Raw genomic sequence first — 115,343 nt, forward strand, 5'->3', positions numbered from 1 at the left:
GACCGAAGAGCTGGTCCGTTTTTACGCCGCCATGGTGAAGCGCAAAAAGAAGAGCGATGAATTTCCGGCTACTGCCGATGGAAATCTTTTTTTTAGGGATCAATTGAGCTACTACCTCAACCTGACACGTGGGTTTCACCTCTCGCGAAACTTTTTGCTGCCCATTGCCAGCCGGGAGCAGATATTTTCTATTTTATCGCGCTTATTGATTCAAAGAGGAGATGTGGTGCTGGTGGAAAATCTAAGTTATTTTTTACCGAATATGATCTTTAGCCAAGCCGGAGCCAAACTGAAAACAGTGCCGGTCGATGCGATGGGTATGAATATTGATTATATTGCAGATCAATTTAAACCTGGTGAGATCAGATGTGTATATATCAATACGAAATGCCAATATCCAACCACCGTAAGTCTTTCCGAAGAGAGAAAATTACGGCTGTTACAACTCGCTGAGCAGTATGATTTTATTGTGATCGAAGATGATGTCGATTTTGAGTGTTCATTGGTCAAGGATAAAAGTGAATCTCTTTTTCGTAAAAATGCCGGTCAGCACGTTATTTACATAGGTACTTTTGGTCGTTTTTTGGATCCCGGTTTTCAGATGAATTTTTTGATTGCTCCACAAGATCTCTTGGAAGAAGGGAAAAAATACCTGAATCTTTTTGGTAAACCCAATTTTATGATTGAAAAAACTTTAGGGGAAATTATCCATCAGGGTGATATCTTTCGTTATCAACGGAAGTTTCAAAAAATAGTTACCGAACGAAAGGACTTATTTGCGCAATTGCTGGATAGCCATTTTGGAGATAAGGTCGCTTTTACGGTTCCCGTTTCGGGATTGGCCTTTTGGATTCCATTTAATTCCAGTTTTTCACTGACTGCTTTGCAAGAAAAAGCAAGGGAAAAGGGGCTGTTGTTGCCTAGTAATTGCTTATACCAGAACCGAGCGGTTACAGCCTTACGTTTGGGTTTTGCCCATCTCGATGAGAAAGATATGAGCGACGCAATACATCTCCTACATAGCGCCTATCAGGAACTGTTTGGAACGATGTAGTACTTGTCCCTGTGCTGTGGAGGACGATGAAAGAATGTTAGGATTTGTCTGTCGAGAGGTTTTCGAAAAGTGGTTTTCCACTACCTAAAACAATCGGATGGACAGAGATCCGATAAATATCAACAAGATTTGCCTTTATAAATGTTTTGATGAGGCTTGCGCCTCCATAAAGCCAGATGTCTTTTCCATCCTGTTGCTTTATCACTGAAACTTGTTTCTGTATGTCGTCGCTGATAAAGATGGCCTGCGGATCCTGTTTAAGCTGATGGGAAAAAACAGTCCATAAAATATGCTGTCGATACCCGATAGAAACCGTTGAAGTCCATATCATCATCCATGATATACCAATCGATTTCGCCATTAGGGCCTTCAATAAATCCATCTAGCGTCATGGTTAGATCTAATATAATATAATCTTTCTCATATAGCTACTGTTTGAACATGTGTTTTTAACTATAATCTATCCTATCCTGTGCTTCGGATCTGGGCAGCTTATTGAATTACGGTTGCTTATGTGTTAATAGGAATGAGTTAAATATAGCTAATTTATAAAAAGTAGGCAAACTTTGATTGTGTTTGACCAAGCTCAGAATTAAGAAAAAGAAAAAGCCCGGAAAGGAATCAACCGGGCTTAGAGATTATATAAGGGGAATAATACTTGCTTAAAAAAGTGAAGACCTAGTCTTCATCGGTGATAATATCATCACCATCTAACTCGAAACCTTCACCAAGAAAGGTATACTCTAGTTCGAACAATTCTGAATCTTTAATCATTTTATTTCTTCTTTTTTGATATTCAAATTTATCATCTTTATTTAAGCTTATCGTCAATATAACATGAAGTTTTTGTTAAAGCTGTCGGTTAGATTTTCTTCAGGGCAATATCCAGTTTCTGGGCTTGGATGATCCGACTAAAAAACTCTTTTAGATCAAAATATTCTTCGGGTAGGAACAACGGTTTGTTAAATTGTGTTGCGGACTCAATAAGCAATACATTTGGATCTAAATTACTGACCTTAAAAATATAGCGGGCTGCACGTTCAGGTAAGGCCATACTCACATTTTTTAATTTTGTCTCTGGGGCGTATGTATATCCTTTTGGTAGTTTGATTTCCATATAGCTTTCCTCTTGGATCAAGGAACCAAAATCAATCGGGTAATTCCGTTCGGTCAAATTAAAAGGATTTTTGGTTGTTTTGCTGTCAATGTAAGGATTAAACGCGAGTTGGTCATTTTGTAAGCTAGCAAAATTTTCAATTTCGATTTCAAATTCTTCGGCTAGGGGTTTGTCTAATGAATCCCGATTGGATACCTTAAAGCTGTTGATTTTGAATCGATTATTTTCCTCATCCCATTTTTCGTAAAATTCCTCTTCCGAATTGCTACCCTGTAGACGTTCACGCATTCTAGAGGCCATATAGCCATTCCTAGAAGTAACCCATTTTCCTTTTAAAGTGCCATTTTCCATTAACTCACCAAAGAAGAAATTACTTTGGGAAGATGGAAGTTTTGATTCCAGTTTCACCCAATCAGACTCTCCGGTCAACGGAATCGAACGGCCTTGATAATTGACGCATTTTAGGGGAATGTTGCCAAAGGGTTCATAGGGTGAGGTGGCGTCCAATAGATAGTATTCCTCACCGAGTTTTACCTGGGCGACAACGTGGTTGAATTCTGATATTGCTGGGGCATACAATCCGGCGTAACCATTGTCACGGGTTGACAAGATGATTGGGATAGCCTCTAATTGCGCATAACGTAGTGCATTGACCAATCCGAGATTGATGTCGGCACTGTTGCCAGTTCGTTTTTCAAGCGCATCCTTAATGTTTTTTGCATAAATGGAGTGTTTATTGTTCCATTTGATCCGTTTCTGGAAATAGGCATAAAGACGGGAAGCTTTTGTTATATCGTTATTCGCTCCTTGCAATACGGGCTCGATAAATTCCTTCAGGGTTCCTTTTCTTTTTACCTGACCGCCAAAACTTTCATCGGCAATCAATTTTTCGCGTACATTTTCCCAAGTTAGGGAAAAGTCTTTTGTGGGCCCCATGGGGATACTATACCGTCCAAGCTCAAAAAATATAATTGACCGAAAATTTTTGGAAGATGTCATGTAGTCTTCGCTGTGGAAGGCGGGAACATTCTCCATGGTATAGGTCGTTTTGTCGCCCAGAATTTCACCAACTTCGCTATGTAGTCCGGTGTTATAATTTTCAGTTTTGCGGTCCTTGATCGGTATACCGCCTTTTAAATTGGTTTTATAATGACAGATTTCTGGGATACGTGTGACATATTCACTATATAGTTTGGGAAGTTCCTCCTGAAATTCCCAGGAGTTGAGGTTGAAAATAAAGGGAGATTCTGTTTTATAGCGGTATTCAATAATTGTTCCTTCCTGCACCTGTGGGATCGCAGCCTTAGTCAACGAGATGTTTTCCGAAGAGTTTTCGTTAAAGACATTTGCTTTTGTCATTTCAGTTTCGATCACTTTTTCTCCCTGTAGGTGGTAAGAAGCAGCTTTGATATCAGTGACAACTTCTCGATCATTTCCGCTTTTGTAAAGCGGAATTGTAAAATTTGCATAGTTGTAGCCTCCCTTGTTTAATATTTTAATCCGGACGTGCTTGACAAACTCGACAATGAGGCCAGTATGCGAGGTGTAGTTGACTTGCGCGGAGCCATATTCGCGAATGACAAATGCATTAGCGGCAGTATCCAACTTACTGATATCAATGGCGAAATCTTCTTTTTTTATTTTACCAAATGAAAAATCTTGAGCATGCGCCCAAAAACTGCCGAAAATAAGCAGACTGGTGAAAAAGCCTTTCATAAAAAGTCACTATATGGTTAAGAATTTATAATGCTAATGTATGAAATAATCTTAAATTTTATAAGTTAAAAAAATAAGATTAAGCTGTTGCTGTATAGGATTTACTTGTATATTTTAATAGGTAAAGTCGAAGGTCAGTGTTACATATCTGTTGTCTTCACCTTTCCATTTTGGTCCCGAAAGTAAAATCTCTTTGGCTCGGTTGTCCAAATAGTCATTCGCACGCTGTAAAATATTGATATTGGATGGAAATCCATCTTTATCAATATAGAAATTTAAACGTACGGTACCTTCATATCGACTGTTGGCTGTTTTTTTCTTGACGTAATTGTTAAATGATTTCCAACCCCAAATAGGTTCTGCGCTCTTTATTTTCCGGGAGGACATGGTTGTAACTACCACTTCCTCAAGTGTGGCATTGGATGGTTGTAATTTTACATTCAAGTTTTTGTTTCGGCGCATATTTAATGCAACGGTATTATAACCCACAGCCATAATATCAACCAGTGAGTCCACTGTACTTGGCTGAATGGTTGCCTTCCCTTGTACATCGGTATTTGTGGTCAGCTTACTATTGGGTTGCATAATGGTGACACCCGATATGGGCAGACCTGTTTCTTTATCCCGTACGGTTACCTGCAAGGGAGTTCCGCTCATCTGTGGTGTTAGATTGATTCCAGCTACACGGCCGGCAAGGGTATTGAGCTGGTCGCCTCTGATCATAACATTACTTCCTGTAATACTCTGTTTTGCTTTTGGAGCGTAACCATATACAACTGCACTGTCCATCAATTTTGAGTCGCCAAAGGACCTTTCCGATTGAATACCCCTCTTCATTTCAACTGGGGCTAGTCGCAGAGATGGATCCTTTAGAGATGGGGTCGTCTCCTCCTCTAAACGATTGCGCACAACCGTGGGTTTACTGTTATCTGCCAAGTGAGGACTGTCCTGCTCTTTGCTATTGGGTTGAATATCAGCCGAAGCTACAGTATCATTTTGAGGTGCCGATTTTGATGAGGGGATATCAGTCGGAAGCGCAACATCTGCAGTTCGGTTTGCCTCAGCAGTATTTTTCTCTTGTTGGAAATATAGGATACCAGCACCTAAAACAGCAACTACGGTTGCAGCAATGATCAATCGCCTCCAGTCAAAGACTTTTATTTTTGCTTCTTTTTTTTCTTCGACACGTTGTGCAATACGGACATTGAGTTGGGAAGGAACAGTGCCGTTCTGATCCATTTCTATACCCATAAGAATATCTGCCAACATAGGATCACGCTGGGCCTCACGCTCAATGGCGTACATCTCTTTAGGTGAGAGCTGACCGCTGAGGTATTTTTTTAAGTATGCTATGTCGTAATTACTGTCGCTCATTCCAAGCCTCCATGCAATTTTTTAAATTCCGTTTCCCATTTTGGATATAACTTTTTACTTCATTTAAGCTATATCCTGTCGAGTCGCTGATCTCTTTGTAACATTTTTCTTCCAGAAAAAAGAGTCTGACAGACTGTTGCTGCTTATCGGGTAACTTTTCCAGACAGCCTTCCATGGCTGTCAATTGTTCCTCTTTTTCATCGTGATGTTCATACTGATGCAGATCTTCGGGATATTTCACAAATTCATCCAAAGAAATTTGTGATTTGTTCTTTTGTGACCGTAAGTACATCAAGCAATGGTTTTTGCTCAACACATAGAGCCATCTCGGAAAGTCTTTGATTTCTTGCTTATTAACTTTGTAGATGAGCTCCTCAAAAATATTCATTACAGCATCTTTGCTCAGTTCTGGATCCTGAAGATAGCGTAAGCAGACATAATATACCATTTCGGTATGTCGTTGATAGAGGTTCCCCAATACCTTGAGATCTGTTGTCTCCTGATATTGTTGCAAGAGTTCATGGTCTTGCGTTGAATCCTTTTTTGACGACTTGAATGCGAGCATTTTATTTGTTAAAAATATTTTTTTTTTCTGGTTTATGGAAATTTAATATTTGCCGCATCCCTTGACAAAATTTGAGGATATGAGAACAATACTTTTTTTAATGGGCATGCTGCTATCGATTGGTGGTTATGCTGGCCACAAATATGAGCTGAAAGGGAAAGTGACCGATGCAACGACCAAATTGGCGTTAAGTGGCGTGGTAGTAACGAATCTGCAAACGAACGAACGCAAATCCACCGATCGTGAAGGGAATTATCAAATCCAAGTGGATGCGGAAAACACGACTTTGGAGTTTAGCTATCTAGGCTATATGAAACAGCGTATCCAGGCAAAGGGGAAAACGAGGGTCAATGTAGCTATGGTACAGGATAACCGTACACTGGAAGAAGTGGTAGTTAGGGGGTACGCTCCCCAAGCCAAGACGAGCGTTGTCGGTTCGGCACAGGTGGTCGCAGCATTGTCTGGACAGGCTACGAATTTAAAAGTAAGGAGAATGGTGTATGTACCAAATCAAAATCAGGAATCCTATCAAAAAATCAAAGAAAATAAGTTTATCAATCCACTAAAGGAACCCTTGTCAACATTTGCTGTGGATGTGGATGCCGCCTCATACAGCAATGTCCGTCGGTTTATCGATGCGGGCAGTTTGCCTGATAAAGATGCTGTACGTGTTGAGGAGATGATCAACTATTTTCAGTATCAGGTTGAAGGACCAAAGCATGGCGAACCGGTAAATATCTTGACCGAACTGACCAAGGCACCGTGGAACGATGCCCATCAATTGATGCGGGTGACGTTAAAAGCCAAAGATATCCCGACGGACAAACTCAAAGCCTCTAACTTGGTTTTTTTGATCGATGTCTCAGGATCGATGATGGGGCCTGGACGATTACCTTTGGTGAAATCTTCTCTGAAAATGTTGGTGGATCAGTTGCGTGACATCGACCGTGTCGCTATTGTAACCTATGCAGGTTCGGCCGGAGTGAAATTAGAGAGTACAAGTGGAAGTCAGAAAATGAAAATCAAAACGGCCATAGATGAACTGGAGGCCGGAGGAAGTACGGCCGGCGCTGCAGGAATCAAAAAAGCCTATGAAATTGCCCGCCAAAATTTGATCAAGGGTGGAAACAATCGAATTATTCTGACTAGTGACGGCGATTTCAACGTAGGGGAGAGTAGCGATGAATCCATGGAGGAGTTGATTGGTAAAGAAAGCAAATCGGGGGTTTTTCTGACCGTGCTCGGTTATGGTATGGGGAATTTGAAAGATAGTAAGATGGAGACCTTGGCCGATAAAGGACATGGTAACTATGCTTATATTGATAATATTTCAGAAGCTAGAAAAGCCATGGTCACGGAATTTGGTGGCACCTTATTTACCGTAGCCAAAGATGTCAAGATTCAGGTAGAGTTTAATCCGAATTATGTTCAGGCCTATCGCCTGGTCGGTTATGAAAATCGCCTGCTTGAAGCGGAAGATTTCAACAACGATCAAAAGATGGGCGGCGATATGGGGGTAGGTCATGTCGTTACGGCGCTATATGAAATCGTTCCTGTCGGTGTCAACTCGACAATGGTCGGAACAGTTGATCCGTTGAAATACCAGAGAAATTCGACGAAATACATCGAGGTCAGGGGGAATGGAGAATTGGCGACAGTGAAATTCCGTTACAAAGAGCCTGATGGCGAAAAAAGTAAATTGCAACAACAGGTTGTACAGGCTAAGGTTGCTGATTTGAATAAGGTCAGTGAAGATTTACTTTTTGCGACGGCGGTGGCTGAACTAGGTTTATTACTTCGAGACTCGGATTTTAAACAACAGGCTAATTTTGACAGTTTGATCGCACGCGCTAAAGCAGCCAAGGGGGTGGATAATGAAGGCTATCGCGCTGAATTTATCCGGATGGCTGAAAATGCGCGGGATTTATCGAAAACTAGGCTGTAGCTGATTTTTCCTATTTAGTGCGGTAGAATAAATTGGTGAAGTAAAATAGACGGAAAAAAGGGTTCGGGAAGTTGATCGACAGATTACTGGCCTGGCCTTTTTTCGATTTAAGAGGTAGCGGAGGGAGATCGTTGTCGATTTGCAACACCTGGCGATTTGATAGTAGACTTTTAGAAAAAAGACAAATGAAAATCCTAAATAAATAGATATTTTTAGGGGCAAATTATTACTTGTGTATTTGACTGAATGCAACACAGGTTATAAGGGGTAGATAAATAACACAATTTCGAATGAAAAATTTCCTTTTATGTTACTTCCTTTTAATAGGAGTAGGGACACAGTCACAGGGTCAACATACTACGCTCAATAAACAGCAGACGATAGCTTATATCAACAAGTTGTATAAGATAGCCTATCGCTACAAAGAAACCAAGATAGACACGGTTACTGTCGATGGGAAGGTCTTGACTGTATTTCTCTCGACAGGACAACATTACCGGAGTGATATTTCTAAATCGGAGCCTCTTGTTATCGCAAGAGTAAAGGCAGGCTATCAAATCCGCTATAAATCGGCGGCGATTACTGAGGAGATTTTGTGGGCTATTCAAACCGAAGATGACGCCAAACGTTTGCAAAAAGCTTTGCAGCATCTGATCGGGATACTGAAAACGGAAAAGAAGACGGATCCCTTTGGAAGCTGACGTCAGTGTATTGTACTTTTGTTAAACTGGTTTTTTCCTCTAGCATGTTCGGCAAGACAGGAACTCGCCGAACATAAGAGAAAGCAGTGGTACAAACACACAGAATGTGTGTTTAGAATTTGCTGAAGGGGTTAACCAAAATGCCCACTGATATAATTACGAGTGGTCTCGTGTTGTGGATTGTTAAAAATCTGATGCGTATCTCCTTGTTCAATAATCTCTCCGAGATACATGAAGACTGTTTTGTCAGCGACACGCTGTGCCTGCTGCATATTATGTGTGACGATGACAATCGTATATTTTTTTTTCAAATGGTGAATCAGTTCCTCAATCTTCAGGGTACTCACCGGATCCAGTGCTGAACAAGGTTCATCCATCAAAATAACTTCAGGACGCAACGCGACGGCACGGGCGATACAGAGTCGTTGTTGCTGTCCACCAGAAAGCCTGGTAGCTGGCTTTTTTAGATCATCTTTTACTTCCTCCCAGATATAGGCTTCTTCCAATGCTTTTTGTACTGTTGCCTTGTCGGCAACCAAATTATTGATCTTGAGGCCATAGGTAATATTTTCGTATATACTTTTGGGGAATGGGTTAGCTTTTTGGAATACCATACCCACACGTTTACGCAGATCGGTTACCTCTACATCTTTTTGATAGATCTCCCGACCGTCTAATTTGATATGTCCCTCGATCCTGGCTTCTGGATAAAGATCATGCATCCGGTTAAGGCTTCGCAAAAGGGTACTCTTGCCGCAACCGGATGGGCCGATCAAAGCTGTAACTTTATTTTCTTCAAATTCGATATTGATATTCTTCAACACCTGTTTGCTCCCAAACCATAGGTTGAGATGTTCAGCGACCAATTTACTTTTCATTATTTCTAAACTTATACCGAATATAGAAAGCTGTTAAATTCATGAGGAAGACCACAATGATAAGCACTAATGCTGTGCCATATGCAATAGGTCTGACCTCTTCGATAGACTGATGTTGCGTTGACAACATATATAGGTGATAGGGCAGGGCCATAAACTCCTGATTGAGGTTTCCAGAGGAATTGGTGATATAGAAAGCGGCTCCCGTAAAGAGTATGGGAGCTGTCTCGCCAGCAGCTCTGGAAAGTGTCAGAACAATACCTGTTAATATACCGGGCAAGGAGGCGGGAAGTACCACGTCTTTGATAGATTCAAATTTAGTAGCGCCTACGGCCAAAGCGGCCTCCCGCATGCTGCGGGGAATACGGAGCAAGGCCTCCTCGGTGGTTGTAATAATATAAGGGAGAGATAAGAGACCCAACGTGAGTCCGGCAGACAAAATCGAAGTTCCGAAATTCAGCGCCTGAACGAATAGTGCTAGACCAAACAGACCATAGATAATTGATGGGACACCGGATAAATTACGGATCGAAGCGCGGATTGTGCGGGTCAGCCAGGTATTTTCTGCATATTCGTTGAGGTAAATGGCACAACAGATTCCGAACGGAATGGAGAATATTGCTGTTATTAATGTCAAAAATACCGTACCAATAATTGGGGTCAGAATCCCGCCCTGCGTCATACCATCGGTAGGCATTTGAGAAACAAATTCCCAGGACAGTACTTGGTAGCCTTTGGTAAATATATCATATAAGATCACGCACAGAAAAAAGCATACTAGTCCGGTAGTGAGGAGAAGCGTGCCCCATTCGACGATCGGCGCCAGTTTTTTGAATTTATGCTGCATGGTATTTTCTAAAGCGGTTGATAAAATATTCACCAATCAGGTTAGCCACCAAGGTCATAAAAAATAACACAATGGCGATGGCAAACAAGGCATAATAATGTGTTGTCTGATAAGGTACTTCACCCATTTCGATGGCGATGGTTGCCGTGATGGTTTTGACCGAGTCAAAAAATCCCTTTGGAAAGATCGCGGCATTACCGGTTGCCATCAGTACGGTCATGGTTTCACCGATGGCTCTTCCCAGTCCCAGCATGACAGCTGCAATAATTCCGGGTGCTGCTGCCGGGATCGTAATCTTGCGCAACGTCTGCCAACGGGATGCGCCGAGGCCATAGCTTGCTTCACGGTAAGTCTGTGGTACGGCATGGATAGCATCTTCGGAAATCGTGATGATGGTTGGAAGAGCCATTATTGCCAGTAAAATTGCCCCATTTAATGCATTTAGTCCATTTGGTAAATTGTTTAGATCTGCTATTCCAGGACCAACGAGCACAATCCCTAAAAAACCTATTACCACCGAAGGAATCGCGGCAAGCATTTCTATGGCTGGTTTTAGGATAGTTTTGAGCTTGGGGCTAGCATATTCAGAAATAAAAGCTGCGGTACCCACGCCAAGCGGTATGGCGATCAACATTGCACCCAAGGAGACAATGGAAGTACTGACAATTAAAGGCAGAATTCCATAGGTCGGATCTGTAGCTGTAGGATTCCACTGGCTTCCAGTGATAAAATCGAGCGGCGAAACTTCTAAAAAGAAGGCAATTGCATTATAAAGTAGCATAAAGAAAATACCGCCGAGAAGTGCAAGCACCAAATACCCGGTTGATTTGAATATGATTTTGGCAATCTTATCGATGGCTATCCGTTTTTTATACTGCATGCTATTTAATGAATAAGATAATAACCTGAGTTTTCGATGATCTTTGTTCCTTCCCCCTTTGTTTCAAAATGAATAAATGATAGGACCTTGTCCCATGATTTTTCTGGAATAAATTGATAGAGAGGGCGTTGAAAAAAGTATAGCCTTTTTTTAATGGCAGTAGGGTCTAAAGGCGATATGGCATTGGAATCTCCCTCATTTTTGATCTTCAATACCTTGATACCTTTATTATCTTGAATTTTTTTGGAAATATAACCGGCACCGACATAACCGATACCAGACTTGTCAATTTTGATGGCTTCCAGAATTTGTGCATTCCCTGTCATTTCCTTGGCCTTTTGACTGTAGACGATTTTTAATTTTTTACGAATAAAAGAATAGGTGCCCGAACTGCTTTGTCTTCCGTAGATCGTGATCGGGATATCCTGGCCTGAAATTGATTTCCAGTTTTCAACCTGACCGCTCATAATTTTTGAAAGTGTTTTCACATCTATCTCCGAGATTGGATTGTCACTATGAGTAACGAAAGCGGTGGCATCTTCGGCAAAAACAACGGTTTTCAGGCGTATATTTTTCTTTTTAAAGAGAGCCTCTTCGTCTTCGGTCAGGGGCCTTGATGAGTTGGCAATATCTGCCTGTCCATTTAAAAGTGAGGTAATACCCAAACCCGACCCACCGCCTGAGATCGCCATACTGAATGTTGGATCGGAGCCGTTATATGCTTCGGCAAGATTAACAGCCAGATTGACTTCGGTATCCGAACCTTTCATTTTGATGGTATGTTCGGTATCTCCGCAAGAGCATAACAATGTACCGAAACTAACAAGGATAGTAAAAATAAGACGATTGAAAACCATATCATTCATTCTTACTAAGTTAAACAGAAGAAGAGTGATTTTGTGTTAAGTTGATGTTATCTTATTGTGAATTAATATTTTGTAAATGTAACTTCATGCGACAAAAGCTGTTGCAAACCGAATAGTCAACTCGAGAGATAGCTTAATTCCGTGGGTGGGGTTGCTTTTCAAGCTGTAAATAGATCGTTTTCCATAATTGCTTACTTTAATATGTTTATTTTTCGAATTAGTATACGGACGGAATCGTATGTTACAGATTTATAGATAAAAGTAGATACGTTATGTTACGTTCATTATTTTGATAACAGGAAGGCTAGCAGGTATATCTAATAAAAAATATGTACTTTTGCTTCCAAAATCACATTATATTGACACATCAGGAAAAGTCGGGCCAGATCAGAAAGGAGATTAATCTATCTTACCAACAACTCAAAAGGGCGTACCCTATTTTAAAACGGCAGAATAGCATTGGGTTTGTTATCTTTTTAATCGCTGTCATCATAATTATTGCAGTGTCTATAGGCTGGTATAGGGCGATTGTGCCGACCTGTCTTATGATCGTTGCAAATGCTTTTTTTATGGGGCTGTTACATGAGATCGAACATGATCTTATTCATTGGCTTTATTTTAAGAAGCAAAAAACCATACACCATGCTATGCTTTTTATTGTTTGGATTTTACGTCCATTGACTGTCAACCCCTGGATTCGACGCACTTTACACCACCATCATCACAAGTTTTCGGGAACTTTGCATGATGTTGAGGAGCGCAGTGTAACCAATGGTGAGCGTTGGACAATCAAGCGTCTGTTGACAACTCCTGATGTTGTTTTAGGCGGACTGCTACGCTTGCACCGCATGTTTGGTGATATGGATCGGGAGGTCAAGAATGGAAACCTTAAAATGGAAACATCATCAAAATTAAAAAGGATCATGTTTCTGAGTATTGTGCCCGTAACGATTTTTGCACATGTGGTGTTATACTTCTTTTTAGTAGATGGGTTATTGGATTGGTTAAACGGGTACGATATAACTAATTTGAGTTTTCCACACTATGTTGATAACATGTTGATAAGTCTAAATTTGATTATTTATACGATTCTACTTCCAAATTTGTTACGTCAATTTTGTTTACATTTTATTACATCGAATATGCATTATTTCGGTGATGTGGAGGAGGGTAACGTGATTGAACAAACACAGGTGCTCAATATCTGGTGGACTTACCCCATGCAATTATTCTGTTTCTTTTTCGGATGGACACATAGTATTCATCATTTTGTTGTGAATGAAACCTTTTATGTACGGCATATCGGTCGCAAGAAAGCACAGGAAGTATTACGGAAATATGGTGTGCGCTTTAATGATCTAGGGACTTTTAAAAGAGCTAACCGTTTTCGGGATTTTTCGAAGTAGCGTGCGCTTTCTTCCGATATTCCTTATAGTTGCCTTGTTGCTCATATTCAAGAGCGCCTTCTTCACAATAAGCAGAAAGATAGACCGAGAATTTGTTGCTTTGACTTTTATCAATGTTTAATTCCTTTAATACATCGGAAACCCGTTTTGGACTGTTAAAGAAGTCGGAATAATAAACAAGGTCATCCAGCTTTTTATTTATTGAAATTCTTTCTTGCACATCAGGCGGAAGTGAATAGGGGGCACTGAGTTCTATATCGCTTTGGAAAAAGGTCTTAGGTTGGATTTCGAGACTCCGGCATAGGATCAAAAAATTGGTGAGCGTTAAATCTTTTCCCCGCTCTATTCCATTAAGTGTACCGGTAGAAATACCTGTTAAATTAGAGACATCTTTTAAAGAATAGTATAGTTCATTACGCCGTGCACGGAAGCGCAGACCAATGGATTCAAGTTTTTCTCTGTCCTTATCCGTCATATGACGAATTGAATGATAGTTTGCGCAAAATAATGTTTATTATTTTGTTTAAATATTTGTTTTGTTTATATTTGTTTATGAAACCATCTGATAGAAAGATAGTTTTTTTGACGAATTCAAGGCTAAATACACCTATGAATTAACAATAAGCTAGACGAATAACTAATCCCTATGTCTCTGTCTAAGTAGTAAATTCTTGGACACAATTGAAAAACATGTAAACAGATACATGCCACCTTACCCAGCTTCGGTTTTAGAGAATCCGTCAAGCTTAACTGAAGCTGTGGTAAGTTGGATAACCCGATAGCTGCATCAAAAAGATTTAATAGAGACTAGTTTGGTTAGCGTACATATTGTTGTAAAATTTTTTTTTCAGCTTTATCAGCTGTTAGACTGATAAAGCTGAAATATTTTGCTATATGCTTATTATGCCCATGAAATAAACTTCGGTGTTTAATGATCACTCATAAAATAATAGATCAAATAAATTACAATCAGCACACAAACGGCGATAATTATCGTTCGTTTAATATTGCGACCAGCAGGTGCATCGTCTCTTTCTTTAACGGCTACATCAGGTAATTTTCCATCCTGCTTCTCATGGCTATTCTCCGGGGTGTTGAATTGATTTTCCATCTTTTAAATTATTGTCCTTGTCAAGAGAACAAGTTTCGTAGGTAAATCGTTTACATGTTCGATTATCATCTTCTAACAGGTCCCCCAAAGCATTAAAATATCCGCATGTGAATAAATAAAAGTCCAAAGCATTGTGTTTTTTAGAGTATTTGCATACATTGCAGCTGCACTTAACACGGATAAACCTAAACAACCCGTAAACTGATGTTTGCAATAGCTTTCGTGTTGTTTAGGTCTATGAATAAATAAAACACATGAAAAGAAGAACACTTATCGGATCATTCATGGCAGGCTGTATGCTATTGGCCATCAATCCGACTTTTGCACAGCAAAAAGCTGCAAAAAAAGAAATCGGCCTACAGTTATACTCTGTACGTGAAGAAATCAGTAAAAACCCGAATTTCGATCAAATTTTACAAAAGATTGCTGCTCTTGGCTATACTGGAGTGGAAGCCGCTGGTTATAAAGAAGGAAAATTGTATAACCTCAGTCCGCAGGAATTTAAAGCGAAAGTGGAAAAAGCGGGAATGAAAGTATTGTCTTCGCACGCAACAAAAACTTTGTCCGCTGAAGAACTCGCCTCAGGAAATTTCGCTGAGTCCTTAAAGTGGTGGGACGAATGTATTGCGACCCACAAGGCTGCCGGTATGAAATATATTGTAACACCTTGGATGGAGGTACCTAAGACTCTCAAAGATCTAGAAACACAGTGCCGCTATTTGGATGCGGTAGGTGCAAAATGCCGTGAACAGGGACTATTGTACGGTTACCACAACCACTCGCACGAATTTAAAAAAGTGGAGGATAAGGTCATGTATGACTATATGTTGGAGCACACTAATCCTGAAAACGTATTTTTCGAAATGGATGTTTACTGGGCAGTAATCGGAGATGTTAGTCCCGTGGATTATTTCAACAAATACACGGGTAGATTTAAAGCATTGCATATCAAAGATCACCGTGAAATCGGTCAAAGTGGAATGGTAGGATTTGATGCGATTTTTAACAATGCCAAAACAGCTGGCCTTAATTATCTATTCGTCGAACTGGAAGAAACACACAATGATATTTACACAGGGCTTGAGCAAAGTATAGATTACTTAAAAAAGGCATCTTTTGTAAAGAACAGCTATTCAAAATAGCCGTAAATCGGGAGAAAATTGACGGTGCTGAGACAATTATCCGGTTGATAGATTTATTATTTTTCGTTAACTTGATCGTAATAAAAAGGGTTATTTAAACGTATTAAATCGGATCATATGAAACGGATTATTGTTGCTACAGACTATGCTGCAGAGGCAGAACATGCCTTAAAATTTATACTTGAAGTTTTTGCTGGTAAAGAATATGAGATTGTCTTGTTTTCACTCCAGAATCCTTCTATCCACGCAATGAATGCACGTCTTTCTCCCGATTCCATGTTCAAGATTTTTGAACACCAAAACGAGATATTGAAACGTAAAGCCGAAGCTATAACCCTACAGAACGGTGTGTCAACCGTCCCTTATTTGGCTACGGGGCTTTTCTATGATCAGATTACAAAGTGTATCCAGGAAACTGGTGCCGACCTTTTGGTCATGGGGATGGCCAAAAGGTCGTTCGACCAGGATATGTTGGGTAACACAACAACTGCCGCCATCAGTAAACTAAAAATTCCAATTCTCTCAGTTCCACTGGGAGCACAATTTAGCGGGCTTAAACATATACTTTTCGCTTGTGATATCGTACGCGGCGTGCAAAAAGAGATCCTTGAAAAAGTGAAAGATTTCGCGACTGAGTTTAATGCGGTACTGGAAGTACTTAATATCCGTAAAACTGTTGAGCAGCTAAACGAGGAAAAGGGAAGTGAAACCCGGGAGGCAATCGGCAATGTCATGGGAATCGTTAGCTACTACTATAAAAATGTAACCTCCAATGAGGTGGTCAAAGCCATCCGTGATGAGGTTAAAGAAAGTGATACGGACCTATTGGTTATGATTCCGTATAAATATGGTTTCTGGAGTTCGCTGACTCATCGCAGCAAAACACGGATGATGGCTTCTGGCCTGGATGTCCCGCTGCTGACCATCTCAATATAGCGAGACAGAACTCAGGGATTATTTATAGTGTCTGTAAAACTTGTTGTTAAAGAGTTCCGAAGGATCGTATTTAGTTTTAGTTTTGAAAAAACTGTCTGCTTGCGGATAGGCTTTTCTCATTTTGTCTTTTGCGATATGTAGGCGATACGGGAGATAGTATGTCCCCCCGTTTTTAATCGCAATATCTACCAGAAGATTCGTGAGGCTATACATATCAGCTTCTTGTCGCGCTGTTTTTTTCTGATTGAATAAGAGCACAAAACCAAATACATCCTCTCGGGCATAATTTAAATAAGCGTCATGATCCCGATTGACAGCGCGGATGGTAATGTTCAGCAAATCCAGTTTCGATTTCGATAAAATGGGTTTTATATCCTGAATAAAATTCATGAAATTCCGTTCAGGAATAAAGTATTCGTGCAGTAAATCCGTCGATGTGGTATCTTTGTTTTCGATCAAGGAGACCTGACTATCCATGATCTCATTTCGGGTAAATGTGAGATGCCGTGCAGGAATGGCAGAAGATGTTTCAAGATCCCAGCGGAGCCGCTTTCCATACTCACTATTGACGCTACCCCTAAATATTAGTCTTTTGGTCTCTTCAATTTTCTTTTCCTGTCGGAATAGCTGTATCGGCGGTTCTTCTGCCTGCTCGAAATAATTGAGTGTAGCTTCCGCTAGAAAGTGTTTTTTGGAAACACGTAATCGCCCAAAAACCAGATCTACTTTTGGATTGTCGAGAATATATTTTTTATAATACTTTGTATAATTTTCAGGCGCTAAGTTGACGTAATGATATTTTAGGGACTGATTATTGACAACTTTGAGCTTAATATCGAGTATAATACCAAATAGGCCATATCCACCAAGCACATGATGAAACAGTTCAGTATTCTGCTCACGGCTGCAATGGAGGACCTGCCCTTGGGCATTCATTAACGTAAAGGAAAGTACGCTGGAAGCTAAAGGTGGGGAATTTTTTTGCCATCCATGCCCATTGACACTCAGTGATCCGCCAATAGAAAATGAACTAAAGGCCTGCATCACCGCAATTGATTTACCATAACGGTCTAAATAGTGAATGGCATCAGTCCAAAGTGCACCTGAACCGATGGTCAGTGTATTGTTTATCGTGTCAAGCTGCATGTGATTGTAAGGAAGCATATTGATCACTATACCATCGGGATACATCGTATGTCCGCCCATGCTGTGCCGGGCTCCCGCCAACGATATCTTTAACCCCTTAGTATTTGCATAATGCAGAATGTGCCGCAATTGATTTTCGATTGCCGAGCTGTCTTTTGGTACAGCAATGATGGTATCTACGCTAGTCAGGTTAAGTGCGCTGGCATCATCCACATGCCGCGTAGGAAGCACCCTGTGATTATTTGTTTCTCCCCATTTGGTTTTAAGGAGATGGATAACGGGAAATGCAGTAACCACCAAAAGAATAAGCAAGATTAGAAATGAATAACGTTTGATTTTTTGGGTTATACGCATGGTCGCCGCTCAATTTAAGAATGTGAACTATCACAAGGATAGTCACTGCCAAAATAATATAAATTTATTACAAGCTTTATTGTAGAAGTGGTAAAATTTTGTTCCAGATCTGCAGGTAGATCTTATCATCTCTAATGATGCCTTTGTTTTCGTCGTAATAATTCGGGGAATCAAAGCTTCCGCCCCTATGGCGTTCGATAAGGAATATATTGAGGACAATTTTAGCTGTTTTATCGGACAGAGGACTAACCAAAAAGTTGGAAATTTTTGTATCACCTTCATTACTAAATAATCCTGTGTTTTTGTTGTATACACATGTTTGGATAAAACCCGAAGGACGGTCTAATTTAGCAATATAATAGCCGCTTTCATGAAGAGCCTGTACAATTTTCGTATAAGCAGAATCTGCTGGAATCATGATGGTCTTGGTCCGCTCCGGATTTTGGGCTGAGGCTGGATTGATCCAAAAGAATATAGAAAGAAGCGGCAATAGCAATGTATGTGATCGTGGAGTCATACCTGTGGCTTTAAGAGTATAAAATAATTATTTAAAGCTAATGATTTTTCTCTTGAAAGCCAATTGTGCGACTTAACTTACCCTTTTACCCAATATTTTTAAACTCCGTTCTACACCGTCCAGTGTAGCGATATTTGGAAGATCCGCCCATTCCTGGAATCCCATTTTTTCAAATAACGTGATGCTTGGAAGGTTGTGCGCAAAGATGAATCCTAATAAAGTATGTACTCCAAGTGAGGGAGCTCTGTCTATACAGTACAGGAGGATTTGCTTGCCCAGCCCCCGGCCACGTTGCTGTTCATCCAGGTAAATGCTTATCTCTACGGTGGCATCATAGGCTGGTCGGCCATAGAAGGATTGGAAACTGACCCAACCTAGCATGTTGTTATTTTCGTCCTCTACCAACCAAAGCGGTCTTTTTGAAGGACTATGCTCGTCAAACCATTTTTGCCTACTTTCTACAGACACTGGGCTGGTGTCAGCTGTAACCATTCTCGATGCAATGGTAGTGTTGTATATGGCTACGATAAGAGGTAGATCTTGTTGTCTGGCGTCACGAAATGTTAACTGGCTCATGTTACATGTTGTTTAGAACTGACATCAAAAATATCAGTTTTACACAATAGTTGATACTTTTTGACAAAGTTTTTCATGCCGGTGAAATTTTATCGTGTTTCTGATAGACCACTCGTAGACACCAAACGCGACGTACTGCGGGATGCGGTATTTAAGGGGCTAATGGATTGATATGAATCGTTCAAAAAAGTGATGAAAAATCAAAACTACTGAAGGATCCTGTAAGATATATTATGGACCGTTCAGTAATTTCAGTAGTCGCCACCGATTTTAAGCATGTTTTTCGATCAGCGAATCAGAATGTTGTCCATTTTTGACTGGACTGTCCCGAGGCTATTACTGTTTCGATAAATTTCATGCCCCTCGCCCCATCTTCCACAGTTGGGAAGTCCAACATTGCTTCAGAAGGACTGTTACCGTTTATTTTTGCGAGGATTGTTGCTGAAAAATTTCTATAGATATTGGCAAATGCTTCGATGTAACCTTCCGGATGTCCGGCCGGTAAACGACTGTTGTGTTGCGCAAGCGGAGCGAGATATTGTTGTCCTGCACGGAATATCTGTGCCGGTTCATTGAGCCATTTTAGCAGAAGGGTATTGGGGTCCTGTTGATTCCATTCCAAGCCTGCTTTTTCTCCGTATATTCTTATTTTTAAGGCATTCTCTTCCCCTGCCGCTACCTGTGACGCCGATAATACGCCGGTTGCATCATTTTCAAATCCTAATAAGACATTTCCGTCATCTTCTAATCGCCTTCCATCTACGACAGTACGGAGATCTGCACATACTTTGGTTATTTTTAAACCCGAAATATATTCAGCCAAATGTGCAGCATGTGTTCCGATGTCTCCCATACAGCTGCTCAGCCCACCTTTTTCGGGGTCTGTTCGCCAGGCAGCAAGTGGCGATTCAGTCTCGATCAATGTACTGAGCCATCCCTGGGGGTATTCGACCATGATTTTACGGATATTCCCCAGCTTGCCGTCGCGGACTAGCTGCCGTGCTTGTTTGACCATGGGATATGCCGAATAGGTATAGGTAACGCAAAGGAGCAGTCCCGTTTCATTCACTTTCTGCTGCAATAACGCCGCTTCTTTTAACGTGAAAGTCATGGGTTTTTCCAGAAGCACATGAAAGCCATGTTCGAGGGCAAGCATGGCCGGCTCGAAATGGGCAACATTTGGAGTTACGATGCTTACAAAATGCATCCGTTCGTCAGGAGGTAATTTACTTTCGCGCAGGATCATTTCTTGAAAATTTGCGTAGATTCGATCCGCCGGAAGCGAAAGTAGTGCTCCCGATTCTTTTGCTTTAACAGGATCAGAACTTAAAGCGCCGCAGCATAGTTCGATCTGTCCATCTATACTCGCGGCCATGCGGTGTACGGCACCAATAAACGCATTCTTGCCGCCACCTACCATGCCCATCCTGATTTTTCTGATTTCCATAATAACTTTATTTTAGGCTGTTATTGGTCTGATAATCCTATCAATTTTCGGTTAAGGTCGTTATCGCTGCCAGCAGAAGCAAAATTGTCGAATGCATGATCGCTTACCCGGATAATGTAATCCTTAATATGCTGTGCACCCTCGCGAGCCCCGTCCTCTGAATTCTTAAAGGCACATTCCCATTCCAAGACTGCCCATCCCTGGAAATTATATTGTGTCAATTTGGTAAAAATAGCCTTGAAATTTACCTGCCCATCCCCGATGGAACGAAAACGGCCAGCTCGTGCTTGCCAACCTTGGTAACCTCCGTAGACACCTTGGCGGCCAGAAGGATTAAATTCTGCATCCTTTACATGAAACATTTTGATCCGCTCGTGGTAGATATCGATGAATTGTAGGTAGTCAAGGCATTGCAAGACAAAATGTGATGGATCATAGAGAATGTTCGCTCGTTTATGATAATTTACTTTCGCCAAGAACATGTCGAAACTGACACCATCGTGTAGATCTTCACCAGGATGGAGTTCATAGCAGAGGTCCACATCGTATTGTTCGCCCGCATTTAATATGGGTAACCACATTTTTGCCAATTCGGTAAACCCTGTTTCGATCAAATTTTCTGGGCGCTGCGGCCAAGGGTATACATATGGCCACAGAAAAGCGCCGCTAAAAGTTGCCAGGGCTTTCAACCCCAGGTTATTAGAGGCCCTGATGGCATAATGGAGCTGTTGTACAGCCCATTGTTGTCGTTCTTTTGGTTTATCATGTAGCTCTTGCGGGGCAAATGCGTCAAATAGGCTATCAAAAGATGGATTCACGGCTATCAGTTGTCCCTGGAGATGTGTCGATAATTCGGTAATCTCCAGACCGTATGATTGTACGGTAGCTTTTAGTTGCTGCGCATAATCTTTATCCTCCGCAGCCCTTTGAAGATCTATTAATCGCGCATCCCAGGTTGGTATTTGGATACCCTTATAGCCAATCGATGCGGCCCATTCACAGATGCCTTCCAGCGTATTGAAAGGTGCGTTATCTCCAGCAAATTGAGCTAAAAAAATAGCAGGTCCTTTAATTGTTGTCATAAATGTTTTTTTTGTAAAAAGGCTACTCCTATAGGGAACCTTATTCGTTTATTCGTTTATTCGTTTTTCGTTATGTTAAGCCCAGGCTCTATCTCCTTTTTTATAAGGGACATCCCCTTCATACCGACCCGGTGCTTGGTTATAGCGGAGGGCTTGTTTATAGCCAATTTCTGAAGAGAAGTAACCCAGGAGTGTTAATTGCTTAAACATCGTGTAATAGTGATTGGGTGATTGCCCATTTTGAGGCATATGTTCTTTGATTTCTTTATCGATAGCAGTCAGGAGGACAAGCCTTTGTTCAGCTGTGGCTTCCATGAAACCCACATCGTGCATTTTTTTGCAAGCCGCATCCAATTTGTCCATCCCGTCGAGAAAGATCTGCTGATCCGGAGCTTCATAACAATCATTTACCATGATCGTCATGAACGAACCCACTTTGGCTGCTTTGGCTCCTGGACTTTTTTGTGTAGTGGGGAGTATGGTTTCTGCCACTTCGTCCAAGAATGCAACCTGTTGGGAAGTTAATTTGAGGCGTGCTTTAAGGTTGTGTTCCTCGCTGGAGCTGCAACCTGTCAAAAAAGCATTGCCGCCAATCACTACCCCACCCGTAAGCAGGGCGATCATCTTTAAAAGTGTTCTTCTTTCCATTGGCTTAGCTATTATTTTTCTTTAGTTCATTGACTGCATGGTCTACGGCCCTCGCCGTTAGTGCCATATAAGTCAATGAAGGATTTTGGCAACCCGATGAGGTCATGCAAGCACCGTCTGTGACATATACATTAAGACAATCCCACACCTGATTCCATTTGTTGAGCACTGAAGTTTTGGGATCCAGTCCCATTCTCGCCGTTCCCATCTCGTGGATGCCATGTCCCATAGCATGGCCACCGTCCCAAGTCTTAATATTTTTTACACCTGCGATGCTCAGCATCGCTTTCACTTCCGCAAGCATGTCCTTGCGCATCTTCAGTTCATTCTCCTTTAGCTCAGCATCCATCGCTAGTACGGGTAGCCCCCATTTATCCTTTCGGTCTTTGTCCAGGGAGATTTTATTTTCATGGTAAGGGAGTATCTCTCCGAAAGCGGTCGCACCGATGGTCCATTGACCGGGCTCGGTGAGCGCATCCTTAAAATCACCTCCTATACTGAGTTCGGCGATATCCCTACTCCAGCCTTCGCGACTGGCACTACCTTGATAACCGAAACCACGCAGATAGTCTCTTTTGTCACTGCCAATATTGACAAATCGCGGTATATAAAATCCATTGGCTCTTTTGCCGAATATATAGCTGTCCTCGTAGCCTTCTACAATACCTGATGCACCGAGGTTGTAATGATGATCCATTACATTATGCCCTAGCTCGCCACTGCTGCTGCCCAGGCCTTCGGGCCATATATCTGTCGCGGAATTGAATAAGACCCATGTACTGTTGAGGGAGGATGCACATAGAAAAACCACTTTACTTTGGAATTCGTAGGTTTGATTGGTCTCGGTATCCAACACTTCAACCCCAGTAGCCTTTTTAGTATCTTTATCGTACAATACTTGCCTGACCAGCGAATAGGGCCGGACGGTCAAGTTGCCGGTTTTTATTGCAGCGGGCAGTGTAGAGGACTGTGTGCTAAAATAGCCCCCAAAAGGACATCCTTCCCAGCATCGATTTCTAAATTGACATTTTGATCGCCCCGGAATCAGGGCTGTTAGGTTTGCGGTTCGTCCGATGATCAAGTGTCGCTTGTCCCCATATTCTTGTTTAATACGTTTGGCGACATCTTTTTCTACGCAATTCAACTCCATGGGAGGCAAGAACTGTCCATCGGGAAGGTGTGCGATATTTTCGATGGATCCGCTGATTCCAGCAAATTTTTCAACATGGTCATACCAGGGGGCCACATCATGATAGCCAATTGGCCATGGGACAGCGATTCCATCCCGGGCGTTGGCTTCGAAGTCCATTGGACTAAATCTATAGGACTGCCGACCCCATAGGGTAGATCGTCCGCCCATACGGTAGCTACGCCACCAGGTGAAGGGTTTCAGTTCGGTATATGGACAATCTTCTTCGTTTACCCAGCCGTCCATAACCGCTTCTGAGGCCGCCCATCCGCGATGAATAACGGGGTATTTTTGTTTCTGTTCTATCGTCGTCCGTCCGCGGTGTGGGAGATCCCAGGGTTCCCGTAGCGCAGATTTATAATCTTTGATGTGTTCGTAGGGACCGCCACGTTCCAACATCAGTACTTTCAAGCCCTTTTCACAAAGCTCTTTTGCGGCCCATCCGCCACTGATACCGGAGCCTACGACAATGGCATCATAGGTATTAGCTTTCATACTTTATTTTTATTGAAGTTGTGTTCATAATTAGTTTTTGGGTTTATAAGGTATTGCGGTATCCCCATACTGTTCAAAAGTGGTACCCTTATCTTAAGATAAATTTACAGTATCGACCAACCATCATTCAACTGCTATTTCAATAAAAAAATATGTTATCTTGTCATTTTTTTTGTTTTTAATTGTATATTATCTGTTTAGATAGCAGATGTATTTGCTATAAACCGTTTGCTATGAAAACACTGATCCAGAAAATACATGTTGAAGAACAATATTCGTTCGCTTGCCGGATGTATAGAACTCCGAATTTTGAAACGGCATGGCATAGGCACCCCGAGTGTGAACTGATTGTAATCACGGCAGGGAATGGTACTGCACTTATCGGCGATTATATCGGCGATTACAAGCCGGGTGACGTGTTTTTTCTCAGCTCAGACCTCCCACATTGGTTTCGCAAATCTAAGCAGGACGCTATTGGTAGTGCAATCGTCGTTCATTTCCTAAAGGATTTTTTAGGGAATGCTTTTTTATCCTTGCCTGAAATGCATGTAATTGCTGGATTATTGAAAAATGAGAGCATGGGAATCCAACTCCAAGGAAGCACCGGGCAGAATATTGCTCATATGATCCGACAAATAGAAAGTATGGAGGGACTTGAGCGGATTCAGTTACTATTGAAATGCTTGGAACAGATCGGATTATCTGAAGAACAAAAAGTGATTACGATCGCGTTTGATACTTTTGCCGGCGGTGAGGAAAACGTGTTGATAGAAACAATAATAGATTACTCCTTTAAGAATTTCTTAAATCCCGTTTCGTTGAAAGAAGTCGCCGCTAATACAAATATGTCCGTTTCGGCATTTTGTCGTTTCTTTAAGAAGAACATAAAAAAGAGTTATTTTGATTTTATTAAAGAACTCCGGATCGGACATGCGTGTAAACTGTTACGCGATACGGACCGTCCTATTTTGGATATCTGTTATAATAGTGGCTATAACAGTTGGGCACATTTCAGCAAACAATTTAAGGTGGTGACTAAGGTGTCTCCCTTAAAGTATAGAAAGCAGTTTCGTACGGGATAGTCCTTTAAAAAAATAAGCCACATTAGCATTGAATGTGGCTTATTTAGTGGAGCTGGAGAGATTCGAACTCTCGTCCAGTCATGGTACTGTATACGCTTTCTACATGTTTAGCTTCTCTTTGATTGTCGGGCGAGGGAAGGTGAGTCGCTTACCTATACCGTACGCCGTAGTTGCTGTTTCTCACAAGTGCTTAGCAACATCACACTTGCCAGTTCTATCGTTCGATGCCCCTAATGTTAAACCAAAGAACAGGATCTAACGGGACAAATAGCTATGTTAAGTCTAACTTAAGCAGCTAAGGCGTAGTTTTCTTCGCCAGTTATAATTCTGAAAGTTCAGATTAAAGTGCTCTACTAACAACGCACTACATGCTTACATAACCGTCTCCATCCTGTCAATTCCGGTCAACCCCAATTATGTCTTACAAAGATACAGCTTTTTGACGATAAATCAATACAATCTAATTTTTAATTGGGGGTGATAATTGTCCAAATCACAATATGGCATCACGTGCGCCTGTAGCCCAGATAGTGGAGGGTAGGGGTAAATTGAGATGCGATGACGTCTATGCGTCAAAATTTAAAATGAGATATTGATCTTATTCTCGCCCTGTATTTGGTCGTCTTCTTGCTTAGTGAACTTGCTTAGTGTTATTTTTTTGCCGTCAATAGCACAGACGAATGTATCGGTGCCCTCATCAATTATATTTCCTTTTTCCTGGTAGAATGCTTTCACTTTGTCGAAAGAGTCGGATGTAAATAAAAATAGGTTCCCAACTGGATTATTAGCTTGATCTGTAGAAAAGTTGTAGTAAGTAATTTTGCCATTGGGATACATGGGGATTAGTTTACATAGCACATCGGGAGCTGTTTCCGTTATGGCATCCCTAAAATAATAGTCCTTTCCACCTTTATCGTTTGGTGTGCCCTTGGCGGCAGAACTATCTTCGATATAGTTGATCAGCAATGCCGCACCTATCAGTATAGGAAGCCCAATTAAAATGCACTTGAAGAAAAATTTACGACGATTTTTATCTCGGAATAAGAAGTTGATTTCACTCATATTGTGGAACTGTTTGAATTGAGTTTAATTTTTATCTTTTTGAAGAATTAATAAATGGTGAAGATAGCAAAATCTTTGTAATTGGGACAGTCAGGTCGCTAGGGGGATTTCGGGGAGAAGATTTTTAACAATAAATTGGGTATGCTTGACATAGTCTAGCCTCAGTTAAACTTTGAAATTCGGAATGAGCATTCAATGTCGTAGGGTGGGTCTAAGTTGCGTGATCAATTGTGGAAAGGGACTTTTAAAGAATAAGGTCCAAACCCGTTATGGAACCTGGACCTTATTCGATCATTGGACAGAATTTCTAAACTATTATTATTATTATTATTATTATTGATCAAAAATGACTTGATACAGTTTTTTATTTTAATAATCCCGCGCGTTTGAGTAAGGGTTCGACAGATGGTTCCTGGCCTCTAAAGCGCTTGTAAAGTACCATTGGGTGTTCAGTTCCTCCTTTTGATAAGATATTTTCTCGAAATTTATGCGCAATTTCGGCGTTAAAAATACCATTTTGTTTGAAGTAATCAAAGGCATCGGCGTCCAGTACTTCGGCCCACTTGTAACTGTAGTAGCCAGAGGAATACCCCCCGTTGAAAATATGGGAGAAAGCAGTGCTCATAGCGTTATCTTTCACATCGGGATATAACTTGGTGGATGCGAATTGTTCATCTTCGAATGATTTCAAATCAGCAATGCCACTTGGGTCTTGCCCATGCCAGCCCATATCCAATAAGCCAAAGCTCAGCTGGCGCATCGTAGCCATTCCTTCCAGAAAAGATGCACTCTCACGGATTTTTTCCACCAACTCCATTGGTATTACTTCGCCTGTTTCATAATGTTTGGCAAACAATTCTAGTGCCTCTTTTTCGTAACACCAGTTTTCCATTATCTGACTTGGTAACTCGACAAAATCCCAATAGACAGATGTACCGGATAAAGTTGGATAGATCGTATCCGCCAACATCCCATGTAGGGCATGTCCGAATTCGTGAAACAGTGTCGTTACTTCCTGAAAGGTCAACAAGGAAGGTTTCGTAGCTGTAGGGCGGGTAAAATTACATACAATGGATACATGAGGACGTTCTTTTTTTTCATTTTGCACATACTGCGGTTTGAAGGAGGTCATCCAGGCACCATTGCGTTTCCCTTTGCGTGGAAAGAAATCGGCATAGAATATAGCCACTAGCTCACCATTATCTTTGGTGACTTCAAAAGTCTGTACTTCTTCATGATAGGTGTCAATATCGTTGACTTTTTTGAAATTGATACCAAATAGGCGGTGGGCAACCTCAAATGCACCGTCTAGGACATTCTCAAGCTTAAAATAGGGTTTCAGCTTTTCATCATCCAGGTTAAAGCGCTCCTGTTTTAGTTTTTCCGCATAGTAAGCGCCATCCCATTTCTCCAGCTGTTCAATCCCGTCCAGTTTCTTGGCAAAAGCACTTAATTCGGCAAATTCTTGCTGTGCAGCAGGCTTTGCTTTCCCCAGCAAATCGTTTAAAAACCTGGTTACTTTTGTCGGATTTTGTGCCATGCGTTCAGCTAATACAAAATCTGCATGGGTTGCATAGCCTAATAATTTAGCACGTTCAAAACGTAGTTTTACGATTTTCAACACATTTTCCACGTTGTTGTATTCATTGTCCTGAAAAGCCTTCCGTCCTGCTGCCAAAGTGATCTCCTTCCGCAATTCCCGATTATCTGCATAAGTGACAAAAGGAAGATAACTTGGGAAATCCAAGGTAAATAACCAACCCTCTTTTTCATTGGCTTTGGCTAAAGCATGGGCTGCCTCAATGGCCCCCTCCGGAAGTCCTGCCAGATCTTTTTCTTTGGTAACCAGGAGCTGATAGGCGTTGGTCTCCGCAAGAACATTCTCGCCGAATTTTAATTTTAAGAGCGATAGTTCGGCATCAATCGTACGTAACTGTTCTTTCTGCTCATCGTTTAATAACGCGCCATTTCGCACAAAATCTTTATAGGATTTTTCTAACAAAGTGGTTTGTTCTGCGGTAAGTGACAGCTTATCCTTTTGCTCATAGACTGCTTTTACACGTTTGAAGAGGTCAAAGTTTAAGGTGATGTCATTACCTAAAGCGGATAATTTAGGGGCAACATCCTGTGCGATCTTTTCAAGTTCATCATTGGTCTCCGCAGAATGTAAATTGAAAAAGATGCTGGATAAACGATCTAATGTCTGCCCAGAATAGGACATCGCTGCAATGGTATTATCAAATGTGGCTGGTTCGGGATTATTGACGATAGCGTCAACTTCATCTTTTGTTTTTTGGATTGCCGCATCAAATGCAGGGATATAGTCTTCGTTCTTTATTTGTGAAAACGGAGCGGTACCGTGCTTCGTTTCGAATTTTTCTGTTAAAATACTCATAGAGGTAAATGTAATAAATATTTGCTTGAAGCGCTAAAACCAATGTAAATTATGTGTTGAGAATGATTTCTAGAAAATGGCTATTTTCGGAGCATGAAATTAAGAAGGATGTATTTACAGATCTTAGCTTTGATGATTGCTTTGGTACCGATGGTGGGATATCCGCAACGGGACTGTGATTCCTTGAAAATGGAAGTGCCAACTTTTTGCAAGCTTCTGGATGACGAGGCCCGAATGGAGTTTTCGAAAGATTATGCTAAAATCTCTGCCTGTATGGAGATTGACTCTGTCACGGAGATGTTGCTGGGCTATGATCTGGTCAAAATGAAAGCCTTGCAATTACAACGGGAAAAAAATAGACTTTTCACTTACGGTGACTGGATGGATATGGTGACGGAAATGAAAGCAGGAAAGGAATACCAAAATGCGGCAGAGATGATGCAATTGATCCAGCGTAGGATCAATCGTCCGGATTGGGAGCAATTACTGAAGCTAATGAAAACTAGCTTGCTGCCCAGCCACCTGGAGGCCCTTGAGCTTGATAAAGTAGAAAAATTACTTTTTGATCCGAAAAATAAAGAAAAGAAATTCATTGAGGTAATGAACACATTAGGTAAAGGAGATCTGTGATCATAGTCTCCTGAAGGAAATATAGTAAAGTATATAAAAATGGGCTGTCCAGTTTTCCTGAACAGCCCATTTTCAATATTTAATACTGATTATGCTAGTTTGCCTAATGCTGCTTTAATGCGCTTTAATGCTTCGATCAAACTTTCGTCTGAAGCGGCGTAAGATAAGCGAATGTAGTTGTCATTACCAAAAGAGTCCCCGCCTACTGTAGCGACGTGACCAACATTCAATAAATATAAAGCGAGATCAGATGAGTTTTTGATGATATTGCCGTCTTGGTCTTTCTTGCCAAAGAAGGATGAAATTTCAGGGAAGAAATAGAATGCGCCTTCTGGAAGATTGGTACGTACACCTGGGATATCACGCAATAGATCGTAAACCAATTGACGGCGGCGCGCAAAAGCTTCTTTCATTTTATTGACTGACTCTAACCCTTGTTCATAGGCAACAATCCCTGCACGTTGTGAAATTGAGCAAGTTCCAGATGTTGTCTGTCCTTGCAATTTATCATTTGCCGCAGCAATTGTTTTGTTGGCTGCAATATAGCCCAAACGCCAGCCTGTCATGGCAAAGGCTTTTGAAAAACCATTGATGATAATAACGCGATCTTTGATGCTGTCAAACTGTGCAATGGACTCGTGTTTATCCACAAAGTTGATGTGCTCATAGATTTCGTCAGATAGAATAAATACCTGCGGGTGCTTTTCGAAAACTTTAGCCAATGCTGCTAATTCATCTTTACTATAAACTGTCCCTGTTGGATTGTTTGGTGAAGAGAACATAAACAATTTGGTTTTTGGCGTAATAGCCGCTTCCAATTGCGCCGGCGTAATCTTAAAGTTATTGTCGATTTCTGTACTGATAAATACTGATTTTCCCTCGGCTAAAACAACCATTTCAGAGTAAGATACCCAGTACGGTGTAGGAATAATGACTTCATCACCTGGGTTGATCAATGTTAAGATCACATTAGACAGGGATTGTTTTGCACCTGTTGAAACGACGATCTGCGAAATATCATAGTCCAGATTATTCTCTGTCTTCAATTTATTTACGATCGCCTGACGCAATTCAGGGTATCCCGGTACTGGCGAATAACGTGTCCAGTTTTCATCCAAGGCCTTCTTTGCTGCATCTTTTACATGTTCAGGAGTGTTAAAATCAGGTTCACCTACGCTAAGGCTGATTACATTAACGCCTTTTGCTGCTAATTCGCGGCCCAACTTTGTCATTTTAAGTGTAGCCGATTCGGATAAATTATTTATCCTGTCTGATAAGTATGATGATGTGCTCATGGTGAGACAAAGATATTATATACGTTGCAAATAATTGTGTTTATTTTTGAAAATTTACAAAGAAAAGGGTGGTTTTTATTGGGGCTTTGGTAATAAAAAGCAATTGTCGCGATTTAGCCCATCAATATCGACTTTTTTGATGTTGATGTGTAAAACTAATCAATTTGATTTGACGTTATATCTTTACCTTTGCCTTACAAAATGCAGATCATGTCGAGACAAACAAGATTGGTTTTATTATCGCTGTTTACAGGAATAGGTTTAATGATAATTAAGTTTGTTGCCTATTTTTTAACAGATTCCAGCGCTATCTTTACAGATGCTGCCGAAAGTATCGTCAATGTGATCGCTTCTGGTTTCGCTTTCTACAGTATCTATCTTGCTGCGCAACCTAAAGATGAAAATCATCCCTATGGTCATGGCAAAGTCGAGTTTTTCTCTGTTTTCCTTGAGGGAGGGCTGATTTTTATCGCTGGAGCGATTATTTTAGCCAAAGCCTGTTATAATATCTTTTTTCCGGCAGAGATCACTCATCTCGAACAGGGGATCTACCTGATTGGCATTACCTCGCTGATCAATTTTGCTGTGGGATTTTATATCATGAAAAGGGGACGCGTTCTAGGATCTATTACGCTGGTGGCCGACGGCAAACACCTCCAGGTGGATGCTTATAGCACGATTGGCTTGATATTAGGCTTATTCTTGATGAAGCTGACAGGTTTCCAATGGATCGACGTAGTGATCTCCATTATATTGGGTCTCTTTATCTTGTTTAATGGATACAAATTGCTTCGGCAGTCTATTGGTGGACTGATGGATGAATCAGATACCGAGCTTGTGCAGGATGTGGTAGCGATTTTAGAACGTAATCGTAAGCCTGAGTGGATTGATGTGCATAATCTTAGGGTGCAGCGCTATGGCAACGAGCTGCATGTCGATTGTCACCTGACTTTGCCAAGTTACCTTGATCTAGTGAAAGTACATGATGAGATTTCAGCGGTCGATAAAATAGTCAACAAGGAAATGTCCGTGCGTACCGAGTTTTTTGTTCATGCGGATCCTTGTCTCCCGCAATGTTGCCGTTATTGCCAGGTTGCGGACTGCCCAATACGTTCGGAGCGGTTTAAAGGGAAAATCGCCTGGGATATGGATAAGGCGACCCGCAACCAGAAGCATTTTTCCTACGCCGTAGCAGACTAGAAATGAAAATGCTTTTTGCCTGTGCATCATGTGTATAACAAAAGTTTTTGTCCGCCTCCAGTCCACAAACGAAAAATATACTTGATTCTATAAATATGTATAAAAAAAGGTATCTTTGCCTTTTAGCAAAAGAGTTTAAAAATCCTATATGAAGCACATTCGTAATTTCTGTATTATTGCGCATATTGACCATGGCAAAAGTACTTTGGCAGACCGCCTTTTAGAGTATACCAATACCATTAGTCAGCGCGAAGCACAGGCACAATTACTTGATAATATGGATTTGGAACGTGAACGTGGTATTACGATCAAGAGTCACGCCATCCAAATGAATTATAAAAAAGATGGTCAGGAATATATTTTGAACCTGATTGATACTCCTGGACACGTAGACTTTTCTTATGAAGTATCCCGTTCTATCGCCGCCTGTGAAGGGGCATTGTTGATTGTGGACGCCTCACAAGGTATTCAGGCACAGACAATTTCAAACTTATATTTGGCTTTGGAGCATGACTTGGAAATCATCCCAATCTTAAACAAGATGGATCTTCCAGGGGCGATGCCCGAAGAGGTGAAAGATCAAATTGTTGATCTGATCGGTGGTGAACGTGAGGCAATTATTCCTGCTTCCGGAAAGACAGGCCTTGGAGTACCAGATATCCTGGAAGCCATTGTTGAACGTATACCACATCCCGTGGGGGATGCTGATGCACCGTTACAGGCCTTGATTTTTGACTCGGTATTTAATTCATTCCGTGGGATCATGGCTTATTTCAAAGTTGAAAATGGCGAGATCCGTAAAGGGGATAGAGTAAAGTTCGTGGCGACAGGCAAAGAATATTTTGCGGATGAGATCGGTACTTTGAAGCTTAATCAGGTGCCAAAAGAAGTCATTAAAACCGGGGATGTAGGGTATATTATTTCTGGTATCAAGGAAGCACGTGAAGTGAAAGTAGGGGATACCATTACACACAAAGATCGCCCTTGCGGTCAAGCGATCCAAGGATTTGAAGAAGTAAAACCAATGGTCTTTGCCGGTATCTATCCTGTAGATACAGAAGACTACGAGGAATTACGTGAATCAATGCACCGCCTGCAGTTGAACGACGCTTCTTTGGTGTTTGAACCTGAATCCTCAGCCGCCTTAGGTTTTGGTTTCCGTTGTGGTTTCTTAGGTATGCTCCACATGGAGATTATTCAGGAGCGTTTGGAAAGAGAGTTTGATATGACGGTAATCACTACCGTTCCCAACGTATCTTACAAAGCGTATATGACGAAGGATAAGGAAGAAGTGATCGTGCACAACCCTTCGGACTTACCTGATCCAAGTAAATTAGATTCGATCGAAGAACCTTATATCAAGGCGAATATCATTACCAAATCGGACTTTGTAGGGCCGATCATGTCGCTGTGTATTCAAAAACGCGGTACGATCATGAATCAGCATTACCTGACTTCGGACCGTGTAGAATTGGTTTTTGAAATGCCAATGGGTGAGATCGTATTTGACTTTTATGATAAGTTGAAAACAATTTCCAAAGGGTATGCTTCATTTGACTATCACCAGATAGGTTACCGTACTTCGGATCTTGTTAAATTGGATATCCGGTTGAACGATGAGCCTGTAGATGCATTGTCTTCTTTGATCCACCGAAGTAATGCCTACGATTTCGGTAAGAAAATCTGTGAGAAATTGAAAGAATTGCTCCCGCGCCAACAATTTGAGATCCGGATCCAGGCGTCTATTGGCGCGAAGATTATCGCCCGTGAAACGATCTCTGCATTGCGTAAGGATGTAACCGCGAAATGTTATGGTGGTGATATCTCCCGTAAACGTAAATTGTTGGAAAAACAGAAGAAAGGTAAAAAACGCATGCGTCAGGTTGGGAACGTAGAAATTCCACAATCTGCATTTATGGCGGTATTGAAATTGGATTAATAACATTTTAAATTATACAAAATAAAGGAGCTCTTGGGCTCCTTTTAAATACAATCAAATCTCCTAAACATGAATCTATTAGATGGTAAACTAGTTTCCGAAAAAATTAAAGAGCAGATTGCGCTGGATGCGGCTGAATTTACAACTCAAACGGGTCGGAAACCACATTTAGTAGCTATCCTAGTTGGTAACGACGGTGGTAGCGAGACTTATGTGGCCAGCAAAATGCGTAATTGTCAATTGGTCGGCTTTGAATCGACAAACATTCGTTATGATGAGACAATCACTGAAGAGGAATTGATCGCCAAGGTCGAAGAAATCAATAAAGATGACTCCATCGACGGTCTGATCGTTCAATTACCCTTACCAAAACATATTGATCCAGACAAGATTACCGAAGCAATTGATTACCGTAAGGATGTGGATGGATTTCATCCGGTCAACTTGGGTCGGATGCAGCGTAATCTTCCCTGTTTTATTCCAGCGACACCTTATGGTATTATGTTGATGCTGGATTACTATAAGATCGAGACAGCGGGCAAACATGCCGTAGTCGTAGGCCGAAGCAATATTGTTGGTTCGCCAATGAGTATTTTACTAGCACGTAATGCTAACCCAGGGAACTGCACCGTGACCTTAACGCATAGCCGTACAAAAGATCTGAAAACGGAGGTACTGCGTGGAGATATCGTGGTGGCAGCTATCGGTAGAAAGAATTTTGTTACTGCTGATATGGTGAAAGAGGGGGCTGTGGTGATTGACGTAGGTATCAACAGAGAGACATCCACTGAAACAAAGTCAGGATTTAAATTATACGGCGATGTGGACTTTGAGCATGTGGCACCTAAAGCGTCCTGGATCACTCCAGTACCGGGTGGTGTGGGCCTGATGACCATTGTAGGATTATTGAAAAATACATTGGAGGCTGCAAAGGGAACAATTTATCCGAAGCACTAAGTTTGTCTATTTGGCATAGATGTTGTAAATTAAAGACTAATTAATCATATAATTACAAACTTACATGAGAATATCATGTGGTTGATGGGAGTCCAAAATGGATAAATATAACCTCATGATATCTTCTTGCCATTAAAAAACAAATATTTTAATGAAATTATCATGATTTATTCAAGCGAGTGTAATGCATTCATAAATTGAAAGAAAGACAGTTTGTGAGTAAATAATTACAGGCTAATGAATAAACCTGATGACTTTATCAAAAAAAAAAATTAAACGGATGAAAAAAATTGCACTTTTAGCGGTAGTAGCAGGAGCATTGGTAATGTCTTCTTGCAACAATTCAGAGAAAAAAGCGTCAGATGCGACTGATACTTCACAAACAGTAGGCGAGCATGTAGATGCAGCGATTGCAGATTTAAAGAACGCCGAAGAAAACGCGCGTTTGAAAGCTGAGGAAGCAAAAAAAGCTTTAGATGAAGCAATTGCCAAAGGCGATAAAGCTGCTGAGGAGAAAGCGCGTGCTGCTTCTGAGGAGGCTAATACCGCTTGGGAAAAAACTAAAACTGCTTTGCGCGACGCTGGTCAGGATGTGAAAGAAGGATTGAAAGACGCAAAAGATGCGACCGTAGACGCTGCAAATACAGCTGCCGATAAGACCAAAGATGTAGCGAAAGATGTAGCGGACGGCACTAAAAAAGTGGCTGAGGATGTTGCTTCGGGCACAAAAGAGGCAGCTAAAGATGTGAAAGATGCTTTTAAAAAGTAGATGACAGCATTAGCTGCAAAACAAAAATCTTAGTGAATAGTTGAAAAACGAATTCGCTTATAATACCATTAAGAGAAAGAAATAGGGAACATAAAGTTCCCTATTTCTTTATACCCACTGCTGCTTACATAATAAATTGGCTGATAAGAATTTTTTTGCAGTTTGGTTATAAGCCCGTTTAGGGGATGCAACGAAAAGCCATACCGTTTGCAAGATTACAACGAATGTCTACGGATTCACTGTATATCCTTTGTATTTTACTTGTTGTAGTAATCCCATAAAAGTTTGGAAAGTTTGCGTGTTAGCACTTCTGCTCCATTGGTTTTACCCCAACTCTTGTCCTGATTATTTTTGGTGAATATACTGAATACATAATCGCCTTTGGGTGCATTGACCAACATTACTTCACTACGTACATCATCCAGGGATCCTGTTTTGGATGCGGCCTTTACGGTCGCTGGAATTTGAGAGAGCCCTCTTTCATCATAGAACATATTGCCTAGAAAACGATACATACGATCGGAGGATTTTTTCGAGATTACCTTGCCCTGACGGATCAAGGTAAGGAGATCGGCCATCTCTTTTGGGGTGGTTTGTCCCCAGCCATACTTTTCCCAGTCCCCTTTTCTGCCTTCTGTCTGTGAGTTGACACGGGTATGTGCTAGTTGGAGGTCGGTCATTAATTTATTGATGGCTATTCCGCCACCAGCAAGTTTTTGGTTCCAGATGCTAGTGACATTGTCACTATAGGAGAGCATTAGGGCAACCAACGTTTTGAGGTCAACTTTACTGCTATCTTTAAAAAATTGCATCAAGCCTGATCCTCCATATTTCTGAGTTTCACGATAGATAAATTCTTGATCCAATTGCAGTTCTCCTTTCTCAATTTTATCAAATACACCAATCAAAATTGGGATCTTTACGATACTAGCTGTAGGAAAGATAGTGTCGGCTCCGATGTTCACTTCCTTGTGTTTCTTGAGATCGTGTACATAGATGCCTACGTCTCCCTGAAAACCAAGAATAAGCTGCTTAATTTGTTTTTCAAGTTTTTTATCAGTACTTCGTTTTTGCCCGAAACAGCATAATGATAGAAATAGTAACGTAAATGATAGGAAAATTTTACTCATAGTCAGGACTTTATGTGTATTATATGTGGTGAATAATCGTTATTTTTATTGTTCAGTGGGCTTAAGTTATGAAATATCCACGATTGGAAGCAAAAACAGGAAGGAAAATAACTTGGATATTTGATATTCCCATATAAAGACAGAATATTGCATATGAAATTATTTATGATTTTGATCGGTTGCAAACCGAAAAATAGACGTACAGAACAGCATGATATTTTTTTCGGAATCGGAAATGAACTTAAGGATTTTATAGACCCAATCAAAGATTTTTGGCCTGATGCCGATGGTAAAATCCATATTGATGCTTATCGGATTGTCAATAAGATAGGAGAGTATGAAATTACGGTCATTGAAAAAAATGATTTGACAATTCCAGATACAGACTTGAAGTTGTTTTTTGTCAATCTGGGGGGATATAAGCCAAATGAGTTTGATGAATTTCATTATAAAGAACTCATAGTCGCGCCGAATTTGGCCAAAGCCACTGAGAAGGCTAAGCGAACCGTTTTTTGGAAGCATCATAGCAGTGCCCATATTGATGATAAGTATGGTTTGGATGTTGACGATATTTATGAAATTGAAGATCTCTTGCTTGTTGCAGATAAGGAAAAATATCATATTCAGATTGTACCGAGAACCGGATTGAAGGAAGATATCATTGCAAATGGGTATTTTAAACTGAACGCTTTATAAGATGGTGCAAAGGTTATAGTCAGATAAGATCGTTAAGTTATAAAAATAGGGGCTTCTTTTTTAGAAGCCCCCTATTTTTATATGAAGTTGCAGTATTTTAGCAGCTGTCAGTATTATTGAATATGTTGTTGATCCCTGTGCTGTTTACGGATAACACTATGCTTTTTGCCATAGACGAAGTAAATCAATAGACCTATGGCTAGCCAGACTGCTAGACGCTCCCAGCTTTCAATAGGCAAAGAGGCCATCATTAATACACAGACTATAATGCCCATGATCGGAACAAACGGAACCAAAGGTGTTTTGAATGGACGTTCTAAATTAGGATCAGATTTACGTAGGACCAATATCCCCACGCAGACCAATGTGAAGGCAAATAAGGTGCCGATACTCACCATGTGACCTAAGTCGGACACTGGGACGAATCCAGCGAAGATACTTACAAATACCATGAATATAGCATTTGTTTTCCAAGGAGTCTGTCTTTTTGAAAGATCAGAAAATACTTTAGGAAGCAAACCATCCTTACTCATCGAGTAAAATACCCGGCTTTGTCCAAGTAGCATGACGAGAATAACAGAGGTATAACCTGCAATAATCGTAATAATCAAAGCTGTATTGAGAAAATGATATCCTGTCTTCGCAAACGCTGTAGCGACTGGCTTGGCATCACCCTTAAACATGGTGTAATTTTCAATGCCTGTCATTACGTATGAGAATAATACATAAAGAAGGGTGCAAATAATCAACGAACCGATGATACCAATTGGCATACCCTTTTTCGGATTTTTTGCTTCCTGGGCAGCCGTACTAACCGCATCAAAGCCAATGAAAGCAAAAAATACAACCCCTGCTGCGCGCAAAACACCACTAATCCCAAAATGACCAAAGTCATCGCTCTTTAGAAAGGTCCATAAGCTTTGTTGACCATTTTTGACCATCTCCTCGCCTGCGTTTGTTGGGATAAATGGATTGTGGTTAGCTGGGTTGATGAAGCTCCATCCTAATGCGATAAAAATTAAAACAACGCCTACTTTTAAAATAACTAATACATTATTTACGGTCGATGACTCCTGTGTGCCTCGCATCAAAAGTAAAGAAAGTAAGCACACGATAATAATCGCAGGCAAATTAACCATACCTCCTTCCCATGGACCCTTCAGCAACATGTCGGGCAAATGGATATGGAATATCATGAGAAGCTGATTGAAATATTGAGACCAACTGACAGCAACAGTAGCTCCTGCCAAAGCATACTCCAATACAAGATCCCAACCAATGATCCAAGCTACGAATTCACCCATGGTGGCATAAGAATAAGTGTAGGCACTTCCAGCGACAGGAATCATGGATGCAAATTCAGCATAACAAAGACCTGCGAAAGCACAACCAACGGCGGCGATAATGAAAGATAAGATAACAGCTGGACCAGCATTCTCGGCAGCGGCAATTCCGGTTAAGGAAAATAGTCCCGCTCCAATGATGGCTCCAACGCCTAAGGCAATCAGTCCTGTACTGGACAGTGTTCTCTTTAGCGTATGTTCACCATTTTCATTTGCCTCAGCGATCAGTTGAGGAATCGATTTTTTAAATAGCATAGGATTAATTCTTTACGATTATTTAGCTTTTTAATTGTTTAATTAATGTCAAATATAAATGATATCAACGACAAAAGGGAAGATTGCGCTTCCCTTTTGTGATAAAATTTCATATTAAATATAAATCAAACGATTGTATAGCTATTAGTACGCGGCTGTAAAACGTTTGTTGATAAACTGTTTATTCGCAATTTCGTCAACTATCGCAACAGCAAGATCCTCAACAGATAATCTTGAGCGACCTTCCTGATCAAAAATGGGCGCATCCAATCCAGTTCGGTACTTTCCAGTTCGTATACCGGCTGCCTGTGAGTTCATCTCTATCGCAGGACTGATCATTGTCCATTCAAGTTGATCTTCTTTGCGGATGGTATCCAGGTAATCGGCTGCCGCTAAGGCACCAGGTTTAATTTCTTGCGGAAATTCAGGTGAATCGACTAGACGATTGCCCTCAATTAATAAACTTCCAGCTCCGCCTACAACAATAAAACGTTTCACACCGGCATCTTTAACAGCCTGTTGGATGGCTAAAGCACCCTTAGTAAAGTCCTCGTAAAGGTTAGGGTTGGTCCAACCCGCATTAAACGCCGAAATAACTGCATCTGCACCTACTAAAGCGTTAACCAATTGTTCATGGTTGTTGATATCGACAGCTACTTTTTTTATATTGTCATTCGATGGAATGCTTTCTATATGGCGAGCGATTGCTACGACTTCGTAGTTTCGGTCAACCAATTCTTTGACAAGATGTGCTCCTACAAATCCTGTGGATCCAATTACTGCTACTTTCATGTGTTTTTAATTAAATGTTTTGCTAAAATCAGCCAGCGCCATTTTTTCCAAACGTTGTACAATATCAGTGTCGACTTCCTGATAAAGAACCTGTAATTTGGCATTGATGTTTTTACCGACAATACAAGCTGGATTGGGGTTGTTGAATTTACCCGATAACTCATTTTGTTTGGTACTATGATAAATGTCTGCAAGGGTAATGTGCTCTTTTTTATTATTTATGCGAATCCCGCCGCCTTTGCCCTCTTTACTGATTAATAAGGCTGCTGCTTTTAGGGAGGCAATTTCCTTGCGTACGACAACAGCATTTACCTGAATGCTTGAAGCAATGTATTCAGAGGAAAGCCATTGTTCTGACTCCTCCAATTGTGCTAAGACCATAATATGTAAAGCTGTTGCAAACCTCAAGTTGTGTAACATCCCGTTGCTGATTTAATTTTGATAACACAAAGTAATGGAAAAGGTTTTAAACTGAAATAAAAAATATTACAGTTTAAAACCTTCTGACAATTATATGATAAAAATATTTGTTTTTTATTTTTTCTCGTTAAATTTTTTGTAACTATCCATTACGTAGACCCGCAATGTTTCTTGGCTGCTGTTTTGGATAAACTTATAGGAAGGTCTGAACCTTTCTTTAAACAGTGCTAATTCGGAACCGTCAAGTGGTGTCAACTCTTTGATGAGATTATCGGTAAACTTACGGTCAATGGCTCTCTTTTCCAGTTCAGCTACGAGAAGTTTGTAGTTTGAGCGGGCCTGTTTTCCTTCCTTGCTGAATATACGGCTTGGAGAGATCCGGATCCCACCACGGTTTTGGCTAGCGTCCGAATACTTTCCAGCTATTTTCTCCCGTTGAATTTCAGCAGCAAGTCTACTGTCGGTCATTCGTTCAACGATTACTTGATTCAATTCAATAGGATTATTTATTCTGTTTAAATAGATTCTTCGCAAGCTTGTATCATAGATAAAAACAGTATCTTGTTCGTATCCCGTTGCCTTGATTAAGAGCAGGTCGTTAATACTGGCATCGATCGTAAACGATCCATCCTTGTCAGTATGGACTTCTGTTTTGCTTCGTAAATTCTGGATCTGCGCAGCTCCTATCTTCTCTCCGCTGACAAGCTCCATAATAATGCCTTTGGTTTTTTCCTGCGCAAATAGTTGTCCACTGAACAACGTTATCAATAAGCAGCTTAGAATCGTTTGTATGACTTTCATGGGGATATAATATATATACATAAATGAGCTCGTTGCATTTCGGCTAGCATAATGAAACCATTTTAAACATTTTTTGATATGTTCGTAATGGCTTCATATGGTCCAATTTTCTTATCAAAAATAACGAATAGATTTTGAATTATAACCCTAATTTGCCTTCCAGGTATTATTGTCCGGATTCTTGTCTGGCATGACGTCATCAGGATCTAACTGGACAGACAGCAGGGCTTCGTTCGTAGAGATCTTAAACTGCCATACATTATTTCTTTCCCAGACTTCCACAGGTAGTTTTTTTCTTATTTTTTTGCCCGATACGGTAGTAGCCTCAACAATAATAGGCATTGGTAATTTTTCGAGATTCTCTACGGTAACCAACGCGCCCAGCAGGGGTTGATTGTTGACATAGGAAACGGATTTAATGGCTTGATCCATTTGCCAGTTGTTAACAAACCAACCACGCCAGAACCAATTGAGGCTTTCCCCGGTTCCGTTTTCGATCGCTTTAAAGAAATCTTCGGGTGTTGGATGTTTATAGGCCCATTCCTGAATATATTTTTTAAAGGCATAATCAAAGCGTTCTTTGCCAATGATTTCGTTGCGCAATAGTTTAAGTCCATAGGCTGGTTTATAATAAACAAGAGCACCAATGTTGCGCTCTTTCATATTTTGAGGTGTACTCATAATTGGCTCGAGATTTTGCGAGGTAAAGATATATGGACGACTAGCCTGCTGGCGATAATACTCGCCATTATTGAATTCTTGCGTTGCCAGCTCATTGATAAAAGTATTAAATCCCTCATCCATCCAACCATGCTCACGTTCGTTAGATGCGACAATCATTGGAAACCAGTTGTGGCCAAACTCATGGTTGGTAACACCCCAAAGAGAAGCTGCTTTCGCTTGGTTTCCACAGAATGACAAGGCTGGGTATTCCATTCCACCTACGTTCGAAGCAACGTTTACGGCTACTGGATAGGGATATTCAAACCAATTTTTGGAATAGATCTCGATGGCAGCTTTCGTGTACTCCGTGGAGCGCTCCCACGCATTGTTGCTATTGCTTTCCGCGGGATAGGCTGATAGGGCCAGAGATTTTTTGCCGCTTGGTAGATTGATTTTTGCACCATCCAATATAAAGGCCGTAGAAGAGGCCCAGGCGATGTCCTGTGCATTGCTGAGCTGATATTTCCAAGTTAAAGTCTTTTTGTTCGGCCTTGAACTTTTTGCTGTCACTTCTTCGGCTGAGCGAATCAATACCGTTTCATCACTACGTAGCGCAAGCTGATATCTTTTGAACTGATCTGCTGTAAATACTTCCTGTGGATTTAGAAGTTCGCCGCCAAGCACAACGATGTGGTTGGCAGGAGCGGTGATCTCGACCTGATAATTCCCAAATTCACGATAAAATTCTCCAGGACCTGTATACGGCAATGTGTTCCAGCCCCTAATATCATCATAGACACAAAGTCTGGGGAACCATTGTGCGATGGCATATATTTTTCCATTCTTGGTATCAAGTATACCGGTACGATCGGCACCATATTGTGGAACAGTGTATTGATAGGTAATTTTAAATGTAATTTTCCCGCCCTTACTTTTCAATGCAGCTGGGAGCCGTAATTGCATGCGGGTATCGTTTATAATATGTTCTATGGCTTTTCCATTGATATCAGTGACTGACTGTATCTCATAACCGCCATCAAATTTTGAGTTTCCGTCTCCATATCGGCTATTGGTCAATGGGGAAATCAGCTGGCCACGTCCATGCTGAGAAAACATATTTTGATCCAATTGCAGCCAAAGGTAGTCCATGTTGTCAGGACTGTTATTACTATACGTGATCTCTACCGAGCCAGTCACCTGATCGTTTTGATCGTTTAATGATGCCTGAATTTTATAGTCTGCAGCGTTTTGCCAATATCCGGGACCAGGTTTACCGGCCGCAGAGCGGTAATCATTTCCATTATTCTTGAAAAATAACGGTGCAAAGGCCTCAGTATAACTATAGTTGGATGTTTTTTCCTGGGAAAAGGACGGAAAAGCATAGCTCAATGCAATCAGGCTCAAAGAAGCCAATGCAAATCTTTTCATCATATCTGTTCGAATTAAATTACGTTTATTAAACACAATATACAATGAAAAGTAGATAAGGCAAAAAAAAGCTCCTTAAAAAGGAGCTTGTAACAACTATTTTAAGGAGCTACTATAGTCTTCTTCATTAAATCCGAGTAGGACACCTTTGCCATATTCAATTATAGGGCGCTTGATCATGCTGGTGTGCTCTTTTAGTACTTTATTGGCACTGTTTGCGTCGATCACTTGGGCTTGTTCTTCTGCTGTCAATTTTTTCCAGGTTGTACCTTTTTTGTTGACCAGGGACTGCCAGTCCACATGGCTTTCCCATTCTGCAAGTTTTTCATCACTGACGCCCTCTTTTTTGAAATCATGAAATTGAAAGTCAATCTCATTGTCTTCTAACCATGTTAGCGCTTTTTTTACTGTGTTGCAGTTTTTGATACCGTATACCTGTAGCATAATGATTCCTATTTTAGTGAGCTCAAATTTAATCAATCCCAGGTGTATTAGCAGGATATCCAAGTGTATTTTTTTAATGGAACAGGAGGTCGGTTAGAGGAGGTGAAAATATGGAACGGTTAAATTGGAGGCTATCGGACTGGTTTAACTCTTATCCGGATTCTCGAGATTAATGTGATAAACAATCTGATAGTGTATTAAGTACACTCTAAAAATTAGGAAGTGATAATTATTTTTAATAATTTAGTAGCTTCAAGAGTTAATAAAGATTAAAATAAATCAATAACAGTAATATGAGCCTAAAAGATTTTAAAGGTGTATTGACAGGAGATCAAGTACAAGAGTTGTTTGAAGTTGCAAAGAAACATAAATTTGCTTTGCCAGCGGTAAACATTATCGGAACAAATTCTATCAATGCGGTAATGGAAACTGCAAAAGCAGTAAACTCTCCTGTAATCATTCAATTGTCAAATGGTGGAGCACAATTCTATGCTGGTAAAACATTAAATAATGATAACTTGCAAGCTTGTGTATTGGGCGCGGTATCTGCAGCACAACACGTACATTTGTTGGCAGAGCACTATGGTGTGGCAGTAATCTTGCACACGGATCACGCGGCTAAAAAACTTTTACCTTGGATAGACGGTTTGTTGGATGCTGGTGAGAAATTCTTCGCACAACATGCTAAGCCGTTATTCTCTTCCCATATGTTGGATTTATCTGAGGAACCGATCGAGGAAAATATCGAAATTTCAGCAAAATACTTAGCACGCATGAAACCACTAGGTATGACTGTAGAAATTGAATTGGGCGTTACAGGTGGAGAGGAAGACGGTGTTGACAATTCAGATGTTGATAGCTCTAAATTATACACACAACCAGAAGAAGTTGCATATGCTTACGAAGAATTGTCTAAGGTATCTGACAAATTTACAGTTGCAGCAGCATTTGGTAACGTACACGGCGTGTACAAACCTGGTAATGTGAAATTACAACCCGTAATCTTACATAATTCACAAGAATATATCCGCGAAAAATACAAGCTTGCTGCTGAGAAACCAGTGAACTTTGTATTCCACGGTGGATCTGGTTCTTCGCCTGAGGAGATTGCAGAAGCGATTTCTTATGGTGCAATCAAAATGAATATAGACACTGATATGCAATGGGCATTTTGGGATGGCGTGAGAGCTTACGAAGCTAAAAACCACGATTATTTGCAAGGACAAATCGGAAATCCCGAAGGTGCTGATTCTCCAAACAAAAAATATTACGATCCGCGCGTATGGTTACGTAAAGGTGAAGAAACATTTGTTGCTCGTCTAAAAGAAGCTTTTGCTGATCTGAATGCGGTTGACGTAAATAGCAAATTGTAAGCCGAACAAAATAGAGATAGCGAGGTGTCCTAATTTTTAGGACACCTTTTTTTTGTCAAATTAGGTTAAAAAGTAAGATTATAGTGATGATTGGCGTGTTTTTTGACGTCAGAAATGCAGATAAGTCGATATGCGTATGCTATTCCGCTAGAATAAAGTATGTGAAAATACTTCTGGAAAGCGGCATATCAAATAATTAAAAATTGGAAAATAGACTATGAAATTTTTAGGAATTAGCGCGGTTTTTTTATTAATGGTTCAACTGGTATTTGGACAGGCAAAACAAAATGTGGGAGATTTTAGTTCAGTTGTCGCTACAGATAAAATACAAGTTGAATTGATCAAGGCAAATGAATCGTTGGTGACCTTTGAAGGACAGAATTACGAGAATGTGAAGGTGGTCAATACAAATGGTGCTTTAGCTTTAAAAATGAATACCCTAAATATGTTGCAGGGCGGTAATATCTCTGTGAAAGTATATTATAAAAGTCTGAAAAACGTGGAGGCTAAAAAGGGCGCAAAGGTATTTGCAACGTCAAACAATACAGTGGTAGCTGACCACCTCAAGGTCTATGCATCCGAAGGAGGCTTGGTTGATTTGTACGCAGACGCAAAAAGTACGGATGTCAAAGTAACCTCTGGCGCAACGATAGCACTTTATGGTAAAGCCGACAAACAGGTGATAATCTCTAATTTTGGTGGTAAATATGAGGGTAAAGATTTTAAAACAAAAACAACTACCGTTACTGTAAATGGTGGTGGAAAAGCTGAAGTACATGCTGTGGATGCAATTGAAACAAAGACACGTGGCGGCGGTACGATAGATGTCTACGGCAAGCCAGAACAACGGGTTGAAAAGAAAATGGCAGGGGGCACAGTTAACTTTAAATAGGAAACTGTCTTGATTTTGTCAATTTTTACGCTATGAATTTTTGATCAACTGCTGCGAAAATTTAAGAAAATTAGAGTTAAAAGATAAAATCAAAGGTTTTAGGCTAGAAAGGCGTTAATAAACGTTTAACCTTTTTGTTAAAAAGGTCAAATATTTTGTTTTTCTAGTCTGGAACCTTCTTCATTTGCGCTTAAAATACTTATTTTTGTGGGGGAATAATAAATATTGTATTATGGCAAAGCGTAATTATGTTTCAAATTCTACGGAATCTACGCGCATGTTTAAAAATGACTTTTTAGAGTCATTGACGAAAGTGCACTGGAGCGTACCTTTGATTTTCTATGTACCCGTAGTTGTTTTTTTTTCGTATAAAGCTCTAGTCTGGGGAGATGTTGACCTATTAACATATATTGGATATTTTGTTTTTGGATTGGCATTCTGGACTGCATTTGAATATGCATTACATCGTTGGGTATTTCATTTTCACCCAACATCAGAATGGGGGAAAAGGATCGCTTTTATCTTTCACGGTGTACATCATGACTACCCAAGGGATAGGATGCGTTTGGTCATGCCCCTTTCAGCGAGTATTCCATTGGCGGCCCTAGTGTATTTTGGATTTACGTTGTTCTTTTCGAATGAGTTTATTTTGGCTTGCTTTTTCGCTGGATTTATGGTGGGTTACCTGATTTATGATGAATGTCACTACGCCATGCACCACGCAAATTTTAAGAGTGGTATTTTCAAACGTATTAAACAACATCATATGCTGCACCATTATTCGGATCCTGAAAAAGGATTTGGTGTGAGTTCGTCCTTATGGGATGAAATCTTACGCTCGGGGTTTGAGGAAAAAGAATCCAAAAAAGAGACGTCGACATTAAAAGAAGAAAAAGCATAACGCTTTTTAACACATTATAATAAAAAGCCTTTGGAGATATCCAAAGGCTTTTTTGCTGGTAATATTTTCCTATATGATGGATGATATTATGAAAATGTAAATAACTCTTCTTATGCCCTGCCAATGGGCAATATATTGAAATGGAAAGTATATACGAAAGACGCTCTAAATATGCATTGAAAAGAATGAGGGAACGATTTTTTATCTTTATTGAACTAGTTGATACGTGGTGTAAATGCGCGCAAAAAAGTATTCTGGAAAAAGCGAAGTATTGTCCTTGGGCTAAAGAATAAAAAAAAATCCTGCAAGCGATAATACCTGCAGGATTTTTTGTTTTCGGATATATTGTTTTTTTATTTCAATACAAATTTGAATCCCAATGAGAAACGGGATGGTTCAAAGTCAGAGCCATGAGACAAATTCCACCATGGTTTCCAGTCAAAATGCATCGCCAATGGAGCTGAAGGAATACGGAACTCCAAGCCTAATGCTGGGCGGATAGCAAAAAAAGTTTCGGTATCACCATCTTTCCAATGATAGTCATCGTCCCAGTCATCATGCCATTTGCCATAATCTACAAACGATACTTGCGGACCAACACCTACGTACCAAGACAAACCACGTGTTCCTGGAATCCGCTGGTTGTAAGAATAATCTACCCCAACTACGGTGATGTTATCACCAAATAATACCTGTGCATTTCCGGCGTCATTGCCACCAAAGTTGTGTTTGATCTGCGGACCAAACAGTGATTGACCGTCCCCTAAGTCAATTCCCAAGCCGATGGCTGTGCGGTAAGGAGTTTGCGCATTTGCTTTCTGGTTAATGGCAAATACGAATGTAAAAAGTGTCAGAATAGGTAGAAGTACTTTTTTCATGATATTTTTAAAAAATGTTAGCGTTAAGTTTTCGAACTAAAAACTTTTGCTGTTGGGACAAATATCTTGCCAAATAGGCGTTTCTTGCCGGCATAGGGTGTTTTTTTTATTAACTAATTTATTTTAAGTGTATTAATTTCGTTTTATTTGACGGTGTGATACATCTAAGCTAAAATTGACAAAACGTTATCTGTTGCAATATTGTTTATTTTATAAATACATGATGAATCAACTAATTTGTAATATAACGGGCTAAAATTTCTCACCATGGAGCATATTCAAATCAATAGAAAAAAAATAGAACAATGGCTAGCAGAGGGCTATGACGTGTTACAGGAAGGCAAGCTTTTAAAAATCGAAGGGGACCTGCCGGAATTTTTGGCTCAATTTGATGATGAAGCCGAACCAAAAACCTATTTGCTAAAAGAATTGGTGACTTGGCCGGAAGAAGAACTTAAAAAATTGTAAGGAAATATGGAACAAATGAAGATAGCAGCCGAAAAAATAGTGCCAATAGATTTTGAGGCAGAGGAACTACCTCGAGAAATTCGGGAATTACGCCCTGTTGTATTCAGAGAAGAAACTTCTTATTGGTGCTTATTGGGTCCAGATCCGCACCGTGGTGTTTTTGGAAATGGTGAGTCGCCAGCGGAGGCATTAGAAGATTGGTTAATAAATCTTCGAAAACGGTTGAAACAATCAGATGAAAATGATGAATTAGTAAATTATATTAAGGATAGCCTAGATGCCTCTAACCGTGATGTCTGGTGATGAGACGGTCAATTTAAGATTTAAATTTAGCTAAAGTAGAATTTACCTCAGGATCTTTTGGCCAATATCTGTAAAATGTATCTTTTAACCGTTAAACAATGTTGCTTACTTTTGTCTGGTCTTTTATTGCACAAATTTAGAACTTATTCCTCTTTTCTTGATATAAAAATTTAACGCTCTACCTGCCTCGATCGGACGATCAGTACTCAAGATATCTGCACCGCGTTCAATGAAGCTGGCATATAGCTGAAATCCTTTTTTTGCGGCCTGTCTGTCTAGATTGCCTTGTGTACCCAGAATACACATAACACCATGATCATGCAGTACTTTGATCAGCTGCGGATCAGCTTCCCGCGTCCCGACGAAGGCCAATAATTTATTGTCTGGAATATCTTTTTCGTTGAGACGGGCGAGATCATCTAGGTTTTTCACTGAGGCGGATATCATCAGATCCCCGGCCAGATTGTGTACTTTTCCGGCCTGACCAGTGCTATAAGTAATGATAACAACACTGGATTCAGCACGTTGTTTGCGAATCACATTGATTACGGATTCGTAAGGTACCTCATTTTTAATGTCCAGTGTGAAAATGACCTTACCCTTTCCCCATGCGAGCGCTTCGTCGAGTGTAGGGATTTTATAGGGTGTTATTTTCTTGTCGTTGTCTACCAACCTTAGTTTTTTGAGTTCGGCCAATGTACGTTCATTAACAGACCCTCGGCCTGTTGTGGTACGGCTGAGTGTATTATCATGCATCAGTACCAGTGCCGAATCTTTGCTAAGCCTGACATCGCACTCCACAATAACGGGCTGCAGGCTGGCATTATATGCAAAGGTTTCTAAGGCATTTTCCGGATAGCCTGAGGTAGGTCCTCCACGATGCAGGCTAACGAGCGGATAGCGGTTGTCATCATAGGTCAGAAACTGATAAAGGTCCTCTACCGTTGTCAGCTGAATACGCCTGCCCACAGGTAAACCGTCTGTGTCACCACCATGGCGAAAACAGCTGCTTACAGTTATACAGGTCAGAAATAAAAAGAAGCAGTACAGGCGTATTCTCATTATTGACTATTGTGCGGTTATAAATTATGCTGATTGATCAGGGTCACTAATGTTTCTACTGTTGTATTGAGCTGATCTATTGTCAGATGAGCCTGGGTATAATAAGGCTCGCGTTCCGTTAATTTCTCCTCAATAAAAGTCCTTAATTCTTCCGGTGATTTTCCGATCAGAATAGGTCGTTTATGTAATTTTGATTGCGACAGACGGTCAAATAAAGCTTTGGGTGTCATTTGTAGATACACTGCGTATCCATTGGCTTTGATCCAATCCATGTTATCAAAAAAACAGGGCGCACCACCACCCGTAGAGATAACGGCGTAGCTGTCCACAAATTTACGGAGCTGCTCCCGCTCTAGTTTTCGAAATTCTTCTTCACCATATTGACCGAAATATTCAGTGATGCTCATACCGATCTGTTTCACAATCTCCTCGTCGGTATCGATAAAAGGTAAATCTAATTTGCTGGCCAGCTTTTTTCCCAATGTGGTCTTTCCACTGCCCATATAGCCAATCAAAAATATAGGTTTAGGCATATTGTATTATTTGTCCTTACTTAAAAAATTGTCTTCAATCGTCTTTGCGTCCGGGAAATTGTTGTAGTGCCATTTGCCCATTACATTTCCACCTTTTAAAAGGATTACACCCGGATTGGCTCTGACCATACTTTTCAATGGAATTAAATCCGCATAATAAATTTCTGCAATCAATTGCATTTTGTCACTCAGGTATTGTGCGTCTTTGGATGCTGAGGCGGTCAGTAGGACAACACGGAGACCATTGTAATCTTTCGTCATCTGTGTCACTGTCTGATTGATTTTCTGAATGGCATTAATATTGGTTGATGAAAGATCCTTGGCGACGATGATAATATTATAATAAGGGTTTGCAATGATCTCTTGTGTATGATCAGTACCGTCTGCGTCAGTAATTAAAAGGTCGGGGATGGGAATATCATAACCTTTTTTGATGAGTTTACTTTCAGGTTCACCAATGATTTCCCAAGACTCATCTTCCCATAGTTTATCTGCCATGTACACTTTATCATTCACTTTCTTGGTCTCGCCCGTTTTTTTGTTTTTCATGGTATAGAGCTGCTCAAAGACATCGCCCTGTTTACCTTCTGGAAGGACCATCAGGGATGGTAGATTGTTACCAATTTTATAGGGCAAGAAATCAATAAAAGGAAGATAATTGACCGTATAAATGCCAATTCCCAATGAAACGATGGCAGTAACCAGGGTGACAACAAATTGATTGCCCGATCCTTTGATAATGGACCGGATCTGTTTGCGGTTAAAGAAGATAATCAGAATCAAGGCCAATAGCACAAGATCTTTGGAAAAGGATTGCCAAGGAGTTAGTGGGATGGCATCACCAAAGCAGCCACAGGAAGTCACGACTTCGAAAAATGCGGAATAGAATGTCAGAAAGGTGAAAAAAAGGATCAATAACAGTAATCCCCAAGCCACCAAATTGGCGTAGACACCAAACAACAGTAGGGCACCCAAGAGGATTTCAAAGCCACAGATCACCACAGCTATGGCCGTAGCGTATTCATTGAAGGTGGTCAGGTGAAACACTTCAAAATATTCCTGCAGTTTATAGCCGAAGCCGGTAGGGTCATTGGCCTTAATAAATCCAGAGAAAATAAAAAGAAGACCAGTGAAAATGCGACAAAAACCTAAAAGGTAATTTGTTTTAGTTGTCTGTTGTGCTGCTGTCATCATTCAATTATTGTTGTGCGAGTCCTAACTTAATTAAGGCAAAAACTGCGTAGTTAAGCATATCCTGGTAATTGGCATTAATTCCTTCGGAAACAATAGTTTGTCCATCGTTATCTTCGATCTGTTTGACACGGTGAATTTTCATTAAGATCAAATCCGTCATCGAAGAAACGCGCATATCACGCCAAGCCTCACCATAATCGTGATTTTTGGCCAGCATGAGGTCTCTGGTTTCCGTTACCTTTTCGGTATATTTTTGATTTACGAAGACCGGATCGAGGTTTTCCTCCCCATCTTCACCAAGATCAATTTGGATCATGGCCATAATGCAGTAATTAATGATACCAATGTATTCATCTACGACACCTTCACCAACTTTAGATACTTTTTTGATCTCAAGGGTACGTATACGTTGCGCCTTGATATAAATCTGGTCAGTAATGGAGGATAGTCGCATGATCCGCCATGCCGTACCATAATCTTTTGTTTTTTTTATAAATAATTCTTGACAGTGCTTGATCACACTGTTATATTCCTGAATAGTATCCATATCGTTTTTGAAAAGAACTTGATGAGACAAGTCGAGATTATATGACAAATATAATTAGAAAATAGTACTTCTAATGGTCAAATGAATGTACAATTTGTGCTATTTTGCTAAAATTTAAATAAATATTTGAGATATTTCCGGTATCAAAACGTTTAAAGATTGTATTGGAATAACAAATTTGTAGCGTACATGACAAATAAACTTGTAAATAAAGGTAAATTTATCTTAGTTTATTATAATGCTCAACGTTGATGACCAACTTTGAACAGTAAGAAAATAGAAATTCATGAATTTTCAACAACCTATAATTCGCGAGGTAGAAATTATCCGATATGTTCAGCCATTTCGGGAAGGTGGATCTTTGCCTGCACTAGTCGATGCGGACGATGGCTTTAGTTATGTCATCAAATTTAGAGGAGCAGGACAGGGCCGTAAGGCACTCATTGCTGAACTGATCGGTGGAGAGTTGGCCAGGCTTCTAAAATTAAGAGTGCCTGAAATCGTCTTCGCACATCTTGATGAGTCTTTTGGGCGCTCCGAACCGGACGAAGAAATACAGGATCTACTCAAATTTAGCGTAGGGAAAAACCTCGGGCTTCACTTTCTGAGTGGGGCGGTAACTTTTGATGCCAATGTCGACCTGATCGGAGCGGAAGAGGCTTCAAAAATTGTGTGGCTGGATGCTTTACTGATGAATGTTGACCGTACAGTAAGGAATACAAATATGCTGATCTGGCATAAGGAGCTATGGCTGATTGATCATGGTGCAGCTTTGTATTTCCACCACAGCTGGGACAACTGGGAAGAGCAAGCGGTCAAACCCTTTGTGCAGATCAAAGACCATGTGCTATTAAAAAATGCCGCCATCGTCGAAAAAATAAATACTGACTTTAGCGCTATTTTTACCGAGGATGTTTTTCGTAAGGTATTAGCTGTTGTGCCGGATGAATGGTTAGCGGACTCCGAACGTGAACTGTCTGCGACAGAAGCGAGAGAGGTATACGTATCCTTCCTAAAACAACGTATGGCTAATTCGTCAATTTTTGTAAAACAGATAGAAGATGCCAGAAAAAACCTTATATGAATATGCTGTGGTACGATTGGTACCACGTGTAGAGCGTGAGGAATTTATCAATGTTGGTATCGCGCTCTATTGCCGTAAATATCGTTTTGCCAAGATGGTTTATGCCGTAGATGAGCAAAAGGTACGCGCGCTTTGTCCTAAAATTGAACTGGAACTGATTGAGAACCATTTGTCCTCCTTTCAACGAATCTGTAATGGGGATAAAGATGCCGGAAAACTAGCAGCATTGGATATTACAGAACGTTTCCGATGGCTTACCGCCAAACGCAGCACGGTTATCCAATGTTCGGCTTCGCATCCCGGACTCTGTGAAGATCCTGAAGCAACATTACAAAATCTGTTTGAGCGCTTAGTGCTTTAAGAGGCATAAGCAGGTTTCTAAATTGGAACCTGCACTAATGCGATGAAGAAATGATATTGATGAGACGGCAATGGGAGGAAGTCTGGAGTTGTCCTAAAAATCAAATAAAGATAAAAAATGATTTAATCATATAGTTAAGTGGTAATAAGGCTTAATCTATCAATATTGTATAGTATCTTTGTTTAAGAATAAAGCTCTTGCAGATCAAAGAGAGACATTAAATTTGTATGTTTCTCCATTATTAGAATTCTATACAATAGAAACTTGAGCTAAGATTGTTTAATATTTACTTTTGAAGATGCATGATTTTTATCAACATATCTACGAGCAGCAATTAGCTGTTTTAGAAATGCCTTCCAATAAGAAGATCTGTGGCTGGGCTACCAAAATTTTGGATGTGCTTTTTCCGGAGCGAAATTCTGGCGAGATGAAATCGGTAGACGATGTGAAACTTGCTTTTGAACAATTTGAACTTGAACTGGAACAACTCCTTAGCAAATCAAAAGCTTGTGGTAATTGCAACCATGCGCAAATAGCCCATCAGTTTTTTGAGCGCATTCCAGCGTTGTATGAACTCATGTGCTGGGATGCTGACGCGTTGATGGATGGGGATCCTGCCGCACAGAACAAGCGGGAGGTCGTACGTACTTATCCCGGTTTTTTTGCAATCTGTATTTTCCGGATGGCTAATGAGCTGCATCGCCTTGGAGTCCCTCTGATCCCACGCATATTGACCGAGCATGCACATTCCAAGACAGGAATAGATATTCATCCGGGAGCAACCATCGGCCATCACCTCCATATTGATCATGGTACCGGATTGGTGATCGGAGAAACGTGTACAATCGGAAATTACGTTAAACTTTACCAGGGGGTGACGCTGGGTGCTCTGAGTGTGGATAAGGTGTTTTCGAATGTCAAACGTCATCCAACGATTGAAGATCATGTCATCATCTATTCGGGAGCAACGATCTTGGGCGGCGAAACACGTATAGGCCATCATTCGGTTATCGGAGGTAATGTTTGGCTGACAAGTTCAGTGGAACCTTATACTACTGTGTATCATCAAGCGACAGCGAAATTTATAGATTCAAAACCAATTATATAGATACATTATGGGAAATATTATAGATACCATCGGAAATACACCATTGGTGGAGATCACCCAATTTCATGCAAATACCAACGTACGGATCTTTGCAAAGATGGAAGGGAATAACCCCGCTGGTTCTGTCAAAGATCGTGCAGCCTTAAATATGATCCGTTCTGCCATGGAGCGTGGCGAAATTTCGAAAGACAGTAAGCTTATCGAAGCGACAAGTGGGAATACGGGAATCGCACTGGCCATGATTGCGGGTATATATGGCTTGAATCTAGAGCTGGTGATGCCTGCATCGTCTACCCGTGAGCGTACACTGACCATGGAAGCTTTTGGTGCCAAGGTTACGCTATTGGAGTCCATGGAAATATGCCGGGACTACGCTGAGGCAAAAGCGGCAAATGAAGGCTATTTTATTTTAAACCAATTTGCCAATCCCGATAATTATAAAGCCCATATCAAAACCACAGGGCCTGAAATCTGGCGTGATACAGATGGAAAAATTACCCATTTTGTCAGCGCGATGGGAACAACTGGAACGATCATGGGAAATTCCATCTATCTCAAAGAAAAAAATCCGGCGATACAGATTGTCGGCTGCCAACCTACACCGGAGTCGTCCATCCCCGGAATCAGACGTTGGCCAGAAGCTTATCTGCCGAAAATATTTGACCCAAGCCGTGTGGATCGTGTCATTGATATTTCGCAACAGGAGGCGACCGAACTGGCGCGTGAATTGGTGAAACGGGAAGGCGTTTTTGCTGGGATGAGTACAGGTGGAGCATTTGCCGGAGCCCTGAAAATTGCCAATGAGATTGAGAAAGGCGTCATTGTTTTTATTGCCTGTGATCGCGGAGACCGCTACCTGAGTTCAGATTTATTCGGTTAGTCCATTCTGGTGCAGCAAACCCGTATCTAATATTATAGCGCCTGTCATCGTCACGCTCCGTTTTTGCGTATAATGACAGGTTTCTTTTTTGATTTTATCTTGTCCTATCTAATCGTCTCAACGGATATTTCTCCTTTATTTGTCGTGTCGTTTCCATTGGAAAGTGTAGCTTTGATAAAGTGTGATCTGCTCAGTCTGATTGTGTCCGGTACAGCAATAGCTTTAAAATCAAGCTTCTACTCTTACAGCTAGATGTGTAATTCTACTCCCCCTGTCCAAATGTTAGTAAATTACTATCTGGATCCAAGATGGAAAACTCACGTTGTCCCCAAGGTTTTGTCTCCAGCTTACCATTCGGATGGATGGTAATATTGCGTACTAAAAAAGAGTGATAGAGCTGGTCAATATCGTCGGTACGGATATAGATCATGCCATAATTCTCCTCAGGTAGTAGCTCCTTAAATTCAAAAAAATGAATTTCGATCTGATGTTTTTTGATCATCAGATATCCTTCATAATCTGCAGTGCCGCATAGGCTGAAGCCCAGTTGACCCAAGTAAAAATCGCTTGTGACAGCCTTGTCACGCATAGGTAATTTGGGGTGTATAGTAGTCAGTTTCATTGTTTATTTACTGGTTTTATTAGAACCTTACTGAAATATAAGTGTTTATTTTTACTCCTGATACTGTTAAGAAGCAATACTTATTGGATCGTCATGGAAGTCCCCTTTTAAGTTCGCTGGGGTTGATATTTTAGTAAAACCATGTCCTTCAACAATTGACCATTTTCATAGATAGGCTGTTCGTAATTTTCAATAAAGAAGTTCGTACGTAGATCATATTTAACAAAATCATTGCGCTCATAAAATCGGATCTGATCAAAACCACAATCTGTCGTTCCAACAATCAGATTCGGATATTGCGCATGGTAAGTCTCTTGGATATATCGTAATATTTTGCTGCCAAGCCCTCTGTTTCGATGTGAGGGCGACACAGCAATATTTTTGATTTCCAAGGTCTCGTTATCAACGGGATACAAACAAAATACAGCAATGGGCTGTTGTTCTTCCTGAACAACAAAGACTGCCGAATCAAAAAGATACTTATTGATCGCGGCGATCGTTTCATCTGCCAAAAGCAACAAATCATAAGGATAATCCCTATGATTTGTGATCTGTTTTATTTCTAAATGAGCTAACATGCCACTAGCTTACCTGAATCCATTGAAATGAATGTTGTTTGATTGGCTTAATTGAAGTGGTATAAAAAGATAACATCGCCAACGTAGGCCGGTTTGGCACTGTCCTTAATTTTTAAAGTCGCTTCAATGGTTACTTTAATAACCCCCCTCAGGTTGGCAACCGATTTAACATGTGTATGTAATTGTACTTCATTGTCGACAAGAACCGGTTGTGAAAAACGCAAATTTTCGATACCATAATTGATCTCCATTTTGACATTGCGCACTTCTGCGATCTGCTTCCACAAATAAGGAATAAGTGATAATGTCAGATAGCCATGTGCAATGGTCGATTTAAATGGGCTCTCTGTTTTCGCTCTTTCACTATCGAGATGAATCCATTGGTGATCTAAAGTTGCATCGGCAAACTGGTTAATCTGTTTTTGGTCGATTGTATGCCATTGAGATTCGCCTAATGACTTTCCTTCAAAGGCTTTGTACTCTTCATAATTGTTAATTATTGTCATATGTTATGTCTTTATCGCTTTTCGTTGGAATTTGCTCCGTAGGTTACATACTGAATATCAAATTTTGGCTAAAGATAACCATTGTCATTAGCAATCCAAATATGTCTTTCATTATATATCTAATCGTTGAAATGATCGTCGTTAGCTCAAGGGCCTATAATCCTACTATTTAATGCGTCTGTCCGTAGGATGTATTGCCATATGTTTTTTCTACATAAGCTTTGAAATTATCCAAAATGGCTTGCCATCCTTGACGTTGCATGGCGACTGGATTTTCAGATTCAGCATCAAAAATAACTTCGATATCGGTAACAGATTTTTTCGCATTGAAATTAATCGTTACATGACGACCATCTGGCATAACATAGGCTATTTTTTTAAAGGGCTCAAGTGCAGTGTAGGTTCCTGTAAAATCAAAACCAGCCGAACCATCCTTGGCCTCCATACGATTTTTGAATTTCCCGCCAATGCGCAAATCATTAATTGCGTCTATACAATGCCAATCCTCGGAAGCTTGATTCCATTGCATAATGTCTTCTGCAGAGGTATAGGCATTCCAGATGCTTTCCACTCGCACAGCAATATGTGTTTGTATTTTTATCTGCTCCATATACGTTAATAATTTTTCTAAAGTAAATACAGTTTCTTTACTAATAACAGGAAAATTTATCTTTTGTTATGTGCTCCATGAGATAATCATGGCTATTACGTTATAAAAGTTGTTGTGGGATGAGGGCTTATGTCCCGGCCCTGATAAACAAACAATTTTGTTTCTGAGTGGCGGGATGTGCGCGGTTTTTGCTAACTTTATGAATGTGAATCCTTAACCCCATTTATTATGTTGCCAAAACTTCTGGTTGTATTCTTTTTATTGATTTCGTCGAACAGTATTTTTGCACAAAAGTACCGTACCATAGAAAATATCAGCTATTGTAAAAATACTGATACTGATGGCTACAAAAAGGAGCGGTGCAAGCTGGATCTCTATTTTCCGACTGATCGAAAGAATTTTTCCACGATTGTATGGTTTCATGGTGGCGGACTGGAAGAAGGGAATAAATTTATTCCATTAGAACTTCAGGAGAAAGGCGTGGCGGTGGTTGCGGTCAATTATAGGCTGAGTCCCAAAGCGAAAGCTCCGAGTTACATTGACGATGCAGCGGAAGCTGTTGCCTGGGCTTTTTCCCATATTGCTTCCTACGGCGGCGATCCGACAAAGATCTATGTTTCGGGTCACTCTGCAGGAGGATACCTCGCTTTAATGGTGGGACTTGATAGTAGCTATCTGCAGAAACAGGGTGTCAGTGCGAATAAAATAAAAGGTTTGGCACCGATCAGTGGGCAGACCAATACGCATTATACTATCAAAAAGGAGCGTGGACAATCCATGGCAATTCCACAGGTAGACCAATATGCTCCAATATCTTTTGCGCGGAAGAATGCACCTGCCATTGTACTGATTACCGGCGACCCACAATTGGAACTTCCGGCTAGATATGAAGAGAACGCGCATCTCGCAGCGATACTAAAACAGGTGGGGCATACCAAAACCTCTTTATATCAATTGCAGGGATTTGACCACGGCGGCGTTTATGCTCCCGGTTGCCTGCTGATGCTTAAATGGATCAAGGAATTGGAAAAATAGTTATACAATGATTTCAGGAATTATAGGACTTTCTATAAATCAGTTTGGCATCAACTTAAGTGGATCAAAACCTTGGGTAAATAATTATATAATGGTTTCAGAAGCCAGGAGTAACACTGAAACGAAATATTATAAATAAAATAAAAAATATTACAACAGCTGTTTCGGAAATAGTAACGATCTTTATCCCGTAATATCTACATGCAGGGTTATTTCCAGTACGTAAGATATTATAGCGTAAATAATATAAATATCAATTCCTATGTGGGCAAAAGTCAACATCTTGTTGGTCATCTGTATTTTGGGGCTATTTTTAGCACCAAGTCTGGGTTTTGCCTGCCATTTAGCATCTGAAAAACCAAAACAGGAGAAGAAATCCTGTTGTGCAGAAAAAGGTCAGGATGTAAAGGATAGTGAGCAAAGTCAAGATCCAAAGCATACTGACAAAGTGCAAGATGTAAAAGATACTGATACGAAAGATTGCTGTAAAGATAAAAAGCAGGATTCAGGAACTTCAGGTGATCACGGCGATGGCTGTAGTAAACACTGTGCCGAAAAGTCATGTCGTACTTCGATGCAATGTAATCCGATGATCTCTTTTTATGAAGTGGATCTTATTTTACCATTGGATGCTGATCAGCTCAGATTGTATACCTTGTACAAGCAACCGTTTTGCTCGGATGCTTATTTTTCAATCTGGCAGCCTCCTAAAATAGCCTAGTTATCGATGGTAGCCCATGCTACGTCTTTTTGGATCGCCTTCTGCGGCCAAAATCCCTCTTAATGTATGAGATGAAAACACGCATTGGATCATATTATCTAGTGATGATCTACAGCTTTTAGCGATAAATAGCTGGCTGCAGACGAAGTTTTCATTATTATTTATTTAAAATTTATTCGTCATAAAACACGCTTATTTTAAAAGTATAAATACGAATCAAATTTTAGGAGGTATATCCTATAGCTATTAAAATATAAACCGAGTGTAACGAGTTCATTGAGATCAATGAAAACAAACACCATCAATAAAAATTTACAGATGAAATATCCAAGTTGGAAAAATACAAACACTTATGAAAATAGACGGGATATTCCATATGGCCAAAAAAAATATTTACAGATGAAATCCATTTCAATAATTGGCTTAGTAACCCTAGTATTACTGACCAATAACACTATACAGGCACAGATCAAAAATGCTAAAACAGCAACGGTAAAAGTCTTCGGAAATACCTCTGCTGCAAAAACTGTCATCGAGCAGGAAGGTAAGGCCGGAAAGACCGCTCAAGTAGACTGGAACCAGGAAACTAAAATTGCGACCATCACCTATGATGCTTCAAAAACAAATGAAGATGAGGTTTTAAAACGCATTGCCTTGGCAGGATTTGACAGTGAGAAGTTTCTGGCACCGGACGATGCTTATGCCAAGTTACCCAAAGCAGATCAATACACAAGAACATTAAAACCTGTATCAAAATCGCAGACTGCAACAACTACAGAACCTAGTGGACAACATCAGTCGGGGCAAACAGATCATTCAGCTCACCAAAATGCTACAGCAGCAACTGCTGTAAACGGAAAAGTAACACAATTGACAAATGTGGTCGATCAATACTTTGCTTTAAAAGATGCGCTGGTCAAGACGGATGCCCAGACGGCAGCGACCAAGGCGGCGGCATTGCAGGAAGTGATCAAGGCCGTGGATATGAATAAGCTTGCATCTGCTGAACATACTGTCTGGATGAAGGTGATGAACAATTTGACTGCTGATGCTGCAACCATTGCGAAGAGCAAGGATGTGACCAAACAACGTGTTGCATTTGCCTCGCTTTCGACGAAGCTCTATGAACTGGCCAAAGTGAGTTCTTTCAGTAGTCCTGTCTATTACCAACATTGTCCCATGTTTAATGAGGGGAAAGGTGCAAATTGGTTGAGTAAGGAAAAGGCTGTTAAAAATCCATTCTACGGATCGCAGATGATTACCTGTGGAAGTACAGTTGAAACGCTTAACTAATAGCAAGCCCAATGAAATATTTAGTTGTTATTATAGCGGTGTTTGTCCTCACATTGACGGCATGCACCAATCCGCAAAACAAATCGAAAGCAGCGTTAACGAGTTCAGAAAAGGATACAACGATGCAGGTAACAGCAGCCGCAAAGCAGTACAAAAAAGGGGATCTCGTACCTACTGAAGAGGTATGTATGGTAAACAATGCTTTTATGGCGAAGAAACAACTGCAAGTCAAACATGAGGGCAAGGCTTATTATGGCTGCTGTGAAATGTGTAAGAAACGAATCCCCAAAGAAGCCGCTGTTCGTGTTGCTATTGATCCTTTGTCCAGGAAAGAGGTTGATAAGGCCAATGCCGCGATTGCAATAACGGGTGATCAGGGTGAAGTTTCTTACTTTGAAAACGAAGAAAATTATCGGAAATACGTTGAAAATTTAAATCAATAAATAGACTTAAAATGAAAAGAATAATACTGATTGCAGTAGCAGCAGTGACACTCGCTGCCTGCAGCAACTCAAAACCAAATAATACACATGCCGCGGATATTGCAAAGGAAACTGAGGAAACGGGGGCTGCTATCGCTAAAGCGCAAGTGGATACAGGGGGGGTAGCAGATACAACAGTAAAAGCGGAGTTTACCGAAACTGCTGCTAAGACACAGGCCAATGCTCCAACCGCAAAGGATAGATCTCTTGATGAGGTGTACAGTGCATACTTTGAATTAAAAGATGCGCTGGCAAGAGATAATGGGCAGACCGCACAACAGGCTGCCAAGAAGATGGAGGCAGTGGTTGCGAAGATCGATGCTACCAAGCTGGAGACTACCGCTGCTGCGGCCTGGAAACAGTATCAACGGAAATTGGCCTTTGATACAGAACATATCGCCGGGATTGATGAAAATGGACACCAACGTGAGCACTTTGTGACGCTATCCAAAAATATGTACGCATTGTTAAAAGTGGTGAAACCGGAAACTCCGGTTTATTACCAGCATTGTCCGATGTATAATGAGGGTAAAGGTGCGCATTGGTTGAGTAAACAAAAGACCATTGACAATCCTTATCTGGGCAAATCAATGCCGACCTGTGGATCTACCGTAGAAACAATTCAATAGCGGCATAGAGAAATTGTTTGAAGGGTTTCCCAACTTGCATCCCTTGGTGGTTCACTTTCCCATCGTGCTGCTGCTTTTGGCTTTGCTCAGTCAGGTGCTGGCTGTATGTTATATCCGATATCGGCAGAAGTTAAATATAGTGACTTTTGTACTATTGCTGTTGGGAACAGTAGGGGCTTTTGCAGCAACTCAGACAGCATCCCATATTTCGGGGGATGCGGATGAAGCAGCCTTTGCCGTTTTTGATACCCACCAACATTATGCCTGGATCAGTCTTTGGCTGGCAGGGATAACCACCGTTGTACGCTTTGTGGCATTGCGATGTCGTAAAGTCATCTGGACAAACTATTTGATCGTGATTTTGTTGATAAGTTTGTCGGTGACACTATTTATCACGGGACACCATGGCGCACGGCTGGTCTATCAGTATGGTGTGGGACCTAAAAGTAATGGAGCTTTAATGAAGTAATCGCATGAAAATGAGTAATAAGAGAAATATATTAATAATTGTTTTACTATTGATGACACAAGCTGCTGTGTTTGCGCAGAAGATGGTACGTCACGAACTGTATGTTCGGGACACCATTGTGAATTATGCAGGCAAAGCAAAACGGGCCATTTCCGTAAATGGGCAGATCCCTATGCCAACATTGACATTTACCGAGGGGGACACCGCGGAAATTGTGGTTCACAATGAACTGAAAGAAAGCACATCGCTGCACTGGCATGGTATCTTTTTGCCAAACAAAGAGGATGGTGTACCGCATCTGACGCAGGAGCCGATTAAGCCGAATTCAACTTATACCTATCGTTTCCCGATTATTCAACACGGAACGCACTGGTATCATTCGCACTCTGGCCTACAGGAACAGATCGGTATGTATGGTAGCCTTATTTTGAATAAACGTGCGGATGACAAGACTTTTCGTAAAGGAATAGATGATTTACCTACCATTCCGTTAATCATAAGTGAATGGACAAATTATAATCCAGATAATATCCAGCGGATGCTCCATACGGGAAATGACTGGGCGGCTATTAAAAAAGGGGCTACCCAATCTTATGCGGAGGCGATCAAAGAGGGTAAGTTTGGAACGAAAATTACCAATGAATGGAAGCGTCAGCTCGCTATGGATGTCAGTGATGTGTACTACGACAAGATCCTGTTGAATGGTGCCCATTCTACGGATCTAAAGGAAGTAGATGGGAAGAAATTGAAAGCGGGCGATAAGGTACGTTTGCGGATTTCCAATGGTGGTGCCTCATCTTATTTTTGGTTGCGCTATGCGGGAGGGAAAATTACCGTAGTTGCAAACGACGGGAATGATGTGGTACCTGTGGAGGTGGACAGACTGATGATCGCTGTATCGGAGACCTACGATGTGGTCGTGACGATCCCGAATGAGGGAACAGCCTATGAATTTATGGCGACAACGGAGGATCGGACGCAATCAGCAAGTTATTTTGTGGGTAATGGCATCAAACAATTGATTTCACCACTTCCTCGTCTCAAATATTTTGAGGGAATGAAGATGATGAATGACATGATGAAGATGGATGGTAATCTGAACGATATGGGCATGAATATGAGCCTGAATCAGATGGATATGAATGTGGTCATGTATTCGGAAATTACCGGAGATGGAAAGAAAAAAGAAGATCACAGCAAGCATAGTGGTATGGATCATGGGAAAATGAAGGCGGATGAGGATCCAAACCGTTACAATGCGAATGCACTGGGTGATATTGTCACATTGAATTATGCGATGCTGGAATCTCCCCATGAGACCGAATTGCCGAAGAACGCTCCTGTACGCGATCTTAAATTTACCCTTACAGGAAATATGAGCCGCTATGTGTGGAGCATGGATAATAAAATCCTTTCTGAAACGGATAAGATCGCGGTAAAGAAAGGGGAAGTGCTACGGATCACCATCTACAACAACTCGATGATGCGCCACCCGATCCATTTACATGGCTTTGACTTTAGACTCCTGAATGGCAAAGGAGCAAAGGCACCATTGAAAAATGTGGTCGATATCATGCCAATGGAAACAGATACCATTGAGTTTTTGGCAAATGAAGAAGGCGATTGGTTTTTTCACTGCCATATCTTATACCATATGATGGCAGGAATGAACCGGGTATTTGCTGTGGATGACTATAAAAATCCATATCTACCCGATAAAGCCAAGGCATATAAGGAGTTGCAACATGAAAGCAATATGACGCATTTCATGGCACAGAATGACTTTGCGACCAACGGAAATGATGGTCAGGCAATGTTTCAGAATGCGCGCTGGCAACTGGGATCGGAATGGCGATTGGGTTACAACGATATGCACGGTTATGAGGTAGAGACACACTTGGGTCGTTTTTTTGGAAAGATGCAGTGGTTTATGCCTTTTGTAGGTTTTGATTACCGTTACCGCCGAATGGGCGACGATGAACATGAAAAGAATATCTTTGGTCAGGCAAATAAAAAAGATAGCCGGAAGGCGGTGAGTCTGGGTTTCATGTACACGTTGCCAATGTTGGTGAATTTTCAGGCAGAAGTGTACCATGATGGTATCGTCCGATTGCAGATGATGCGTGAGGATATCCCAATTTCACGAAGAATACGGGGCGATTTTATGGTCAATTCGGATCTTGAGTATATGGCCGGACTGAATTATATCATCACCAAGAATATGGCTTTCAGGACACATTACGATAGTGATATGGGATTTGGTGTGGGGCTATCGTTGAATTATTAAAAAGCTTGTCAGGAAAAAACTAAACAAAAAGCGTCAGAAATTAACGGTTTCTGACGCTTTTTTATTCTATTCCGGTTCAATTTAACAGACCAGGTTTTGATCGTTTAAATCATCCACTTAAACAAACTCGCTCCCCAGGAGAACCCTGCTCCGAAGGCAGTAAGCATCACCAAATCGCCGGCATTCAATTTTTTGATATTTTGCCAGATACACAAAGGGATGGTCGCTGCAATGGTATTGCCCAAGTATTCGATATTGCTGAGCGCACGATCGTCCGGAATATTGAGACTGCGGCCTACGGCGTCAATGATACGTTGATTGGCTTGATGCGGAATCAACCAGTTGATATCCCCAATTTGTAAATTATTACGCTGTAAAACGGTATTGCAGGCATCACTCATTGATTGAACAGCATGTTTGAAGACTGTTTTACCATCTTGTTTGAGAAAACGATTGTCGTTTACGGGAAGATTGCTGTCAATAGGGTAGAGTGAACCACCAGCCTCGATTTTCAAGAATTCACGTCCAGCACCATTGCTACGCAGGTAAGCATCCATGACACCACCTTCAAGTGACGGTTCGAGCCATATAACACCCGCGCCATCTCCGAAAAGAATATTGGTGGAACGATCTTTTAGATCGACATAGGTACTGATGTTGTCTGCACCGACAACAAGGACATTTTTGTAACGTTGTGTCTCGACGAGCGAGGAAGCCATATCTAAAGCATAGAGGAAACCTGAACAAGCGGCATTGACATCAAATGCCCATACGTTTGTCAACCCCAATTTATCTAGAATAATATTTGCCGTAGCTGGCATGGGCATATCCGGTGTGGAAGTTGCTACGATAAGCGCATCTACATCCCGCAAATCTTTATTGTATTGTTTTGCTAAATCCTGAATAGCTTTGACGGCCATATCCGATGTGGCAAGATTTTCATCCAATATCCTCCGCTCTTTAATTCCCGTACGTTTGATAATCCATTCATCAGAGGTCTCGCAAAACTGCTCTAAATCGGTATTGGATCTTCTGTTTGGTGGGATATATCCACCAACACCAGTTATTGCTGCATACGGCCTGCTCGGTATTCTTTCAGTCATAAAATAATGTACTCTTTTCTCTCTTTTTCTACAGCCAAATCTTACAAATTAGTCAAGTTGTGATTTTGCGCCGTAAAACTACGGTTAATTTGTACAACTAAAGGCTGAAAAGATAGGTTTTTGACAAAATAATTACGTTTTTGATTAAAATTAACCGTTTTTAACTTTTATCCTGTACTATTCTTTTAATCGGTCTTGATCAGGCGAAATTATATGCTGCTGCTGGTGTGTTTGTCGAAATTTTAATCTTTTTAATCTTTTCAAAAGGGAAAACCGGTCTAGCAATTTTTAGCGTATTAAAGCACTTATTCAGAAGTCCGGGCAAGTTTGAGCAGCTCCTCCAAGCTCCTGATTCCCTTTTCGATCAATTCTTCCGAAAGGGATCCATAACCTAGACGCAAGCCACCGTAATTATCGTCTTTATGATAGTTGTCGGGATGGGGAATATGAATTGATTTTTCTTTCAGTTTTTTGAAGAGCAATGCCCAGTCAACCTGATGCTTGAATGCCAGCCAGACGGCTAGCCCACCTTGGGGACAATGGTAACTTACATGCGCTGATAGATGGAGATCGAGTTGCTTGACCATAAAGTCCCGCTTACCTCGATAATAGTTGGTTGCTTTGCGGATATGTCTTCTTACGGTGCCGTCCTGAATAAGTTCCAAAACAGCCTGCTCCATGATATTATCGCCTTGTATATCGATGAGATAACGTAGTCGAGCAATAGCTTGCAATAAATGTTCATTTTTGCTGACAAGATAGCCTATACGAAGTGCAGGCGCAACGACTTTGCTCAATGTTCCGATGTAAATCGAATGTTGCAATTCAGCCGCGGAGGCCAGCGGGTGGTATGGTGTGTGATCGAAATGAAATTCGTAATCATAATCGTCCTCGATAATCGTGAATCCATATTGATTGGATAATTGGATCAGCACTGGTCTGCGGGCGGGGCTTAACGTCGCCGTTGTTGGGTATTGCCTATGCGGTGTAAGGTATGCCGCTTTGATATTTTTTTTATCCTTTAGATGGGGTATCATTTCTTCGACAATGATCCCCTCTGTATCAACAGGGATCTGTATAAGTTTTGCTCCGGTATGCTCGAATATCTTCCAGGCAGCGTGATATCCAGGAGACTCTACAAAAATATAGTCATCCTTCTCCAGTAGACATTGTGCAATAAGATACATGGCCATTTGGCTCCCTCTACTGATACATAGATTGTCCAGGGTAATATTCATATTGCGTTCCTGGTTGAGCATGTCGGCTATGGCTTGCCTAAAATCAATATGTCCCCTCGGATCAGCGTAGCCCATCATCTTCCACCGGGCACTCCGTTTGAAAATCTGCCGGTAGGCGCGTCCGAGCTGGTCGATCGGAGCAATCTTGCTGTCTGGGTTACCATCATCGAAAACAATGCGCAACGGTGCCTGAAGAGTGGATGGGGATTTGCTTCCTGTGGAACTTTCAGCTCTGGAAAGCAAAGTCGGGAGTTGCTGGGCTACGAAAATTCCACGGCGCTGTTGACTAACGACCCATCCTTCACTCAGTAGCTGTTGGATAGCTTCAACAACGGTATTGCGGTTTAGTTTCAGCTGTGTGGCAAGGGCTCTGCTGCTCGGTAATGCCGTACCACGGGCTAGTCTGCCTGACTGTATATCAGCGGCAATACTATCTGCCAGTTGTAAATAAATCGCCTTTGTGGAAGATCGGTCTATCTCCATCGTCAAATTCCAGGGTCTGAGCATGGGTCAATTTTATTCGGTAATTCACCCAAAGATACAATTGTTCTTTTGGATTGAAACCCCTTACGAAAATCCGATCGCATTTGCTTTTCGGGTATTGGGTTGGAGATGAGTTGTTTGCTTGTGTTGATAGTAACTGGACTATTTGTTTTAAATCGATACTGGACTACCAGTAAGGAAGGATTTAATCTAATTTTTGGGTTTAACTAGATCTCGACCATTTGATGAAATCATTGTGGTATTATTAATGAATCGTACTGCGGGGGATGATTTTTTTGAATGGGTAAGCTTAGCTTTTTTCTTGTATTAATGACCTCAAAAAGGTAATTTCACAACAGATAATTAATAAGATAGATTCACGGAAACAGATGTCGACAATTACAAAGGGTTTACCAACAGCCGGATTGATCAGTATAGCGGATAACAAAATATTACTGGCCTACAGCAATAATAAAAAAGCTTGGTACCTGCCAGGTGGCAAAATAGATGCTGGAGAGGATTCACTGCAATCACTCCGTCGTGAGATTTCAGAGGAATTGAACATAGATCTTGACCCCAAAAAGATTTTGTACTATTGCCATATTACTGCTCCAGCCTATGGTATGATTCCTGAGGTGATCATGGAACAGGATTGTTTTCTGTATCCACTTACGGAAAAGATACAACCAAGTAACGAAATAGGAGAAGTGAAGTACTTCTCCCATGAAGATTATTTACGTGAACCTATTCAGGTCATCGGTGTATTAGAGGTGTTTACTAAGTTGAAAGCAGATGGCTTGATTTAAGTTAAAGACCATAACTATGCTTAGATACCGTAGCCCTCATTGGCACAACTGATGGTTTTGGTATTTTGTATTGGATCTATCTTTCCGGTCCTGGTGTTCAGTCGCCATGCTTTGAGGATCTTATTGAAATATTCTTTGTCTTCCTCGACAACACTAATAGCAACAATTTCGCTGTCAAATTTATTGCCTACTCTACAGTTGCAAAGACTAAGTTGTTCGTTGGCCTTAAGCTTACGGATATTGATCGTGTCTAGGATTTTATACTTTACCTGCCCCTTTCCATTCTCCTTGTCATCAAGCAGTTCATTTAAAATACAGATCCCGTTTTTATCGCTGGTATAATATCCCGCAGCAAAGCGATAGTCACCACTTGCACTTTTGTTTGCATCTATCACTGCACCTGATGCATGGGTATAGCTGGCCAATCCCGGAATTTCATTAATCTCCCGAAATATTTTTCCATATAATGGATTTGTCTGATTTTGAACAGTGTTAAAACTTGACCAACTGCAGATGGCCAACAATGCAAATAGTATACTTGTTAAATAACGCATAGCTTCGATTGATTTAAATACAGTATTAAAGATAATAAATCTTGTTACATTATTAAATTACGATATTAATATTTTGCTCATCAACCTGTTAAGATGGACTATTCATACTTGGAAAAATCTACGGCAAATATACAGCGATTGACTTGACTGCCATTCTTTGCCCCGGCATTGGGTTCGAATTCGGTCAGACTCCAGAGATAACCATAAGTTGCTTCATAATATAGGGATTCGGCACCATAGGGCCATCTGTAACGGACGGTGTCATCTGCGCCATCGCTGTAGCGTGCCAATCTTGCATTGGATCCGTAGGAATTGCTCGGAGATCCTGTGCAGGAGAGCCACGTCCGGTTTCCTTTTCGGAATACACCTTGGATCCCATGGGCATGCTTATCCGTAAATAGACTATTTTTTGGTGTAACTGTAACAATACCTGAATTTTGGAGTTTACCATCCGCATCTATAGGGAAGCCAAAAACTTGGGGTACGATTGCGGCATCAGCGCTACCGGCATAGTATTGCCCGGTCCAAAATTGGGTTCCTTCATCATTGATTTGAATGGTTGAAAAGGGACTGGCATTATTGATCTTTTGATATCCTATTTGTGGTAGTATATACCGATAGTTGAATGCATATAAATTGCCATTGGCATCTTTTCCGCATTTCTCGCTGGTATTGTCACCGGTGCTGACTTCAATAATTTTATTAAGGTCAAAGACCCTGACCCCCAGATTTGTGCTGCTGAGGTAGATTTTTCCTTTGAAGTATGCGATCCCTCCGGCATGTACTTTAAGTGGAGCGTAAGTGCCATATTGTGTGTGGCTTGTCGTTCCGCTAGGAATATCGGGTTGAACCAGAAGGATATGACGGTAGGTCAGATAAGTGCTCGAACTTGGGCTAATGTCGATCAGGGTAATGCGGGAACCTTTGTGCTCAGCACTGTTCCGGGCATACCAGCTGACCAAAAGATAACGGACTCCATCTTTTGTGAACCCAGCAATCCCCTGTGGTCGCCAGATGGCCGTGGTTTCATCATCACTATTCCACCGGATACCCCGAACCCTATTTTCTTCGGGAATATTGAATCCATATACCTCGGTGTAAGCACTCCCACCGATCGCCTGTCGGTTTTTATTTACCTGTGAAGGATTTAGAAAACTGAATCCTGAATTGATGTAGCTACTGGTATTGACATAATTGTTGACACTGACAGCTGCTGCAGTTGTGCTCGCTTTAAGTTTCGAAGCTGTTTCAGTTTCTCCTGGCGTTGGAGCTATTTCATTTTTCTGACAGCCGATGCTCGCAACTGCAAGCATAAAAATCAGTCCAAGTGTGCGTTTTTGAATCATCGTTGTAAGGCTTATGTAATTATTTACAATCTGCATTGCAAATGGTTTGCAAGCTAATTACGAAGCTAAATGATTCAACTTATAGTTGAGTAATCCCAATATTAAGTCTGTATTACGTTTGTTGTCTTTTTTTTATAGTCTTTATCTTATGCGTTTGACCTTCTAGCTTTATGTAAATGAGTAGCCCCCTATCACTGACGTTATCTCATTAAACAAGATCAGTGATAGGAGGCTATATTTATCCGAAGCACAACTTATTTTGCAGCCTCTGTTTTTTCTTTTTGGGATTCTTTGTATACTTTGCTATCCTCATCGTCCATGTCCATATCGAGATCTTCTTCTTTGTATCTTCCCATTTTAAGCTGAAAATTATCAGCAGTACCGCTAATGCGCATTGGTATTCCGAAGATTCCGAATGGAGGCAACCCAAGTCTGAACCCGAGATTCATTCGTCCATCTAGTGTTACCTGGCCTTCAAATCGTGGTCTGAATCCCATCATCTTCATTTTGGTACGTTCGATGGTCATGACATTGTTCTTGATATGCGATTTGATGACGACTTTTTTCACTTCACCGTCTTTCAATTTTTCTTTTGAGGTGGATTCGCTGATGCCATTCAGTAATTTGAAACCTCTGAATTTAATCTGGTTCAATGTCAGGCTACCTTCGCCGACTATCGAAGGCATGACAGGCTGCATATTACCATTCAATAAACCGCCTAATTTATAATCCAGTGATACAAGGCCATGTGCGTTTTTGGCAGCAGTGACCATCTCTCTAAACATTGGAATTTCTTTATAGGCACGTTGAATATCAAAGCTGTCTGCTTTTACGGCGTAGTCGAATGCGGCTCTGCGGGGATTTATGGGTCTATAATTTCCATTCATAGCTGCTTTTAGTCCTGCTAGTTCAAAAGTGGTGCTGTTGAGGACCAGTTTACCTTCGTTGAAACGCAGATCCCCTTTGAAATCTTTGATATTCATGTTGTTGTAAGAAACATTGTTGACTAAACCTAGTACCTGAACATCAAGATTTTTGGGCAAAAGGATAACACCTGTTTCCGAAGAAGAGGATGCTGCAGAAGCATTTTCCGCGAAAACCATGAAATCATCAACGGTGATTTTCTTACTGTTGAGCGTGAATTGTCCCTGTAAAGCAGCGCTGCTATTTGTCAGATAATTGATGATATTATTCATGTAACCTTTTACGGAGATCGAATTTCTACCATAGTTGACCAGGAATCTGTCAAAGTTCATTTTCTCCTGATGGAAGCTAAAATCACCACTCTTGATCGCAATAGGTTGAGGGAGTAGATCTGTCTGTACCTGAATCTTACCGATGTTGATGCGTCCACTATTGTGGAGTCTGGCATAACGGCCGCTCGTCGCATCGCTCTGAAGACCTTTGAGACTGAAATCTGTATGAATAAAACCATCAACGTTGGTTCCGTCCAAAGCAAAAAACTTATAGATAGGACCAAGGTTGAGTTTTCCTTTGGACTGAATGTTATAGTTGATGTTATTGAAATTGCGCAGATCTGCATTCAGGAAAAATGGTTCCCCCGCGAATGTAAATGAAACGGGTAGTATCTTAACGCTCAAATCGCGTAAAGATCCTTTATCGCTATTTACAAATGCTTCGACATGTATATTTTCCATTGGAATAGGATACTCCTTGGATTTGATAAATCCATCTTTCACCACAATGGAGGTATTGGTCTCTGGAAAAATATTCCGTTTGAGATCGACATAACCTTTTGCATTGAGGTTTACATCGATCAACCCCGCCAGTTCAATATCTTTGATCGGATAGAAGCTTTTGATATCGGCCAAATTGAATAAGGCTTTGAGATCAGACTGTACCGCAATTTTGTTGAAATCTGTTATCGAAACATAGCCTTTAATATAGTTATTGAGTGCCTGAATTGAGATGTCGTAAATAGAAATGGATGCGCTTTTCATTTTGCCATCCGGATCTTTTGCTTCAAGACGATAAGCGATCTTGTCAAGTCCTTTTGGGAGATCCGCTAGTTGGAAATGGCCGTCTGTTAAGGTGTTTTTGATATCAAATGTCGGTATGGAAGCAATATATTCCTCCTCGCGTTTTTGAAGTCCGACTTTGCGTATTGCTCTGGCATAGGTTCCGTCGATCTTTGCGTCAAGATTCCATCGTCCGCCCAAGGAGAAACCCGGAAATTGTAGGGAAGAATATAATATGCCCAGGTCGAGGTCACTTTTCATATCAGCATGTACAGTCACAGGCTGCAGTCCTGCGATTTGGCCTTTAGCGTTGAAGTAACCTGAAGCAACCTTAAAATCAAACTGTTTCAGGTCAATCCGGAGCGAGTCGGGATTTAATGCCGGAAGATCAATCTTTAATTTTGCGTTCCAGTCTGTCAATGGATTATTGGATTGTTTATAGGCCATATATCCGTTGTTGATGGTTAGCCCCAGGGATAAATCGGGCATCTCATTATTGTCAACAATATAGTCACCAATTAAATTTACAAATACTTCGGAAGTACCTTTGACGTATAGATCTTTTATCCATGATGCGTAACTATTGGGAACCAGTGACAGCAATTCACTCAGTGTACTCTCCTGGGATTTTAACTTGAAGTCCAGGTGGTAACCGTGCGATATAAAGGATAATAATCCTCGAAACCGAACTGGTAACTGGTTTATTTTTATGTCGTTTCGTTCGAATATAAATGATAAATTATCGGTATTGATGCGTGTCAATAAGTTTGCATCAATTGATTTTTTGTCGACATAGAGCTCATTGTCAAAGGAAAAAGAAAAAGCGGCAATCTTGGCTCTGGTATTCAAATCAAAGATATTCGACATCAGATCACCTTTACCTTCGTAGTCCAGATCTTTTGCGTCAATCCATAATGGAATAGACTGGTCTTCGTAATGCAGATTGGTCTTTTCAAATCTAATCAGCTTAAAAGCCAGTGCACTGCTCCCGGAATTATCTTTTGCCTTCGTGGAATCCGTTGGTGTAGACTTGTAGATGTTGTAGTTGGCGTTACCTAAGGAATCAACCAGAATATTGATCTTCCCCTGGTTAACGATAAACTTGTCAATAATGATTTTTGATTTGAGTAGGCTTATGAGGTCAATCCCAAAGCTTACCTGTTTGGCGGCAAGCAGGGTGTCTTTTTTGAATGGCTCCGAGCCCTTTAACAACACGTCATCCATCGACGCAGTCAATAACGGAAATTGATCAAAGAAGGTCAATCTGACCTTTGTATAGTTGAGCTCCCCATTGATATGCTCGTTTGCCAGTGACTTAACTTTGTCGTTTACTTCTTTTTCGAAGATATAGGGAATGGATAATATACAAAGAATAAATAGTGTTATGAAGCTTACTAACCCGATAGAGATTCGTTTGGCAAGCTTTAGAAATGTTGCTTTTGACACAGTGTTGTTTTTTTGTGGCTACAAAAGTCTGAAAATTATTGCTAAAGTCCATTGATTGACGGATTTATTTTGAGGTTACTGGTGAAATATGTCAAGCTTCATTGACAAATGGGCGGGCAAAGTCCTTTCTTATCAGGTAGTTTTGTATTGCTCGGAAATTTTCCTGTATTTTTGCAGGGTGAATTTTCGATTTAAAAGTGCTGAACAGAAAAACAGTACCATCCTCATTTTCTGTTTGCTTTTGTTGCTGTTGATAGGTGGGGGGCTGCTCGGCATTATCCACCATAAAATAGATCGACTGAATAAAAGAATATTGGTAGATTTTGCCGATGAAAATATGTTGCTGGTGAATAAGCAACTGGAATTGTTACAACAGGAGCTATACACGTCTGAGAAGAGATTGGTTGATGCAGTACCATCGGGGGATATCCGTCGTGATTCCTTACTGATCCTCATTCCGGCCAGTCAATTGGACCGTGTCGACAATAAGCTATGGGTGCTGCTAAAAACGCGTACGATACAACATCGCTTATACCATGTTTATATCGATATTGAAAAATTAAATGCTTATTTCGCCAATCTCTATTTTGGAAGAAGAGCTTATTTTGAAATATATAGCGATAAAGGGATCTGCATGGTTTCACCTGAAAGCCGAAAATGGGGGCGTTCGAAGGATAGTGATCTAATTACACAGGGAAAGATCGTCAAGTCGGATTACCTAAAGCTGGATGTGATGGTTACTTCCTATCCCTGTTCCATTATTTTTGTGGGTGGTGAAATTCGGGTAAGCGTCTTATTGTTGACTATTGAGGAGGAAGTCCAGGAGGTGATGACCTATAGTATTTTACTTGGTGTTGGTTTGATGCTTGTAGCAATAGCACTTATCTATTTTAATGTGCTTGAGCGGCGCAAAATTCAGCAACTCAAATTAATGGCTTTACAGCAGGAAAATGAATATACGCAGATGCGTCTAGTTCAGTTGCGGCAACAGATCAATCCACATTTTTTGTTCAATACCTTTGGTTCACTCCAATATCTGATCGGTAAGGATAATGATCTGGCCAAATCCTTCGTTGGCAAGATGACAAAGGTCTATCGTAAAATGCTGCGTACGGACGAGTCGGACTGGTCTTCGCTACAAGAGGAACTGGAACTGGCAAAAGCTTATTTCTTTTTGCAGCAGGTGCGTTTCGGTACAGCGTTGAAGGATATGGAGATTTCCATTCCAATGGATATGATGGGAGCGAAGCTACCACGGCTGGCCTTGCAGATGCTGGTGGAAAATGCGATCAAACATACACGGATTTCGATAGAAAATCCACTTCAGATTCATATTGTTTATCTATCGGAGGTCAATATCATCAAAGTAAGCAACAATTGGCAGCCGCGGCAAGGTGCTGAAATGGAAGGTGAGGGGTATGGACTTAATTACCTGGTATCTATGTATGCCCATTATGCACTGGATGGCTTTGACTTCGGAACAGAAGAAGACTGTTTTTTTATCAACCTACCCTTGCTAGATCGTTAAAATAGCGTCGGGATAAGCCTGTTCAACACGTGTTCATAGTTTCGATGCGCGTGTTCATACATTAGAAATACGGGCTCGTCCCTTTCGAGGTGATTCTGTACAATATTTTTAACAAATTTGGCTCCTGATCTAGGAATTTAATTGCAAGATTAACCTAATCTTATTCGGATGAAATGATTTTCAGCTCAATAGCGCTTGATAAGAGACCTATCCTGCGCAGCTGATCGCTTCCATGCCATTGAAAAACAAAGCGGGTGCAAACAAATGCATATATGCTATTGAAAAACAGCACTCAGAAATAATTATTCTAAATGAACAACACTTATACCAAGCTAGCCCTAAGCTTCTTATTTTCGGCAGGCCTTATGCAATCCTGTTCTGTATTGCAAACTGCAGGTTTACGAAAAAAAGAGACTGTTACCTCTGCGAAAGATTCTACCGCCAAGAAAGATACGACGATTGCCTATGACAAACTGTTTAAAGATGCGCGCGTAGATAGCGGCATGTTTGCTGTGATCCGAAAGGAAAATAATTATTACTTTGAAATTCCATTGAAAAAAATGGGGCAGGACATTCTCCTGATCCAAAAATTGTCTTCCGTTCCTTTGGCGCTGAATGAGGCTGGTGTAAATAAGGGAATGAATTATGAAAATAAGGTCATTCGATTTACCCTGCGCAAAGAGAAAAAAGAAGTATGGGTTTCGGAGATTAAACCTCAGGTGGAGGTTCCTAAAGCTGATGCGATTGCTGCGTCGGTCAATGATAACTATCGTCCCTCTTACATTGAATCGTTTAAAGTCGAGAGTTATTCAAAAGACTCAAGTGCTGTAGTGATCAAAGTCAATAAAGTGTTTGACGGATCAGAAAAAAGTTTCACAGATGTTTTTACCTCTTTGGGTTTAGGCACTTCGCCTAAAACCAGTATATCCACGATCGAAGAAATTAAATCGTATTCCAATAATATTGTTGTGAAATCGGTGCTGTCGACGAAAGTAACGGAAGGAAATGAATCGGTGCCGGTTTCATTAGAGGTTACAAGTAACCTTTATGAACTACCTGAAACGCCGATGGTTGCACGTTTTGCAGATCCCCGTATTGGTTTTTTTACATCGCCACGTTGGTATTTTAACGATAAACAACAGGAGCTGGATAAAAAAAATCTGGTTAACCGTTGGCGATTGGAACCGAAAGATGAGGACAAAGCTCGTTACCTGAAAGGTGAACTGGTAGAGCCGAAAAAGCCTATTGTTTTCTATCTGGATCCGGCGACGCCAAAACAATGGCGACAAGCCATTATCGATGGGGTTCACGATTGGCAGGAAGCCTTTGAAGCGGCCGGTTTTAAGAATGCGATTTTGGCAAAACAACAACCGGATAGTATCAAATTTGATCCCGATGATGCAAATGTATCTTCTATTGTATACGCTGCATCAGCGCAGGCCAATGCGATGGGCCCATCTGTTGTGGATCCACGTTCAGGCGAAATTTTGGAGGCGGATGTGATCTGGTGGCATAACGTGATGACGATCCTAAATAGTTGGATGCGTATACAAACAGGTATCGTCGATACTTCAGTGCGGTCGAATGTATTCTCGGATGAAAAAATGGCCCATGCCATTCGTTTTGTTTCTTCACATGAGATTGGACATACCTTAGGGCTGATGCACAATATGGGGTCGTCGGCAAGTTTTCCGGTAGATTCACTCCGTAGCAAAAGCTTTACCGCAAAAATGGGCGGTACGGCACCATCGATTATGGATTATGCGCGCTTCAACTATGTGGCGCAACCTGAAGATGCTGTTGAACAGATTACACCAGTGATCGGAACCTATGACAAGTATGCTATTGGATGGGCTTACCGCTGGTACGGCAAGCCGCAGCCTTGGGATGAAATACCGTTGTTACGGAAAGAAATTGATGCCCATGTGCATGACCCGATATATCATTACGGTGAACAACAGGATTCCAAAAATATTGTCGACCCAAGGGCGCAGTCCGAAGATCTTGGTGACGATGCAATGAAAGCTGGTGAATATGGGATGAAAAATTTGCGTCGCATGATGCCAAATATCATCAATTGGACCACGAATACGGGGGATGACTATTATCGTGCCGGTAAATTATATATGGGTGTCGTTGGTCAATGGTATGCTTACGCTGACCATGTGCTCAATAATATTGGTGGTATTTATCTTGAAAATGCTGTTTTGGGCGACCAAAAAAATGCATATAGCCCAGTACCTAAAGCGAAGCAGGTAGCTGCACTGGAATATTTAAAGAAAAATGTGTTCTATATGCCGGAGTGGTTATTTGTTCCGGAACTGATGGCGAAAACTTTCCCATTAAGAGATTCACCTATGGGACCGTTTGAATATGCACCTTATAATCTGCAGCGCGAATTTCAGTATGCCATGCTCTACAAATTGGTCAACGATGAGCGTCTATTGCGCATGGTCGAAATGGAAAACCTCTTTGGCGACAAGAAGGCATGGAGCGCACCGGCATTTTTAGCATCCGTACGCAAAGAGATCTTTGCAAAAACGGTCAGTGGACAGACATTGGATCTTAAAACACGCATGTTGCAACAGAATTACGTGGATGTCCTGATGGTCTCTACGAACAAGTCCATGGAGAAATTAAATGCGAAGAAATTAGCTGGTGTCGAACAATTGATTGAGGGAACTCAGCCTAATCTGTGCTTGCATCCGCATCATGCAGCTTCTGCCCAAACGGGTTTACGTAATGTACATGTCACAGGAATGATCCGTACATCGGATATGCTGACGTATAAACGTGCCGAACTGTATGAGATCTACCAATTGTTGAAACAGAAGCAACAGACAGGAGATGCCACAACAAAAGCACATTATATGGATCTTCTGTTGCGCATAGCGAATACCTTAGCATTGAACTAATATATTAACATCTATTATATCAACATCTACCAAAATGAACAAGTTTTTAATACCGCTGACCTTTATGTGTGTGCAAATGGCACATGCCCAGGAATCCAAGGAGCTGAAAGGAAAGGTACTGGATGCGGTCACATTAAAGCCAGTCGTGGGGGCGACGGTTGTTGTCGAAAGTTCGGCAGTAGCAGAAGATATCGGCGTACCCAATCAGGTGCAACAATCTGCATTGGGATCACTGACTGATGCTTCGGGCGAATTTCGCCTAAAAGTTCCGGGAAACTTAAAATACGTCACCATTAGTTATGTGGGGTATCAGCGTATTCAGGTTCCAGTATTTCAGGACAACAGGACGATTTTGCTACAACCGAGTGGTGAATCCCTGGATGAAGTCATCGTAACAGGGTATACCGACATCAAAAAACGTAAAAATACAACAGCATATAATAAAATTAATGTAGCTGATGTCAAGCAGACAGGCGTTGCATCTATTGATGAAATGCTGGCGGGGCAGGTAGCAGGTTTACAGTTGAGTAATTTTAATGGTGGTCCTAATAGCGCACCGCAGATCCGTATCCGCGGTACGGTATCACTCAATGGGACGCAAGATCCGTTGTGGGTAATTGACGGATTACCCATAGAAGGTACAGAGTTGCCGAATCGAATTGATAAGGATAACCTGAATAGTTTGAATAATCTTCCGATCGCAGGAATCAATCCCGATGATATTGCCGATATTACCGTATTAAAAGATGCGGCAGCAACGTCGATCTATGGTGCACGTGCTGCTAACGGCGTTATTGTGATCACCACAAAACGTGGTAAGTCAGGTCCTGCGAAATTGCAGGTCTCAGCAAACACCTTTGTCACGGAACGCCCTGATTTTGCTAAGCTCAACCTGATGAACGCCAACGAAAAGGTGGATTTTGAGCTATTGATGGCCGGCCGTACGGACTTGAATTACCGTACAGGTAAGGGGGCGGTTATGCGCATCCTGGATAACGCAGATGCACTGGACGCTTATCGTTCGGGTGGATTAGCCGCTTTATCTCCAGATGTGCAGCAGTCCATCAATCAATTGCGCCTGCAGCAAACAGACTGGGGAAAAGAGCTTTATCGGCAGGCACTCAATCAACAGTACTCGGCATCGATCTCCGGTGGTAACGACGCACATCGTTATTATTTGTCCAGCGGATTTTATGATGAAAAAGGAGCAACTAAAGGAGCAGATCTACGTCGTTATTCATTGACATTTAACAATGATTTCAATATCAACGATCGGTTTAAAGCGGGAATCAATTTATTAGGGTCGGTCTCAAACAGACAAAACCCGATCCAGGATGACGATGCATTTACCAATCCGAGTAATTACATGCGTTTAGTTAATCCGTATCTGACTGTACACGATCAATCAGGTAAGTATAACTACGATCCGGATATCGAAGGCTATGAAAAAGACACGTACATTCTATTCAATTCCATAGAGGAACGGGAAAATACCAAATATGCATTGACAAATAAAGCGTTGAAAGCCATAGGTTACCTGGAATATACCATTATACCGCAATTGTCTTTACGTACCGAATTTGGTTTACAGTTTGACGAAAATAGTATGGAGCGGTTTGCCGATCAGGAAAGCTATAATACCCGTAAATTGCGTGCTGCAACACGGTATTACGATTCCGCGAGTAAAACGTTCAAATACTTTTTGCCAACAGGGGGTAAGATCGAAAATACAAGCAACAGTATCTTCCAATACAACTGGAAAACTTACTTAAAATACAACAAAACCTGGAACGATAGGCACGAGTTGGAACTCATGGGCGGAACAGAACTGCGTCGTAGTACAAATAAAATGATCGCGACGAAAGGTTTTGGCTATAATCCAGGAACGTTGACGACACAGAATATTGTTTTTCCGAACAGCAACTATCAGGATGACTCGAGATTTGTACAATATAAAAAAGGATTAATCGAAAACTCCTATGCCTCCTTCTACGGGAATGCGACCTATACATTTGACCGCAAGTACAATGTCTATGGTAGCATACGTTATGATGGGTCAAATATGTTTGGCGTAGATCCGAAGTATCGTTTCTTGCCGATCTGGTCATTGTCCGGATCTTGGAATGTACTGGAAGAGGAGTTTATCAAGGGAAAAACAGCTTTATCTGATCTTCGTGTCCGTGCTTCGTATGGTATTCAGGGGAATGTGGATCGCAATACCTATCCGTTTATTGTTGGAAAGTATGAAAATTCGACTATACTTCCCGGTTATCCAGAAGGATCTGTCGTGGTAGATATGCCTGCCAACGACAAGTTGCGCTGGGAACGCACAAAATCTTACAATGCAGGGATTGACTTAGGTCTATGGAAAAATCGACTGAATATTACGGTTGATTATTACAATAGAACAAGTACGGACCTGATTGCAAATAGCGCCATACCTATGGAGAATGGTTTTCAGGATGTGCAGGTCAATTGGGCGTCAGCACGAAATCAGGGAGTAGAACTGACGATCTCGAGTCGTCAGATCCAGACGGATAAATTCTCCTGGTCTACGGATTTTAATATTGCCCACAATAATAATAAATTATTGAAGGTCATGAATAATCCAAAGGCTTATGCGCCGGATACACAGGAAGGCCGTCCGATCAATGGACTATATGTACTGGAAACGGCTGGATTGGATAAGGACGGTGTGATGCAGTTCAGAAATCAGGATGGCTCTGTTTCGAGTTTCGAAGAATTCTATGGACTATACGATCCATGGGCGGAATTCTTACCGGGATATATGTCTCAGACTGATATGACCGCCGCAGATTACCGTGCTAAATTTAAATACAAGGGCAGTAAAGACCCTAAGTTTACTGGTGGTATGACCAACCGCTTCCGCTATGCTAATTTTGACCTGGCGATTTCAGCGGTCTTCAACCTCGAGCGTTGGGCAAGCCGTACACCGACCTATAACCCAGCTAAGGTGGATCGCGGACAAAATTATACGAAGGATCTCCTGATGGCTCTACAGGGTAAGACAGCCTTGCCAGCATTAGGAAGTATCAGTTCGGAACTCAATGACCGTTGGATGGCTTATGGTTGGATGGAAAGCAATGATCCGATCAATTCCTTTAATCAGTACGATATCTGGGCGAAGAAAATGAGTTATGTCCGTATCAATAGTATCCGTTTGGGATATACACTCCCGGCTGCCGTGAGTAAAAAAATCGGAGCAAGCAATTTGCGTGTGAACGTAGAAGGACGCAACTTATTGGTTTTTGGAGCGAATTACGAAGGATATTTTGATCCAGAAACTTACGGTAGCTATTATGCACAGCCGATCAGCAAATCTTTTGCTTTTGGTCTTTCAGCAAGTTTTTAATTGTTTTAATTGAATATAACATGAAGAAGATAATTTATTTTGGAATGATCATGACAGCAAGTGTATTGACTTCCTGCAATAAATATTTAGATATACAACCGGTGGGGACGGTCATCCCCGCTTCGGAAAGTGATTTTAGAGGTTTGATGACGAGCAGTTATGTTGGCTTTCCAGCACATAAATCGTATCTGTCTTTACGTACCGACGAGCTGCTTTTGGATGAAAGTTCAACCGACGCTGCCCGGACCAAAGACATCTATCTTTGGAATGACCAGAATCCTGATCCGGCAACGACCGCGTATCCTTATCTGGCTTTTTACAAGAGTATTTTTTATACCAATCAGATCATCAGTACCATTGATGAAAAATTGGTAAGTAATGCAACGGTGGATCAGATTAAAGGGGAGGCTTATCTGATGCGTGCTTATGCCCATTTTGAATTGCTTAATTGTTACAGTGAAATTTATTCGCCAAACAATCTAGGTTTGCGTGGTGTTCCGTTGTCGACCAAAATTGATCTGGAACAGCGGTTTGTTCCTGCAAGCCTGGATGACTCTTATGTGCAGGTGTTAGCAGATATGGAAAAGGGGACGGCATTGCTTACGGTAGACGATCAGGCTAAAGGCGTAAATTACCGCTTTAGCAAGCGTGGGGCTTACGCGATGGCATCACGTCTCCATTTGTATCGTGGAGAATGGCAAGCGGCAGCGGCAGCTGCGCAAAAAGCCTTAGCGATAAATAATAAGTTGGTCGATCTAAACGCTGCTGGAAGTAAGCTACCGAACGATTTTGAGTCGGAAGAGATGATTATGGCTTTGGAGAAAGTATCTATTCCAGAAGTTCGTTCGAGTTCATTTATTTCGTCCTCTTTATTGTCGTCTTACTCAGATGGTGATTTGAGAAAGGGACGTTATTTCCAAAAAAGAGGTGGTGACTATATATCTCTTAAAGGCGGAGAAAATCGCTTTAATGTCAGTTTTAGAAACGCTGAACTTTATTTGACGATCGCCGAATGCAATGCGCGTTTGGGAAATACAGCGGAAGCGCTAAAATATCTGTCCGTACTGAAGAAAAGCAGATTTTCGGCTGATGCCTATACACAGGAAGCCAAAGCTGACGCAAATTTGTCCAAAGAACAATTGCTGGATGCGGTATTACTTGAACGTAAACGTGAATTGGCGCTAGAAGGTTTGCGTTGGTACGATTTAAAACGTACAACGAGACCTACCCTAACACATACTAGTTTTGGTAGAACGGTGACTTTGCAGCAAAATGATCCGCGCTATGTGATCCGTTATCCACAGGAAGCGATCGATAATAATCCAGATCTATTGAAATAAGGTCAATTTTTTTTAATCCTTTATATATTAATCCATTTTCTTTCTTAGGAAATGGATTTTTTATTACATTCAACCCATGGGATGGAATATATTGATTGTCGAAGACGAAGACTGGGCTTTTGTAGGCTTAAAGGAGATGTTGACAGACCTTTATGGGGACAGCACATTGATATTTACCAATACAAAGGAGATCCAGGAAGCGGTGAAGACCATCAATAAGCATCATTTTGACCTGATTTTTATGGATATCCATCTGATGGATGGACTGAGTTTTGAGATATTTAAGCAGGTGTCGATTGATGTGCCGCTTATTTTTACAACAGCCTATGAACAATATGCATTGGAAGCCTTTCAAAATCAAGGTTATGCCTATCTGTTAAAACCTTTCGATGCAGAGGAGCTCGCGCAGATCATGAAACGTATTGAGCCACTATTACCCAAAGCTGAGTTGCGTCTAAAGCAGCGCTTTTTGGTGAAGTATGGCAACTTTTTAAAGTCCCTGGCGATTGCCGATATTGCCTACTTTATGGCAGAAGATAAAGAACTGTATGCGGTGGAAAAAGAGTCAGGTGTAGCCTATATTATTGAAGATAGTCTAGTTCACTTGGTGACTCAGGTAGATCCGTTCGTTTTTTTTCAAATTAATAGAAAATTTCTTATTCGTATTGATTCCATTCAGTCTATGTTAAAAATAAGTCGGAATAGAATTAAATTAGAACTAATTCCCCAAACTCCAAAGGGAATTGAAGTTATTGTTAGCGAAGAGCGTTCTCCAAATTTTCAGCGCTGGCTGGATCAATAGCAATCTGTTAGCTTGCTTACTATCAGTTTGTTGTCCTGAGTTGTTTCTGTAATCGTTTGATTTTTAATCATTTATTTTTTTGTAAAAAATGTATAGTAAATTAGTATAGATTATATTATATTTGCGATCTGATAAAATCTATCAATTTAGTAGATTTTTAAACACACTATGTTTCGCCATGTTTTTTGGTAAAATAATTACATTTAATTTATTTATTTTCTATATATTTATTGTAATTAACTCATTTATTAAATATCCTTAATATGCACTCAACATTCAAATACATTCCTATTGTAGCGGTAGCATTGTCTAGTGCCAGTATGAATAAATTGTATGCACAGCAACGTTCCATACAGGGGAAAGTTACTGATGCGACCACCGGCCAGGCGCTAGCTGGCGTAAGTGTGCGTGTATCTGATCAAAATAAATCGACACTGACGAACGCTAAGGGGGAGTTTACGATCAGTACCACAGGTAAAGATGACCCGTTCCTGGAGTTTTCTTTTATAGGCTACGAATCGCAGCAGGTAAGGGCCAGTGGTGGTTCTATCTCCCTGGCGCTTAAGCCGTCGAGTACAGACCTTGATGAAGTAGTTGTGGTGGCGTATGGTACTTCCAAACGCTCTAATATTACAGGCTCAGTGAGCACGGTCAGCAGTAAAGCAATTGAGAATAGACAGGTTTCCAGTATTTCGAAGGCGTTGGAAGGTCAGGTACCAGGGTTACAATCTGTTGCTTCATCTGGTCAGCCCGGAACGGATGCAACAATCCGTATTCGTGGGATTGGCTCTATTAATGCATCAAGTTCACCACTGATTGTTTTGGATGGTAATCCTTACGCAGGGGATATCAATTCTATTAATCCAAACGATATTCAGTCTATCTCGGTATTGAAGGATGCTGCTTCTAGTGCACTTTATGGTTCACGGGGAGCAAATGGAGTTATAATTATTACAACTAAATCTGGAAAAGCATCAGGTGATACAAAGATCAATCTCAATTTCACACAAGGGTATTCGGGCCGTGCTGTTAAGGATTACGAACAAGTAACAACAGATGAATACTTCCAACTGTATTGGGAGGCATTGCGTAATAAAAATTTGAGCAATGGTTTGAATGCTGCCCAGGCTGCTGCAAATGCAAGTAGAACCCTGCTGGTCGATTTGAAGAAAAATCCTTATGGTAGCCAATTTCCGCAACCGGTAGGTGTAGATGGCAAGTTGGTTTCAGGTGCTAAAACCTTATGGGATGATCCCTGGAAAGATGTGTTGCAACGAACTGGTGTACGTACGCAAGGTGATTTGAGTTTTAGCGGGGGGAGTGAAAAAAACACCTATTATATTTCGGGTGGATACCTTAATGACCAAGGGGTGGCTATTGAGTCGGGATTTAAACGATATAATTTGCGGGCGAATATCGATAGTAAAGTCAAGTCTTGGTTAAATGCGGGTGTTAATTTAGGTGGAAGTAGTACTTTTCAAAAATATCCACAATCAGAAGATAGTAATACCGCCAATATCATTAACTTTTCCCGTTTAGTACCATCTTTTTATCCATATTATGAACGCAATGATGATGGATCCTATGTAGAAGAGAATGGAAAAAGAGTGTACGATTTTGGTGCCTATAGACCAAGTGCGGCTTCCCCCCGTAATAATTTAGCTGCTACTCTGCCATTGGATAAAAATGATATTCGCAGAGAGAATATTTCGGCACGGGCGTATTTGGAAGCCTTGTTGACAACGAATTTGAAACTGAAATCTACGTACAGTCTCGATTATATCAATTCCAATACACATGATTATGAGAACCCTCTCTTGGGATTTAGTGCTGAAACCTTTGGTACAGTCGCTCGGTCGAGTGTTCGGACGGTAGGACAAACATGGAATAATATATTAACATATGAAAAGCAATTTGGCTTGCATCACCTTAATGTGTTAGCTGGGCAGGAATACTATGCTTTTAACAGTAGCAATATTAGTGGTAACCGCAGTTATTTTGTATTACCCGGATTTTATGAGCCAGTTGCTGCTTCTCAGTTGGATGGTTTTACAGGATCAAGTGTGGATTATAAATTATTGAGTTTTCTAGGACGCTTAGAGTATAATTACGATAATAAGTATTATTTCTCAAGTTCATTACGGACCGATGGTTCATCGAGATTCAGCCCGGATAAACGCTGGGGAACATTTTGGTCTGTTGGTGGATCGTGGAAAATGAAACAAGAAGACTTCTTAAAAGATAATAATACAATTAATCAGCTAACCCTTCGGGCGAGTTACGGTGGTCAGGGGAATGATAATCTGGGTACCTATTTTGCCTATCAGGGACTCTATACCATTGCTAATAGTCTTGGGAAGGGTGGGACCTATACTGGTAGGTTAGCGACTCCAGATTTAAAATGGGAGACGAATCTGAACTTAAATGTAGGCGTGGATGTTTCGGCTTTCCAGGATCGTGTTTCGCTAACAGTGGAGTATTTTGATAGAAGAAGTAAGGATTTATTATTTACAATGCCAATGGCTGCATCTACAGGTTATGTTGGTTACGATGCGAACATAGGGGCGGTAAAAAATACTGGTATTGATGTGGATATTCGAACAATTCCCGTTAAAAATGATAATTTTAAATGGAATTTGGATATTAATTTCTCCCATTATAAAAACAAAGTAACATCCCTTCCTGATAATACAAAATCAATTATAAGTGGAACAAAAATTCTACGCGTCGGAGGCAGTGTATATGATTTTTATATGCCGGAGTGGGCCGGAGTGAATCCGGAAAATGGTCTGCCACAGTGGTATCTTGCTGATAAAGATGGAAATAATACAGGGGAGAAAACTTCTAAGTACAGCGATGCTGGTAGCTTTGTTGCGGGGAGCTCACTCCCTGATATTGTAGGAGGTCTTCAGAATAGCTTTACCTACAAAAATTTTGATCTGTCTGCGTTATTGAGCTTTAGCCTTGGAGGACAAATATTGGATAATGACTACATTCAATTGCTGCATAATGGCAATAATGCCGGTCGTGCCTGGTCGAAAGAGATATTGAATCATTGGACGCCGGAAAATACACAAACAGATGTCCCTAAATTAACGACCGATGCGACAAACTGGACTTCGGCATCCACGCGCTTTTTATATAGCGGAACCTATGCACGCCTTAAAAACGTAAGCTTCGGTTATAGTCTCCCTGGAGCTTTATTGAAGCGGATTAATATCGATAAAATACGAGTTTTTGCCACTGCCGAAAATCTTTTGACATTTTATGGACACAAGGGGATGGATCCCGAGCAAACAGTAAATGGTAATACATATTTCCGCTATCCAGCGATGCGTACAATTTCAGGAGGCGTGCAACTTGTGTTTTAAATCAGTCAAATGTTTAACGTAAATAATATTATGAAAATCACGAAAATAAAACTTATCTATATTCTTTTAGGGCTTTTCTTTGTTACTACATCTTGTAAGGATAATCTTGATACTGTCCCTACGACATCGGTAACAGAAGAACAGATCTATAAAGATACACGTGGTGTTGCAACAGTTGTGAACGGCACCTGGAAATATTTAAATGATACCTATTTTACCTACGCCAATCCGGGATATACAGCTATCATGCGTACAAGTGATGCCATGGGAAGTGATGTGGCGGTAACAACTAAATATGGCTATCGTGATGCCTATGCATTTACAGAGTTAGATAATCGTCGGTCATCTAGGGTATCCTATTTCTGGACCTTATTTTATAAGGTCATTGATAATACCAATAATGTGATCGCAAAAGTGGATGGTGTAACTGGGGATGTTGCTGATAAAAACTTTCTAAAAGGTCAGGCAAAAGCATTGCGTGCGTTTATCTATCTTAATCTTGCTTCGTTCTATCAGTTTAGCTACTTGAAAGACAAGAGTGCTAAAGCGGTACCAATTTATACTGAACCCAGCACCCTGCAAACGAAGGGTAAGCCAAGGGCTAGTCTGGAGGAGCTATATCAGCTTATCGTGAAAGATCTAAAAGATAGCGAAGTTTTATTGGCTACAGCAACAAAAGTGGAAAAATATCAGATCAGTATAGATGTTGTTTATGGCCTTCTTGCTAGGACTTATTTGCAGATTGGTGAATGGAAATTAGCGGCTGAATATGCTACTAAAGCTGCGGCGGCACACAGTCTAATGAGTGCTGCGGACTATCAGGCGGGTTTTAACGACGCTCAAAATTCAGAATGGCTATGGGGGCATTTGCAAACTACTGAGCAGAATACAGCTAGTTATACTTTCCACTATATTGATGTTTCTTCTTCTGCCTCATATTATTATAGTTTTATGGCTGATCCATATTTTAAGGATCTATTTGATAAAGATGATGTCCGCTATGCGCTATTTGAATGGGATGGACTGAAAGGCCGAGAAGGATTTTTACGCTATAAGAAGTTTAAAATGAAGACAAATCAAATTGGTGATATTGTGTATATGCGCTCAGCTGAAATGTTACTAATTGAAGCTGAGGGTTATGCGAGAGCAGGAGAGATCGAGAAGGCGGTAGCTGCTTTGAATAAACTGCGACAAGCACGGAATGCGAAGTTGTTTGAAGGAAGTGATAACGCGAAACTAATTGCGGAGATTTTGATTGAACGCAGAAAAGAGCTTTGGGGAGAGGGGTTTGCATTATCTGATATTATTCGTACTCAAGGTAAGGTTACACGAATGGCTTTTTTAAATGATAAAGGAGAACCGATACAGGTGCAGGTTGTTGACGAAGAAGGGAAAACAAAATTGATCGATGGACAAGGCCATCGGGTGATCAAATTCTCTGACGGTTCTAACTTTGTGAATAATAGTCCATATTATCTATTTGCTATTCCCAATACAGAATACGAACAGAATCCAAATTTGTAAGAAGTTAACTCATTGTTGGATTATTTATAAAAAACAGGCATATCTTTATATGCCTGTTTTTTATGAATAAATTTCGGAGTATCTATTTGGGGTCGTTATAGAAGCGTTTTGTTCTTTTACAAATAGTAAAGTCCTTTGTGCTTACTTTTCCACATTATGTTAATAACTGTGTTGAAAAGCTGTTTAAAAGAAAAGATACTGTTATTAACAGTACTTACTAACATTATGTTGATAACCCTTCTTTTTCTTTGCCTTCTTGCTTTTGTTCAGCCAGATAATATATCCTGTGATTGGAAGGGAAGCACAAAAAAGACTGGCGATAAAAGCAATAATCTTTGTTCCCAAGCCACCGATACTGCCGGTGTGGATGTCATAATTGAGCGATCCAAGTTTATCTCCGAACCGCAAGTTGTCACCGGTTTTGATTTGTTTTAAACTGGCCTCTTTTCTGTCAAAATATAGCCAGTTAAATACACCGCTTCGTTTTTCGTACCTTCTGATTTGAATATCGACTTCTTGCTCTGTTTCTTTTTTCAACCGAATGGAAAGCATTTCGGCCTGCGGATAATTTTTGAGACTATAAAGCAGTGCATTGTCCTGAAATTTTTCATAAGCCAGGGGGATCAGTGATGGGACAGGTAGAGCTGTAGAGGTCGCTCCCTGTTGAAAAAGATTAAATGTAGCGATATACATCTTTTTGAATCCCGGAAATGCGAATGCCAAACCTGTAATAGCAAAAGCCAGTGCAATAAACAGGCTATAGAAGCCAATCACATTGTGCAGATCGTGATTTAACCGTTTCCATTTAACTTTTGTGTCTACCCAAAAGCTCCTGCGGAGATTTTTTCCCTTCCATTTTTTCGGCCACCACAATACGATCCCGCTCAATAGAATGACGATAAATAGCGCAGTAGACCAACTGACTAAAGCATGACCATATTTTTTTCCCAGCAACAAATTGAGATGGAGTTGTAATGCCAGTTGAAAAAACTCTGTCTTTGTATTTTCAACCTGTTGCACCTTACCTGTATAAGGATTGATGAATACCCTTTTATAATAGCGAAAGTAATTCCAATGGCCAAAGGCTGTCTCATCCGTTTTCATGGCACGAAATACCCAGGTTCGATCTTTTGCCGGATAGAGGTCTACACGGGAGATTTTCTGCCCCTCGTCAAGACTATGCTGCGCATTGTTTAGTAAGGTGCTGAGGGGGAGGGGGGGCGAGGAGCTATCAACAGGGGCTATAAAATACTTTTCTGGATAAGCCCATAGTTTGAGCTCATCCTGAAAGGTATATATACATCCTGTTATACTTAAAATGAATACAATAATGCCGGTGATTATCCCGAGCCATTTATGCAGCCAAAGTATGCTCGACTTGATCATCTAAAATTTATAATTGATATTAAAGGAAGCCATCATTCCCTGACCTCTTACATATTCCTCATTTAACGCACGGTATTGACTTACAACTGGGTAGTAGTTCTTATTGAAAAGATTTTCAACGCCTAGTCCCAATGACCATTGTTTGTTGATCTGATAATTCCCATTTAAGTTAAAAAGATCCACTGGTTTAACCGGCCCCTCGCTGTTTTTATATATACCTTTGTCGTTAGGCAGGAATCTGTCACGAGCTCCGGTATGTACCCAGAATAATTGAAAGGTCAATGGCTTGATCGGGGTATAATAGATATATCCCGTTGCTTTGATTGGAGCGATACGTGAGCCATTGAGGTAGGATTTCGTGCCGTCTTCTTTTTTCGATTTTCCCTCCACATAAGCATAAGTTCCACCCACAGTCAGTTGGGGGCTGACGGTTGCACTTAGGGCTACTTCATATCCATAGACATCCTCAGGAAGTCGTTGTGGCATCAGATAACCACCAATGTCTACAAGTTCCACGCCCATTTTTGAAGTACTATAATAGTAGGAAGCAGATAATTGGAAAATACTGTAGTTGCTGGAAAACCCGATTTCGTAGTTATTGGTAATGATGGGATCTGTTTTTAGACTATCTAGATCGTTGTCTGTTGCCCTGCGGACAATTCGGCCAAGTTCATTGATGGCAAAACCCTGTGAAAAGCTTATGAAAGGATTGAAAAAGGAATATTTATTATAACGGAGACCGGCATTGAACGTAGCTCCTTTATACGGTATTTCGCCGCCTTTAACAGCGATGCTACCCGCATTGTCCGGGCCCGTAGCAATGGTGTTGAAATCTTTTATTTTGACGGTTGCATTTTCATAACGGACCCCACCTTTGAAAATTAGATTTTCTAGGAAATCAATCTTTACTTGTGCATAAGGTGCCACGTTGAGCATATTCATGTAAGGAATATAGACTCTACCATCCGTTAGGTTTTGATCCGTGACATCATTTAGGAGATCAATTCCATAAGTGACATCCACGTTAGAATCAAATACTTGAAAAGGCGTGTTGAGATTGATACGCAATCCTTTTTTCTCAGAGTTGATCTGTGTTTGACCAGGACCATACCATGCCGATGCTTTTTCAACATAACGATTCATGGATCGAAAGGTGTTGTAATAAGCCGATGCAACGAGAGAAGTGGAGGCAAAAAGATTATTTTTCGTATAAGTCAGCATCGCATTGTGGTTGTAAGGCGTGCCGGCAGGTTTGCCAGGATCATCTCCTTTTATACCGATAGTCGGGGATTGTCCGTACACACCCGTTTGGCTGATGTATCTGTTGTGCTGGTTGCTTCGATAAAAATTATATACAGCGGATAGATTGGAACTGTTATCGATGGTGTAGCCAAGTTTGAGGAATGCATTGTATTGATAGGTATTTGAAAGACCATCTGTCTGACCGAGGGCTGTTCCATCACCATCGCGCTGAAGACCCACATAATCCGCCGATCCGCTGACGGTGTAATCCCAGCTGTTTTTTCGGCCATATAATGTTTGGGTGGCACGATAGCCCAACGTTCCGCCACTGTTTATAGGATTGAAGGTTGTTCTCAGGCTGGTAATTCCTTGGATAGGAGCTGAATCTTTTGCTGGATTGCGCGTGATGTAGTTAATAATCCCGCCAGCTGAGCCATTTCCATAGATGGAGGTTGCTCCTTTAATAACTTCCACACGTTCAATGACACTGGGATCGATGGTGCGTAGATCGCGCTGTCCATTCATTAATGGTGTGGATTGTGGGATCCCATCTATTAAAACCAGTACAGATCGCCCGCGTAAAGTCTGACCTGAATTGGTTGCTTTGTTGGTAGCCGTACCCAGTCCCGGAATTGTATTGCCAAGTATTGTTGAAAGATTGGTGCTGATCTGGCTTTGTGCTTCAATCTCTTTTGTTGTTAAAATGGATACCGAAGAGGGAACCGTAGAGATACTTTCTGCTTTACGGCCGGCAGTAACAATAATTTCATCTAAGGTCTGTGTGGCATTTAACTGAAATAGGATAGTGCCATTAACTGTATCTAAACTGACTATTTTTTCAATGGGCGAATAACCCGTATAAGAAATGCGAAATTGAAGTGGAGTATGTCCTGGTATTTTATTGAGTTTAAATTGCCCATTCGAATTAGAATAACCAATGTTTTTTCCGTTAAGTTTAATATTGGCCTGAGCCAGGGGTTGATTTTCTGTATTTTTTACGAGGAGAGACAGCTCTTGTGCATGTAATTGGGTCCCGAGAAGGACCAGGGTTCCTATAGCGAACATCGTATAGCGTGTTCTATTCTTCATGGTACTTTATTTAGATCAAATATAAATTGATGCAAATATAGAATATTTAATTTTTCTTCATCTAAAAAACTGCTATTTTTTTCGCTTAATATGCTCATATAGCGGTTGTCTCATTCAAAAAATCACCAACTATAAATAGGAATACAATTTGGAGGGGGCTTTCTTGATCACCATGAATATTAAGGAATAGAGGAATGTTTTGCCATCGTATAGGGGCCGTAGCAGAAAATCTATTCGATGTTGTTAAGCTACTCGTTTTATTTTCTTTATTTTGAGTACATATTTTGTTTACGATTTATTGATATAGGATGCCTATTTTAGCAATTCATATTTCCATAATAAATAGGTAGATGGCTGCTTCAGATCACAATGATATACGGTTGAAAACGATTTCTGTATTTCTATTATTATTTTTATCTAGTTTATTATGCACGAAAGTTTTAGCTCAAAGCAACCAGAAGCTAAAGTTTGAATCTGTGGAAGCCATGCGCGCATACTTTAAGTATGCTGAGGGAAAGAAAATCATCAGCGGTCACCGCGGGACTATAGAAGATGGTCTTCCTGAAAATTCTATTGTGGCATTTGAGGCTGTGTTACGTAAAACTCCAGCAATTTTTGAAATAGATCCACGCTATACGAAAGATAGCGTTGCGGTATTACTCCATGATGCAAACTTAGAGCGTGTGACAAATGGGGTTGGTCGGGTATCGGATTATACTTGGGCTGAATTGCGTAAACTTCGTCTGAAAGACCATGCTGGAAATGTCACCGAATATCCTATAAATACCCTTGATGAAGTGATTGAATGGGCAAAAGGGAAAACCATTTTAAATCTTGATAAGAAAGATTTACCGCTATCAGCGACCGCAGCAATATTGCGAAAGCATAATGCATATAGCTGGGTTTGGGTAACCGTACATAACGTTGAGCAGGCAGCCTACTATTTAACACAAAATCCAGATCAGTATATGTCTATGCATATCAAAGATCAGGCAGCCTTAGCTAAATTTAGGGCTTCGGGATTGCCCTATGATCGAATGATTGTCTATATTGGTCCTGATTTAAGAGAATCGAATGCAGAAATGTACCGTTTTTTTAATGGGAAAGGGGTGATGTGTATGATTTCGTCAGCGCCAACTTATGACAAGCTAACAAAGAAAGAAGAAAGAAAGGAAAAATATAGGGCGATATTCGCCCAGGGGGCATCTATTCTTGAGTCTGATTTACCAATGGAGGTGGCAGATGCAATTGATTAATCCAATTCGACGTTATCAGCCAGAAAATTAAAATATTTTGGTGATTCCTCTTCAAAAATCTCTTTTCCTTCCATCATATAGGCGCGAAGAAGGTATTCTTGTGCAGATTCGGTATAAGCTGTTTCCAGGTAACACTGTCCTAATCGTAGCATGATAAAGGGATTTTCATAGGCATTTTCGATGATATTGCCTTTGGCATTTTCAAAGTGTGGAAGTGCATTTTCGAAGTCGTCCTCTAAGAAATAGGCATCACCAATGGAGGCTTCCAGCCAAAGACTTTCAGCGTGGACATTTTGTGGGCTAGGGATTAAATTGAGTGCCTCAGTCCATACCCTAATTGCTTCGCGAAAGTTCTCTTCATCACAATAAGCATTTCCCTCTTCACTCAGTTGGTCGATTTTATCTAATATTTGATCATCCATGGCATTCTTTCTTAATGGTCTTTTACGAAGTTAGGAAATAATTGAAAAAAAAACACCTGAAATCTTAAACTTCAGGTGTTCAAATGGGTAGAAAATACTTTTTTATTTATTCCACCATACTTTGGTGTTGATCACATCATCTCCTTGTTGCGCCAGGGCTGCTTGATAATTTGATCTATTTGTACTTTGTTCTTTCAATGGATACACCAAACGACTTGGTATGGCATCGCCAACTTCGGGATTAAAGGTATAGGTGACGGGTTTGCCATCGATCGTCCCACTCCAGGTAACATCTCCTTTTTTGATGAGAAATAGTGGATAGCCCGTTCTTCTAATTTCTGACCAAGCTTCTATACTCTGATTGAAAAGTGCCAGATATTTTTGAGAAAGCACATGTTCTTTATTGGCAGCTGGCAGTTTGCTGATATAGCTGTTTATATCTTCTTGTGATACCCCCCATTTTTCCAGCGAAGCGCGGGTTCCTTTCTCATAATTAGTTTGATCCCAATTGTTATTTTCTGCCAAGAGGAATGCTACTTCGGCGTATTCCAGGAGAACTTCGCTATAGTCAGCCGCGTTGATCGCGTCACTTGGTAAAGATATCTTATCCACAGGGAATAGATTTCCGGCGGCTAAGGGAAGCCCATACGGTTGGCCGAAATAGGCATTTCCTGAGGATGTTGGTTTTGCGAATTTAGACAAGCGAGGGTCTACAGTTTTAAAGGGGCCACGTGTACCCTGAAGGGCTTCTATAAGTACATTTGAAATGGCAAAATCTTTTCGGTTGGCTGTCACTGTGGCCCGGAATAGTGGTGCTTCATTGGGTGGAGTTTTAGAATATTTAAATACGGCATTATCGCTGTTAGCGGTAAATACGCCTTTCTTTATCGCATCGGCAATATGCGTTGCTGCCAATGCAGCATCTTTTGCCTTAATGCGATTGGCTATCCGTAACCGTAGTGAATTGGCAAATTTTGCCCAGCTGGCATTGGATCCCTTGTAGATAATATCAGCGGTGCCAAATGTGGTTGCTGTTGTATATTTCGTTAGGGTATCAGCCGCTTGTTGCAGTTCGTTTAGAATATCTTTATAGATTTTCTCCTGACTTGCATATTTAGGCGTTAAGTTGTCAGGGTCCTGTTGTAGGGCTTCAAAATCAGCGTCTTTATTTCCGTAAGACTCATAGGGAATATTACCGAAAACATCGGTTAACGATTGAAAAGCATAAGATTTAAGAATTCTTGCAATCGCAATCTGGTTCGCATTGGAACCTGCTGTTCCTGCTGCGGCGATGGCCTTAGTCTTTTCATTTGAATTGAGTTTTATAATTTCATTCAGATTATTGAGCGATTTGTAAGTTGCCGTCCAGTAATTATCGGAATAACTCGTTGGTATTTGATAACGCGATTGATCTGTGTATATATTTTGGGCAAAATATTGTGCAAATAATTGTGCTCCACGTAAACTGACCTCTTCGCTTCGTAAGGCATTAATCAATTGCTTTTCGGCCGTTACCAAAATTGTCGGTGTTGTGACGGTAGCGGGACGGTTAGGATCTGTATTTATATCGTTAAACGTAGACTTAGAGCATGATGTAACAATAAGTAAAGCACCGATTACTGAAGCATATAATATAGTTGATATTTTCATTTTTTTTAAAATTTAAGGTTTACATTAAAACCGTAAGTAACAGGAACAGGAATGTTACCACCTTCAATGCCCTGTACATTACCGCCACTGGAGGTGAATTCAGGATCAATGTATTTACTCTTGGTATAGATATTCCAAAGATTACGGCCATAGACATTGACCCCAATATTTTTAATGACTTTGGCATTGGCTAATTTGAAATTATAACCCAGCGTCACTTCTCTCAGTTTAACATAAGTGGCATCAAAAATGGAAAAAGTGGTCGGACCATTGTACTCATTGCGCGCCCATTGCTGCGCTGTAATATTGGTGGTATTTTGTTGAACGTTCTCAACGGCATATGTACCGTCGCTGTGGAATGTTACATCGCCTTTGACACCATCCAAAATAACACCCGTTTCACGGATATTATTAGCCGCTGTTTTGTCCAGGATGCCTGAATACATACCAACTTTATATGTTTGGGAGAAAAAATTTCCGCCAACACGACCTGAAACCAAAAATCCTAAGCTAAAGTTTTTGTAGCGGAAGCTATTTTGAAAGCCAAAAGTAAAATCAGGTAGAATTGATCCTAGTGGAACTAATTGGGAGGTCTTCATGTACGTTCCATCTGCCTGAACAACACGTTGTCCATCTGCCGCATATACAAAGTCATAGCCTAAAAATTGTCCATAAGACTCGCCTTCACGTGCGACTAATTCAACTAACGAATTACTCAAACTCAATGTATTTACCTGATCGTCTAATTTGATCACTTTGTTTTTGTTTTTGGCCCAGTTAATTGTAGCGTCCCAAGTAAAGTTTTCATTTTTGATTGGCGTACCATTAAGAACAATTTCGAGACCTTTGTTATTAATTTTTCCCGCATTAAATACTTTGCTTGCGTATCCAAAAGACGAAGAAACAGGGACAGGTAGGATTTGATTTCTGGAATTATTGTTGTAATAGGTTATATCAAACCCTAAGCGATTTTTGAACAGTTGTACATTCAGGCCTGTCTCCCAAGAGCTGGTAATTTCGGGTTTTAAATTAGCATTTGGTTTTATGCTCGGGAGGCCATAGGAAGCTTGCCCTTCATATGATTGCTCAGGCTCATAGACCTTATACAGTTGATAAGGGTCTGTGTCATTTCCTACTTGGGCCCATCCCAAACGTATTTTTCCGAAACTTAACCAGTCCAATTGTTTAAATGCTTCTAATTGACTAAAAACAAAACTACCTGTCAAGGAAGGATATATAAATGAGTTGTTGTTTGTTGGTAATGTTGAAGACCAGTCATTGCGTACTGTTCCATCCAAGTATAGCAAATCATTATAGCCCAAAGAAAAGCTTCCATAAACTGATGCAATGCGTCTGTGATATTTAAAGTTGTCAATTTTGACTGAATTCGCATTTTTTAGATTGTAATAATTTGGAATAATTAGACCTCCTTGCGTAATGGCATAATCTTGCTTGCGCTGTTGGTCACGAAGATTGGCTCCGATATTTCCAATAAGTGAGAATTTATCCCAGTTTTTTTTTGCTGTAGCTAAAAATTCATAATTATATTCGTTTAGTTTATTGCTTGTCTCTTCATACTGTGAAGTGCTGCGAGAGTATACAGCGATACGGTCCTGAGATTGGAACGAATAAATATCGCCATGTACTTTGGCTCCTAAGGAAAGCCAGCTATTCAAGTCATATTGTAATCCAATATTTCCATAAAAGCGGTCTCTATTATCTTCCATATAAGACTCGTAAGCAGACCAGTAGGGGTTATCGATAAAACGCGTTGCTTCTGCTGTAGGCGTATTTTGCCATCCAGTACGATTCCATGCCAATGGAGTTCCATCCTCACGCTTATAATTTTCCAATATCTTGTAATCCACTTGTACTGCTCCCCATTGGAATGCCTCGAGGATAATATTTCTGTTGGATGCACCTGTCCATGGGCGGCCTACGGATGCGTTACGGATGTAGTTGAAATTAGAATTAATTTTCAATTTTCCTAGCTGTGTTCCTCCGGAAAAGTTAAACGTATTACGACCTAAACTAGAATTTGGAGTTGTTCCTTTTACATTTTTGTTGGTGTAGGAAAATCGGTAATTTGTATTTCCACTATTGCCGGCGATAGCAAAATTATTGGTATTGGCTACACCAGTCCGAAAGAAATAACTGACATCATTTTTTGGATAAAGCCATGGCGACGGATTCAGGTAATTGGATTCGTCTTCAGGGTTTAAATTATACCACTGTAAGACAGGTGTACCATCGAGTTTAGGACCCCAGCTTTCATCTGCAGCATAATCTACGATTTTGTAGTCTGTACCATTGATATTTTGCGTTTGAAAAGCAGTAGAGTAACCCTGACCGTATAAATGTTGTCTTTTTGGAAGTCGAACAATATTCTCAAAATCAACACCAGTGTTTAACGAAATATCTATCTTTTCTCCCTTTGATGCACGCTTTGTGGTAATTAATATAACACCATTAGCGGCTCTCGAACCATATAAGGCGGCCGCTGAAGGGCCCTTTAATACGGAGATGTTATCGATATCGTCAGGATTGATATCTTGTATCATATTACCGACATCTTTACCCGCGCTACCATTGATGGTTGATGAGGAGTTTAAATCGGTGTTATCAATTGGAGTTCCATCAATAACATATAACGGTTGGTTATTTCCCGCAATTGAATTGATACCTCGAAGTAAAACATGGGAGGATCCGCCCATATTACCACCGGATGTAGTCACTTGAAGACCAGCAACTTTTCCTGAAAGTGCACTAAGCGCGTTAGTGGGACGTGTTTGAAGTTCAACAGATTTGACTTCTTGGACTGCATATCCTAATGATTTCTTTTCGCGCGAAATACCCAAGGCTGTTACAACAACTTCATCCAATTGGGAACTCGTCGGTGAAAGTTGAATAGTAGTGAGCCCGCCTGGATTGGTTTGAACTGTTTTAGAATCAAAACCAATAAATTGAACTTGGATACTGATAGAACTTCCGTTTGAAGGTAATTCAAATAGACCATTATTATCTGTTTGAACCTGTTTTTTACTGATTGTTTCTGTAATCGTTGCCCCTTGGATAGGGTTATTGTTATTATCAATTACTTTACCTTTTATCGTGGATTGAGCGTATAGTGTGCTGGAGCCTAAACAAAGCGCTGCCATTACGACAAAATCGATGTTATTTTTTGCCATATTAAAATATTAATAATGAATTATTATTGTCTGTTTGGAAGGGGTTATCGGAGATATTTAATAATTACCTGGAAAACATCTCCTTGTGACATTCGTTTTTCAAGCATTAGTAGATAGTTTAGTTTCATGTGTTAAAAAATGTTAATGCAAATATATAAAATCCATCTGATAACTATACTTTATTTTATGATTTTTTGTAAATTTTGAGTCAGAATGCGACAATAAAACTGATTGGTAAGACGAAAGTCACTTTGCACTATATTTGTTATACTGATAGTATAGATGTGGTATTCATCAAATATCCACTAGATTCACCAAGTATCTCTATGGATATACTCACCAAGAAACTTCATAAAAGGAATTCTATCTAATATGGAGAAAACAAAAGATGTAGATCCATTATGAAGATATTTCTCGGTATAAAAAACACCTGAAGTGGGGAACCTCAGGTGTTTAACCTAACCAATTATTAACCTAAATTTATGAAAAGTATACTTTTTAAAGTATAGAAAATTATATTCAATATTCATGCCATTATTCCTTTTGTTGTTTTATTATTTTCTTTTGTGTTATTTTTGTTACTCAAATAACCGTATTGATAGGTTTGGCATTGATTAAAGTGTCGTTTTTTGGGGATAATAGTCCTTTAGTTTGGCCTATAAATACTGCGTTGTTATGTCCTCTTTTTCGAATTAAAATGCTGATGACCACAGTAATTAAAAATATAATTTAAACAATTCAACCCATTCAGCCTCTAGGCTACCTGTGTAAACCGCCTGTTTGGCTCGATTATACCAGTAACGGGCGTTCCATGAGTCACCTTCTTTGCGGTGGAGATAAGCATGTACATGGGCGGCATCTAGGCCATCCAACTGATCGATAAGATCATGTGCAGTTTTCCAGTCTCCTTTTTTGTCGTACCATAATGACTTTTGTACTGGAGACCAGTTTTGGATAGGATGATCCAATAATTGAAATTCTTCTTCTGTCATTTTCTTAATTTGTTAGTTCCTTGCTCCAGATTTCATAAATGTCATCGCCCTTTGAACTCTTGCCGCTATGATGCCATTGGTTATCTTCCAGCTTTCCACTAAAGTGAAGCTCTTGACCCACTCTCGTATGATCCCTTGAAAAGAATTGTATTTTCTCGGTGTAATGATTTTTTTCGAATTTATAGGACCCACCCCCTGTTCCATAAAATCCTTTTTGTGCAGGATTAATGGCAATCCATTGAAAATAACCATCCACCAGGATCTTTATTGTTTTGCGATCTGTTTTTGGGATTTCATGCATTTTTGAGTCTTGCTGTCTACCAGTGATCCGCCATAGCGCATCCAGATCTTGAGCGATCGGTTTTTGCCTGACAAAAAGGCCATTGAAACGGGACGATTTTATCTGGACTGAACCATCCTGCTGTTTAATATATAAGCTGATCGTCTTACCAATATGGCCAGCATCTTTTGTATCATATTCAACAGTCGTATGTATGCTGTCATTCCGCTGTTGAATAGCACCCCCCCAAGTATAACCGAAATGTTTATTTGTATCGTCATAATTTATGAAAGTGAGGTAATGATCTTTGATCAAAATTAAGTTTTTGCTTGTGCCAGTTTGGGAAATATATGCTCCGTCGCCCAATTGGGCCTTAGCTTGAAAATGCAGCATTACAAGCGAGAAGCACAGGAGTATAATATAGTGTCTCATATCATATTAAGGCTTGTTCTCTTCTAAAGATACGAAATAAAAGTGTTGAAAAGAATCTGGTCAGTTAAGGCAAACAGAAAGGCCGATTTTTTGTTGAAAAATCAGCCTTTCTACCAACCTGGATAAGGAAATCTATTTAAATCTGCTTGCTAATGCCGCCAACTTGCTCGCCATATCCGTTTCTGGCTCTTGTTGTCTTTTTCCATCGGTTCTCTTACTCTTAGGAAGGACTGGTTTTTCATCAGCTTTCATCGATAATGCGATGCGGTTACGTTTCTCATCAACCTCTGTCACAGTGACCGTGACATGTTGCTGTACTTTAACTACCTCATGCGGATCGGAGATATAGCGGTTGGACAATTGGCTGAGGTGTACCAGTCCGTCTTGGTGTACGCCAATGTCAACAAAGGCACCAAAGTTGGTGATGTTGGTAACAATACCGGGAAGTTTCATCCCCACCCGTAAATCGCCAATGCTATTTACACCTTCAGTGAAAGAGAAAGCTTCGAACTTTTCCCTTGGGTCAAGTCCTGGTTTGGCCAGTTCATGTAGAATGTCATTTAATGTTGGCAGTCCTACTTCTTCGGAAATATAGTTTTTTAAAGGAATGGATTTTCTTAATTCTGCATCTTTAAGTAAGTCCTCTACCTTTTTTCCTAAGTCTTTTGCCATCTGTTCAACCAGGGCATACCGCTCAGGGTGCACAGCCGAAGAGTCCAAAGGGTTGTCGGCATGTCTTATCCGAAGAAAGCCTGCAGCTTGTTCAAAAGCTTTGTCTCCAAGACGAGGTACTTTCTTCAATTCGCGACGTGAGGCAAATGGGCCATTCTCATTTCTATATTTAATAATCTGCTGGGCTAAAGCTGGGCCCAGTCCAGAGACGTAAGATAGAATTTGTTTTGAGGCTGTATTCAGTTCTACACCGACAGCATTTACACAACTGATGACTGTGTCATCAAGTGATGTTTGTAACTTGTTCTGGTCCACATCATGTTGATATTGGCCAACACCGATTGATTTAGGGTCAATTTTGACTAATTCAGCAAGCGGATCCATTAATCTTCTGCCGATTGACACAGCGCCACGTACCGTAATATCGTGGTCAGGGAACTCTTCACGTGCTGTCTCTGACGCTGAATAAATTGAGGCTCCGCTTTCATTAACCATCACAATGATAACATTGCTGAGTTCTAGTTTTTTTACAAAATCTTCAGTCTCGCGCCCTGCAGTACCGTTACCAATTGCAATGGCCTGAATATCATACTTAGATACTAAATATTTAACTGTTTTTTGAGCTTCAGCAAGTCCATTGGCACCGTTGTGGGGGAAAATAGCAGTATTTTCTTTGAGCTGACCTTGCTCATCCAAGACAACTGTCTTACATCCCGTTCGGAAGCCGGGGTCGATGGCAAGTAATCTCTTTTGTCCCAGTGGTGCGGCCAAAAGTAGTTGACGAACATTGTCCGCAAAGACTTTGATCGCTTCTTCGTCCGCTTTTTGACGGGTCAACACGCGGATCTCGGTCTCCATTGATGGTTTCAATAAGCGTTTGTAGCTATCTGTCAACGCCAATTTTACTTGTGAAGCGGCATCGTTTGAGGCTTTGATGTAAAGCGACTCAATGGTTGGAAGGACTGCGTCTTCATTGATATCTATATCCAGATACAGTAATTCTTCTTTTTCACCACGGCGCATGGCCAAAACGCGATGTGAAGGTGCATCTTTTAACGATTCCGACCATTCGTAATAATCTTTGTATTTAATTGCTGCTTCCTCTTTTCCCGGAACCACGCGCGATACGAATACTCCTTTTTCTAGAAATATTGCCCTGGATTTGGCCCTTACCGTCGCATCTTCAGCAATAATTTCGGCAATGATATCCCTTGCTCCCGCTAGTGCTTCTTCACTGTTTTTGACTCCTTTTTCTTCGTCAATCAACGAATCTGCAAGCACTAAAAAATCTGTTTTGTCCTGGGCTAGAAGAACATCTGCCAGAGGCTGTAATCCTTTTTCGCGGGCAATGCTAGCTCTCGTCTTACGTTTAGGCTTGTAAGGCAGATAAATATCCTCCAGGTTTGCCATCGTCTCGGCTGTCATTACTTGTTTTTCGAGTTCTGGCGTTAATTTTCCCTGGTCATTTATGGATTTTAAAACAGCTTCTTTACGTTTATCGAGATCTTTTAGTTGTTGTGAGCGATCCCGAATATTTGTGATCTGCACTTCATCTAGGCTACCTGTCATTTCTTTCCGATAACGGGAAATAAAGGGGACAGTAGCACCTTCATCTAATAGTTCAATAGTCGTGCGAACTTGTCTTTCGCTTATAGATAGCTCGTTAGCGATTGTAATTTCGTGTGATAATAAGCTCATTGTAGGTTTTCTTTAAAAAGGAAAGCTGTTGAATGGTTATTCAACAGCTCTAATTAATATCTTGTTGTAAATTAATGCAATGAGGTTACGCGGGTTTATTCGTGTTTTCCTGTTCTGTAGGTTTCTTTTCCACTACCTCGTCGTTTTTGGCCTCAGCAAAGTGGTCATTATATCCGTAGGTAATATGAGAAGGCTCCTCGCCGTAATCTAATTGCTTATGCGGATTGTGTTCCACGACTCCTGTGGGAGTTGTAAATTCATATTTTTTCTTTGCTGGTTCGGAATCTGAGCTTTCAGCAGTTTCCACCGATTCGGACTCTTGCGCTGCTTTGGCTTGTTCTTCGGCAACTTTTACCTCATTTGGAACAGTCTCCTCTTTGACTTCTGTCTTAACGTCTATATCTTTTTCAAAATTATTGATCTGATCTGAAATCTCGCGCTTGATGCCTTCTGATGCATCTTTGAATTCTCGAATCCCTCTTCCTAAACCTCTGGCCAATTCAGGAAGCTTCTTGCCACCAAAAAGTAACAAGATCGCAAACACGATTAAAATCATCTCCTGTGTTCCGATGTTTAGAAATGTTATTACTGGATTGTACATACTCTTTTCCTCTTCTTTTGATTACTAATTAGATGCTAAGTTACGATTTATATTTCTATAGTTCTTAGACCAACAGGCAAATTTAAGATAATTTTAAGGTATTTGAAACATAAAAATTACGTAACATCGGGCGACTATTGCAAGGTAAACTTTGTTATATTTTGCTAAATATTTTTTAATATGACGATAGAGCAGAAATATCTTTGTATTTTTGTGCCTATTTTTTGAGGAATTGATTATGTTGGGGAAATTTAAAACATTTAAGCCGTATTATAAAAGTACGATTGTATTGGCCGGTCCGGTTGTCATTTCACAATTGGGCCATACATTGGTACATACTGCGGATAGCGTTATCGTTGGGCATTTTGCTGGAACAATTCCATTGGCAGCTGTGTCACTTGTAAATGCTGTATTTATGATCGTTATGGTTGTCGGACTGGGAATCGCATATGGAATCACACCATTGATCGCTCAGGAAAATGGCCGGGATAATAAGAAGGAGTGTGCTGTATTATTGTCAAATAGTTTCTGGTTAAATATTATTACAGGAATATTATTGTTCTGTTTGGTTTATTTTGGTTCAATGCTTGCAATAGATCATCTGAACCAAGATCCGGCTGTTGTAAAAGAAGCGAAACCTTATTTGCTCATTTTGAGTCTTTCTATGTTACCATTGATGGTGTTTAGTACATTTAAGCAATTTGCTGAGGGGCTGGGATTTACAAAGCAGGCTATGAATGTAACCATCTGGGGCAATGTTCTCAATATTATCTTGGCAATCATTTTTGTCAAAGGTATGTTTGGAATTACACCCATGGGTGTGAAAGGGGTTGGATACAGTACTTTAATTGACCGTATCTTGATGATGGCTGTTATGATGACTTATGTATTGCGATCAAAGAAGTTTAATGGCTATATACAGCATTTTAAAATTACAGTAATAGACCAAGTAAGATTGGGGAAAATATTGCGGATTGGCGCTCCGGTTGCGATGCAGTATGTTTTTGAAATCGGTGCATTTGCCGGGGCCTCTTTATTGGCCGGTACAATCAGTGCTACCGCCCAGGCTTCTCATCAGGTAGCCATACAATTAGCCGCAATGACTTACATGATGGCCAGCGGTATAGCCGCCGCGGCAACAATTAAAGTGGGTAATAGTTATGGCAACAGAAACCTGTTCCGCTTAGAACGCTTTGCGATCTCCTCGTACCAGTTAGTTTTGGTTTTTATGTTTATTACAGCTTCTCTGTTTGCAATTTTCAATAATTACCTGCCTTATATATTCACCTCTGATCAGGCGGTCGTGGCGATTGCTGCCCAATTGCTCATCATTGCAGGCCTTTTCCAGTTATTTGATGGTACACAGGTTGTTGGATTAGGAGTATTAAGGGGTATGGGAGATGTCAATATTCCGACAATCATTACGTTTATTGCCTACTGGATTATCGGGTTACCAAGTGGTTATGTGATGGGAATACTTTTTGACTGGGGGATTAAAGGCATCTGGTATGGTCTTACCTTGGGTTTGTTGACTTCATCAGTCCTACTTTATTTGCGATTCCAATTGGTCATTAAGAAAAAGAAGCTTCAGTTTGAAAACAGTATAATTAAACCATAAAAAGGGGATATTCGACAATTAAATGAATGCGCTACCCATTGGAAATCATAAATATCGTTCGATATAAGCTGTGTGATAAAAAAATTGGCCACCTTTAGGTGGCCAATTTTTATAATGATGATATTGTTTCTAAATTTCTCTGTTGCTATCCCAGTTTTCGAGATAGTCGGCAACTCTTTTCAAAAATGTACCACCAAGCGCGCCATCGATTGCACGGTGATCGTAAGATAAAGACAGATACATCATATGTCTTATTCCGATCATATCACCGTATTCAGTTTCGATTACAGCAGGTTTTTTTGTTATTGTACCGACCGCTAGTATTGCCGCTTGAGGTTGATTGATAATTGGTGTGCCCATAATATTACCGAAGGCGCCAATATTAGTGAATGTGAATGTGCCGTCTTGTGTATCATCAGGTTTTAACTTATTGGCCCGGGAGCGTTGTGCCAGATCATTAACTGATTTACTTAGTCCTACTAGGCTCAACTGATCTGCATTTTTTATAACCGGAACAATAAGATTGCCATTGGGCAGGGCGGCAGCCATGCCGATATTGATATTCTTCTTCTTGATAATATTATATCCATTTATTGATATATTAACCAAAGGAAAGTCTTTTAGCGCCTTGGTAATTGCTTCTATAAATAGTGGTGTGAACGTAATGTTTTCTCCCTCACGTTTTTTATAAGCATCTTTTACCTTATTGCGCCATAGGACAAGATTCGTCACATCTGCTTCCACAAATGAACAAACATGTGGGGATACCTGAACACTCTTGACCATATGGTCAGCGATCAAGCGTCGCATACGATCCATTTCGATAATTTCGTCATTACCGCTTACAACAGTATGGACTGTTGTTGTTGGGACGGTTTGCGTAGGTTCGCTCTTGATAACAGGAGCGTTTGCAGTTTTCGAATGATCAATATCTTTATTGGAACCTCTGTTGGTTACATAAGAGAGGATATCTTCTTTAGTAACTCGCCCTTCAACTCCAGTACCTTGAATACGATCGAGCTCTTCTAGCGATAAGCCCTCATGACGGGCAATATTTTTTACTAACGGGGAATAAAAACGAGTTGCGTGTTCGTAATTTGCACCGGTAACTTCGTCAGACAGATTGCTTAATTGATCTAGACCCGGTATTTCCAAACCTGCCGCTTCTGTTGAAAATGTAGGCTCATCAGTGGTTAGGCTACGCTCCGCTTCAACAACAGTTTCGTCTGTCTCGGTATCTCCTTCTATTTCTATTATTGCCACGATATCACCAACTTGTGCGATTTGGTCAGCACTGTAAAGTTGTTCCTTCAAAATACCTCTAACAGGAGAAGGGACTTCTGAATCAACTTTATCCGTTGCGATTTCCAATAGAGTGTCATCTTCTTCAATCAGGTCACCTGGTTGTTTTAACCATTTGGTAATTGTTGCTTCCGATACACTTTCTCCCATTTTTGGAAGTAAGAGTTTATATAAAGCCATATTTTTTAGCAATCTCGTTATACAAAAACGAAGTTAATTAAATTGTGGTTTACTTTCAACAATTTGAAATATTATTCTTTAAAAAAGGGTTTTATTAAAATATTATTTTACATTATTCGTGTCCTTGCCCTTCTTCTTTTAGGAGTAGTTTCCAAAGCAGGACAAGTGCGTTCATCCGTGTCCGTTCGATGTTTATGAGTCTATCGTTGTTGAATTGAAATTTCTTTGTGATAATCTCTTTTTTTCCGGCTACAGCTACCCAAACTGTTCCCACTGGTTTCTCTGCAGATCCTCCTCCAGGGCCTGCTATTCCTGTAGTAGCTATAGCATAATCAGTACTAAACATTGATTTTGCACCAGCTGCCATCTCGATGGCCGTTTGTTCACTGACGGCGCCAAATTGATTTAAAGTAGTTTCGCTGACAGCTAACAACTGTTGTTTTAGCTTATTCGAATAGGGGATAGTACCACCGACGAAGATTTCACTGCTTCCAGGATTCGCGGTTATTGAGGCCGCTAAACTACCTCCTGTACAGCTTTCTGCTGTTGTCAACGTAAGCCCTTGATGCATAAATTGCTTGATTAAAAAAGCTTCTATAGTGGTGTCGTAATCGGCAATAACATAATTTTTTAAACGATGGAGGAGTTTGCTTTTAAAAAGTTTTACCTCCTGAACAAGATCTGATTTGTTTTTACTTTTTCCAGAGAGCCGTAGGCGGATAAATGCCAATGTAGGCAAATAGGCCAATTTAATAGTTAGTGGGAGCTCTGTTTCGATATCTTTTATTTCTTCCGCAAGATAAGATTCTCCAATACCGCCAACTAATATCGTTTCGTGATGAATGACCGAATCTCTATACTGGCTTTCGATTAAAGGAAAAACACGTTGTTCCATCAGATGTTTCATTTCAAATGGTACACCCGGCATAAAGATATAATGCTTGTTTCCTTGTGAAACTAACATTCCTGGGGCTGTACCATAATCGTTGAAGAGTACCTCACAATTTGCCAGGACATCAGCCTGCTGCCTATTAATCTCCAACATTTCTAGGTTGCGGGATTCAAAGAAACTGGTTACATGTAGAAGTACTCTCTCATCCCGGGTTAAGGTTGTGCCAAAATATTTTGCTGCAGTATTTTTGGTAACATCGTCTTTGGTGGGGCCAAGTCCTCCTGTGATTAAAATCAAATCGGCTCTTGAGGAAGCACTTTTTAAGGTATTGAAAATAGCTTCCTCGGTATCAGGAATGGATGTCATCTGAACAATGTCGACTTCGAATTTTTGTAATTGTTGTGCAATCCAGCCGGAATTGGTGTCGATAATTTGGCCGATAAGAATCTCATCGCCAATGGTAATAATTTCTGCTTTCATAGTATAAACTTACATAAAATTACGTTTCTACAATCCGCTAATTTTTTTTGATAAAAAGAAATAAAAAGTGATCCACCACCAGCTGTTTTAAGGATGATGTTGCGACGTACAACTGTGTGGAGAGAATAAAAAAGCGGTTATTTTTAAAAATAACCGCCACCAGAACTAGCTCTTTTCGTTAGCTTAAGATCTTGCAGGATTGATGCCTTGGCTCGAATGGTGACATTGTAACTTCGATATCGCCCAAACGGCATCCAACCAAAAGACATGTCCCAGCAGTGCAAATCCCGATAAATATTGAATGAAGTCATGACAACTTCTTTTTGCTTGAAATCGTAGCCGGACTGGAAAGTAACTTTCCATTTCGGCGTAACGCTAAAATCCCCATGTAAATTTAACGTACTTGTAATCTGGTTATCCATGCGTCGTGTACTTGCGTTAAAGAACTTGGACATGTTAAAACTGAATGAGGCAGCTAGATTCCAAGGGATATTAAAGTCCACAAATGCATTCGGGTCAGAACTTATTCTGGCCAAAGCCTGTGCCTGCTCTGGTGTCATTCCAGCACCAGACATTTCTTTTCTTAATGAATCGATATTATTATTACGTGATTTGGCCGCTTTTGGATTTAAACTATAATCAAAAGATAAACCAAAATTTGTCAGGCGCGCCAAACTTCCATCTTTGATCGCATACCTATTAATACGAACACCATTGTCATCGATGGTGTATGGATCGAATGTACCGTTGAAGTTGACATTCATTTTCTGATCGAAAAAAGCGGTCCGGCCGGAAAAAGTTATTGGGGATAGTTTTAATGAATCTGCTACGAAATTGTAATTCCCACTAAAAGTTAATCCCTGGAGAATAGGTATTTTCTTGAAACCTCCATCAGTGGTGTCGGACTTGCTCTTCACTTTAGCTTCAATGTTATTGTCAATCGAGAAGCCTATACCTGCAGATTTTCCGGCCGAAGGTGAACCATATATTCCTTGTGCAAAAATAGAGTATACATTACGGTTGCCGTATTGATCATTATAGTGTTGATAGAAACCATAGCGAGGATCCGAGAAATCTGGTCTATAATTAAAATTTATCGAGGGTGTGACCACATGCCGGATCGCTTCAATTTTTCCGATCTTTGGATACATACCGTAGATCTTTGTTGAAAGACCAGTAGATATGGAATAATCATAAGCACGATTAAATCCCTGAAGGGTGTCAAGCCGCTGCTTATATCCTGAGGGCGTGTTATCAATACGTTGTCTTGTACTTTGTAGATACCAACGTTCGGTATAGTTTACACTTGTGTTGAATTGAAAATATTTAAAAGCATTCAGTGATAAGCTGACTGGAATATTGTGTTGGAAGCCATTTTGAAATCTTTTGAAGCCTCCTGACGAGAAAAGCAGGGAATCTGCTGTGCTGACTGTATTTTGCGCTTGGAAGCTATAGCCCACATTGATCCGTTGATACCATTTTTGTTCGCCTACGCGATCTTTGCTATCAAATGGATTAAAAGAAGAAACATTCAAACTAATATTAGGCAAGCTTAATTGAATAGTCCTATCAGCCATATTTTGACTATGTGTTAAACTGGCTGTTAAGTTAACTTTACCATCGGCAAATACTTTTCCATAACTGATGGAAGATCCCATTCTGTTTTGAGCCAAGTTTTGATAGGTTGTTTGATTACTTCCCGTACCAGTGTTTTGAAAATAAGACGCCGTACCAAAGTTTACACTTGCGGAGAACGATGTTCCCGGATTGGCTTCCTGACGTTGGGTATGGTTCCAGGTTACATTGAAATCTTTATTTGAACCATAATTATCCGTGCCTTCTACCCCAACTTTCGTATTGGCATAGCGGATGTTAAAACCACCATTAAACTTATAATTGACTGTATATCGAGTGTTTATAGACGCTTCCCATGAACCTTTAGAATATAATGAGCCTCGAATCTCACTATCCCAATAATCGTTGAAGGCCAAATACCAACCAATATCACGCATCGAGAAACCTCTTGTATAATCTTCACCAAAAGAAGGAAAGAGAAATCCGGAGGCTCTCTTATCGGGCTTTGGGAAAAATGCAAAAGGGAAGGCTACAGGCATAGGTACACCCATTACCACTAAGTAAGCAGGGCCGGAAATAATCTGATTTTTGGTAACGATACCTTTTGATATATGTATTCCAAAGTGAGTGTGTGGATAAGGTAAATTACAGGTACTGTATAATCCCTTGTAGATTGACATCTCATCATAGATATTCTTTCGGACGATATTGGCCTGGATAAAGCCTCCATCGACTTCCGTCATAATACCATAAGTGTTCCCTTCTTGCTTTTCATAATCATAATAAAGTGAATCCACTGTCTTAGGCGATTCGCCATTTCCCATAATGACAATAGGACGCCCTACATATTTGCCACTTTTGTCATAAATACCTGATGCGAAAATCTTTTTTTGATTACGATCGAGACGAATGTAATCAGCTGAAAGTTCAAAATCCTGGTACTTTACTTTTGCACCGCGATATAGATGACTTATATTCCTTGCTACTTCAGATTTTTGAGAATCGACTGCAATAATACTGACTTCTGCCTGCAGTCCATTACCTTTTTTCTTGGTGGTATCCTGCAGGGACTTAGTCGAATCTCCAGCCTTAATTTTTGTTGTGTCCTGCAGTTTACTGGTCGTCGAGACAGGGTCCTTACTTTGAAGTCCGTTCTGTTTTAATGGAATATTGCTCTGAGCCAACGTTGAATTGCTCGTTGCAAGAATGATAAATAGTGTTAAAATGTTGATTAACGACTTCAAAATTAAAGACAAATGTTATTTTTGTGAAATAATGTTAAACTTCGAAGGACAAAATTAGTCAAAAAACAAATAGAAAATATGTTAAATATCGTTATCTATTAAAGAAATAATATTGACTCATTTTGTTTCGTTTATAGTAGAGCAAATAATTATTCAATGAAATCAGATTTAAGAATTAGAAAATGGTGTAGCATTATGTTTGCTACTTTGGGATTTTTTTTGTTGAATTCTTTCAAATTAAACAATGGTCAGCCTGAGCCACCCGATTATCAGATTAAAACTATTGTTATTGATGCCGGGCATGGTGGAAAGGATACTGGAGCACAGGGCCGTCGATCCCTAGAAAAAAATGTAGCTTTGGATGTAGCACTAAAGCTTGGAAGGCAAATTCAAAAAGATATTCCAGGGGTTAAAATCATCTACACGCGAACGACAGACGAATTTGTGGAACTATACAAGCGTATTCGCTTAGCGAACGCAAATAAGGCGGATCTGTTTATTTCTATTCACTGTAATTCAGGTGGCTCTAGTGCTCACGGAACAGAAAGCTTAGTGTCAGGTTCCCATCGTCTAGGACAGCAGGATGCTGCCGTTCGCGAAAACGCATCACTTTTGCTGGAATCGAATTACAAAGAAAACTATCAGGGATTTGATCCAAAAGATCCCGAAAGTGCAATTATTTTCTCATTGATGAAAAACAGATTCCGCGAAAAAAGTATTCGCTTGGCACAGATGATTGAAGGTGAGTATGTAAAAGCAGGAAGACATAGTCGAGGATTCTGGGAAAAAGGTTTAGCTGTACTTGCTGAAGCAGGTATGCCAGCTGTCTTGACAGAAATTGGATTTATCAGCAATAGGCAAGAAGAAAGTTACCTGTTGTCGGATGAAGGACAACAAGAAATTGTTAATAATTTGGTTTCGGCGATAAAAATATATAAAAATTCTGTCGAACGCTAAACAGATTTGCTTTTGCGCTGTTTTAAGCTTATATTAATGACCCACTACAAAATAGATAATTTGTGAAAATATCAAATGAAACCAAAGTCGGCATATTAGCAACAGTTGCAATAGCCCTATTATTTATAGGGTATAGTTTTCTAAAAGGAAACGATGTTTTTAGTAGCGACAATACATTTTATACGACTTATAATACGGTCGATGGATTGACGCCTTCCAAACCTATCCTGGTGAACGGCTATCAAATTGGGCGGGTGTCGAAGATGATTTTACAGCCTGATGGTAAAATAAAAACTGAATTTAAGATCCACTCACACTATAATATTCCTAAAAATACCATTGCACGTATCTCCAGTACCGATTTATTGGGCGGTAAAGCGATTGTCTTTGAGATGGGGAATAGTACGGAAATGGCGAAGGATGGTGACTTCCTCAATTCGGGTATACAGGCAAACATCATGGACAAAGTCGAGCCTATTCAGAAGCGGATTGAAACCATAACCATCAAATTAGATTCTACTTTATCCGTTGTTAATTCGGTATTGGATAAACAATTTCAGGACGATTTTAAGAGCAGTATTCATAGCATATCAACATCGTTAAAGAATGTGGAAGGCATTACAAAAGATGTAGAAGGTCTAGTCGGAAATGAAAAAGGAAGACTGAATAGAATTATGGCTAGCCTAGAGTCGATAACCACCAATTTCTCGCAAAATGGTGAAAAAATAAATTCAATCATGGCTAATCTAAATAATATAACAGATAAAGCAGCACGGTTGGATTTTGAACAGACTATCAACAAAGTGAATGCGGCAATGTCCGATTTTCAGAACATCACGAGCAAGATCAACAGTGGTAAGGGATCAATTGGTTTGTTGCTCAATGACGAAGAATTATACAATAACCTGAATAATGCGTCGAAAGAGATGGATAACCTGATGAAAGATGTCAAGGAAAAACCAGGTAAATATATTAAACTTTCTATTTTTGGAAAAAAAGGAGACAAGTAGATTTCGATTAGTAGATATACATAATACACACAAAAAGCCCGCAATTTGCGGGCTTTTTGTGTGTATGGCTACTATAGAAGCTGGAATCAATTCGTTCTACCGGTACTTAACTTCGTATCAAGTTAATACCAAGTTAAGTATTAAGGGCATAATAGCATTCTATTTATAGGGTATTAACAAGGAGTTAATGGGGATAGACCCCAGTTAACCCCCTGTTATACCTCTGTTAATACTCTGTAATATCCCTTTTAGTAGGGAATTTTGTATAAAGTAATAATTAACTTGATCGCTCGGTATCTGATCCGATCAAAAAGGATGGAATGAAATTGCCTACATCACATGCTGCTGGTCAACCTCAAGCGGATAGTAATAAATCCTGCATTGGGAAATATCAGGTTTACTCTACGGTCAGGTATTAACAAAACGAACAACGCCACTCCATGAGTGGCGTTGTTCGTTGGTAATTATAATGTTTTACGTGTGTTTTATCAGTAATGTAGGTGATGATAATCTCACGATCAGATGCTACAGCGATATTATAGCGTTTCTTTAAGCCATGTAAAGAATTCCCTTTGCCAAACCTGTGCGTTCTGTCCAGATAAAACCCAGTGGTTCTCATCCGGAAGATAAACAAGTCTGCTCTTTATCTTTTTTAGTTGCGCTAATTGGAAGGCCGCCAGCCCTTGTCCTATCGGCACGCGGAAATCCTTTCCGCCCTGAAAAATTAAAATTGGGGTATGCCAGTTATTTGCTTTTTCAATCGGGTTGAATTCACTATAGGATTTCTCGTTTTTATGATCCCAATAGGCGCCTCCCAGCTCGTGATTTGCAAAAAATAGTTCTTCTGTCGTGCCGTACCAGCTTTTCATATCGAATAAGCCATTGTGGGCAATGAAAGTTTTAAAGCGATTTTGGTGTACCCCTGCTAGTTGATAAACTGAATAGCCGCCATAACTTGCTCCAATGGCGGCCCGACGTGCGGTGTCTACATAGTTTTCTTTAGAGATATCATCAATAGCCGCTAAGTAATCTCGAATTGGCTGCCCCCCCCAGTCTTGGGAAATCGCTTCATTCCATTTTACGCCCCAACCAGGCATACCTCGGCGATTTGGGGCAATTACAATGTAACCTTGAGATGCGATTAATTGAAGGTTCCAGCGGAAGGAATAAAATTGAGTGAGTGCAGATTGAGGTCCACCTTCACAATACAGTATCGTCGGATATTTTTTTGCGGGATCAAAGTTTGGGGGGTAAATCACCCATGAAAATAAATCGGCGCCATCAGATGCTTTTGTGATACGTTTTTCGATTTTGTTTTCTGCAATTGCAGCATACTTGCTGTCATTGACTTTTGTGATAACTTCCAAAGATTGACTTTTGAGATCAAAATTGAAAATTTCCGTTGCACGGGTGAATTTGGTTAAGGTCACAATAAGATTATTCCCACTTTGGCCAACGATTCCTGTAATATCAAAATCGCCAGTGGAAATTTGTTGAATCTTGGGAAGACTTTTTGATTTTAAATTCGCAGGTACTTCCAGTTCAAATAATTGAACGGTACCTTTGGTCGCAGCAGTGAAGTAAATTTTGCGATTGTCGTTGCTCCAAATAAAACTGTTCACAGTGCCATCCCAATGTGCTGTAAGATTTAAACGAATAGCGCTGTTTTTGTCAAACAGGATGATGTCATTTTTATCAGATTCGTAGCCATCGGTTTTCATACTGAGCCAGGTCAGGCTTTTTCCATCAGGAGAATAACTGGGGGCGATATCGTAGCCGTTCATCCCCTCGGTAAGATTGGTTGTCGTACCTGATGATAATTCATAGCGATAGATGTCCGTGTTGGTACTCACCGCATAATCTGTCCCGAATTTTTTCTTACAAACGTAAAGTATCGCTTTGCTGTCAGGTGACCAGATGAAATCTTCGGCTCCGCCGAAAGGGGCCTGAGGGCTATAATAAGGTTGATCTTTCAGTAAATCGACTGGATCTCCTATCTTTCCATTCGAATAACTTGCAACGAAAGGGTGGTTAAATTTTCCATCGTTAAATGTGTCCCAATGCCGGTAATCCAAGTTGTCATAAATATAGGCATCTGACTTCGGTAATTCTGGGTACTTATCAGTGCTGTGGTATTTTTTGATTAAAACAGATTGGCTAAAAAGAATGTGGGTTCCATCGGGGGAAAATTTGACATTTTCCAATGCCATCTCACCGGACGTCAGTTGGATGGCTGCTCCGTTGTTGAGATTCTTTTTCCACAAATGGCCCTTTAATAAGTAGATTACATCACCATTTTTTTCGATTTGTACAACTGTTTCTCCACCTTTCTGGTCGGTAAATTGTCCGCCAGTTCCATTAGTTAATGAAATCGTATAAAGATTCTTCTCACTTGAATTACTTTCCAAATTGTAATTAGAAACTCCATACAGCAATGTTTTGCCATCTGAAGAAAGTCCTTCTGCTGATACACGCCCAAGATCCCAAAGCGCAGTTGGACTAATGGGTTGTGGTGTTTCGCTAACCATTTTAAAATTGGATTTTCCGCCCTTGCTTTCTTGCGCATTGCTGAGGTTGCATGCCATAACCGCTAATGTAAATAGTGTAAGTTTTTTCATCCGCATAAATTTGTTTTTCAATTGTATTCATGAACTCGTTTCACTCGGTTTGAATAAATCATGATGGTTCATATATAATGCTGAAAAATATCCTTGCAAGTTACAGATTTTATGACTAAAAGCTATGAAAAGCATGAAAATAGCCGTCTTATTGGTGAAAAGACGGCCATTTAATCGATGATGCTATTTTTTGAGGAGGATGTTAGCAATGATCCAGTAGATTAGGAAATGTTGTCTTTTAATGTGCATGATTATTGTCGAATTGATACCAATTGATTTTCGTGGAAACGCGCATCAGGGTTGCCAAAATGATAAAAATACCGATTGTTCCAGCAATGAGGGAATAGTCCCTGAGCTGCATCAGCACGTAGATAAATAAGTAGAAAGTACTAAGAATAGATCCAAGTAAAAGGGTGGACTTAAGCTCTTTTGTAATCGCTTTTATAAAGCTTCCGATCAGTGCTACTGTAGCGATCGATGCGGTTAGATAGGCGAGATTAAACCCTACATGCTCAGATAGGGCAAGTAGCAGGGTGTAGAAAAGAACCATCGCTGCTCCAATCAGTATATATTGAATGATATGTACCCGTTTCTTTTTGATGACCTCGGTGAATAGGAGGGACGTAAAGGTCAGGATGATGA

The 115,343-nt window shown here is 40.5% G+C and carries 96 protein-coding genes and 1 other RNA gene (2 of these 97 only partly in view); 41 read left to right on the forward strand and 56 right to left on the reverse strand.

All coding sequences use genetic code 11. The features are described 5' to 3' along the window. Positions 1-1,054: the 3' portion of an aminotransferase-like domain-containing protein gene (locus HPC41_RS24185; protein WP_172396655.1), read on the forward strand. The gene continues 428 nt to the left of window position 1, outside the view; only the last 1,054 of its 1,482 coding nucleotides appear in the window; the start codon falls outside the window, past its left edge; its stop codon occupies positions 1,052-1,054. Between the two features lie 37 nt (positions 1,055-1,091). Here the strand turns inward: HPC41_RS24185 and HPC41_RS24190 are convergent, their stop codons facing one another. From HPC41_RS24190 to HPC41_RS24205, 4 genes are all read right to left on the reverse strand, one after another. Continuing rightward, complete coding sequence (locus HPC41_RS24190; RefSeq protein ID WP_246251034.1) at positions 1,092-1,436, reverse strand: dihydrofolate reductase family protein; 345 nt, start codon at positions 1,434-1,436, stop codon at positions 1,092-1,094. 480 nt (positions 1,437-1,916) lie between these two features. Beyond that, positions 1,917-3,887 (reverse strand): DUF3857 domain-containing protein, encoded by a 1,971-nt coding sequence (locus HPC41_RS24195; RefSeq protein ID WP_172396656.1) that lies wholly within the window; start codon positions 3,885-3,887, stop codon positions 1,917-1,919. A 114-nt stretch (positions 3,888-4,001) separates the two neighbouring features. Then, positions 4,002-5,261 (reverse strand): energy transducer TonB family protein, encoded by a 1,260-nt coding sequence (locus tag HPC41_RS24200; RefSeq protein ID WP_172396657.1) that lies wholly within the window; start codon positions 5,259-5,261, stop codon positions 4,002-4,004. Beyond that, a complete protein-coding gene (locus tag HPC41_RS24205; RefSeq protein WP_172396658.1) occupies positions 5,248-5,826 on the reverse strand; it encodes an RNA polymerase sigma factor in 579 nt (192 codons plus the stop codon). Before HPC41_RS24205 ends, HPC41_RS24200 begins: the two co-directional genes overlap by 14 nt. Before the next feature lie 79 nt (positions 5,827-5,905). Between HPC41_RS24205 and HPC41_RS24210 the strand changes: the two genes are divergently transcribed. After that, the gene (locus HPC41_RS24210; protein ID WP_246251036.1) at positions 5,906-7,771 is read left to right on the forward strand and encodes a vWA domain-containing protein; all 1,866 of its coding nucleotides are present in this window, start codon (positions 5,906-5,908) and stop codon (positions 7,769-7,771) included. 290 nt (positions 7,772-8,061) lie between these two features. Then, positions 8,062-8,472, forward strand: coding sequence for a hypothetical protein (locus HPC41_RS24215; protein WP_172396659.1), 411 nt, complete (start codon positions 8,062-8,064; stop codon positions 8,470-8,472). A gap of 131 nt (positions 8,473-8,603) precedes the next feature. On the opposite strand, the gene pstB is transcribed toward HPC41_RS24215, so the two are convergent. Genes pstB through HPC41_RS24235 form a run of 4 tightly spaced genes read right to left on the reverse strand, consistent with a single transcriptional unit; the run spans position 8,604 to position 11,943 of the window. Beyond that, positions 8,604-9,350, reverse strand: a complete 747-nt coding sequence (pstB, locus tag HPC41_RS24220; protein ID WP_172396660.1) for a phosphate ABC transporter ATP-binding protein PstB — start codon at positions 9,348-9,350, stop codon at positions 8,604-8,606. Next, positions 9,340-10,197 (reverse strand): phosphate ABC transporter permease PstA, encoded by an 858-nt coding sequence (gene pstA / locus HPC41_RS24225; protein ID WP_172396661.1) that lies wholly within the window; start codon positions 10,195-10,197, stop codon positions 9,340-9,342. Before pstA ends, pstB begins: the two co-directional genes overlap by 11 nt. After that, on the reverse strand, positions 10,187-11,077 hold the full coding sequence (gene pstC, locus HPC41_RS24230) for a phosphate ABC transporter permease subunit PstC (RefSeq protein WP_172396662.1): 891 nt from the start codon (positions 11,075-11,077) through the stop codon (positions 10,187-10,189). Before pstC ends, pstA begins: the two co-directional genes overlap by 11 nt. A 5-nt stretch (positions 11,078-11,082) precedes the next feature. After that, positions 11,083-11,943, reverse strand: coding sequence for a PstS family phosphate ABC transporter substrate-binding protein (locus HPC41_RS24235; protein WP_246251039.1), 861 nt, complete (start codon positions 11,941-11,943; stop codon positions 11,083-11,085). A 329-nt stretch (positions 11,944-12,272) separates the two neighbouring features. On the opposite strand from HPC41_RS24235, the gene HPC41_RS24240 reads away from it, so the two are divergent. Continuing rightward, complete coding sequence (locus tag HPC41_RS24240; protein WP_172396663.1) at positions 12,273-13,349, forward strand: fatty acid desaturase; 1,077 nt, start codon at positions 12,273-12,275, stop codon at positions 13,347-13,349. On the opposite strand, the gene HPC41_RS24245 is transcribed toward HPC41_RS24240, so the two are convergent. Next, positions 13,321-13,824 carry a helix-turn-helix domain-containing protein gene (locus HPC41_RS24245; protein WP_172396664.1) on the reverse strand — a complete coding sequence of 168 codons (504 nt, stop codon included), beginning with the start codon at positions 13,822-13,824 and terminating at the stop codon, positions 13,321-13,323. The genes HPC41_RS24240 and HPC41_RS24245 overlap by 29 nt on opposite strands. A gap of 453 nt (positions 13,825-14,277) precedes the next feature. Continuing rightward, positions 14,278-14,460, reverse strand: a complete 183-nt coding sequence (locus HPC41_RS24250) for a hypothetical protein (RefSeq protein WP_172396665.1) — start codon at positions 14,458-14,460, stop codon at positions 14,278-14,280. A 254-nt stretch (positions 14,461-14,714) separates the two neighbouring features. Between HPC41_RS24250 and HPC41_RS24255 the strand changes: the two genes are divergently transcribed. Further along, positions 14,715-15,602 (forward strand): sugar phosphate isomerase/epimerase family protein, encoded by an 888-nt coding sequence (locus HPC41_RS24255; RefSeq protein WP_172396666.1) that lies wholly within the window; start codon positions 14,715-14,717, stop codon positions 15,600-15,602. Positions 15,603-15,719: 117 nt separating this feature from the next. Continuing rightward, the gene (locus HPC41_RS24260) at positions 15,720-16,538 is read left to right on the forward strand and encodes a universal stress protein (protein ID WP_172396667.1); all 819 of its coding nucleotides are present in this window, start codon (positions 15,720-15,722) and stop codon (positions 16,536-16,538) included. Between the two features lie 18 nt (positions 16,539-16,556). On the opposite strand, the gene HPC41_RS24265 is transcribed toward HPC41_RS24260, so the two are convergent. The 7 genes from HPC41_RS24265 to HPC41_RS24295 all read right to left on the reverse strand — a co-directional run bounded on the left by HPC41_RS24265 (position 16,557) and on the right by HPC41_RS24295 (position 23,992). Beyond that, the gene (locus tag HPC41_RS24265; RefSeq protein ID WP_172396668.1) at positions 16,557-18,038 is read right to left on the reverse strand and encodes an FAD-binding oxidoreductase; all 1,482 of its coding nucleotides are present in this window, start codon (positions 18,036-18,038) and stop codon (positions 16,557-16,559) included. A gap of 76 nt (positions 18,039-18,114) precedes the next feature. Beyond that, positions 18,115-18,555, reverse strand: a complete 441-nt coding sequence (locus HPC41_RS24270) for a hypothetical protein (protein ID WP_172396669.1) — start codon at positions 18,553-18,555, stop codon at positions 18,115-18,117. 72 nt (positions 18,556-18,627) lie between these two features. Beyond that, a complete protein-coding gene (locus HPC41_RS24275) occupies positions 18,628-19,131 on the reverse strand; it encodes a GNAT family N-acetyltransferase (protein WP_172396670.1) in 504 nt (167 codons plus the stop codon). Positions 19,132-19,426: 295 nt separating this feature from the next. After that, a complete protein-coding gene (locus HPC41_RS24280; protein ID WP_172396671.1) occupies positions 19,427-20,578 on the reverse strand; it encodes a Gfo/Idh/MocA family protein in 1,152 nt (383 codons plus the stop codon). A 20-nt stretch (positions 20,579-20,598) separates the two neighbouring features. Beyond that, on the reverse strand, positions 20,599-21,660 hold the full coding sequence (locus HPC41_RS24285; RefSeq protein ID WP_172396672.1) for a sugar phosphate isomerase/epimerase family protein: 1,062 nt from the start codon (positions 21,658-21,660) through the stop codon (positions 20,599-20,601). 75 nt (positions 21,661-21,735) lie between these two features. Further along, positions 21,736-22,308 (reverse strand): gluconate 2-dehydrogenase subunit 3 family protein, encoded by a 573-nt coding sequence (locus HPC41_RS24290; RefSeq protein ID WP_172396673.1) that lies wholly within the window; start codon positions 22,306-22,308, stop codon positions 21,736-21,738. Between the two features lie 4 nt (positions 22,309-22,312). Then, positions 22,313-23,992 (reverse strand): GMC oxidoreductase, encoded by a 1,680-nt coding sequence (locus HPC41_RS24295; RefSeq protein WP_172396674.1) that lies wholly within the window; start codon positions 23,990-23,992, stop codon positions 22,313-22,315. Between the two features lie 233 nt (positions 23,993-24,225). Between HPC41_RS24295 and HPC41_RS24300 the strand changes: the two genes are divergently transcribed. Then, positions 24,226-25,074, forward strand: coding sequence for an AraC family transcriptional regulator (locus HPC41_RS24300; RefSeq protein WP_172396675.1), 849 nt, complete (start codon positions 24,226-24,228; stop codon positions 25,072-25,074). A 44-nt stretch (positions 25,075-25,118) separates the two neighbouring features. Here HPC41_RS24300 and ssrA read toward each other — a convergent pair. The 3 genes from ssrA to HPC41_RS24315 form a co-directional block, all read right to left on the reverse strand. Beyond that, positions 25,119-25,486: a transfer-messenger RNA gene (gene ssrA / locus HPC41_RS24305) on the reverse strand. A gap of 167 nt (positions 25,487-25,653) precedes the next feature. Then, positions 25,654-26,136 carry a hypothetical protein gene (locus HPC41_RS24310; RefSeq protein ID WP_172396676.1) on the reverse strand — a complete coding sequence of 161 codons (483 nt, stop codon included), beginning with the start codon at positions 26,134-26,136 and terminating at the stop codon, positions 25,654-25,656. A gap of 364 nt (positions 26,137-26,500) precedes the next feature. Further along, positions 26,501-28,531 (reverse strand): M3 family metallopeptidase, encoded by a 2,031-nt coding sequence (locus HPC41_RS24315; protein ID WP_172396677.1) that lies wholly within the window; start codon positions 28,529-28,531, stop codon positions 26,501-26,503. Positions 28,532-28,624: 93 nt separating this feature from the next. Here HPC41_RS24315 and HPC41_RS24320 point away from each other — a divergent pair, with 93 nt between their 5' ends. After that, a complete protein-coding gene (locus HPC41_RS24320) occupies positions 28,625-29,161 on the forward strand; it encodes a hypothetical protein (protein ID WP_172396678.1) in 537 nt (178 codons plus the stop codon). Positions 29,162-29,250: 89 nt separating this feature from the next. Here HPC41_RS24320 and HPC41_RS24325 read toward each other — a convergent pair whose 3' ends face one another. Continuing rightward, a complete protein-coding gene (locus HPC41_RS24325) occupies positions 29,251-30,456 on the reverse strand; it encodes a pyridoxal phosphate-dependent aminotransferase (RefSeq protein WP_246251042.1) in 1,206 nt (401 codons plus the stop codon). A gap of 210 nt (positions 30,457-30,666) precedes the next feature. Between HPC41_RS24325 and HPC41_RS24330 the strand changes: the two genes are divergently transcribed. The 4 genes from HPC41_RS24330 to HPC41_RS24345 all read left to right on the forward strand — a co-directional run bounded on the left by HPC41_RS24330 (position 30,667) and on the right by HPC41_RS24345 (position 35,321). Further along, positions 30,667-31,656 (forward strand): cation diffusion facilitator family transporter, encoded by a 990-nt coding sequence (locus tag HPC41_RS24330; RefSeq protein WP_172396679.1) that lies wholly within the window; start codon positions 30,667-30,669, stop codon positions 31,654-31,656. A 148-nt stretch (positions 31,657-31,804) separates the two neighbouring features. Then, positions 31,805-33,595, forward strand: coding sequence for a translation elongation factor 4 (gene lepA, locus HPC41_RS24335; RefSeq protein WP_108636416.1), 1,791 nt, complete (start codon positions 31,805-31,807; stop codon positions 33,593-33,595). Positions 33,596-33,664: 69 nt separating this feature from the next. Next, complete coding sequence (locus HPC41_RS24340; RefSeq protein ID WP_172396680.1) at positions 33,665-34,552, forward strand: bifunctional 5,10-methylenetetrahydrofolate dehydrogenase/5,10-methenyltetrahydrofolate cyclohydrolase; 888 nt, start codon at positions 33,665-33,667, stop codon at positions 34,550-34,552. 280 nt (positions 34,553-34,832) lie between these two features. Then, a complete protein-coding gene (locus HPC41_RS24345; RefSeq protein ID WP_172396681.1) occupies positions 34,833-35,321 on the forward strand; it encodes a hypothetical protein in 489 nt (162 codons plus the stop codon). Between the two features lie 257 nt (positions 35,322-35,578). Here the strand turns inward: HPC41_RS24345 and HPC41_RS24350 are convergent, their stop codons facing one another. Then, entirely contained in the window at positions 35,579-36,451 is an 873-nt protein-coding gene (locus HPC41_RS24350) for a serine hydrolase (RefSeq protein ID WP_172396682.1), read from the reverse strand. Between the two features lie 153 nt (positions 36,452-36,604). On the opposite strand from HPC41_RS24350, the gene HPC41_RS24355 reads away from it, so the two are divergent. After that, positions 36,605-37,147, forward strand: a complete 543-nt coding sequence (locus HPC41_RS24355; protein WP_172396683.1) for a DUF1543 domain-containing protein — start codon at positions 36,605-36,607, stop codon at positions 37,145-37,147. Between the two features lie 113 nt (positions 37,148-37,260). Here the strand turns inward: HPC41_RS24355 and HPC41_RS24360 are convergent, their stop codons facing one another. The 6 genes from HPC41_RS24360 to HPC41_RS24385 all read right to left on the reverse strand — a co-directional run bounded on the left by HPC41_RS24360 (position 37,261) and on the right by HPC41_RS24385 (position 43,293). Continuing rightward, positions 37,261-38,745, reverse strand: coding sequence for an amino acid permease (locus tag HPC41_RS24360; protein ID WP_172396684.1), 1,485 nt, complete (start codon positions 38,743-38,745; stop codon positions 37,261-37,263). Positions 38,746-38,889: 144 nt separating this feature from the next. Then, complete coding sequence (locus HPC41_RS24365) at positions 38,890-39,537, reverse strand: NAD(P)-dependent oxidoreductase (protein WP_172396685.1); 648 nt, start codon at positions 39,535-39,537, stop codon at positions 38,890-38,892. Between the two features lie 6 nt (positions 39,538-39,543). Continuing rightward, entirely contained in the window at positions 39,544-39,957 is a 414-nt protein-coding gene (locus HPC41_RS24370; RefSeq protein WP_172396686.1) for an RrF2 family transcriptional regulator, read from the reverse strand. Positions 39,958-40,071: 114 nt separating this feature from the next. After that, positions 40,072-40,758: a peptidase associated/transthyretin-like domain-containing protein gene (locus HPC41_RS24375; protein WP_172396687.1), complete on the reverse strand. Its 687-nt coding sequence runs from the start codon at positions 40,756-40,758 to the stop codon at positions 40,072-40,074. Positions 40,759-40,905: 147 nt separating this feature from the next. Beyond that, positions 40,906-42,852, reverse strand: coding sequence for a M1 family metallopeptidase (locus tag HPC41_RS24380; RefSeq protein ID WP_246251044.1), 1,947 nt, complete (start codon positions 42,850-42,852; stop codon positions 40,906-40,908). 93 nt (positions 42,853-42,945) lie between these two features. Continuing rightward, positions 42,946-43,293, reverse strand: coding sequence for an ArsC family reductase (locus HPC41_RS24385; protein ID WP_172396816.1), 348 nt, complete (start codon positions 43,291-43,293; stop codon positions 42,946-42,948). Positions 43,294-43,586: 293 nt separating this feature from the next. On the opposite strand from HPC41_RS24385, the gene fbaA reads away from it, so the two are divergent. From fbaA to HPC41_RS24400, 3 genes are all read left to right on the forward strand, one after another. Next, positions 43,587-44,666, forward strand: a complete 1,080-nt coding sequence (gene fbaA / locus HPC41_RS24390; protein ID WP_172396688.1) for a class II fructose-bisphosphate aldolase — start codon at positions 43,587-43,589, stop codon at positions 44,664-44,666. A 217-nt stretch (positions 44,667-44,883) separates the two neighbouring features. Further along, positions 44,884-45,558, forward strand: coding sequence for a GIN domain-containing protein (locus tag HPC41_RS24395; protein ID WP_172396689.1), 675 nt, complete (start codon positions 44,884-44,886; stop codon positions 45,556-45,558). Between the two features lie 232 nt (positions 45,559-45,790). Next, positions 45,791-46,459, forward strand: a complete 669-nt coding sequence (locus HPC41_RS24400; protein ID WP_246251046.1) for a sterol desaturase family protein — start codon at positions 45,791-45,793, stop codon at positions 46,457-46,459. A 353-nt stretch (positions 46,460-46,812) separates the two neighbouring features. Here the strand turns inward: HPC41_RS24400 and HPC41_RS24405 are convergent, their stop codons facing one another. Continuing rightward, on the reverse strand, positions 46,813-47,337 hold the full coding sequence (locus HPC41_RS24405) for a hypothetical protein (protein ID WP_172396690.1): 525 nt from the start codon (positions 47,335-47,337) through the stop codon (positions 46,813-46,815). A gap of 267 nt (positions 47,338-47,604) precedes the next feature. Here HPC41_RS24405 and HPC41_RS24410 point away from each other — a divergent pair, with 267 nt between their 5' ends. Beyond that, on the forward strand, positions 47,605-47,805 hold the full coding sequence (locus HPC41_RS24410; RefSeq protein WP_172396691.1) for a hypothetical protein: 201 nt from the start codon (positions 47,605-47,607) through the stop codon (positions 47,803-47,805). 6 nt (positions 47,806-47,811) lie between these two features. Beyond that, positions 47,812-48,108, forward strand: a complete 297-nt coding sequence (locus tag HPC41_RS24415) for a hypothetical protein (protein WP_172396692.1) — start codon at positions 47,812-47,814, stop codon at positions 48,106-48,108. A gap of 123 nt (positions 48,109-48,231) precedes the next feature. Here the strand turns inward: HPC41_RS24415 and HPC41_RS24420 are convergent, their stop codons facing one another. The 4 genes from HPC41_RS24420 to HPC41_RS24435 are packed head-to-tail and all read right to left on the reverse strand — an operon-like array spanning position 48,232 to position 51,444. Continuing rightward, positions 48,232-49,170, reverse strand: coding sequence for a glycerophosphodiester phosphodiesterase family protein (locus HPC41_RS24420; RefSeq protein WP_172396693.1), 939 nt, complete (start codon positions 49,168-49,170; stop codon positions 48,232-48,234). A gap of 17 nt (positions 49,171-49,187) precedes the next feature. After that, on the reverse strand, positions 49,188-49,703 hold the full coding sequence (locus HPC41_RS24425) for a shikimate kinase (RefSeq protein ID WP_172396694.1): 516 nt from the start codon (positions 49,701-49,703) through the stop codon (positions 49,188-49,190). Positions 49,704-49,709: 6 nt separating this feature from the next. Then, positions 49,710-50,897 (reverse strand): BT_3928 family protein, encoded by a 1,188-nt coding sequence (locus HPC41_RS24430; protein ID WP_172396695.1) that lies wholly within the window; start codon positions 50,895-50,897, stop codon positions 49,710-49,712. Positions 50,898-50,901: 4 nt separating this feature from the next. Beyond that, positions 50,902-51,444, reverse strand: coding sequence for a DUF1599 domain-containing protein (locus tag HPC41_RS24435; protein WP_172396696.1), 543 nt, complete (start codon positions 51,442-51,444; stop codon positions 50,902-50,904). A gap of 286 nt (positions 51,445-51,730) precedes the next feature. Here HPC41_RS24435 and HPC41_RS24440 point away from each other — a divergent pair, with 286 nt between their 5' ends. From HPC41_RS24440 to cysM, 4 genes are all read left to right on the forward strand, one after another. Then, on the forward strand, positions 51,731-52,528 hold the full coding sequence (locus tag HPC41_RS24440) for a HipA family kinase (protein ID WP_172396697.1): 798 nt from the start codon (positions 51,731-51,733) through the stop codon (positions 52,526-52,528). Next, the gene (locus HPC41_RS24445) at positions 52,506-52,889 is read left to right on the forward strand and encodes a DUF3037 domain-containing protein (RefSeq protein WP_104384184.1); all 384 of its coding nucleotides are present in this window, start codon (positions 52,506-52,508) and stop codon (positions 52,887-52,889) included. The genes HPC41_RS24440 and HPC41_RS24445 overlap by 23 nt, the downstream gene beginning before the upstream one ends. 298 nt (positions 52,890-53,187) lie before the next feature. Next, complete coding sequence (locus HPC41_RS24450) at positions 53,188-53,997, forward strand: serine O-acetyltransferase (RefSeq protein ID WP_172396698.1); 810 nt, start codon at positions 53,188-53,190, stop codon at positions 53,995-53,997. A gap of 7 nt (positions 53,998-54,004) precedes the next feature. After that, a complete protein-coding gene (gene cysM / locus HPC41_RS24455; protein ID WP_172396699.1) occupies positions 54,005-54,877 on the forward strand; it encodes a cysteine synthase CysM in 873 nt (290 codons plus the stop codon). Between the two features lie 262 nt (positions 54,878-55,139). Here the strand turns inward: cysM and HPC41_RS24460 are convergent, their stop codons facing one another. The 4 genes from HPC41_RS24460 to HPC41_RS24475 all read right to left on the reverse strand — a co-directional run bounded on the left by HPC41_RS24460 (position 55,140) and on the right by HPC41_RS24475 (position 57,193). Further along, entirely contained in the window at positions 55,140-55,499 is a 360-nt protein-coding gene (locus tag HPC41_RS24460) for a bleomycin resistance protein (protein WP_172396700.1), read from the reverse strand. Positions 55,500-55,606: 107 nt separating this feature from the next. Next, the gene (locus HPC41_RS24465; protein ID WP_172396701.1) at positions 55,607-56,077 is read right to left on the reverse strand and encodes a GNAT family N-acetyltransferase; all 471 of its coding nucleotides are present in this window, start codon (positions 56,075-56,077) and stop codon (positions 55,607-55,609) included. 47 nt (positions 56,078-56,124) lie between these two features. Beyond that, positions 56,125-56,583, reverse strand: coding sequence for a MaoC family dehydratase (locus HPC41_RS24470; RefSeq protein ID WP_172396702.1), 459 nt, complete (start codon positions 56,581-56,583; stop codon positions 56,125-56,127). A gap of 169 nt (positions 56,584-56,752) precedes the next feature. Next, positions 56,753-57,193, reverse strand: a complete 441-nt coding sequence (locus HPC41_RS24475) for an SRPBCC domain-containing protein (protein ID WP_172396703.1) — start codon at positions 57,191-57,193, stop codon at positions 56,753-56,755. Between the two features lie 228 nt (positions 57,194-57,421). Between HPC41_RS24475 and HPC41_RS24480 the strand changes: the two genes are divergently transcribed. From HPC41_RS24480 to HPC41_RS24510, 7 genes are all read left to right on the forward strand, one after another. Further along, positions 57,422-58,228: an alpha/beta hydrolase gene (locus HPC41_RS24480; RefSeq protein ID WP_172396704.1), complete on the forward strand. Its 807-nt coding sequence runs from the start codon at positions 57,422-57,424 to the stop codon at positions 58,226-58,228. A gap of 262 nt (positions 58,229-58,490) precedes the next feature. Then, a complete protein-coding gene (locus tag HPC41_RS24485; protein ID WP_172396705.1) occupies positions 58,491-58,949 on the forward strand; it encodes a hypothetical protein in 459 nt (152 codons plus the stop codon). A 318-nt stretch (positions 58,950-59,267) separates the two neighbouring features. Then, on the forward strand, positions 59,268-60,242 hold the full coding sequence (locus tag HPC41_RS24490) for a DUF3347 domain-containing protein (RefSeq protein WP_246251049.1): 975 nt from the start codon (positions 59,268-59,270) through the stop codon (positions 60,240-60,242). 11 nt (positions 60,243-60,253) lie between these two features. Beyond that, on the forward strand, positions 60,254-60,685 hold the full coding sequence (locus tag HPC41_RS24495; protein ID WP_172396706.1) for a hypothetical protein: 432 nt from the start codon (positions 60,254-60,256) through the stop codon (positions 60,683-60,685). Between the two features lie 11 nt (positions 60,686-60,696). Further along, positions 60,697-61,353 (forward strand): DUF3347 domain-containing protein, encoded by a 657-nt coding sequence (locus tag HPC41_RS24500; RefSeq protein WP_172396707.1) that lies wholly within the window; start codon positions 60,697-60,699, stop codon positions 61,351-61,353. A 43-nt stretch (positions 61,354-61,396) separates the two neighbouring features. Then, the gene (locus HPC41_RS24505; RefSeq protein WP_343043887.1) at positions 61,397-61,822 is read left to right on the forward strand and encodes a DUF2231 domain-containing protein; all 426 of its coding nucleotides are present in this window, start codon (positions 61,397-61,399) and stop codon (positions 61,820-61,822) included. Between the two features lie 10 nt (positions 61,823-61,832). Further along, positions 61,833-64,109: a multicopper oxidase family protein gene (locus HPC41_RS24510; RefSeq protein ID WP_172396709.1), complete on the forward strand. Its 2,277-nt coding sequence runs from the start codon at positions 61,833-61,835 to the stop codon at positions 64,107-64,109. Positions 64,110-64,213: 104 nt separating this feature from the next. On the opposite strand, the gene HPC41_RS24515 is transcribed toward HPC41_RS24510, so the two are convergent. Both HPC41_RS24515 and pdxR read right to left on the reverse strand, forming a co-directional pair. Next, positions 64,214-65,212 carry a beta-ketoacyl-ACP synthase III gene (locus tag HPC41_RS24515; protein ID WP_172396710.1) on the reverse strand — a complete coding sequence of 333 codons (999 nt, stop codon included), beginning with the start codon at positions 65,210-65,212 and terminating at the stop codon, positions 64,214-64,216. A 305-nt stretch (positions 65,213-65,517) separates the two neighbouring features. Further along, entirely contained in the window at positions 65,518-66,957 is a 1,440-nt protein-coding gene (gene pdxR / locus HPC41_RS24520; protein WP_172396711.1) for a MocR-like pyridoxine biosynthesis transcription factor PdxR, read from the reverse strand. Between the two features lie 365 nt (positions 66,958-67,322). Here pdxR and HPC41_RS24525 point away from each other — a divergent pair, with 365 nt between their 5' ends. After that, positions 67,323-67,739 carry an NUDIX hydrolase gene (locus tag HPC41_RS24525; protein ID WP_172396712.1) on the forward strand — a complete coding sequence of 139 codons (417 nt, stop codon included), beginning with the start codon at positions 67,323-67,325 and terminating at the stop codon, positions 67,737-67,739. Positions 67,740-67,759: 20 nt separating this feature from the next. Here the strand turns inward: HPC41_RS24525 and HPC41_RS24530 are convergent, their stop codons facing one another. The 3 genes from HPC41_RS24530 to HPC41_RS25735 all read right to left on the reverse strand — a co-directional run bounded on the left by HPC41_RS24530 (position 67,760) and on the right by HPC41_RS25735 (position 73,064). Next, positions 67,760-68,293 carry a hypothetical protein gene (locus HPC41_RS24530; RefSeq protein ID WP_172396713.1) on the reverse strand — a complete coding sequence of 178 codons (534 nt, stop codon included), beginning with the start codon at positions 68,291-68,293 and terminating at the stop codon, positions 67,760-67,762. A 98-nt stretch (positions 68,294-68,391) separates the two neighbouring features. Then, positions 68,392-69,639, reverse strand: a complete 1,248-nt coding sequence (locus HPC41_RS24535) for a hypothetical protein (RefSeq protein ID WP_172396714.1) — start codon at positions 69,637-69,639, stop codon at positions 68,392-68,394. Between the two features lie 254 nt (positions 69,640-69,893). After that, positions 69,894-73,064, reverse strand: a complete 3,171-nt coding sequence (locus tag HPC41_RS25735; protein WP_172396715.1) for an AsmA-like C-terminal region-containing protein — start codon at positions 73,062-73,064, stop codon at positions 69,894-69,896. An 88-nt stretch (positions 73,065-73,152) separates the two neighbouring features. Here HPC41_RS25735 and HPC41_RS24545 point away from each other — a divergent pair, with 88 nt between their 5' ends. The 7 genes from HPC41_RS24545 (at position 73,153) to HPC41_RS24575 (ending at position 87,917) form a co-directional block, all read left to right on the forward strand. Next, the gene (locus HPC41_RS24545; protein WP_172396716.1) at positions 73,153-74,592 is read left to right on the forward strand and encodes a sensor histidine kinase; all 1,440 of its coding nucleotides are present in this window, start codon (positions 73,153-73,155) and stop codon (positions 74,590-74,592) included. Positions 74,593-74,903: 311 nt separating this feature from the next. Next, positions 74,904-77,507: a zinc-dependent metalloprotease gene (locus tag HPC41_RS24550; protein WP_172396717.1), complete on the forward strand. Its 2,604-nt coding sequence runs from the start codon at positions 74,904-74,906 to the stop codon at positions 77,505-77,507. Positions 77,508-77,541: 34 nt separating this feature from the next. After that, positions 77,542-80,880, forward strand: a complete 3,339-nt coding sequence (locus tag HPC41_RS24555; RefSeq protein WP_172396718.1) for a SusC/RagA family TonB-linked outer membrane protein — start codon at positions 77,542-77,544, stop codon at positions 80,878-80,880. Between the two features lie 20 nt (positions 80,881-80,900). After that, entirely contained in the window at positions 80,901-82,220 is a 1,320-nt protein-coding gene (locus tag HPC41_RS24560) for a RagB/SusD family nutrient uptake outer membrane protein (RefSeq protein WP_172396719.1), read from the forward strand. Between the two features lie 76 nt (positions 82,221-82,296). Further along, positions 82,297-83,022, forward strand: a complete 726-nt coding sequence (locus HPC41_RS24565) for a LytR/AlgR family response regulator transcription factor (RefSeq protein ID WP_172396720.1) — start codon at positions 82,297-82,299, stop codon at positions 83,020-83,022. A 263-nt stretch (positions 83,023-83,285) separates the two neighbouring features. Further along, entirely contained in the window at positions 83,286-86,393 is a 3,108-nt protein-coding gene (locus HPC41_RS24570; RefSeq protein WP_172396721.1) for a SusC/RagA family TonB-linked outer membrane protein, read from the forward strand. A 30-nt stretch (positions 86,394-86,423) separates the two neighbouring features. Continuing rightward, the gene (locus tag HPC41_RS24575; protein ID WP_216660872.1) at positions 86,424-87,917 is read left to right on the forward strand and encodes a RagB/SusD family nutrient uptake outer membrane protein; all 1,494 of its coding nucleotides are present in this window, start codon (positions 86,424-86,426) and stop codon (positions 87,915-87,917) included. Positions 87,918-88,121: 204 nt separating this feature from the next. On the opposite strand, the gene HPC41_RS24580 is transcribed toward HPC41_RS24575, so the two are convergent. Then, positions 88,122-89,303, reverse strand: coding sequence for a PepSY-associated TM helix domain-containing protein (locus tag HPC41_RS24580; protein ID WP_216660873.1), 1,182 nt, complete (start codon positions 89,301-89,303; stop codon positions 88,122-88,124). After that, complete coding sequence (locus HPC41_RS24585) at positions 89,304-91,634, reverse strand: TonB-dependent receptor (RefSeq protein ID WP_172396722.1); 2,331 nt, start codon at positions 91,632-91,634, stop codon at positions 89,304-89,306. 350 nt (positions 91,635-91,984) lie between these two features. Between HPC41_RS24585 and HPC41_RS24590 the strand changes: the two genes are divergently transcribed. Next, the gene (locus HPC41_RS24590; RefSeq protein WP_172396723.1) at positions 91,985-92,890 is read left to right on the forward strand and encodes a glycerophosphodiester phosphodiesterase family protein; all 906 of its coding nucleotides are present in this window, start codon (positions 91,985-91,987) and stop codon (positions 92,888-92,890) included. Here the strand turns inward: HPC41_RS24590 and HPC41_RS24595 are convergent. The 7 genes from HPC41_RS24595 to HPC41_RS25650 all read right to left on the reverse strand — a co-directional run bounded on the left by HPC41_RS24595 (position 92,887) and on the right by HPC41_RS25650 (position 102,825). Beyond that, positions 92,887-93,312, reverse strand: a complete 426-nt coding sequence (locus HPC41_RS24595) for a hypothetical protein (protein ID WP_172396724.1) — start codon at positions 93,310-93,312, stop codon at positions 92,887-92,889. The genes HPC41_RS24590 and HPC41_RS24595 overlap by 4 nt on opposite strands. 102 nt (positions 93,313-93,414) lie before the next feature. Next, entirely contained in the window at positions 93,415-94,962 is a 1,548-nt protein-coding gene (locus HPC41_RS24600) for a SusD/RagB family nutrient-binding outer membrane lipoprotein (protein ID WP_172396725.1), read from the reverse strand. A 5-nt stretch (positions 94,963-94,967) separates the two neighbouring features. Beyond that, positions 94,968-98,150, reverse strand: a complete 3,183-nt coding sequence (locus tag HPC41_RS24605) for a SusC/RagA family TonB-linked outer membrane protein (RefSeq protein ID WP_172396726.1) — start codon at positions 98,148-98,150, stop codon at positions 94,968-94,970. A gap of 716 nt (positions 98,151-98,866) precedes the next feature. After that, on the reverse strand, positions 98,867-99,142 hold the full coding sequence (locus HPC41_RS24610) for a hypothetical protein (protein ID WP_172396727.1): 276 nt from the start codon (positions 99,140-99,142) through the stop codon (positions 98,867-98,869). A gap of 4 nt (positions 99,143-99,146) precedes the next feature. Then, positions 99,147-99,854 carry a hypothetical protein gene (locus HPC41_RS24615; protein WP_172396728.1) on the reverse strand — a complete coding sequence of 236 codons (708 nt, stop codon included), beginning with the start codon at positions 99,852-99,854 and terminating at the stop codon, positions 99,147-99,149. A gap of 132 nt (positions 99,855-99,986) precedes the next feature. After that, a complete protein-coding gene (locus HPC41_RS24620; protein ID WP_172396729.1) occupies positions 99,987-102,224 on the reverse strand; it encodes a Tex family protein in 2,238 nt (745 codons plus the stop codon). A gap of 85 nt (positions 102,225-102,309) precedes the next feature. Further along, positions 102,310-102,825 (reverse strand): Sec-independent protein translocase subunit TatA/TatB, encoded by a 516-nt coding sequence (locus HPC41_RS25650; RefSeq protein WP_172396730.1) that lies wholly within the window; start codon positions 102,823-102,825, stop codon positions 102,310-102,312. Positions 102,826-103,063: 238 nt separating this feature from the next. Here HPC41_RS25650 and HPC41_RS24630 point away from each other — a divergent pair, with 238 nt between their 5' ends. After that, on the forward strand, positions 103,064-104,443 hold the full coding sequence (locus HPC41_RS24630; RefSeq protein WP_172396731.1) for an MATE family efflux transporter: 1,380 nt from the start codon (positions 103,064-103,066) through the stop codon (positions 104,441-104,443). Positions 104,444-104,572: 129 nt separating this feature from the next. On the opposite strand, the gene HPC41_RS24635 is transcribed toward HPC41_RS24630, so the two are convergent. From HPC41_RS24635 to HPC41_RS24645, 3 genes are all read right to left on the reverse strand, one after another. Beyond that, positions 104,573-105,925, reverse strand: a complete 1,353-nt coding sequence (locus HPC41_RS24635) for a dihydrolipoamide acetyltransferase family protein (RefSeq protein ID WP_172396732.1) — start codon at positions 105,923-105,925, stop codon at positions 104,573-104,575. A 112-nt stretch (positions 105,926-106,037) separates the two neighbouring features. After that, entirely contained in the window at positions 106,038-107,297 is a 1,260-nt protein-coding gene (locus HPC41_RS24640; protein ID WP_172396733.1) for a competence/damage-inducible protein A, read from the reverse strand. A 143-nt stretch (positions 107,298-107,440) separates the two neighbouring features. Further along, positions 107,441-110,116, reverse strand: a complete 2,676-nt coding sequence (locus HPC41_RS24645; protein WP_246251052.1) for a putative LPS assembly protein LptD — start codon at positions 110,114-110,116, stop codon at positions 107,441-107,443. A gap of 156 nt (positions 110,117-110,272) precedes the next feature. Here HPC41_RS24645 and HPC41_RS24650 point away from each other — a divergent pair, with 156 nt between their 5' ends. Then, complete coding sequence (locus HPC41_RS24650) at positions 110,273-111,073, forward strand: N-acetylmuramoyl-L-alanine amidase family protein (protein ID WP_246251055.1); 801 nt, start codon at positions 110,273-110,275, stop codon at positions 111,071-111,073. A gap of 62 nt (positions 111,074-111,135) precedes the next feature. After that, positions 111,136-112,083: an MlaD family protein gene (locus HPC41_RS24655; RefSeq protein WP_172396734.1), complete on the forward strand. Its 948-nt coding sequence runs from the start codon at positions 111,136-111,138 to the stop codon at positions 112,081-112,083. 536 nt (positions 112,084-112,619) lie between these two features. Here the strand turns inward: HPC41_RS24655 and HPC41_RS24660 are convergent. Both HPC41_RS24660 and creD read right to left on the reverse strand, forming a co-directional pair. Then, on the reverse strand, positions 112,620-114,701 hold the full coding sequence (locus HPC41_RS24660; RefSeq protein ID WP_172396735.1) for a S9 family peptidase: 2,082 nt from the start codon (positions 114,699-114,701) through the stop codon (positions 112,620-112,622). Positions 114,702-114,939: 238 nt separating this feature from the next. Further along, positions 114,940-115,343 carry the end of a cell envelope integrity protein CreD gene (gene creD / locus HPC41_RS24665; RefSeq protein ID WP_246251058.1) on the reverse strand. Its footprint extends 1,072 nt past the window's final position, so only the last 404 of its 1,476 coding nucleotides appear in the window; its start codon lies beyond the right edge, outside the window; the stop codon is at positions 114,940-114,942.

Source organism: Sphingobacterium prati, from assembly GCF_013167215.1.
Classification (GTDB): domain Bacteria; phylum Bacteroidota; class Bacteroidia; order Sphingobacteriales; family Sphingobacteriaceae; genus Sphingobacterium; species Sphingobacterium prati.

Bases quoted from the DNA above. Each gene is read 5' to 3' on its own strand.
- HPC41_RS24190 (WP_246251034.1), bottom strand. From the start codon at position 1,436: ATGGATTTATTGAAGGCCCTAATGGCGAAATCGATTGGTATATCATGG.
- HPC41_RS24195 (WP_172396656.1), bottom strand. From the start codon at position 3,887: ATGAAAGGCTTTTTCACCAGTCTGCTTATTTTCGGCAGTTTTTGGGCG.
- HPC41_RS24200 (WP_172396657.1), bottom strand. From the start codon at position 5,261: ATGAGCGACAGTAATTACGACATAGCATACTTAAAAAAATACCTCAGC.
- HPC41_RS24205 (WP_172396658.1), bottom strand. From the start codon at position 5,826: ATGCTCGCATTCAAGTCGTCAAAAAAGGATTCAACGCAAGACCATGAA.
- HPC41_RS24210 (WP_246251036.1), top strand. From the start codon at position 5,906: ATGAGAACAATACTTTTTTTAATGGGCATGCTGCTATCGATTGGTGGT.
- HPC41_RS24215 (WP_172396659.1), top strand. From the start codon at position 8,062: ATGAAAAATTTCCTTTTATGTTACTTCCTTTTAATAGGAGTAGGGACA.
- pstB (WP_172396660.1), bottom strand. From the start codon at position 9,350: ATGAAAAGTAAATTGGTCGCTGAACATCTCAACCTATGGTTTGGGAGC.
- pstA (WP_172396661.1), bottom strand. From the start codon at position 10,197: ATGCAGCATAAATTCAAAAAACTGGCGCCGATCGTCGAATGGGGCACG.
- pstC (WP_172396662.1), bottom strand. From the start codon at position 11,077: ATGCAGTATAAAAAACGGATAGCCATCGATAAGATTGCCAAAATCATA.
- HPC41_RS24235 (WP_246251039.1), bottom strand. From the start codon at position 11,943: ATGAATGATATGGTTTTCAATCGTCTTATTTTTACTATCCTTGTTAGT.
- HPC41_RS24240 (WP_172396663.1), top strand. From the start codon at position 12,273: ATGTACTTTTGCTTCCAAAATCACATTATATTGACACATCAGGAAAAG.
- HPC41_RS24245 (WP_172396664.1), bottom strand. From the start codon at position 13,824: ATGACGGATAAGGACAGAGAAAAACTTGAATCCATTGGTCTGCGCTTC.
- HPC41_RS24250 (WP_172396665.1), bottom strand. From the start codon at position 14,460: ATGGAAAATCAATTCAACACCCCGGAGAATAGCCATGAGAAGCAGGAT.
- HPC41_RS24255 (WP_172396666.1), top strand. From the start codon at position 14,715: ATGAAAAGAAGAACACTTATCGGATCATTCATGGCAGGCTGTATGCTA.
- HPC41_RS24260 (WP_172396667.1), top strand. From the start codon at position 15,720: ATGAAACGGATTATTGTTGCTACAGACTATGCTGCAGAGGCAGAACAT.
- HPC41_RS24265 (WP_172396668.1), bottom strand. From the start codon at position 18,038: ATGCGTATAACCCAAAAAATCAAACGTTATTCATTTCTAATCTTGCTT.
- HPC41_RS24270 (WP_172396669.1), bottom strand. From the start codon at position 18,555: ATGACTCCACGATCACATACATTGCTATTGCCGCTTCTTTCTATATTC.
- HPC41_RS24275 (WP_172396670.1), bottom strand. From the start codon at position 19,131: ATGAGCCAGTTAACATTTCGTGACGCCAGACAACAAGATCTACCTCTT.
- HPC41_RS24280 (WP_172396671.1), bottom strand. From the start codon at position 20,578: ATGGAAATCAGAAAAATCAGGATGGGCATGGTAGGTGGCGGCAAGAAT.
- HPC41_RS24285 (WP_172396672.1), bottom strand. From the start codon at position 21,660: ATGACAACAATTAAAGGACCTGCTATTTTTTTAGCTCAATTTGCTGGA.
- HPC41_RS24290 (WP_172396673.1), bottom strand. From the start codon at position 22,308: ATGGAAAGAAGAACACTTTTAAAGATGATCGCCCTGCTTACGGGTGGG.
- HPC41_RS24295 (WP_172396674.1), bottom strand. From the start codon at position 23,992: ATGAAAGCTAATACCTATGATGCCATTGTCGTAGGCTCCGGTATCAGT.
- HPC41_RS24300 (WP_172396675.1), top strand. From the start codon at position 24,226: ATGAAAACACTGATCCAGAAAATACATGTTGAAGAACAATATTCGTTC.
- HPC41_RS24310 (WP_172396676.1), bottom strand. From the start codon at position 26,136: ATGAGTGAAATCAACTTCTTATTCCGAGATAAAAATCGTCGTAAATTT.
- HPC41_RS24315 (WP_172396677.1), bottom strand. From the start codon at position 28,531: ATGAGTATTTTAACAGAAAAATTCGAAACGAAGCACGGTACCGCTCCG.
- HPC41_RS24320 (WP_172396678.1), top strand. From the start codon at position 28,625: ATGAAATTAAGAAGGATGTATTTACAGATCTTAGCTTTGATGATTGCT.
- HPC41_RS24325 (WP_246251042.1), bottom strand. From the start codon at position 30,456: ATGAGCACATCATCATACTTATCAGACAGGATAAATAATTTATCCGAA.
- HPC41_RS24330 (WP_172396679.1), top strand. From the start codon at position 30,667: ATGTCGAGACAAACAAGATTGGTTTTATTATCGCTGTTTACAGGAATA.
- lepA (WP_108636416.1), top strand. From the start codon at position 31,805: ATGAAGCACATTCGTAATTTCTGTATTATTGCGCATATTGACCATGGC.
- HPC41_RS24340 (WP_172396680.1), top strand. From the start codon at position 33,665: ATGAATCTATTAGATGGTAAACTAGTTTCCGAAAAAATTAAAGAGCAG.
- HPC41_RS24345 (WP_172396681.1), top strand. From the start codon at position 34,833: ATGAAAAAAATTGCACTTTTAGCGGTAGTAGCAGGAGCATTGGTAATG.
- HPC41_RS24350 (WP_172396682.1), bottom strand. From the start codon at position 36,451: ATGAGTAAAATTTTCCTATCATTTACGTTACTATTTCTATCATTATGC.
- HPC41_RS24355 (WP_172396683.1), top strand. From the start codon at position 36,605: ATGAAATTATTTATGATTTTGATCGGTTGCAAACCGAAAAATAGACGT.
- HPC41_RS24360 (WP_172396684.1), bottom strand. From the start codon at position 38,745: ATGCTATTTAAAAAATCGATTCCTCAACTGATCGCTGAGGCAAATGAA.
- HPC41_RS24365 (WP_172396685.1), bottom strand. From the start codon at position 39,537: ATGAAAGTAGCAGTAATTGGATCCACAGGATTTGTAGGAGCACATCTT.
- HPC41_RS24370 (WP_172396686.1), bottom strand. From the start codon at position 39,957: ATGTTACACAACTTGAGGTTTGCAACAGCTTTACATATTATGGTCTTA.
- HPC41_RS24375 (WP_172396687.1), bottom strand. From the start codon at position 40,758: ATGAAAGTCATACAAACGATTCTAAGCTGCTTATTGATAACGTTGTTC.
- HPC41_RS24380 (WP_246251044.1), bottom strand. From the start codon at position 42,852: ATGATGAAAAGATTTGCATTGGCTTCTTTGAGCCTGATTGCATTGAGC.
- HPC41_RS24385 (WP_172396816.1), bottom strand. From the start codon at position 43,293: ATGCTACAGGTATACGGTATCAAAAACTGCAACACAGTAAAAAAAGCG.
- fbaA (WP_172396688.1), top strand. From the start codon at position 43,587: ATGAGCCTAAAAGATTTTAAAGGTGTATTGACAGGAGATCAAGTACAA.
- HPC41_RS24395 (WP_172396689.1), top strand. From the start codon at position 44,884: ATGAAATTTTTAGGAATTAGCGCGGTTTTTTTATTAATGGTTCAACTG.
- HPC41_RS24400 (WP_246251046.1), top strand. From the start codon at position 45,791: ATGGCAAAGCGTAATTATGTTTCAAATTCTACGGAATCTACGCGCATG.
- HPC41_RS24405 (WP_172396690.1), bottom strand. From the start codon at position 47,337: ATGAAAAAAGTACTTCTACCTATTCTGACACTTTTTACATTCGTATTT.
- HPC41_RS24410 (WP_172396691.1), top strand. From the start codon at position 47,605: ATGGAGCATATTCAAATCAATAGAAAAAAAATAGAACAATGGCTAGCA.
- HPC41_RS24415 (WP_172396692.1), top strand. From the start codon at position 47,812: ATGGAACAAATGAAGATAGCAGCCGAAAAAATAGTGCCAATAGATTTT.
- HPC41_RS24420 (WP_172396693.1), bottom strand. From the start codon at position 49,170: ATGAGAATACGCCTGTACTGCTTCTTTTTATTTCTGACCTGTATAACT.
- HPC41_RS24425 (WP_172396694.1), bottom strand. From the start codon at position 49,703: ATGCCTAAACCTATATTTTTGATTGGCTATATGGGCAGTGGAAAGACC.
- HPC41_RS24430 (WP_172396695.1), bottom strand. From the start codon at position 50,897: ATGATGACAGCAGCACAACAGACAACTAAAACAAATTACCTTTTAGGT.
- HPC41_RS24435 (WP_172396696.1), bottom strand. From the start codon at position 51,444: ATGGATACTATTCAGGAATATAACAGTGTGATCAAGCACTGTCAAGAA.
- HPC41_RS24440 (WP_172396697.1), top strand. From the start codon at position 51,731: ATGAATTTTCAACAACCTATAATTCGCGAGGTAGAAATTATCCGATAT.
- HPC41_RS24445 (WP_104384184.1), top strand. From the start codon at position 52,506: ATGCCAGAAAAAACCTTATATGAATATGCTGTGGTACGATTGGTACCA.
- HPC41_RS24450 (WP_172396698.1), top strand. From the start codon at position 53,188: ATGCATGATTTTTATCAACATATCTACGAGCAGCAATTAGCTGTTTTA.
- cysM (WP_172396699.1), top strand. From the start codon at position 54,005: ATGGGAAATATTATAGATACCATCGGAAATACACCATTGGTGGAGATC.
- HPC41_RS24460 (WP_172396700.1), bottom strand. From the start codon at position 55,499: ATGAAACTGACTACTATACACCCCAAATTACCTATGCGTGACAAGGCT.
- HPC41_RS24465 (WP_172396701.1), bottom strand. From the start codon at position 56,077: ATGTTAGCTCATTTAGAAATAAAACAGATCACAAATCATAGGGATTAT.
- HPC41_RS24470 (WP_172396702.1), bottom strand. From the start codon at position 56,583: ATGACAATAATTAACAATTATGAAGAGTACAAAGCCTTTGAAGGAAAG.
- HPC41_RS24475 (WP_172396703.1), bottom strand. From the start codon at position 57,193: ATGGAGCAGATAAAAATACAAACACATATTGCTGTGCGAGTGGAAAGC.
- HPC41_RS24480 (WP_172396704.1), top strand. From the start codon at position 57,422: ATGTTGCCAAAACTTCTGGTTGTATTCTTTTTATTGATTTCGTCGAAC.
- HPC41_RS24485 (WP_172396705.1), top strand. From the start codon at position 58,491: ATGTGGGCAAAAGTCAACATCTTGTTGGTCATCTGTATTTTGGGGCTA.
- HPC41_RS24490 (WP_246251049.1), top strand. From the start codon at position 59,268: ATGAAATATCCAAGTTGGAAAAATACAAACACTTATGAAAATAGACGG.
- HPC41_RS24495 (WP_172396706.1), top strand. From the start codon at position 60,254: ATGAAATATTTAGTTGTTATTATAGCGGTGTTTGTCCTCACATTGACG.
- HPC41_RS24500 (WP_172396707.1), top strand. From the start codon at position 60,697: ATGAAAAGAATAATACTGATTGCAGTAGCAGCAGTGACACTCGCTGCC.
- HPC41_RS24510 (WP_172396709.1), top strand. From the start codon at position 61,833: ATGAGTAATAAGAGAAATATATTAATAATTGTTTTACTATTGATGACA.
- HPC41_RS24515 (WP_172396710.1), bottom strand. From the start codon at position 65,212: ATGACTGAAAGAATACCGAGCAGGCCGTATGCAGCAATAACTGGTGTT.
- pdxR (WP_172396711.1), bottom strand. From the start codon at position 66,957: ATGCTCAGACCCTGGAATTTGACGATGGAGATAGACCGATCTTCCACA.
- HPC41_RS24525 (WP_172396712.1), top strand. From the start codon at position 67,323: ATGTCGACAATTACAAAGGGTTTACCAACAGCCGGATTGATCAGTATA.
- HPC41_RS24530 (WP_172396713.1), bottom strand. From the start codon at position 68,293: ATGCGTTATTTAACAAGTATACTATTTGCATTGTTGGCCATCTGCAGT.
- HPC41_RS24535 (WP_172396714.1), bottom strand. From the start codon at position 69,639: ATGATTCAAAAACGCACACTTGGACTGATTTTTATGCTTGCAGTTGCG.
- HPC41_RS24545 (WP_172396716.1), top strand. From the start codon at position 73,153: ATGTCAAGCTTCATTGACAAATGGGCGGGCAAAGTCCTTTCTTATCAG.
- HPC41_RS24550 (WP_172396717.1), top strand. From the start codon at position 74,904: ATGAACAACACTTATACCAAGCTAGCCCTAAGCTTCTTATTTTCGGCA.
- HPC41_RS24555 (WP_172396718.1), top strand. From the start codon at position 77,542: ATGAACAAGTTTTTAATACCGCTGACCTTTATGTGTGTGCAAATGGCA.
- HPC41_RS24560 (WP_172396719.1), top strand. From the start codon at position 80,901: ATGAAGAAGATAATTTATTTTGGAATGATCATGACAGCAAGTGTATTG.
- HPC41_RS24565 (WP_172396720.1), top strand. From the start codon at position 82,297: ATGGGATGGAATATATTGATTGTCGAAGACGAAGACTGGGCTTTTGTA.
- HPC41_RS24570 (WP_172396721.1), top strand. From the start codon at position 83,286: ATGCACTCAACATTCAAATACATTCCTATTGTAGCGGTAGCATTGTCT.
- HPC41_RS24575 (WP_216660872.1), top strand. From the start codon at position 86,424: ATGAAAATCACGAAAATAAAACTTATCTATATTCTTTTAGGGCTTTTC.
- HPC41_RS24580 (WP_216660873.1), bottom strand. From the start codon at position 89,303: ATGATCAAGTCGAGCATACTTTGGCTGCATAAATGGCTCGGGATAATC.
- HPC41_RS24585 (WP_172396722.1), bottom strand. From the start codon at position 91,634: ATGAAGAATAGAACACGCTATACGATGTTCGCTATAGGAACCCTGGTC.
- HPC41_RS24590 (WP_172396723.1), top strand. From the start codon at position 91,985: ATGGCTGCTTCAGATCACAATGATATACGGTTGAAAACGATTTCTGTA.
- HPC41_RS24595 (WP_172396724.1), bottom strand. From the start codon at position 93,312: ATGGATGATCAAATATTAGATAAAATCGACCAACTGAGTGAAGAGGGA.
- HPC41_RS24600 (WP_172396725.1), bottom strand. From the start codon at position 94,962: ATGAAAATATCAACTATATTATATGCTTCAGTAATCGGTGCTTTACTT.
- HPC41_RS24605 (WP_172396726.1), bottom strand. From the start codon at position 98,150: ATGGCAAAAAATAACATCGATTTTGTCGTAATGGCAGCGCTTTGTTTA.
- HPC41_RS24610 (WP_172396727.1), bottom strand. From the start codon at position 99,142: ATGACAGAAGAAGAATTTCAATTATTGGATCATCCTATCCAAAACTGG.
- HPC41_RS24615 (WP_172396728.1), bottom strand. From the start codon at position 99,854: ATGAGACACTATATTATACTCCTGTGCTTCTCGCTTGTAATGCTGCAT.
- HPC41_RS24620 (WP_172396729.1), bottom strand. From the start codon at position 102,224: ATGAGCTTATTATCACACGAAATTACAATCGCTAACGAGCTATCTATA.
- HPC41_RS25650 (WP_172396730.1), bottom strand. From the start codon at position 102,825: ATGTACAATCCAGTAATAACATTTCTAAACATCGGAACACAGGAGATG.
- HPC41_RS24630 (WP_172396731.1), top strand. From the start codon at position 103,064: ATGTTGGGGAAATTTAAAACATTTAAGCCGTATTATAAAAGTACGATT.
- HPC41_RS24635 (WP_172396732.1), bottom strand. From the start codon at position 105,925: ATGGCTTTATATAAACTCTTACTTCCAAAAATGGGAGAAAGTGTATCG.
- HPC41_RS24640 (WP_172396733.1), bottom strand. From the start codon at position 107,297: ATGAAAGCAGAAATTATTACCATTGGCGATGAGATTCTTATCGGCCAA.
- HPC41_RS24650 (WP_246251055.1), top strand. From the start codon at position 110,273: ATGAAATCAGATTTAAGAATTAGAAAATGGTGTAGCATTATGTTTGCT.
- HPC41_RS24660 (WP_172396735.1), bottom strand. From the start codon at position 114,701: ATGAAAAAACTTACACTATTTACATTAGCGGTTATGGCATGCAACCTC.